Here is a 94,826-nt window from a genome sequence, read left to right as displayed (position 1 = left end):
TTCCTCGACGCCGTGACCACGCGCATCGTGGAGCTCGACCGCGGGCGTCTGCAGAGCTACCCCGGCAACTTCGCGCAGTACCAGGTATTGAAGGAGGAGCAGTTGACCCAGGAGGCGGTGGTCAATGCCAAGGCCGACCGCCTGCTGGCGCAGGAAGAGGTCTGGATCCGCAAGGGCGTGGAGGCCCGCCGCACGCGCGCGCAAGGGCGCATCACGCGCCTGGAGCGCTTGCGTACGCAGCGCGCCGGACGGCGCGAGGCGCTGGGCCGGGTGAAGCTGGAGCTCGATGCTGGCGCGGCCAGCGGCAAGCTGGTGGCCGAACTGCTGGAGGTGAGCAAGGGATTCGACCAGCCCGACGGCCTGCGCAAGACCGTGGTGCGCGACTTCTCCACCACGATCCTGCGCGGCGACAAGGTGGGCGTGATCGGCCCCAATGGCGCGGGCAAGACCACTCTGCTCAAGCTCATCCTGGGCGAGCTGGCGCCCGATACGGGCAGCGTGCGCCAAGGCAGTCGCCTCACCGTGGCCTATTTCGACCAGATGCGCGAGCAGCTCAACCTGGACGCGACGCTGGAAGACTTCATCAGCCCCGGCAGCGAGTGGATCGAGATCAACGGCAAGCGCACGCACGTGAAGAGCTACCTGGGCGACTTTCTGTTCTCTCCCGCGCGCGCGCATTCGCCGGTGCGCACGCTGTCGGGCGGCGAGCGCAACCGCCTGCTGCTGGCGCGCCTGTTCGCGCGCCCGGCCAACGTACTGGTGCTGGACGAGCCCACCAACGACCTGGACATCGACACCCTGGAGCTGCTGGAAGACCTGCTGCAGCAATACGAGGGCACGGTGTTCCTGGTGAGCCACGACCGCCGCTTCCTCGACAACGTGGTGACCAGCACCTTGGTGGCCGAAGGCGAGGGACGCTGGCGCGAGTACGTGGGCGACGTGCAGGACTGGCTGACCCAGTCGGCGCGCGCCGCCCCGCCCGCGCCCCCACCCGCCGTCGCCACGGCCAAGCCCGCGCCCGCGGCGCCCCCGGCGGCCGACGCCCCCCGCCGCAAGCTCAGCTACAAGGAACAGCGCGAACTGGAGTCGCTGCCTTCGCAGATCGCCGCGCTCGAGGCCGAGCAGGCCGCGCTGTCGGCTGAGCTGGGTGACGGCAGCCTGTACGGCACCCACCCCGCGCGCGCGGCCGAAGTGGCGCAGCGCCTGGTGGCAGTGGAAGAAGAATGGATGGCCGCACTGGAGCGCCAGGAGGCGCTGGGCGCGCGCTGACGCCAGGGGCACGGGCGCCGCGCCCGCGCCTTACGCGCCCGCCCTGGCCGCGGCCACGCGGCGCGAGAACGTGCGCCAGAACGCCGCCTCCTGCGTGGTGGCGAAGTTGATGCGCATGAGCGTGCTGGGCGTGCGCGCGGCGTGGAACAGGGCGCCCGGCGCGATCAGGTAGCCATCGTCCAGCAGGCGCTGGGCCAGCGCGTCGGTGTCCACACCGGTGTCGACCCAGCCGAACAGGCCCGACGGCTCGGCCGCGAAGCGGCAGCCCGCGCCCAGCGCCAGTTTCACGCTGCGCGTGCGGGCGGCGTCCAGGCGGGTGCGCACGCGCTCGGCGTGGCGGCGCAGCTGCCCTTGCTCAATGCAGTAGGCCAGGGCCTTTTCCAACAGGGCCGGCGTGGTCAGCGTGCTCAGCAGCTTGGTGTCGAGCAGGGGCTCAACCAGGCCGGGCGGCGCGGCCAGGAAGCCGATGCGCCAGTTCGGCGCCAGGATTTTCGCGAAGCCGCTGACGTAGATGGTGCGCTGCAGGCCGTCGAGCGCGCTGAGGCGCGTGGCGTGCTCGGGCGCCAGGTGGCTGTAGGTGTCGTCCTCGGCGATGTGGAAGTTCAGGCGCTGCGCGAGCTGCAGCAGGCGGTGCGCCGCGCCGGGCGACAGGCTGTAGCCGGTGGGGTTGTGCAGCACGCTCACGCTGACGAACAGCTTGGGCCGGTGCGCCTCGGCCAGGCGCTCCATCACCGCCAGGTCGGGCCCGTCGGGGCCCCGCGGCACGGTGAGCACCCGCATGCCCAGCGCCGCCAGGCGCGCGAACTCCACCGCCCAGCCCGGCTCTTCCACCATCACCGGGTCGCCGGGTCGCAGCAGCGTGCGGCTGACGATGTCGAGCGCGTGCGTCGCGCCGACCGTGGTGACGATCTGCGCCGGGTCGACGTGCACGTTGATGCCGGCCAGCTTTTGCGCCAGCACGCGGCGCAGGCCCTCGTCGCCGCGCGGCTCGCCGTAGCTGAGCGAGGTTTCGTTGAGCGCGCGCACCGAGGCCACACGGCGCACGGCCGCCGGCATGAAGGTCGACTCCAGCCAGTCGGGCGGGAACACCCCCATGCCGGGCTGCGGCTTGTCGCTCACCTGGTGGAACATGCCGCGGATGAGGGCCGTCGCGTTGATGGGGCTCTGCGCCGGCGGCAGCGGCGCGGCGCTGCGCGACTCGGCGCGCGGCGTGAGCGGCTCGCGCACGAAGAAGCCTCGCTGGCGCTGCGCCTGCACCAGGCCCTGCGCGAGCAGCAGGTCGTAGGCCGCCACCACGGTGGAGGGGCTGACGCCGTGCAGGCGGGCGCAGGCCCGCACCGAGGGCAGGCGCGCGCCCGGCGCAAGCAGCCGCTGGCGGATGCGATCGGCGTAGCGCTCGGCCAACTGCTCCGTGAGCGACTGGTTCGCGGTCTTCATCAACATGGGGCGGCCCTTGTGTGTATTGCCAGTCAGGCCCATACAGTGCGCGAACTGAACGGGCAAACTGTATTGGCTCTGTATTGATGTCAAAGGGTACATTGACCGTTCGCCGAGCGCCAGCCCCCACCCTACCGCCCGACCGACCCGCCCCATGTCCGCGACCGAACTGACCGCCCTGCTGATCTTCTGCACCGCGATGAGCTTTTCGCCGGGGCCCAACACCACGCTGTCCACCGCCCTGGCGGCCAACTTCGGCCTGCGGCGCGCCCTGCGCTTCTGCCTGGCCGTGCCCACGGGCTGGATCCTGCTCATGCTGGCCAGCGGCCTGGGCATGGGCGCGCTGATCACTGGCGTGCCGGCGCTGCGCTGGGCCGTGAAGCTGGTGGGCGTGGCCTACATGCTCTGGCTGGCCTGGATGCTGGCGCGCACGGCGCGCCTGTCGCAGGCCGACCCGGCCCGCCTGCAGGTGGGCTTCTGGCAGGGCGTGGGGCTGCAGTTCATCAACATCAAAGCCTGGATGCTCGCGCTCACGCTCAGCGCGGGCTGGGTGATCAGCAGCGCGGGCGCACCCGCGCCCAACCCGGGCGAGCGGCTGCTCATCGTCTGCGGGGTGATGCTGTTCTTCGCCTTCACCAGCAACTTCCTCTACGCCCTGATCGGCTCGCTGCTGCGCGACTGGCTCGCGCAGGGCGGGCGCCTGTTGTGGTTCAACCGCGTGCTGGCCGGCGTGCTCGTGGCCACTGCCCTGTGGATGCTCACCGTATGAACAGCGACGAACGACGCGGCTGGCTGCTGGGCCTGCTCGGCGTGGCGGTCTTCGGCCTGACGCTGCCGATGACGCGCCTGGCCACGGGCAGCCTGGACGCGCCGCAGCTCTCGCCCTGGTTCGTCACCTGGGCGCGCGCGGCCATCGCCGGCGGGCTGTCGCTGGCCTGGCTGTGGGCCACGCGCGCGCCCAGGCCCCGCCCCGAGCACCGCCGCCCGCTGGCCCTGGCGGTGCTGGGCAACGTGATCGGTTTTCCCTTGTTGCTGGGCTGGGCGCTGCGCCACGTGACGGCCAGCCACGCCGCCGTGTTCACCGCCCTGCTGCCACTGGCCACCGCGGCCATGGCGGCCTGGTTGATGCACCAGCGCGCGCGCCTGGGTTTCTGGCTGTTCGCCGGCCTGGGCAGCGCACTGGTGGTGGCCTACAGCCTGCTGCGCGCGCACCAGGCGGGGCACGGCTTCGGCCTCAGTTGGGCCGACACGCTGCTGGTCGGCGCCGTGCTGGCCGCGGCGCTGGGCTATGTGGGCGGCACGCAGGTCACGCCCGCCCTGGGCGCCGAGCGCGTCATCAGCTGGGTCTGCGCGCTCGCGCTGCCGATCACCCTGCCGGCCGCGCTGCTCACCTGGCCCGAGCGCGGGGTGAACCCCAGCGCCTGGCTCGGCCTGGCCTACGTGGCGGTGTTCTCCATGTGGGCCGGCTTCTTTGCCTGGTTCCGCGGGCTCTCGCTGGGCGGGCCGCTGCGCGTGAGCCAGTTGCAATTGCTGCAGCCCTTCATCAGCATCGCCGCTGCGGTGCCCCTGCTGGGCGAGCGCCTGGACGCGCTCACCCTGGTGTTTGCGCTGGCCGTGGTGGCCAGCGTGTTCGCCGGCCGGCGCTTCGGCGCCGCGCCGCCCGCCCCCTCCCCGTCCCTCCACAAGGCCTCCACATGAGCTCCGCCACCCCCTGGACCCTGGCCCGCCGCGCCGAACGCATGAACCCCTCGGTGATCCGCGAGATCCTCAAGGTCACCGAAAAGCCCGGGATCATCAGCTTCGCCGGCGGCCTGCCCTCGCCGCAGACCTTCCCCGTGAGCGCCTTCGCCGAGGCCTGCGCCGAGGTGCTGCGCAACGACGGTCGCGCGGCGCTGCAGTACGCGTCCAGCGAGGGACACGCCCAGCTGCGCGAATGGGTGGCGCGCCAGCTGCCCTGGGCCGTGGACCCGGCGCAGGTGCTCATCACCACCGGCAGCCAGCAGGGCCTGGACCTGGTGGCCAAGGTGCTGATCGACACCGGCAGCCGCGTGCTGGTGGAAACGCCCACCTACCTGGGCGCGCTGCAGGCCTTCACGCCCATGGAGCCGCAGTTCGTGGGCGTGGCCAGCGACGCCGAAGGCCTCGATGTCGACGACCTGCGCCGCCGGGCGAGCGGCGCGCGCTTCCTCTACGCGCTGCCCAACTTCCAGAACCCCACGGGCCGCAGCATGAGCGAGGCGCGCCGCGCCGCGCTGGTGCGCGCCGCCGCCGAAACCGGCCTGCCCATCGTGGAAGACAACCCCTATGGCGACCTGTGGTTCGACGCCCCGCCGCCCGCGCCGCTGACCGCGCGAAACCCCGATGGCGGCCTCTACCTCGGCTCTTTCTCCAAGATCCTGGCGCCGGGCCTGCGCCTGGGCTACATCGTGGCGCCCAAGGCCGTCTACCCCAAGCTGCTGCAGGCCAAGCAGGCGGCCGACCTGCACAGCCCCAGCTTCAACCAGCGCCTGGTGAGCGCGGTGCTCAAGGAGGGCTTCCTCGAGCGCCATGTGCCCACCATCCGCGCGCTCTACGCCTCGCAGTGCCGCGCCATGCTGGCCGCGCTGGCGCGCGAGATGGCCGGCCTGGACGTGCAATGGAACACCCCCGACGGCGGCATGTTCCTGTGGGTTCGCCTGCCCGAGGGCATGGACGCCACCGCGCTGCTGCCGCAGGCGGTGGCGCGCGGCGTGGCCTTCGTGCCCGGCGCGCCCTTCTTCACCGACGCGCCCGACGTCCGCTCGCTGCGCCTGTCCTTTGTCACCGCCACGGTCGAGCAGATCGATCGCGGCATCGCCGCGCTGGCGCAGGCGGTGCGCGAACACCTGCCCAGCCGGGCCGCCGCCACAGCATGAGCGCCGAGCAGGGACTGCACCTCTGGGGCCGCCTGAGCTCCATCAACGTGCGCAAGGTGGTGCTGTGCGCCCAGTGGCTCGGCCTGGAGCTGCCACGCACCGACGCCGGCCTGAGCCACGGCGTGGTGGACACGCCGGCCTACCGCGCCCTGAACCCCAACGGCCTGGTGCCGCTGCTGCGCGACGGCGACTTCACCCTCTGGGAAAGCAACGCCATCCTGCGCTACCTGTGCGAGCGCCAGGGCCGTGGCATGCCCACCGATCTGCGCACCCGCGCCGACACCAACCGCTGGCTCGACTGGCAGCAGACCACGCTCAACCGCGCGGGCAGCCCGGCGTTCACGCAATGGATCCGCACCCCGGCCGAGCGGCGCGACCTGGCCGCCATCGAGGCCTCGGTGCGCGCCGCCGAGCCGCTGTTCGAGCGGCTCGACGCCCACCTCGCGCAGCGCCCCTGGATGGCCGGCGACGAACCCACCGCGGCCGACTTCCCCATCGCCTGCGAAATCCACCGCTGGTTCGGCCTGCCGCAGCCGCGGCCGGCCTGGCCGCACCTCGAGCGCTGGTACGCCGGCTGGCTGGCCATGCCCTGCAGCCGCGGCGTGCTGGACCTTCCTCTGGCCTGAGCCCATGAACACCCGCCCCTTCCAGCAAGTCGACGTCTTCACCGCCACCCCCTGCCTGGGCAACCCGCTCGCCGTGGTGCTCGACGGCGAGGGCCTGAGCACCGAACAGATGCAGACCTTCACCGACTGGACCAACCTGTCGGAATGCACCTTCGTGCTGCCGCCCACGCAGGCCGGCGCCGACTACCGCGTGCGCATCTTCTGCCCGGGGCGCGAGCTGCCCTTCGCCGGGCACCCGACCCTGGGCACGGCGCACGCCTGGCTCAGCGCGGGCGGGCGGCCCCAGGGCGATGAGATCGTGCAGGAGTGCGGCGTGGGCCTGGTGCGCATCCGCCGCGACGGCACGCGCCTGGCCTTCGCGGCCCCGCCCCGGCGCCGCGAGGGCCCGCTGGACGAGGCCGACGTGGCGCTCATCGCGCGCGGCCTGGGCATCGCGCGCGAGGACGTGCTGGCGCACAGCTGGTGCGACAACGGCCCGGGCTGGCGCGCCGTCATGCTGCGCAGCGCCGCGCAGGTGCTGGCGGTGAAGCCCGACGCCGCCGTGCTCGGCGGCCTCGACATCGGTGTGGTCGGGCCGCGCGGCAAGGTGGGCGTGGTCGGGCAACGCCCCGATGACCCCGAGCTGGCGTTCGAGGTGCGGGCCTTCTTCCCCGGCAACAACGGCATCGCCGAAGACCCGGTGACCGGCAGCCTGAACGCCGCGCTGGCGCAGTGGTTGATCGGCGCGGGCCTGGCGCCCGAGCGCTACGTGGCCAGCCAGGGCACCGCGCTGCGCCGCGCCGGGCGCGTGCACATTCAGCGCGCCGCCGACGGCACCATCTGGGTCGGCGGCGAATCGGTCAGCTGCGTGCGGGGCACGGTGCTGCTGTGAACGCCGCGTTCGACCACCTCGTGGTCGCGGCCGCCACGCTGGCCGAGGGCGTGGACTGGTGCGAAAGCGCCCTGGGCCGCACGCCCGCGCCGGGCGGCGCTCACGCGCTGTTCGGCACGCACAACCGCCTGCTGCGGCTCGACGGAGCCGAGCGCGCCTACCTCGAGCTGCTGGCCATCAACCCGGCGGCCACACCCACGCGCGCAGCGCCACTGCGGCGCTGGTTCGACCTGGACGATCCCGCGCTGCGCGAGCGCCTGCGCGCCCGCGGCCCGCAGCCCATCCACTGGGTCGCGCGCGTCGACGACATCGAGGCCGCGCGCGCCGCCTGGCTGGCACAGGGCATCGACCCCGGGCCGGTGCTCACCGCCTCGCGCGAAACGCCGCGCGGCCTGCTGCAGTGGCGCATCACCGTGCGCGACGACGGCGCGCGCGGCTTCGACGGCCTGTTGCCCACCCTGATCCAGTGGGGTGGCATCCACCCGGTTGCCACCCTGCCCGCCAGCGGCCTGCAATTGCGCGGGCTGCAACTGGCCCATCCGCGTGCGGCGGCGCTGAACACGGCCCTGGACGCCATCGGCATGCGCCTTCGCGTGCGCGAGGGCGAGGCCCTGATCAGCGCCCACCTGCACGACGGCCGGCAGGACCTGGACCTGCTGGCCAAGCCCTAAACCCCCGTCCATGAGCATCGTCCTACCTACCCTTGCCTGCATCGAAAAAGCCGCCGCCACGGTCTACCGCTCCTTCGCCGCCACGCCGCAGTACCGCTGGGCCACGCTGAGCGCGCGCCTGGGCACCGCCTGCTGGATCAAGCACGAGAACCACACCCCCGTGGGCGCCTTCAAGATCCGCGGCGGCCTTACCTACTTCGAGCACCTCGCGCGGCGCGGCGCGCTGCCGCGCGAGGTCATCTCCGCCACGCGCGGCAACCACGGCCAGAGCGTGGCCTGGGCCGCGCGCGCGCACGGCGTGGCCTGCACCATCGTCGTGCCGCACGGCAACTCAGTGGAGAAGAACGCCGCCATGCGCAGCCTGGGCGCCACGCTGATCGAGCACGGCGACGAGTTCCAGGCCGCGCGCGAGCACGCCGGCGCGCTGGCGGCCGAGCGCGGCGCGCACATGGTGCCGAGCTTTCACGCCGACCTGCTGAGCGGCGTGGCAACCGCCTGGTGGGAGTTCCTGCGCGCCGTGCCCGAACTCGACGTGGCCTACGTGCCCATCGGTCTGGGCTCGGGCGCGTGCTCGGCCATCGCCGCCAAGCGCGCGCTGGGCCACCGCGTGCGCATCGTGGGCGTGGTGAGCAGCGGCGCCACCACCTACGCCGACTCGCTGGCCGCGGGCCGCGTGGTACCGGCACCGGTGAGCACGGTGCTGGCCGACGGCATGGCCTGCCGCGTGGCCGAGGCCGACGCGCTGCCCCTGCTGGCCGACGGCCTGGACCACGTGGTGCCGGTGAGCGACGAGGCCGTGGCCGAGGCCATGCGCGCGCTGTTCGCCGACACGCACAACGTGGCCGAGGGCGCTGGCGCCGCGGCCTTCGCGGCGGCCTGGCAGGAGCGCGAGCGCTTGCGCGGCCAGGCGGTGGGCGCCGTGCTCAGCGGCGGCAACGTGGACAGCGAGGCCTTCGCGCGGGTGCTGGACGGCGCGGCCTTCGCGCGCGAGCTCAGTCGCTCGACTTGACCAGCCGCGCCACGATCTCGCAGAACTGCTCGACGGCGTCGGTCTTGAAGACCACCTCGCGCACGCCGGCGGCGCGCGCCTCGGCCTGCAGCTCGTCGGTGATGTAGCCCGAGGCCACGGCCACCGTCAGCCGTGGCTCGATGGTCAGCGCCTCGCGCGCGACCTCCAGGCCCGACATGCCGGGCATGTTGTAGTCGGTCAGCAGAAGGGCGAACTCGCCGGGCTTGTCGCGCAGCGCGGCCAGGGCGTCGGCCTGCACCGACAGGGCCGTCACGCGGTAGCCGCGCCGCTCCAGCAGGCGCCGCACCAGGAAGACGAGCGTGTCGTCGTCGTCGAGGTAGAGGATGTGGGGGGCGGCCTCCGGCGAGGCCGGGGCGTCGGGTCGGGGCTGAGGATTTTCCACGGCGGGCATTGTGACGGGTTTGTCTTCGGCTGTCGCTTCGTCGGCGGGCAGGGGCGGCAGCCACAGCGTGATGGTGGTGCCCTTCTGGGGCGTGCTGCACACCTCGATGTGGCCGCCGTGCGCCTCCACGAGGCCCAGCACCACGGACAGGCCCAGGCCGGTGCCCTGGCCCACGGGCTTGGTGGTGAAGAAGGGCTCGAACATGCGGCGCTGGACCCGCTCGTCCATGCCACAGCCATCGTCGATCACGCGCAGCCGCAGCGCGGGCAGGCCCGCCGCCCGGCAGGCCTGGGCCAGCGCCGGCGGCAGCCGCGCCTGCGACACGGGCAGGCTGTCCAGCGCGACTTCGATGCGCCCGCCGGCCGCGGGCAGCGCGTGCAGCGCGTTGGTGCCCAGGTTCACCAGCACCTGCTGCAGCTGGGTGGCGTCGCCCGAAACCTCGGGCAGAGGCGGCACGATGGTCTGCACCAGTTGCACCTGCGAGGGCAGCGCCGCGCGCAGCAGCGCGCAGGACTCCACCACCACCGCGGCCAGCGGCACGCGCGCGCGCGCCAGCGGCTGCTGGCGGCTGAACGTCAGGATCTGGCGCACCAGTTCGCGTCCGCGCCGCGCGGCGGTGCTGATCTCGCCCAGGCTTTCGTGCGCCCGCGCCTTGGCCGGCAGGTCCTCGCGCGCGAGGTCGGCGTTGCCCAGGATGGCGGTCAGGATGTTGTTGAAGTCGTGCGCCACGCCCCCGGCCAGCGTGCCCAGGGCCTGCATCTTCTGCGACTGCGACAACCGCGCCTCCAGCGCCTTCTGCTCCGACTGCGCGTCCTTCATGGCGGTGATGTCGATGAAGGTCAGGACCACGCGGCGCAGGCCACCCTGCGAATCGTTCTCGGGATAGCCGCTGCACAGCGCCCAGCGCAGGCGCGCGCCGCCATCGATCGGCAGGCCCACCACCACGTCGCGCACTGGCTGGCCGGTGATGAGCACGCGCTCGAAGGGCCGGTCGTGGCGCCGCAGCGGCTGGCCGTTCTCGTCCAGCATGAGCCAGCTCTCGTAGCTCGGCTCAGGCACCACGCCGTCCGCGCCCACCGCGCTCCAGGTGAGGAAGCGCCGCGCCGCGGTGTTCATGCGCCACAGCGTGTGGTCGGGGTGAAAGACCATCACGCCCGCGTCCAGGTTGTCCACCAGGCGCTGCAGGTCGGCTTCGCGCTGTCGCTGCACGGCGCGCGCGGCCTGGGCCTCGTCGCGCAGGCGCAGCATCAACAGGCACTGGAAGGCCAGCACGCACAGCAGGTAGGCGATCAGGAAGCAGAAGGTGAGCAGCGCCACCGAGGGCAAAAAGGGCCAGCGCAGCACCACCGCGATCAGCGCATAGCCCAGCAGGAGGGCCACCTGCAGCCACAGCACGCTTTCCAGTGCGCGGAACTCCGTCGGCGCCGGCCAGGGGCGGTGGGCGCGCGCGTCGCCGATCATGAGCAGCAGCAGGGCGACGTTGGTGCCCAGCCACAGCAGCTGGCGCGCGGGCAGGCTGTCGACGACCTCGATGAAAAACACGTTCACCGGCCACTGCACGAGCAACAGCAGCAACACGCCGGTCACCACGCGGCGCACCGACAGGCCCAGGTAGGCGCGGAAGCCCACCCACAGCAGCGCGAAGGTGAGCGAGAACAGCAGGTTGCTCAGCGGCATGCCCACCCAGCCGGGCAGCAGCGGGCGCGCCATCATGGCCGCCGCGGCGCTGGTGTGCGTGAGGCAGGCCAGCGCCCACCAGCCCAGGCCGCCCACGTGGCGCAGGCGCCGGTGCTGGGCCCAGAAGGCCAGGCCGATGACCACGTCGATGCCCGTCCACACCGCCAACAGCGTGGGCAGGTGAAACCACATGAGTTCGGGGATACCGGTGGCCATCGAAGGAAGGGGAACGCAGACCGGGCGCCGGCGACGCCTTTGGGAAGAAGGGCCGATTGCAGCACGCGCCCCCGCGCGCGGCGCCCGGATAAGCGGCACGAAAACGGTGCAAACCGCTCCCCCCGCGCGCGCCGCGCGGCAGATGGTGCGCTTTCGCACAGGTGACAGCCAGGGCCGGGTCCAGTCGCTGCCGGGACAAAAGCCGCCGCGGCCCGCCACCCAGAATCGCGCCATGGGAACGCTTTACCTCGTGCGACACGGCCAGGCCTCGTTCGGCGCCGCCGACTACGACCAGCTCAGCGAGCTGGGGCGGCGCCAGTCGCTGCGCCTGGGCCGCTACTGGGCCGAGCGCGGGCTGGGCCTCGACGCCGTGATCACCGGTTCGCTGCGGCGCCACCAGCAGACCTGGGCCGGCATCGCCGAAGGCGCCGGGCTGGCGCTGCAGCCGCTGGTGATGCCAGGCCTGAACGAGTACGACGCGGATGCGGTGATCCGCTGCGTGCACCCGCAGCCGCTGCCCAGGCCCGACACGCCCGAGCAGTACCGCCAGCATTTCCGCCTGCTGCGCGACGGCCTGACGCAGTGGATGGCGGGCACCGTGAGCCCGCAGGGCATGCCCAGCTACGACGGCTTCGCGCGCGGCGTGGCCGAGGCGCTGACGCACGTGCGCGGCGCGCACCATGGGAAGAACGTGCTGATCGTGTCCAGCGGGGGACCCATCGCCACCGCCGTGGGCCAGGTGCTGGGACTGAGCCCGGAGGCCAGCATCGAGCTGAACCTGCGCATTCGCAACAGCGCCGTGACCGAGCTGCAGTTCACGCCCAAGCGGCACAGCCTGCTGACCTACAACACGCTGCCGCACCTGGACGGCGCGGAGTACAGGGACTGGGTCACGTACGCCTGAGGTGTTTGCCGACCGCTGCTTCCGAGCTCGCGCCGACGGATGGCCTCTCGCGGTGGCCTCCCGCGAAGACCCCGCACCGACGGCTGGCGTGGGCCGGAGAACGGGCCCCCGCACCGTCGGCCCATGCGAAGCAGAGGCCCGCCACCCCCACCAACCAGCCGGCCCGCCAGATCAGGCCCCCCGAAGCGTGTCCCCTGGCAACTGGTCCATCTCCACCAGCAAGCGGGCCAACGCCCGCCCCGCCGCGTCGAGCAACGCACGGCCATTCTCCGCCGTGGCCGCGGCCGCATTGCCCGCCGCGCCCACCGGGTTGAGGTCCTGCGCCTGCCAGGCGAACTTCGCGCTGCGGCCGTTGCCCAGAATCTCGAAGCGCTGGGCGCGCTGCTCGCTGCTGGAGGCGAAGTTGCGCGCCAGCTCCATGCGCACCCGCCCCGGGTTGAGCACCCGCATGAGCGCGGTCTCGACCTCGCCCGCGTGCGCGCCGAAGCGCTGCTCGTGCGCGGAAAAGCGCGCGTTCACGTCCTGGCCATGGGCGTCGAGCAGCGGCAGCTGGAACCAGCTCGTGCTCACCACCAGCAGGCCCCGGCGCGCGCGCAGGTCGCGCGCCACGGGGTCCAGCAGGCCCACCTGGCCGCCGTGCGTATTGAAGATCAGCAGCTTCTTCACGCCCGCGTCGGCCACGCACTCGGCCAGCTCGGTCCACAGGCGCATCAGCGTGTCGGCCTTGAGCGTGAGCGTGCCCGCGAAGGCCGTGTGCTCGGGCGAGAACCCCACCGCCTGCAGCGGCAGGAACAGCGCGGGCAGATCGGCCGGCAGGTGCCCCTGTGCGGCCTCGATCACGCCGCGCGCGATGTCGGCATCCACCGACAGCGGCAGGTGCGGCCCGTGCTGTTCGGTGGCGGCCACGGGCAGCACGGCGATGGCGCGCCCGCGGTCGAGCGCAGCGAACTCGGCGCTGCCGAGGTCTTGCCAGTAACGCGAGGAGGGGGTGGCGGCGGACATCGCCCGATCTTACGGGCGCCGCCGCCCGCGGTTCAGCGGTAGAGCCAGCGGCGCGACCACGGCAGCTCCGCCGCCAGCCGGCCCGAGGGACGGCACAGCACCTGGAACAGCGCGATCTCGTCGTGCTCGAAGGCCCAGGCACAGCCAGCGAGGTAGACGCGCCAGATGCGCCAGGTCTTTTCGTCCACCATGGCGCGCAGCGCCGCGGCCTTGGCCTCGAAGCGCTCGCTCCACAGCCCGCAGGTGCGCGCGTAGTGGCGGCGCAGGTTTTCGATGTCGAAGGCCTCCAGGCCGCCCTCCTGCAGGGTGCGCAGCACGGTGGCGATGTGCGGCAGCTCGCCGTGAGGAAATACGTAGCGCTCGATGAAGCTGCCGCCGCCGTTGGCTGTCTCGCCGTCGTTGGCGTCGGTGCTGGTGATGCCGTGGTTCATGGCCCAGCCATCGGGCTTGAGCAGCTTTCGGATCTGCTGGAAGTACGGCACCAGGTGCTCCAGGCCCACGTGCTCGAACATGCCCACGCTGGTGATGCGGTCGAAGGGGCCGTCGGCGATGTCGCGGTAGTCCTGCAGGCGGATGTCGATGCGGTCCTGCAGGCCGGCGCGGCGCACGCGCTCGGTGGCCAACTCGAACTGGTTCTTCGACAGCGTCACGCCCACGCAGTGCGCGCCGAAGCGTTCGGCCGCGCGCAGCACCAGCGCGCCCCAGCCGCAGCCGATGTCGAGCAGGCGCTGGCCCGGCCGCAACTGGACCTTGCGCAGGATGTGGTCGATCTTCTTCTCCTGCGCCTCGTCCAGGCTTTCGTCGCCGTTCTCGAAGTAGGCGCAGGAATAGACCATGTTGCGGTCCAGCCACTCGCCATAGAAGGCGTTGGAGACGTCGTAGTGGTACTGGATGGCCTCGGAATCGGTCTCGCGCGTGTGCCGGAAGCTGCGCTTGATGCGTCCCATCAGGCCGCTCTCGGGCTGGGCGTGGTTGGCCAGGCCGTGCGCCGCCGCCAGCACGTCGCCCAGCGAGCCATCGACGTCGATCAGGCCTTCCACATAGGCGCGGCCCAGGGTGTCGAGGTTGGGGTCGATCAGCAGCGGCAGCCCGCTCGCGTCCTTCACGCGGATGGTGACCTGGGGGCGCTCGAAGCGGCCCAGGTCGATCGGCTCGCCGCCGTCGCGCCAGTACAGCCGCACCGGCAGGTTGACCTTGTCTTGCATGCGCCGTGCCCAGGGCATCAGCGCCATTTCCACGATTGCTCCCATGCAGGACCCCTCCAATGGTGGTATTGACGTCAAGCCAGTCCCGGTTTTACCGAAAAAACCGGCGCCGTGAACCGCCGATGACAAATCGACACCGGTCGCGGATGGGCAAAGGCCGTGCCCGGCAAAGGCCTCGGCGGAACTCGGGTGCCACCGCCCGCTCCTACCCGACGCGCGCAAGCGCCCGACAATCCCTCCCGTCATGACCCTGCCCCTATCCCTGGCCGCACGCGCGCGGCGCCTCCTGTTCGCCGCCCTGGGTGGCCTGGCGCTGAGCCTGCCCGTCGCCGCGCCGGCCCAGAACCTGGGCGCCATCATGAACGCGGCCCCGGCCGGCGTATTCCAATCGGATCAAACAAGGGCCGAGCTGCTGGCCCACGCGCCCGACGGCGCCGGCCCCGGGCGCACGGTCTGGCTGGGCCTGCGCCTGGACCACGCCCCGCACTGGCACACCTACTGGAAAAACCCCGGCGACTCGGGCCTGCCCACCGAGCTGCGCTGGACCCTGCCCGAGGGGGTGAGCGCGGGCGAGATTCACTGGCCCACGCCGCGCAAGTTCCCCATCGGCACCCTGGCCAACTACGGCTACGACGGCACGGTGGTGCTGCCCGTCCCGCTGAAGGTGAGCGACAACTTCCGTGGCAATGCCCTGGACGTCAAGCTGCAGGCGAGCTGGCTCGTCTGCCGCCAGGAATGCATCCCCGAAGAGGCCAGCTTCTCCCTGAGCCTGCCGGTCCAGGGCGGCAGCGCCGGGCACGGCGATCTGTTCGCCGCCATGCGCGAGGCCCGGCCACGCGAGCAGCCCGCCGGCGCCAGCCAGCTCGTGCCCGAGGACGGCTTCCTGCGCGTGGCGCTCGACGGCCTGCCCGCCGCCTGGCGCGGCCGCGACCTGGAGTTCTTCCCCGAACTCGGCGGCGTGATCGAACCTGGCGCGGCCTGGACCCAGGCCTGGGACGGCGCGCGCTGGACGGCACGCGTGCCGCTTTCGCCGCAGCGCTTCGACAGCCCGGCCAGCATGGACCTGGTGGTGGCACCGGCCCGGCCCGCCGGCGAGGGCCCGGGCGAGCCCGGCGCGCGCCTGGCCGCCGTGCCGGTGAACGGCGGCTGGCCGGCCGCCGCACCGCTGCCCACGGCCACCGTGCCCGACGCCCTGCAGGCCGCGCTGGACGCCAATGCCGCGCGCGCCTCGGCGGCCTCGCCCGGCGGCGCCACACCGGCCAGCGCGCTGACCCTGGGCGCGGCCCTGCTGGGTGCGCTCATCGGCGGCCTGATCCTCAACCTCATGCCTTGCGTGTTCCCGGTGCTGGCCATCAAGGTGACGGGCTTCGCCCAGCACGGTGGCGACGCGCGCGCGCACCGCGCCCATGGCCTGGCCTACACGGCGGGCGTGGTGCTGTCCTTCCTGGCGCTGGGCGGCCTGCTGCTGGCCCTGCGCGCGGCCGGCGAACAGCTCGGCTGGGGCTTCCAGCTGCAGAGCCCGGCCGTGGTGGCCGCGCTGGCCACGCTGTTCACCCTCATCGGCCTGAACCTCGCCGGCCTGTTCGAGTTCGGCAACGTGCTGCCCAGCCGCGTGGCCACGCTGCAGGCCCGCCACCCCACGGCCGACGCCTTCCTCACCGGTGTGCTGGCCACGGCCGTGGCCTCGCCCTGCACCGCGCCGTTCATGGGCGCCTCGCTGGGCCTGGCCATCGCCCTGCCGACGCCGCAGGCCCTGCTGATCTTCGGTGTGCTGGGCCTGGGCATGGCCCTGCCCTACCTGCTGGCCAGCGCCGTGCCCGCCGTGGCGCGCGCCCTGCCGCGCCCGGGGCCCTGGATGCAGCGCTTCAAGCAGTTCATGGCCTTCCCCATGTTCGCCACCGTGGTCTGGCTGCTGTGGGTGCTGGGCCAGCAGAGCGGCATCGACGGCGCGGCCGCGCTGCTCATGCTGCTGGTGGCGCTGGCGCTGGCCATCTGGTCCCTGGGCCTGCGCGGCCGGGGGCGGGTGGTGATGGGCGGCCTGTCGCTGGCGGCGCTGCTGGCGCTGGCCCTGGGCATCGGCCCCAGCGTGCTGCGCGCGCCGGAGGAAGCCGCCGCCGCGCGCACCGACACCGGCGTGGCCGGCCTGGCCTGGGAGACCTGGAGCCCGCAGCGCCAGGCCGAGTTGCTGGCGCAGGGCCGCCCGGTGTTCGTCGACTTCACGGCGGCCTGGTGCGTCACCTGCCAGTACAACAAGCGCACCACGCTGGCCGATGAGCGCGTGTTGGCCGACGCCGCCGGCAAGAACGTGGCGCTGCTGCGTGCCGACTGGACGCGCCGCGACCCCACGGTGACGCAGGCCCTGGCCGGGCTGGGCCGCAATGGCGTGCCGGTGTACGCGCTCTACAAAACCGGTCAGCCGGTGCAGGTGCTGACCGAGGTGCTGCGCGTGGACGAGGTCCGCGCGGCGCTGGCGGCGCTCTGAGCGGCGGCTGTTTCGCTCCCAGACCTCGCGCTGACGACGGGCGAGGTCGGATTCCAACGGCCCAGCACTCGAAGGGTGTTTGGTTTTCGTTGGCTGGCCTGTCCGTCTCGGGGACGGCGGTGTGGGTGCCCGGGCGGTCGCCCGCGAGCGTGGGCCGGAGAACGGGCACCCACACCGGCGCCCCATGCGAAGCAGAAGCCAGAAGGCAAGGCAAAGGGCAAGGCCCCAGCCAAGCAAGAAGCCCACCCCATCCGTCCCCCGGCCCCCCAAGGGGATAATCCCCCGGCCTTTACATACCCCCGCCCGGCATCCAGAGACCCCATGCCCTTTGCCCCCCTGAAGAACGACAGCTTCCTGCGCGCCTGCCTGCGCCAGTCCACGGCCCACACCCCCGTGTGGCTCATGCGCCAGGCCGGCCGCTACCTGCCCGAGTACCGCGCCACGCGCGCCCAGGCCGGCAGCTTCATGGGCCTGGCCACCAACGTCGACCACGCCACCGAGGTCACCCTGCAGCCGCTGGAACGCTACCCGCTCGACGCCGCCATCCTCTTCTCCGACATCCTCACCGTGCCCGACGCCATGGGCCTGGGCCTGTCCTTCGCGATCGGCGAGGGACCCAAGTTCGAAAAGACCGTGCGCACCGAGGCCGACGTCGCCGCGCTGGCCGTGCCCGACATGGACAAGCTGCGCTACGTCTTCGACGCCGTCACCTCCATCCGCAAGGCCCTGGACGGCCGCGTGCCCCTGATCGGCTTTTCCGGCAGCCCCTGGACCCTGGCCTGCTACATGGTCGAAGGCGGCGGCTCCGATGACTACCGCCTGGTCAAGTCGCTCATGTACTCGCGGCCCGACCTGATGCACCGCATCCTCGCCACCAACGCCGACGCCGTGGCCGTCTACCTGAACGCACAGATCGAGGCCGGCGCGCAGGCGGTGATGATCTTCGACAGCTGGGGCGGCGTGCTCGCCGACGGCGCCTTCCAGGCCTTCAGCCTCGCCTACACGAAACGCGTGCTCTCGCAACTGAAGCGCGAGCACGAGGGCGCCACCATCCCACGCATCGTCTTCACCAAAGGCGGCGGGCTGTGGCTGGACGACATGAAGCCGCTCGACTGCGAGGTGCTGGGCCTGGACTGGACCGTCTCGCTGGCCCGCGCGCGCGCGCAGGTGGGCGAAGGTCCCGGGGCCAAGGCCCTGCAAGGCAACATCGACCCCAACGTGCTGTTCGCCCCGCCCGCGGCCATCGAGGCCGAGGTGGTCAAGGTGCTGGAGAGCTTCGGCCGCCCGCACACCGGCCCGGGCACCGGCCCCACGCACATCTTCAACCTGGGCCACGGCATCAGCCAGCACACCCCGCCCGAGCACGTGAGCGCGCTGGTCGACGCCGTGCATTCGCATTCGCGCCGGCTGCGCCAGACGGCCTGATGGCGCGGCGGAACACGCTCCCATTTCAGGAGTGCGACGACCGGCGGCCCCGTGTCATCACCCGGTCATCGCGGCCCACTTAGCACAAAAAGGGCCACAAAAAGTGCTTGACAGGCGCCAGTTATGCACAAAATTTGTGCTGCGGTGCGCCATCCCTCAGCAGCCCCCTGCGGCGCGGGCACGCCCCAGGGAGGATTCCGTAAGCCATTGATTCATAAGCGCTTTGTCCGCTGCCTTTTTTTGAGGCAGTTTAAGCAAAGCCTTGATTTGCAAGGGCTGCGAGCCCACAGGGGCAGACTATCAACAAAGTTATCCACAGAAGCTTTGGATATGTCCGCCAAGGCTTTTACATCAAGCACTTAGCGCCGATTTCGCCGACGAACGTGAGGAACTACCGCTAAACATGTGTCACTGGCCTGCCGTGGTCGTGGCCACCCCCGCGCACAGCGGGGTGGGCGACGCCCTGAGCTACCGCAGCGAACGCGCCCTGGCGCCCGGCACGCTGGTGCGCGTGCCCCTGGGCGCGCGCGAGGTCCTGGGCATCGTGTGGCGCAACGACGACGCGCCGCCCGAGGGCCTGGCCGAGGGGCAGGCGCGCGACGTGGCCCAGGTGCTGGACGCCCTGCCCCCGCTGGACGCCGCCTGGCGAGACCTGGTGGGCTTCGCGGCGCGCTACTACCAGCGGGCCCTGGGCGAGGTGGCCCTGGCCGCGCTGCCGCCGCCACTGCGCGAACTGGACCCGAGCCAGCTGGCGCGCCGGCTCAAGCGCCCCGCGCGCGCCGCGCCGGCCGCCGTGGACCCCGACAGCGCCCGCGCGCTCACGCCGGAGCAGGCCGCCGCGCTGGAGGCCCTGTCCGCCGCCGACACCGCCCCCGCCCTGCTGTTCGGCGCCACCGGCAGCGGCAAGACCGAGGTCTATCTGCAGGCCACCGCGCGCACGCTGGCGGCCGACCCCAGCGCCCAGGCCCTGATCCTGGTACCGGAGATCAACCTCACGCCGCAGCTCGAGGCGCGTTTTCGCGCCCGCTTTGGCGACGAGGCCGTGGTCTGCCTGCACAGCGGCATGACGCCCGCGCAGCGCCTGGCGGCCTGGATCGCCGCGCACACCGGGCGCGCGCGCATCGTGCTGGGCACGCGGCTGGCGGTGTTCGCCAGCCTGCCCGGCCTGCGGCTGGTCGTGGTCGACGAGGAGCACGACCCCAGCTACAAGAGCCAGGACGGCGCGCGCTACTCGGCGCGCGACCTCGCCATCTACCGCGGCAAATTGCAGAACGCGCGCGTGCTGCTGGGCTCGGCCACGCCCTCGCTGGAGAGCTGGCACGCCAGCGAGCAGGGACGCTACCGGCGCCTGGCCATGGCCGCGCGCATCGGCGGCGGCTCGCTGCCGCGCCTGCGCCTGGTCGACATGAACCACCAGCCCAAGGGCGCGCTGATCGCGCCGCCGCTGCTGGCGGCCATGGGCGAGCGCATCGCGCGCGGCGAGCAGTGCCTGGTGCTGATCAACCGGCGCGGCTACGCGCCCGTGCTCGCCTGCCACGCCTGCGGCTGGAAAAGCGGCTGCCCGCACTGCAGCGCCTACCGCGTCTTCCACAAGCTGGACCGCACCCTGCGCTGCCACCACTGCGGCTTCACCCAGCGCGTGCCTCGCGCCTGCCCGGACTGCGGCAACCTCGACATCGAGCCCGTGGGGCGCGGCACCGAGCAGGTGGAGGAGCAACTCGCCGGCCTGCTGGCGGACGTGAAGCGCCCCGACGGCGGCCCGGTGCGCGTGGCGCGCATGGACGCCGACACCACCAAGGCCAAGGGCAGCCTGGAAGCGCAGCTGGCCGCCCTGCACGCCGGCGAGGTGGACGTGCTGGTGGGCACGCAGATGATCGCCAAGGGGCACGACTTCCGCCGCATCACCCTGGTGGCGGCCGTGCAGCCCGACGCCGCGCTGTTCGCGGCCGACCACCGCGCGCCCGAGCGCCTGTTCGCGCTGCTCATGCAGGCCGGCGGGCGCGCCGGGCGCGACGCCGCGCACAGCGGCGCGGCCGAGCTCTGGGTGCAGACCTGGAACCCCGAACACCCGCTGTTCGCGCACCTGCGCACGCACGACTTCGCCGCTTTCGCCAGCGGCGAGCTGGCCGAGCGCGAAGCGGCCGGCATGCCGCCCTTCGCCCACCAGGCGCTGCTGCGCGCCGATGCGCGCACGCAGGAGGCCGCGCAGGCCTTCCTGAACGCGGCCGCCACCGCCACGCAGGACCTGCCGCACCGCGAGGCGGTGACGCTGTTCCCGGCGGTGCCGCTCACCATCCAGCGCGTGGCCAATGTGGAACGCGCGCAGCTGCTGGTGGAAAGCCCCTCGCGCGCGGCGCTGCAGCGCTTCCTGGCCGCCTGGCAGCCGGTGCTGCTGCAATGCCGCGGCCTGCCCGAGGCACGCGGCCTGATCCGCTTCGCGGTGGACGTGGACCCGCTGTCCCTATGAGCCGGCGAGCGCCTCCAGCGGCGCAATGGTGCACAGGGCCTCCACCGTCATCACCACGTCGCGGATCTTGAACGGCTGCAGCAGCAGCCGGCGGATGCCCAGGGCCTTGAGGCGCTGCACCACCTCGGCGTTGGCGCTCGCGGCCATCACCGCCACCGGCATCTCCGGCCGCGCCTCGCGCAGCCGCGCGACCAGGGCCAGCGCGGCCTCGCCCTCGGCCAGCGAGATCAGCAGCGCCGCCATGCGCTGCGCCTGCAGCATCTGCTGGCCGATGGCCAGGCTGGCGGCCTGGTGCACCTGGGCCAGGTCCAGGCCGCGGCAGACGCTCGTGACGGTGCTGCGCACCATGCGGTCCGGCTCGATCAACAGCAGCTGCGGCAGGTTGCCCTGCACGGTGGTGACGGTCATGAGGCGACCTCCTCGCGGCGCACCAGCTCATCGACCACCAGATCGCGCAGCGAGCACAGGATGCTCAGGCCCAGCCGGTCGATCCGTCGCGGCCGGCGGTCCATGATGCACAGCGTGCCCACCGCCGGCCCCCAGGGCATGCGCAGCACCGCGCCCGCGTAGAAGCGGATCCAGGGCGGGCCCACCACCTGGGGGTTGTCGCGGAAACGCTCGTCCTTGAGCGCGTCGGGCACCACCAGGGTCTGGCGCTCCAGGATGGCGTGGCCGCAGAAGGACACGTCGCGCGGGGTCTCGCGCTGGTCCAGGCCGAAGTTGGACTTGAACCACTCGCGGTCGCGGTCCACGAAGGAGACGGTGGCCATGGGCACGTCGAACTCGTTCATGGCAAAACGCGTCAGCCGATCGAAGCGCTCCTCGGCCGGCGTGTCGAGCAGCAGCAATTCGCGCAGCGCCTGCAGGCGGATGTCCTCGTCGCTGGGGATAGGGGCGGTGATCATGGCGCAATCCCGGGCACGGACGAAGTGCCCATGCCCGGGATATCGGCCGCCCGCGCCGGGGCTTGAGCCCGGCGCACCGGCCTCAGGCCAGGTCGAAACGGTCCAGGTTCATCACCTTGACCCAGGCGGCCACGAAGTCCTTGACGAACTTGTCCTTGCCGTCGGCGCTGGCGTAGACCTCGGCCAGGGCGCGCAGCACCGAGTGGGAGCCGAACACCAGGTCGACGCGGCTGCCGGTCCACTTCACCGCGCCCGTCTTGCGGTCGCGGCCCTCGAAGTGCTCACCCGCCGGCCCCCAGGCCGTGGCCATGTCGAGCAGGTTGACGAAGAAGTCGTTCGTCAGCGTGCCCGGCCTGGCGGTGAGCACGCCGAGCTTGCCGCCGTCGAAGTTGGCGCCCAGCACGCGCAGGCCGCCGACCAGCGCCGTCATTTCCGGCGCGGTGAGCGTGAGCAGCTGGGCCTTGTCGACCAGCAGGTGCTCGGCCGGCACCTCGGAGCGGGCCTTGAGGTAGTTGCGGAAGCCGTCGGCAAACGGCTCCAGGTACGAGAAGGACTCGACGTCGGTCTGCTCGGCCGTGGCGTCCACGCGGCCCGGCGCGAAGGGCACCTCCAGCGGGGTGCCGGCGGCCTTGGCGGCCAGCTCGATGCCCACGCCGCCGGCCAGCACGATCACGTCGGCCAGCGAGAGCTTGCCGCTGGCTTTCTGGATGGCCTCCAGCTTGGGCAGGGTCTTGGCCGCGACGGCATTGACGGCCCAGTCCTTCTGCGGCGCCAGGCGGATGCGCGCGCCGTTGGCGCCGCCGCGCTTGTCCCCACCGCGGAAGGTGGAGGCCGAGGCCCAGGCCGTGGCCACCAGGTCGGACACGGCAATGCCCGCGGCGGCGATCCTGGCCTTGGCGTCGGCGATGTCGGCCGCCGTGGGCTTGTGCGTGGGCGCCGGCAGCGGGTCCTGCCAGATCAGGTCTTCCTTCGGCACCTCGGGGCCCAGGTAGCGCGACTTCGGCCCCAGGTCGCGGTGCGTCAGCTTGAACCAGGCGCGCGCGTAGGCGTCGGCGAAAGCCTGCGGGTCGTTGAGGAACTTGCGCGAGATCTTCTCGTAGGCCGGATCGAAGCGCAGCGACAGGTCGGTCGTCAGCATGGTGGGCTTGCGCTTGGGCGAGTCGGGCGTGGGGCCGGGGATGATGGCCTCGGCGTCCTTGGCCTCCCACTGGATGGCGCCGGCCGGGCTCTTGGTCTTCACCCACTCGTACTTGAAGAGGAACTGGAAGAAGTCGTTGCTCCAGCGCACCGGGGTGCTGGTCCAGGTGACCTCCAGCCCCGAGGTGATGGTGTCCTTGCCCTTGCCGCTGCCGAACTTGTTCTCCCAGCCGAAGCCCTGGGCCTCCAGCGCGGCGGCCTCAGGCTCGAGGCCGACGTTGCTGGCCGGTCCCGCGCCGTGGGTCTTGCCCAGCGTGTGGCCGCCGGCGATCAGCGCCACGGTTTCCTCGTCGTCCATGGCCATGCGCTTGAAGGTTTCGCGGATGTCCTTGGCCGCCGCGAGCGGATCGCCGTTGCCGTCCGGGCCTTCGGGGTTGACGTAGATCAGGCCCATCTGCACGGCGCCCAGCGGGTTCTCCAGGTCGCGCTCGCCGGGCTTGTTGTGCGAATAGCGGCTGTTGGGCGTGCCACTGCCGGCCAGCCAGGTGGTCTCCTTGCCCCAGTACACGTCCTGATCGGGTTCCCACACGTCCTCGCGGCCGGCGGCGAAACCGAAGGTGCGGAAACCCGAGTTCTCCAGGGCCACGTTGCCGGCCAGGACCATCAGGTCGCCCCAGGAGATCTTCTGGCCGTATTTCTGCTTGATGGGCCACAACAGGCGGCGGGCCTTGTCCAGGCTCACGTTGTCGGGCCAGGAGTTCAGCGGCGCGAAGCGCTGCTGGCCGCGCCCGGCGCCGCCGCGGCCGTCGCCCACGCGGTAGGTGCCGGCCGCATGCCAGGCCATGCGCACCATCAGGCCCGCGTAGTTGCCGAAGTCGGCCGGCCACCAGTCCTGCGAGTCCGTCATCAGTCGGTTGAGATCGGCCTTGAGGGCCTTGTAGTCGAGCTTCTTGAATTCCTCGGCGTAGTTGAAGGCGGCGCCCAGGGGGTTGGACCGGTTGGAGTGCTGGTTCAGCAGGTCCAGGCGCAGCTGGTTGGGCCACCAGTCCTTGTTGGACGTGCCGCCGCCAGCGGCGGGGTGGAAGGGGCACTTGGCTTCTGACATCGTGGTCTCCTGGTGGGGGTTGGTGTGGGTCGCGCGCAGCGGCAATGAGCTCAGTGCGCCAGCGGCAGGCAGGCGAGGCGCTCGATCCACTGCGCGAAGGCGCTGCCTGGCGAAGGGGTGGTGCTCATGGTGCAACTCCTGGAAGCGACCGAGGCATTCTGGTCAGGCCGCTGGACCAAGTCCACCTAATAGATTGAATGTTATCGATAGTTCATGACTATCGATGACTGCCTGCCGCCCGGGGCGCCGCTTCAGGTCAGCAGCGTGACGGCGCCCGAGAACGTGAGGAAGGCCGCCGCGGTGGTGACCAGGATGATGCGGGCGATGCGCCCGTTGTCGGCGCCAAAGCGCTCGGCCAGCAACGAGACGTTGCTGGCGCTGGGCAGGGCCGCGGTGAGCACCATCACCGTGAGCGCGGCCGTGGACAGGCCCAGGCCCAGGCGGATCGCCACCAGGCCCGTGCCCAGCACCAGCAGCGGGTGCACGACGAGCTTCATCACCGCCACCGGCAGGTAGTCGCTGGTGGGCATGGGGTGGTTGGCCGTCATCTGCGCGCGCGCCAGCACGGCGCCGATGGTGAACAGCGCCACCGGCGAGGCCGCGTCGGCCAGCAGCCAGACGGTCTTCTCCACCGGCACCGGCAGGCGGAAGGCCCAGGCCGAGGCCACGCCACCCAGGCCGATGGCCCAGGGCATGGGGTTGGTGAGCACGCCGCGCAGCGCCTTGCGCGCGGCGCCGAACACGGCGGCGCGGCCGCTGCCGCCGGCCCCGTCCAGGCGCGACAGCGCGATGCACAGCGAGCTGGTGACCACCATGTCCACCACCATGGTGAGGATCACCGTGCCGGCGGCCAAATCGCCCAGCAGGGCCACGATGAGGGGCACGCCCATGAAGCCCGAGTTGGGAAAGGCGGCCACCAGCGCGCCGAAGGCGGCGTCGTTCCAGCGGATGCGCGGGTTCAGCGTGAAGGCGATGGTGGCCGCCACCACCAGCAGCCCGCACAGCAGGTACAGGCCGGCGACGCGGGCGTCCAGCAGCTGCGCGATCGGCGTGGTGGAGCCGAAGCGGTACAGCATGCAGGGCAGCGCAAAGAACAGCACGAAGCCGTTGAGCCCGGGAATGGCCTCCAGCGGCAGCAGGCGCCGCCGCGCGGCCAGGTAGCCGGCGAGCACGAGCGCGAAGAAGGGAAAGGTGACCAGCAGGACGTGCAGCACGGGCGGGATTGTGTCAGCCCCCCGGCGGGCCGCGGTTGGGGCTGACCCGGGCGCGACACCCCTGGCCGCTATGATCCCCCGCTTTGCCTCGCTGCCTCCCATGTCCGCCGGTCTGAACCTCGCCCAGCTTGAAGCCGTGAACCACCTGGGCGGGCCCTGTCTGGTGCTGGCGGGGGCCGGGTCGGGCAAGACGCGCGTGATCACGCACAAGATCGCGCGGCTGATCCAGGCCGGGCTCGAGGCCAACCGCATCGCGGCCATCACCTTCACCAACAAGGCCGCGGCCGAGATGCGCGAGCGCGCCGGCCACCTGGTCGGGCGCGAGGCCAAGAAGGTGCTGGTGTGCACCTTCCACGCCCTGGGCGTGCGCCTGCTGCGCGAGGACGGCGAGGTGCTGGGCCTGAAGAAGCAGTTCAGCATCCTCGACACCGACGACATCACCAGCCTGCTCAAGGACTGCGGCACCACCACCGACGCCGCCACCGCGCGCCAGTGGCAGTGGACCATCAGCGCCTGGAAGAGCGCCGGCCTGAACGGCGCCGCCGCACTGGCCCAGGCGCGCGACGAGCACGAGCGCACCACGGCGCTGATCATGCAGCGCTACGAGGAGCGCCTGGTGGCCTACCAGGCGGTGGACTTCGACGACCTCATCGCCCTGCCGCTCAAGCTGCTGGGCGAGCACGCCGAGGTGCGCGAGAAGTGGCAGAAGAAGATGGGCCACGTGCTGGTGGACGAATACCAGGACACCAACGCCACGCAGTACGAGCTGCTCAAGCTGCTGGTGGGCGAGCGCGCGCGCTTCACCGCCGTGGGCGACGACGACCAGTCCATCTACGGCTGGCGCGGCGCCACGCTGGACAACCTCAAGCGCCTGCCGCAGGACTTCCCCGAACTCAAGGTCATCAAGCTGGAGCAGAACTACCGCTCCACCAGCGCCATCCTGCGCGCGGCCAACAACGTCATCGGCCCCAACCCCAAGCTCTTCCCCAAGACGCTGTGGAGCGAACTGGGCGAGGGCGAGCCGGTGCGCGTGGTGGACGCCGACAACGAGGAGCACGAGGCCGAGCGCGCGGTGGCGCGCATCCAGAGCCTGCGCGCCAGCTCCCCCCACAAGGAGTGGCGCGACTTCGCCATCCTCTACCGCGCCAACCACCAGGCGCGCACCTTCGAGCAGTCATTGCGCCGCGCACAGATCCCGTACAAGGTGTCGGGCGGCCAGAGCTTCTTCGACAAGGCCGAGATCCGCGATCTCTGCGCCTGGCTGCGCCTGCTCACCAACAACAACGACGACCCGGCCTTCCTGCGCTCGGCCACCACGCCCAAGCGCGGCATCGGCCACACCACGCTGCAGCAGCTGGGCAACTTCGCCACGCAGTACAAGCTGAGCCTGTTCGAGGCCCTGTTCTCGCACTCGCTGCCCAGCGCGGTGTCCAACCGCGCCATCGGCGCGCTGCACGAGTTCGGCCGCCAGGTGAACGACCTCGAGTACCGCGCGCGGCACACCGTCGGGCACGAGGCGGCGCGCAGCTTCCTCACCGAATGGCTCAAGGACATCGGCTACGAGCAGCACCTGTACGACAACGAGGACAACGACAAGGTGGCCGCCGCGCGCTGGACCAACGTGATGGAGTTCTGCGACTGGGTGGCCGGGCGCTGCGGCGGAAAGATCGAGGACGAGGGCGGCACCACCACCGAGACCGAACGCAAGACCCTGCTCGAGGTCGTGCAGACCATCGCGCTGATCTCCACCTTGTCCGAGCGCGAGCAGGACCAGAACGTGGTGACGCTGTCCACCCTGCACGCGTCCAAGGGCCTGGAATGGCCGCACGTGACACTGGCCGGCGTGAACGAAGGCCTGCTGCCGTTCAAAGTGGACGACGACGAGCTGAGCGGCGAGGTGCAGCAGCAGCGCATCCAGGAGGAGCGCCGGCTGATGTACGTGGGCATCACGCGCGCGCAGCGCACGCTGGCCGTGAGCTGGCTCAAGCGCCGCAAGAAGGGCCGCGAAAGCGTGCCCGGGGCGGCCAGCCGCTTCATCGCCGAGATGGCGCTGGACAAGGCCACCGTGAAGGAAGACCCGCGCGAAAAGCTCAAGGCCCTGCGCGCGGAGTTCGCCAAGCGCGCGCAGGACGGCAGCGCCGAACAGAAGGCGACGGCCTGATGCGGCGCGCGCTGACCGCCATCGCGCTGGGCCTGCTGCCGGCCTGGGCGGCCGCGCAGGCCCCGGCCACCTGCACCGTGCCCGACCAGCTGCCGCCGGCGCGCCTGAGCGGCGAGTGGAGCGCCCGCTTCTGGGACGAGGGCGGATCGCCCGAGCGCCCGAGCGACAGCGGCGTGCTGCACCTGGAGCGCCACCCCGAATACGGGGGCAGCGTGCGCGGGGAGCTGCGGCGCGGCACCGGCGAGCGGGTGCGCCGCTCCATCGTGTCGGGCGACGTCACCGACGGCGAGTTCCACTTCGACGAGTCCGACGACGGCGTCGGCATGGCGGCGGTGTGGAGCGGCGTGGCCGAGGACTGCGGCGGACGCCTGAGCATCACCGGCACGCGCCGCCCCAGCGAGACCGCCCGCGCGCCCGAGCCGGTGCTGCGGTTCCGCCTGGACAAGGCCCCGGGCTGGCGCTGAGGCCCCGGGCCGCCTCAGGCGGTCCGACCCATCAGACCACGCCCTGCGCCAGCATGGCGTCGGCCACCTTCACGAAGCCGGCGATGTTGGCGCCGTCGATGTAGCTCACGCGGCCATCGGCGCGGCGGCCGTGCCGCACGCAGGCCGTGTGGATGCCCTGCATGATCTGCAGCAGGCGGCCGTCGACCTCGTCGCGCGGCCAGGACAGGCGCAGCGCGTTCTGGCTCATCTCCAGGCCCGAGGTGGCCACGCCGCCCGCGTTGCTGGCCTTGCCCGGCGCGAACAGCACGCCCGCGGCCTCGAAGGCGGTGGCCGCGGCGATGGTCGAGGGCATGTTGGCGCCCTCGGCCACGCACTTCACGCCATTGGCGATCAGCGTGGCGGCGTCGTGCTCGTCCAGCTCGTTCTGCGTGGCGCAGGGCAGGGCCACGTCCACCGGCACATGCCAGGGGCGCTTGCCGGCCTCGAAGTGCGCGCCGGTGCGCTCGGCGTAGTCGCTGACGCGGCCGAAGTGGTGGTTCTTCACGTCCATCAGCACGGCCAGCTTGTCGGGCGAGAAGCCGTCCTCGTCGACGATGGTGCCGCTGGAGTCGGACACGGTGACCACCTTGGCGCCCAGGGCCATGGCCTTCTCCACCGCGTACTGGGCCACGTTGCCCGAACCCGACACCGACACGCGCATGCCCTGGAAGGACATGCCGCGCGTCTTGAGCATCTCCTCGGCGAAGTACACCGTGCCGTAGCCCGTGGCCTCCGGGCGGATCAGCGAGCCGCCGTAGCTCAGGCCCTTGCCGGTGAACACGCAGTCGGCGCGGTTGCTGAGTTTCTTGGCCATGCCGGCCATGAAGCCCACCTCGCGCCCGCCCACGCCGATGTCGCCGGCCGGCACGTCGGTGTCCGAGCCGACGTGGCGGAACAGCTCGCTCACGAAGGCCTGGCAGAAGCGCATCACCTCGCCCGGGCTGCGGCCCTTGGGATCGAAGTCGGAACCACCCTTGCCACCGCCCATAGGCAGGGTGGTGAGCGCGTTCTTGAAGGTCTGCTCGAAGGCCAGGAACTTCAGCACCGACAGGTTGACCGAGGGGTGGAAGCGCAGGCCGCCCTTGTACGGGCCGATGGCCATGCTGTGCTGGATGCGGTAGCCGCGGTTGACCTGCACCTGGCCGTGGTCGTCGACCCAGGACACGCGAAACATCACCACCCGCTCGGGCTCCACCAGGCGTTCCAGCAGGCTGTGCTCGGCGTATTTGGGGTGCTGGGCGATGAAGGGCCATAGGCTCTCCATCACCTCGGTCACGGCCTGAAGGAACTCAGGCTGGCCAGGGTTGCGCTCGGCGACGGTGTGCAGGAACTGCTCGGCGGACGTGTACTTCACGGTGATTCCAAAATGGTGCGTTGGATAGAAAAACGCACCATTTTGCATTGACCGCGCACCCCGTCCCGAGGGGCCAAGCCCCCAGGAGGGCGCCAGGGCCGCCCAATCTGGGGCGTTCACCCCCCCTTGGCGGACCACTGGAGCGGCCCCCTTGCCCACCGAACAGGCAGCCGGCGGCTACCTCGCCGCCGCCCGCCGGGGCACCCCGCCACGCTGGCGCAGCAGCGCCAGGAAGGCCGCCCCCGCCGGCGACAGCGACTGCCCCTTGCGCTGGTAGACGAAGTACTCGCGCTGCACCGCCGGCCCGCGCAGCGGCACGAAGCGCACGCCGAAGTTGTCGGCGAAGGAGCGCGCGTACTCCGGCGCCACCAGCACGCCCCGGCCGTGCCCGGCCAGCGCCAGCGCGGTGGTGAGAAAGCCGACGTCGCTCACCGTGTTGAGCGCGAAGTCGTGGCCGTGCGCGTGCAGGCTGCGCTCCAGGTAGCGATTGAATTCATTGGAGTAGCCGATCCAGCGCTCCTCGCGCAGGTCCTTCCACGGCACGCTCGCGCGCCCGTAGGCCGGGTGCCCCTGGGGACAGACGAAGCGCAGCGGCACGTTCATGAGGAAGCTGCGCGTCACGTCGTCGCCGCTCGGGCGGTCGGGGCCGATGCCCAGTTCCACCGCGCCGTGGCGCACGGTGTCCACCACGTCGTCGGCCACCGCGTCCTTCAGGCGCACGCTGATCTGCGGGTGCTGCTCGCCAAACTCGCCAAGGATGGAGGCGACCCAGGTGCAGGCCATCATCTGCGAGGTGGCCACGCGCAGGAAACCGCGCCGCAGCGCGCGGATCTCGGAGGCGCCGTCCACCACCTGTCGCACGTCTTCCAGGATGCGCTGCGCCAGCGGCAGCAGGTTGCGCCCCGCCTCGGTGAGCGTGATCGCCGTGCGGCCCCGGTCGAAGAGCTGCAGGTGCAGTTCCTGTTCGAGCTGCTGCACCAGCATGCTCACCGCCGACTGCGTGAGGTTGAGCTGGCGCGCCGCGCCCGTGAAGCTGCCGCTGTGCGTGACGGCGGCGAAGGCGCGCATCTGGCGCAGGCTGATGTTCATGGCGTGTCCCGCGATCGATGCCGGTGCATCCGCCGCGCGCGTGCACCACCATCAGGTTTCATGATTGATCTATCAAAACAATTCGCTTGGTTGATGGTAAGCCCGTTCCTAGAATGCCCGGCACCGTCCCATCCCCTGTCGATTTTTCTCCCCTGATTCCATGCACATCGCCGTCATAGGCACCGGCATCGTGGGCGCCTGCAGCGCCGCCTGGCTGCAGCGCGACGGCCACCAGATCACCTTCGTCGACCCGCTCGAGCCGGGCGAGGCCTGCTCCTTCGGCAACGCGGGCTCGCTCTCGCCCAGCGCCTGCCTGCCCGTGGGTATGCCGGGCATGTGGCGCAAGGTGCCCAAGTGGCTGCTCGACCCGCTGGGCCCGCTGACCGTGCGCACCGGCTACCTGCCGCGCGTGCTGCCCTGGCTGGTGCAGATGCTGCGCCACTCCACGCCGCAGGAGGTCACGCGCATCGCCACCGCGCTGCAGACCCTGCTGCGCCCCATCTTCGATTGCTACGGCCCGCTGCTGGACCACGCGCAGGCCAACGAACTGGTGCGCCGCACCGGCTGCCTGTACGTCTACTCCTCTCGCGAGGCCGCGGCGCAGTGGAAGTGGGGCATGGACCTGCGCCGCTCGCTGGGCGTGAACCTGGTCGACGTGGAGCGCGAAGCACTCGAAGAGCTCGAACCCGACCTGAAAGGCCAGTTCCGCTTCGGCATCCTGGCGCCCGACAACGGCTCCACGCTGGACCCCTCGCAACTGGTGAAGGCGCTGGTCCGCCAGGCCCTGCGCGACGGCGCGCGCCACGACCACCGCTCGGTCACCGGCTTCGAGCGCGAGGGCCGGCGCGTGACCGGGCTGCGTCTGGACAGCGGTGAGCCGCTGGCGGTGGACGGCGTGGTGATCGCGGCCGGCGCCTGGTCCGGCGCGCTCGCGGCCCAGCTCGGCGACCGCGTGCCGCTGGAGACGCAGCGCGGCTACCACGTCACGGTGCGCAGCTCCAACCTGAAGCTGCGCCACACGGTGATGGCCTCCGAGGCCAACCTCATGATCAACCCCATGGCCATGGGCCTGCGCCTGGCCGGCACGGTGGAGTTCGCCGGCCTGCGACCCGCGCCCAACTACGAACGCGCGCAGGCCTTGCTGCGCCAGGGCCTGCGCCTGTTTCCGCACCTGGACACCTCCGAGGTGACGCAGTGGATGGGCCACCGCCCCTGCATGCCCGACAGCCTGCCGGTGATCGACCGCAGCCGCGGCGCGGACAACGCCTGGATGGCCTTCGGCCATGGCCACATGGGCATGTGCATGGGCGCCACCACCGGCCGCGAAGTCGCGCACCTGGTGGCCGGCCGCGCCACGCAGGTGGACCTGGCGCCCTTTCGCGCGTCCCGCTTCCGTTGAGGACGGCCATGAACACGCAGTGGGCCATCGGCGTGGACATGGGGGGCACCTTCATCGACGTGGTCGCCTGCTCCAGCGACGGCGAGCTGCGCGCCCTCAAACACCCGCGCGAAGCGGGTGAGCTGGTGCAGCCCATCCTGGGCGCGGTGCAGCGCCTGCTGGACGAACAGAAGATCGCGCCCGCGCAGGTGGCGCGCCTGGTGCACGGCTCCACGGTGGTCACCAACCTGCTGCTCGAACAGGACGCCGGCCCCGTGGCCGTGCTCACCAACGCCGGCCTGCGCGACGTGCTTGCGCTCGCGCGCCAGGACCGCCGCGACCTCTACACCCCGGTGGTGGCGCCGCCCACGCCCGAGCGCCGGCTGTTCCCCGCCGAACTGCGCTTCGAGATCCGGGGCCGCATCGGCGCGCGCGGCGAAGAGGTCGAGGCACCGGACCGCGAGCAGGTGGCGGCGATCGCGCGCCAGCTGCGCGCGCGCGGCATCGCCTCGGTGGCGGTGTGTCTCTTGTTCGCCCACCTGCGGCCCGCGCACGAGCAACAGGTGCGCGACTGGCTGCTGCAGGCCGAGCCCGGGCTGCTGGTCTCGCTCTCCAGCGAGGTCGACCCCAAGCCGCGCGAGTTCGAACGTTTTCTGGTCACGGCCTTCGACGCCTACAGCAAGCCCCTGGTGCAGCGCTACCTGCGCACGCTGGGCGAGGCGCTGCGCGAGCGCGGCCTGCCCGAGCCCGCGCTGATGCGCTCCGAGGGCGGCATCGCGCCCTGGCCCGAGGCCGCCTCGCGCCCCATCGGCCTGGCCATGTCGGGCCCCTGCGCGGCCCTGCAAGGCGTGGCCGCGAGCCTGCCCGCCGACGAACCGCGCGTGGTGATGTCCGTGGACGTGGGCGGCACCAGCACCGACATCGGCCTGCTCGACGGCGGCCGGCCGCTGTTCACCGATGCGCTGCAGTGCGGCGAGCTCACGCTGCGCCTGCGCTGCGCCGACGTGGAATCGCTGTCCATCGGCGGCGGCAGCCTGGCCACGGTGAACGCGGGCGGCGGCCTGCGCCTGGGCCCGCGCTCCCAGGGCGCCTGGCCCGGCCCCGCGGCCTACGGCCTGGGCGGCACCGAGGCCACGCTGACCGACGCCCTGGTGCTGCTGGGCCGCCTGCCCGAGCGGCTGTCGGGCGGCGTGGCGCTGGACGCGGCGCGTGCGCGCGCCGCGATTCAGAAGGACGTGGCCGCGCCGCTGGGCCTGGACGCGCAGGACGCCGCGCGCGCCATCGTCGCCACCGCCGCCACCGCCATGGCCGAAAGCGTGAAGATGCGCGCCTTCCAGCGCGACATCCACCCCGCCGACTGCGAGCTGGTGGCCGCCGGCGGCGGCGGGGCCCAGCACGTGGCCGAGGTGGCCGAACTCGCGGGCGTGCCGCGCGTGCGCGTGATCCCCCACGCCGGCGTGATCGCCGCGCTGGGCCTGCTGGCCTCGCCGCCCACGCGCACGCTGGAATGGTCCTGCGCGCTGGCGCTCGACCACGAGGGCCTCGGCGCACTGAGCGAACGGCGCGAGGCGCTGCGCCGCTCGGTGCGCGAGGGCACGCCGCGCTGGAGCCTGGAACTGCTGATCGTGGGCCAGGGCAACCCGGTGGAGGTGCCCTGGGAGGCCGGCGACGACCTGGCCGCGCTGCGCGCGCGCTTCGCCGAGCGCTACGAGGCCCTGCGCGGACAGCTGCCCGCGCGCTTCGAGGTGCAGGCCCTGCTGCTGCGCGGCGTGTTCGAACAGGCCCTGCCCCAGCCCGGCGTGGGCGCCCGGCACCTGCGCCCCGACCCCGCGCTGTGGGCCGGCTGTCCGGCCGAGGGCCTGGGCCCACGCGCGCTGTTCGCCGCCACCACCACGGTGTGGGTGCCCGCGGGCTGGCGCTGGGCGCTGGTGGCCGACGGCGCGCTGCTGCTGTCGCGCGACGGGGCCCGGGAGCCCAGTGCATGAACCACGAGCACCTGATCCTCATGGAGCCCGTGCGGCTGGCGCTGCAGGGCATCGCCGACCGCATGCAGAGCCGCATGATGCGCGCGGCCTATTCCTCCATCGCGCGCGAGGGCGGCGACTGCGCGGCCGCGGTCTTCCTGCCCGACGGCCGCCTGCTCGCGCAGGCGCGCTCGCTGCCGCTGCTGCTCGGCTCGCTCATTCCGGCGGTCGCGGGCCTGCTCCAGCGCTGCCCCGTCGAGGCCATGGCCGATGGCGATGCCTGGCTGATGAACGACCCCTGGTCGGGCGGCACGCACCTGCCCGACCTGATCGTGGTGCGGCCGGTGTTCGGCGGCGGCGCGGTGATCGCGCTGGCCGCGGCCATCCTGCACCACCAGGACGTGGGCGGCGTCGCGGCCGGCTCCATCCCGCCCGACGCGACCGAGATCTACCAGGAAGGCCTGCGCATACCGCCGGTGCGCTGGCGCGTGGCCGGCGCGCCCGATCCGCACATCGAGGCCCTGCTCACTGCCAACAGCCGCACGCCCGGCAACCTGCTGGGCGACCTGAACGCGCAATGGTCGGCCGTGAGCCTGGGCGCCGAGGAAACCGCCGCGCTGCGCGCGCGCACCGGCGCGGCTTTCGAGGCCGTGTGCGAGGCGCTGCTCGCGCAGTCCGAGCGCCTGACGCGCGAGGCCCTGCGCGCCGCGCCCGATGGCGAGTGGCACTGGCAGGACCAGCTCGATGGCGACGGCATCAGCGACACGCCGGTGCGCATCGCGGTGGCCCTGCGCAAGCGGGGCGACACGCTGCACATCGACTTCACCGGCTCCTCGCCGCAGACGCGCGGGCCGGTGAACGCCTCGCCCTCCAGCATGGTGTCGGCCATCCTGTTCTTCATGCGCTCGCTGGCGCCGCAGGCGCCCAACAACGCGGGTTGCCTGGCGCCGGCCAGCTGGGTGCTGCCCGAGGGCAGCGTGGTCAACCCGCGCCTGCCGGCCGCCGTGAATGCCCGCACCGCCACGCTCAAGCTGGCCTGCAACGCCTTGCTCGGCGCCTGGTCCTCGGGCGCGGCGCGCGAGCCCATGGCCGCCAACGCCGGCGTGGCCACGGTGCTCTCGCTCGGTGGCGCGCGCGCCGACGGTCAGCGCTGGCTGTTCACCGAGATCATCGCCAGCGGCGCCGGCGCCAGCGCGCGCGGCCACGGCACCAGCGGCGTGTCCACCGACGTGGGCAACGCGCGCAACACGCCGCTCGAGGTGATCGAGTCGGAGGCGCCGGTGCGCGTGCACTGCTACGCGATCCGCGAGGGATCGGGCGGCGCGGGCCGCTTCTGCGGCGGCCATGGCGTGCGCCGGGTGTATGAATTACTGGAAGGCCATGGCAGCGTCTCCTACCGGGGCGAGCGCCATGTCAGCCGTGCGCGCGGCAGCGAAGGGGGCGGCGACGGCGCGCCCTCGGCCGCGCGCATCGAAAGAACCGATGGACGCGTCGACGTGCTGTCCGCGAGGGCGCGCGTCGACTGGTCCGCGGGAGACAGGCTCGTCATAGAAACGGCCGGAGGAGGCGCATGGGGCGAGGCCATGCCACGCCAATGAACCCACCCATTTGAAAGAGAGATCCCCGATGAAACGTTTCGCCCTCAACCGCAGAACCCTGGTCAGCGCGCTGGCCGCGGGCACCACCCTGGGCCTGGCCGCGCTCACCCCGCTGGCCGCGTCCGCGCAGGACGCCTACCCGAGCAAGATCGTTCGCATCGTCGTGCCCTTCCCGCCCGGCGGCAGCACCGACCTGCTGGCGCGCAAGCTCGGCGAGAAACTCGCCGCGCAATGGAAGCAGACCGTCATCGTGGACAACCGCCCCGGCGCGGGCGGCACGGTGGGCGCGGACCACGTGTCCAAGTCGGCCCCCGACGGCTACACGCTGCTGCTGGGCGTGACCGGCAGCAACGGCATCGCCGGCTCGCTGTACCCCAACCTGCCCTACGACCCGGTGAAGGGCTTCACGCCCGTGACGGCCGTGGTGACCGCACCGCTGCTGCTGGTGAAGGGCGAGCGCGTGGCCGCCAAGACGGTGGCCGAGCTGGTGGCCGCCGCCAAGGCCAAGCCAGGCTCCATCACCTACGGCTCGCCGGGCACGGGCACGTCCATGCACCTCACGGGCGAGATGTTCGAGCTGGCGACCAAGACCGCGCTGCTGCACATCCCCTACCGCGGCAGCGCCGGCGCGCTGAGCGACCTCATGGGCGGCCAGATCGACCTGATGTTCGGCGACATCCTGGTGGTGATGCCGCAGATCGAGGCCAAGAAGCTCACGCCGATCGCCGTCACCTCCAAGGAACGCCACCCCATGTTCCCCAACGTGCCCACCGTGGCCGAGAGCGGCTATCCGGGCTTCGAGGCGCTGTCGTGGCAGGGCCTGTTCGCGCCGCCCGGCACGCCCGCGGCCATCGTCGACAAGCTCAACAAGGACGTGAACGCCGCGCTGGCCAGCGCCGACATCCAGGAGTACTTCGTCTCGCGCGGCTTCAAGCTCGGCGGCAGCGGCGCGGCCGAGTACAAGGCCTTCATCGAGGCCGAGAACAAGAAGTGGGCCACCATCGTGAAGACCGCTGGCGTCAAGCCCGACTGAGTCCCGCCCAGCGATGCCGAGCAACCCCGACATCCGCCACATCGGCCCGCCCGTTCAGCGGGCCGGCGTGGTGCAACCGATCTCGCCCGCCGTGGTGGCCGATCAGCGCCTGGTCTTCGTCGCCGGCCAGGTGCCCATGCGCAACGGCCAGCCCGCGGGCGAGGACATCGTGAGCCAGACGCACTACACGATCGACCTGATCGAAGACATCCTGCGCCGCGCCGGCTGCACGCTGGCCGACGTGGTGAAGACCACCGTGTGGCTGGTCGACGGCCAGGACTACCCCGGCTTCAACGCGGCCTACGCCGAGCGCTTCGCGGCCGCCACGGCGCCGGCGCGCTCGACCGTGATCGCCGGCCTGATCGCGCCGGTGCGCGTGGAGATCGAGGCGGTGGCGCTCAAGCCGCGGGCCTGAGTCCGCGCCGGCGGTCCCCGGGGCGGGCGAGCTATCATGCCCGCCCGCCATGACCGCAGCAGCCCCACCCCCGGCGCGACGCCCCGCGCGCGAAAGCCGCCAGCGCATCCTCGCCGCCATCCGCGAAGCCGCCATCCAGGAGTTCAGCCTGCACGGCCTCAAGGGCACGTCCACGCAGGCCATCGCCGAACGCGCGGGCCTCACCAAGCCCCAGCTGCACTACTACATCGCCGGCAAGGAGGAGCTCTACGCCGAGCTGCTCGACTCCGTGATGATGGCCTGGAAGATCCAGTTCGCCCCGCCCGGCATGACCGAGCCGGCCGAGATCCTGGCCCACTACATCCGCCTGAAGCTGGACCACGCCTTCGACCAGCCCACCGTCTCGCGCATCTTCACGCGTGAAATCCTGGACGGCGGCCACAACCTTGACCGCTACTGGCCCAAGGCACGGATCTGGGTCGAGGAAGAGGTGGCCATCATCAACGGCTGGATGGCGCGCGGCCTGATGCGGCCCATGAACGCCCACCTGCTGCTCATGCACATCTGGGCCATGACGCAGCACCACGCCGACTTCGCGCTGCAGGTGCGCGAGATCTGCGGCCAGGGGCCCCATGCGCCGCTGGACCGCGAGGCCGTGGCCAGCGAGCTGATCCCCTTCGTGCTGCGCGGCTGCGGCCTCCTGCCCCCCTGAACGCCGCCCCGCCGCCCCGCGGCCCCGGCGCCCTCCCTTCTTGCTTCGGGTATTCCCGCCTGTGCAGGCGCGGCTCCGTCTCTATACTGACCAATTGGTCAAAGTATTCGGTCAAAATTGAACGCCCCCGACACCACGGCCCTGCCGGCCGCCCTTTCCGCCGACCCCACCCGGGGAGAATTCACCGTCCGCGTGGCCCGCGTGCTGCGCCACACCGCCGAGGTGAGCGGCTATCGGCTGGAGCGCTGCGACGGCCAGGCGCTGCCCGCCGCCGAAGCCGGCGCCCACATCGATCTCTACCTGCCCGGCGGCCTGGCGCGCAGCTACTCGCTCTGCGGCGAGCCGGCGCTGAGCGCCGAAGGCTATGAGATCGCGGTCAAGCGCGAGGACGCCGGCCGCGGCGGCTCGCGCGCGGTGCACGAGCACCTGCGCGAAGGCCGGCTGCTGCGCATCGGCCGCCCGCGCTGCCTGTTCCCGCTGGCGCCCCAGGCGCCGCACCACCGGCTGCTGGGCGGCGGCATCGGCGTGACGCCGCTGGTGGCCATGGCCCACGCCCTGCATGCGCGCGGCGCGGCCTTCGACCTGCACGTGTTCGTGCGCAGCGCCGAGCACCTGCCGCTGCGCGCGGCGCTGGAGGCCGCGCCCTGGCGCGGGTGCGTGACGGTGCACCGCGACGACGCGCCCGCCACGCGCACCGACCCCGCCGCCCTGGTGGCCCAGGCGCCGGCCGGCGCGCACCTCTACTACTGCGGTCCCGAGGGCTTCATGGCCGCCCTGCGCGAAGCCAGCCGCGACTGGCCGGCCGAGCGCGTGCACTTCGAGCACTTCGGCGCCCCCCCGGCAGCGGCCACGCCCAGCACCGGCGCCGGCTTCGAGCTGATCCTGGCGCGGCGCCAGCAGCGCCTGCACGTGCCCGCGGGCAAGAGCATCGCGATGGTGTTGCACGGCGCGGGCATTCCGGTGGACACGGTCTGCGAGCAGGGCATCTGCGCGTCCTGCATCACGCCCTACCTCGATGGCACGCCCGACCACCAGGACAGCTGCCTCACCGACGAGGAGCGCGCCACGCACGTGGCGGTGTGCTGCGCGCGCGCGCTCACGCCCACCCTCACGCTGGACATCTGACACGGTGCACACGAGCCCCGCATGAACCCCCAGCCCCCCGCGCCCGACACCGACACGCCCGCCGCGCTGCATGGCGCGCGCCTGCCGCGCTGGTTGCTGCCCGCCGACTGGCCGACGCACGAAGGCCGACCCGCGCTCGCGCGCCTCGAACTGGCCGACGGCCGCATCGCCCGCGTGCGCCCGCTGCCCGCCGCCGAGGGGCCCGCCGGCCAGGCGCGCTGGGACCTGCACGGCGCGCCGGTGCTGCCCGGCTTCGTGGAAGCCCACGCCCACCTCGACAAGGCCTTCATCGGCCCCCGCCTGGGCGCGGTGCGCCCGGGCCTGCTCGGCGCCATCGAGGCGGTGATCGCCGACCGCGAGCGCTGGACGCGCGAGGACCTGCGCGCGCGCATGCGGCGCGGCCTGCACTGGGCCTGGCAGGCCGGCACCACGCGGCTGCGCACGCACATCGACTGGTGGGACCCGCAGGCCACGCCACTGGCCTGGGAGGTGATGGGCGAGCTCGCGCACGAATGGCGCGATCGCCTGGCGATCGAGCGCGTCGCGCTGGTCAAGCTCGGCCCCTGCGAGGACCGCGCCGTGGCGCAGGCCCTGGCCAGGCGCATCGCCGCCGACGGACCGGGTGCCCTGCTGGGCGGCTTCGTGCACAGCAGCCAGTGGAACCCCGGCGCGCTGCGCGAACTGCTGCGCGCCGCGCAGGACGCGGGCCTGGACCTCGACCTGCACGTGGACGAAGAGCTCAACCCCGACGCCGAGGGCCTGGCCTGGCTCGCCCGCAACCTGCGCGCCACGCGCTTCGACGGCCGCGTGGTCTGCGGCCACACCTGCGCGCTGGCGGCCCAGCCGGAATCGCGCGCGCTGGCCACGCTGGACGCGGTGGCGCGCGCGCCCATCACCCTGGTGTCGCTGCCCATCACCAACCTGCTGCTGCAGGACGCCGCCACCGGCCGCACGCCGCGCCAGCGCGGCCTCACCCTCATCAAGGAAGCGCGCGCGCGCGGCATCCCGCTGCTGATCGGCAGCGACAACGTGCAGGACCCGTTCTGCCGCGTCGGCAGCCTCGACCCGGTCGAGGCCATGCAGGCCGCGGTGCTCGCGGGCCAGCTCGACGAGGCCTTCGACCACTGGTCGATGGCCGTGTGCCGCCCCGACTGGCTGGGCCGCGAGGCACCGGCCGCCGCGCCCGGCCTCGAAGGCCGGCCCGCCGACCTGGTGATCTTCGACCGCGCCGAGGCCACGGCCTGGCCCTCACGCGCCGCGCCGCGCCGCGTGCTGCGCGGCGGCCGCGCCATCGACACCGACACCGACATCAGCGACAGCGGCACCCCCGCGCGCTGAACCCGCCCCCCCCAGAGAACCCCACCCATGCTGCACGGCTACTTCCCCCCGCACCGCTTCCTGCCCTACCTGAGCTGGACCGAAATCACCGCCCTGCCCGAGCGCGAGAACACCGTCATCGTGCTGCCCGTGGGCGCCACCGAGCAGCACGGCCCGCACCTGCCCTGCTCGGTCGACACCGTGATCGCGGCCGGCGTGATCGGCAAGGCCTTCGAGCGCCTGCCCGCCGAGGTGCGCGCCTTCGGCCTGCCGCCCATCAGCTACGGCAAGTCCGAGGAGCACCTGCACTTCGCCGGCACCATGACGCTGAGCGGCACCACGCTGCTCTCTACCATGATCGAGCTCGGCGAATCGGTCTACCGCTCGGGCTTTCGCAAGCTGGTCTTCGCCAACGGCCACGGCGGCCAGCCCCAGGTGCTGGAGATGGCCGCGCGCGAGCTGCGCCTGCGCCACGGCGACTTCGTCATCGTGCCCTTCGGCGTTTCGCGCGTGCCCAACGTGTCCGGGCAATTCATCAGCGACCAGGAACGCAAGCAGTCCATGCACGCGGGCCATTCCGAGACCGCGCTCATGCTCGCGCTGGCGCCCGACACCGTGCACATGGAGCGCGCCGAGGCCGCCTTCCCGCCGGTCTTCCCCTCCAAGATCCTCTCGCCCGACGGCCGCCCCGCCTGCGCCTGGGTGGCGCGCGATTTCGGCCCCAGCGGCGTGATCGGCGATCCCACCACGGCCACGCGCGAGCAGGGCGAGGCCATCCTCGACAGCCTGGCCAACAGCTGGGTCCAGGCCATCACCGAGCTGCACGCCATGCAATGGGTCGTGCGCGAACAAGCCACCTGGGAGCGCGGCCACCACACGGGCCACATCCAGCAGACCCTGGCCGACTGAGGCCACCCACCGATCCCGTCCCCACCACCCCCAAGCCAGAAAGGCCCGCCATGACCTCTCGCCCCCTGTTCCGCCTGCGCCGCGCGCTCGGTGCCACCGCCCTCGGCCTGCTGGGCCTCGCCGCCAGCGCGCAGGCCCAGGAGAAGTTCACCTTCATGACCAACTGGTACGCGCAGGCCGAGCACGGCGGCTTCTACACCGCCCTGGCCACCGGGCTCTACAAGAAGCACGGCCTGGACGTGAGCCTGCGCATGGGCGGCCCACAGGTGAACATCCTGCAGATCATGGGCGCGGGCCAGACCGACTGCATCATGGGCGCCACCGACACGCAGATGATGGTCGCGCGCAACAACGGCCTGCCCATCGTCACCGTGGCCGCGGTCTTCCAGAAGGACCCGCAGGTGCTCATCGCGCACGAGCAGGTGAAGTCCTTCGAGGACATGAAGGACAAGACCATCCTGATCGCGCCCACCGCCATGCGCGGCTACTGGTCCTGGCTCAAGGGCAAGTACGGTTTCAAGGACTCGCAGGTGCGGCCCTACACCTACAACATCCAGCCCTTCGTGGCCGACAAGAACATCGTGCAGATGGGCTATCTCTCGTCCGAGCCCTTCGCCATCCAGAAGCAGGGCATCAAGGCCAACACCTTCCTGCTCGCCGACCACGGCTACCCCCCGTACGCCAACACCATCTCCTGCATGGACAAGACGGTGAAGGAGCGCCGCCAGGCCGTGGCTGCCTTCGTGCGCGCCAGCGCCGAGGGCTGGAAGGCCTACCTCGCCGACCCCAGCGCCGGCAACGCGCTCATCAAGAAGGACAACCCCAACATGACCGACGAGCAGCTCGCCTACGGCGTCGGCAAGCTCAAGGAGATGGGGATCATCACCAGCGGCGACGCGCAGAAGCTGGGCATCGGCGTCATCACGCGCGAACGCCTGCTCAAGACGCACGCCTTCCTGGTGGACAACCAGCTCATCGACCCGGCCAAGGTCAACCTCGACCAGGCCTACGACTTCGACCTGATCCGCGACATCAAGGTCCTGCCCTGAGCCTTTCCCCGGCCCGCGCCGCTTCGTGGCGCGGGCCCTTCTCTTTCCAAGAACCCACACCCAACAATGACCAGCCCGCCCTCGCCTGCCGCTGCGCCCCCTGTGGCCATCGACATCCGACAAGTCCAGAAAACCTACCCCAACGGCACCGTGGCCCTGCAGCCGGTGGACCTGAGCGTTCGCGAGGGTGAGTTCGTCACCCTGCTCGGCCCCTCGGGCTGCGGCAAGAGCACGCTGCTCAAGATGATCGCGGGCCTGCTGGAGCCCAGCAGCGGCAGCCTCAAGCTCTGGGGCGAGGGCGTGAACCAGCTCGAACGCTCGGGCCACCGCCTGTCCTTCGTCTTCCAGGCGCCCACGCTCATGCCCTGGGCCAACGTGCAGACCAACGTGCGCCTGCCGCTGGACCTGGCCGGCGTGCCGCGCGCCGAGGCCGACGCCCGCGTGGCCGACGCGCTCGCGCTGGTGGGCCTGTCCAAGTTCGCCAAGGTGCTGCCGCGCTCGCTCTCGGGCGGCATGCAGATGCGCGTGTCCATCGCGCGCGGCCTGGTGGTGGAGCCCACGCTGCTGCTCATGGACGAGCCGTTCGGCGCGCTCGACGAGATCACGCGCCACAAGCTCGACGCCGACCTGCTGGAGCTCTGGCAGAAGAAGAACCTCACCGTCGTCTTCGTCACGCACTCCATCCACGAGTCGGTGTTCCTCTCCAGCCGCGTGGTGATGATGGCCGCGCGCCCGGGCCGCATCGTGGAGGAATTCCGCATCGACGAACCCTATCCCCGCCGCCCCGAGTTCATGGTCAGCACCGACTTCAGCCACCACGCGAAGAACCTGCAGGACAGCCTGCACCGCGCCAGCCGCGACACCCAGGAAACCAACGAGGAGGTGTCGCAATGAACACCGTGCCCCACACCTCCCTGCTCGCCCAGCCGCGCGTGCAGCGCGTCCTCTACCCCTCGCTGGTCGCGGTGGTGCTGATCGCGCTGTGGCAGGCGCTGGTCGTCGGCCTGGCGCTGCCGCCCTACCTCATCCCCTCGCCGCTGCTGATGATGCAGACCCTGATCGGCGACTGGGGCACGCTGTTCGACTCGCTGATGATCACCATGAAGATCACGGTGCTGTCCTTCATCGTCGCGGTGGTGGTCGGCGTGCTGATCTCCTTCCTGTTCGTGCAGAGCCGCCTGATCGAGACCGCGCTGTTCCCCTACGCGGTGCTGCTGCAGGTCACGCCCATCGTGGCCATCGCCCCGCTGATCATCATCTGGGTCAAGCAGCCCACGGCCTCGCTGGTGGTCTGTGCCACGCTGGTCGCGCTGTTCCCCATCATCTCGAACACCACCCTGGGCCTGCGCAGCGTCGACCCCGACCTGCAGGCCTACTTCAAGATGAACCGCGCCTCGCGCGCGCAGATGCTCTGGCGCCTGCGCATCCCCAGCGCCCTGCCCTACTTCTTCGGCGGCCTGCGCATCTCCTCGGGCCTGGCGTTGATCGGTGCCGTGGTGGCCGAGTTTGTCGCCGGCACCGGCGGCACCAACACCGGCCTGGCCTACCAGATCCTGATGGCCGGCTACCAGCTCGACATCCCACGCATGTTCGCCGCCCTGCTGCTCATCTCGCTGGCCGGCGTGTTCCTGTTCGTGCTCATGGCCTGGCTCACCAAGCTCGCGCTCGGCTCCTGGCACGCCAGCGAGATCGCGCAGGATTGAACACCCCCGCCGCGCTTCGCGCGTCCCCCTCAAGGGGGCGGCACCTGCGGCCCGGCAGAGCCGGTTCCGCGGTGCCCTCGACGAGGCACGGCTGACGCAAGGAATCTGAATGAACGCTTCCATCCAATCGCTCCAGCAGGAGCTGCCCGATCTTGACTGGGTCACCGACCCCATCAAGGTCGGCCGGCTGTCGCAGGACTTCTCCTGGTTCAGCCCCGTGCTCAAGCGCCAGCTGCTGGGCAAACGCGGCGACATCGCCGCGCGCCCGCGCACCGAAGACGAGCTGCGCCGCCTGGCCTCGGCCTGCGCGCGCCTGGGCGTGCCGCTCACGCCGCGCGGCAGCGGCACCGGCAACTACGGCCAGTGCGTGCCGCTGCACGGCGGCGTGCTGCTCGACATGAGCGGCTACAACCAGTTTCTGTGGGCGCGTCCCGGCGTGGGCCGCGCGCAGGCCGGCATCCGCATCGGCGACTTCGATGCCGCCGCGCGCCCGAGCGGCTGGGAGCTGCGCTGCATCCCCTCCACCTTCCGCACGGCCTCGCTCGGCGGCCTGTTCAGCGGCGGCTTTGGCGGCGCGGGCTCCATCAACTACGGCCCCATCGGCGCGCCTGGCAACATCCTCGGCGTGCGCGCCATGAGCGTCGAGGCCGAGCCCCAGGTGGTGGAGCTGCGCGGCCCCGAAGCCCTGCTGCTGCACCACCTGTGGGGCACCAACGGCCTGGTGCTGGAAGTGGAAATGGCCCTGGCGCCGGCGCATCCCTGGCTGGAGATGATCGTCGCCTTCGACGACATGGACCGCGCGCTGACCTTCGGCAACGCGCTCGCGCACGCGCCGGGCATCGTCAAGAAGAACATCGCCCTGCTGGCCGACCCGATCCCGGGCTACATGGCGCCGCTGGCCGAGCACCTGCCGCAGGGCTGCCACGCCGCGCTGCTGCTGGTGGCCGAGTTCTCGGAAGCCGCCGCGCTGCAACTGGTGGCCGCGCACGGCGGACGCATCACCTACCGCCGCACCGCCGACGAGGTGCAGGCCCAGCACCACACGCTGCTGGAGTACTGCTGGAACCACACCACGCTGAACGCGCTGAAGGCCGACAAGGGCCTGACCTACCTGCAGACCACCTTCACGCCCGGCAAGCACCTGGACCAGGTGCGCACCATCCAATCGCTGTTCGGCGACGAGGTGCTGATGCACGTGGAGTTCCTGCGCAGCATGGACGGCTTCACCACCTGCACCTCGCTGCCGCTGGTGCGCTTCAGCACCGAGGAGCGGCTGAACCAGATCATCCAGACCTTCCGCGACAACGGCATCCGCGTGAACAACCCGCACACCTACATCATTGAAGAAGGCAAGGTGGGTGGCGACCTGCCGCAAAGCGTGATCGACATGAAGCAGCGCTTCGACCCCGCGGGTCTGCTGAACCCGGGCAAGATGCGCGCCTGGAAGCTGCCCCACTGAGCGAGGAGGTTCTCCATGAGCACCGGCCAACCCATGGCCCGCTACGCCGCCGCGCGGCGCGTGGGCGACATCGTCTTCATGAGCGGCGTGGTCGCCGTCAACCCCGCGACGCGCGAGGCCGTGCGGCGCTACGAGGACCTGCCCGAGGCCGCCCGCACGGCGCTGCGCGCGCTGGGCTACGACACCGGGCAGATGTCGGTCGACATCTTCGAGGCGCCCATCGTGGCGCAGAGCTGGCTGGTGCTCGACCGCATCCGCCAGCTGGCCGAGGAACATGGCGGGCGCATGGCCGACGTGGTCAAGCTGGTGCAGTACTTCCGCGAACTGCGCGACTACGCGCCCTACAACCGCGTGCGCGGCCTGTTCTACCCGGACGAGCCGCCGGTGAGCACGGTGGTGGAGGTCTCGCGCTTCCTGCCGGGCGACGAGGTGCTGGTGGAGGTGGAGGCCACCATGGTCCTGCCGCGCTGAGCGCGGCGGGCGTTCACTGATCGAGCCGCTTCGCGCGCTCGGCCGGCATCTCGAGCGCCTTCTGCAGGTCCTGCTGCACCTGCTGCTGGGTGCGCTGGGCGTTCTCCAGCTCCTGCTGCTTCACGGCGGCGCCGGTGGCGGCCGAGCCCACCGCATCCGCGCCGCAGGCGGCGAGCAGCAGCGCAAGGCACAGGGCACCGGCGCGGGTGATCGAGCCGGTATTCATCGCGAACCACCGGCCAGGGACAGCGTTCGGGTGAACGCCGGCACCCAGCGGTCGCACAGCCGCTGCACGCCGGTGCCGAGCAGCAGCACCGCGGCCCAGGCCAGGGCCGTCCACAGCCAGGCCTGGCCCAGGCCGCCGCGGTCGAGCCGCTCCCACAGGCCGCTGACCACGATGATCACCGCGAAGTGGCAGACGAAGACGCTGTAGGACACGTCGCTGAGGTGCTCCACCGCGCGGCGCACCGGACCCAGGACGGCGCGCCAGGAAAGGTGCGAGCCCGCGTACAGGGCCAGCGCGGTCGCCAGGGCCAGGATGGGCCGGGCCCGCGGGTCCTGCAGCCAGTCCAGGGCCAGCAGCGCGGCCACCAGCCACCAGCACAGGGCCGCCCGCGCGCCGCCGCGCGCCCAGGCCGCCAACGCGCCCAGGCCGTAGGCCGAGAGAAAGTAGATGGCCCAGACGTCCAGCGTCGGCCGGCGGCTGAACACCTCGATGGACGCCACCGTGGCGACGGCCACCACCAAGGGCACGAAAGAATCGGCCAAGGGCGTGGACGAGCGCGCCGCGAAGCAGGCCAGCAGGGCGAACAGGCCGAACAGCTGCAGGTCGATGGCCACGTACCAGGCGCCGGCCGACAGCGAAGGCACGCCCAGCACGTCTTGCAGGAAGAACAGGTGCGCGAGGAACTGGCCCACCGAGGGCAGCGGCGAGACCCAGTCGTGCTGCGCCAGCTCCGGGCCCAGCCAGCCGGTGGCCAGCACCACCAGCGCCAGCGCGACCAGGAACTGGGGCACCAGGCGCAGGTAGCGTTGCCAGATCAGCGGCACCGGGGCGAGGTCGCGCCGCTTGCTGAGCGATTGCGCGGTGAGAAAGCCGCCGATGACCAGAAAGGGCTGCACCGCGTAACGGCCGTCCTCGTACAGAAACTGCACCAGCCGCGGCCAGGCGTCCGCGATCCAGTCGGTCATGGGCGCGTAGAGCGAGAGGTGGTGCAGCACGATGAGCTGCGAGGCCAGGGCCTTGAGGCTGTCGATCAACGCGGAGCGCTTCATCTGGCTGCGAGCTGCGGGAGAGACCTGGAAAGCAAAACGCCCAACCGGAAGGGTTGGGCGTTGAATCTTGGTGGCCTGGGGCGGAATCGAACCACCGACACGCGGATTTTCAATCCGCTGCTCTACCAACTGAGCTACCGGGCCTTGGGAAGCCCAGGAGTATAGCAGCTTGGCGGACCCCGCCTCAGCCCAGGCCGTTGCGCTTGGCGCGGGCCAGGTCCACGCCCAGCTGCTTGAGCTTGCGGTAGAGGTGGGTGCGCTCCAGACCGGTCTTCTCGGCCACGCGGGTCATGGAGCCGGACTCCTTGGCCAGGTGGTATTCGAAGTAGGCCTTCTCGAACTCGTCGCGCGCCTCGCGCAGGGGGCTGTCGAGGTTGAAGGTCTGCTGCGCCTGCGGGCCCATGGGCAGCGTGGGCATGAGGCCGTTGCCGTTCACCGGGGCCACCCCGTTGACGTGGTGGTGGGTCATGGCCTCTTCGACCGTGACCTCCATGCCCACAAGGCGCGGCGGCACCAGCGCGGCGCCGCCAGGCGCGGCCTTGGGCACCTTGTTCAGGCCCTGGTCCACGGCCTTGAGCAGCTTCTGCAGCGTGATCGGCTTTTCAAGGAAGGCCGAGGCGCCGATGCGCGTGGCCTCGACGGCGGTGTCGATGGTGGCGTGGCCGCTCATCATGATCACCGGCATGGTCAGCAGGCCGGTGCTGCTCCACTCCTTGAGCAGGGTCACGCCATCGGTGTCGGGCATCCAGATGTCGAGCAGCACCAGGTCGGGCCGCATCTGCTGGCGCAGCGAACGCGCCTCGGCCGCATTGGCCGCCAGTTCGACGGCGTGGCCTTCGTCGTTGAGGATTTCGGACAGCAGGTCCCGTATGCCCAGTTCGTCGTCTACGACCAGAATCGTTGCCATTGCGTGCGGAGTCCCTCGGTACCTGTTGTCAATTTGCAACTGCGAATGATAACGACACTTGCGCGCCGATGACGCGCCCTTCCGTCACGCGGTTCGACAAGTCCACGCGGCCGCCGTGTTCGTCCATGATCTTCTTGACCACGGCCAGGCCCAGGCCGGTGCCCTTGGCCTTGGTGGTGACGTAGGGCTCGAAGGCCCGTTTGAGGATGTTCTCGCCAAAACCGGGCCCGCTGTCGGACACCACCAGGCGCACCCACTGGCCGCTGTCGGAGCGGCGGGTGCGCAGTACCACCTCGGCGCCGGCCATGCCGCCCATGGCGTCCTGGGCGTTCTGCACCAGGTTGTGGACGATCTGGCGCACCTGCTGGGCGTCGGCGCGCACCTTGGGCAGGTCTTCGGCGAGCTCGCAGCGCACGGGCACGGCGGCGTTGTCGTAGAGGCTGAGGATGTCGCGCACGGCGGCGTTGAGGTCCAGCGGCGCGAGCTGGGCCGCGGGCAGGCGCGCGTAGTCGCGGAATTCGTTGACCAGACGCTTCATGGCCTCGACCTGATCGCCAATAGTGCGCACCGACTTGTCGAGCAGGGCCTGTTCGGGTGGCTGCAGCTTGCCGTCCAGCTTCATGGCCAGGCGCTCGGCCGAGAGCTGGATGGGCGTGAGCGGGTTTTTGATCTCGTGCGCCAGGCGGCGCGCCACCTCGCCCCAGGCCTTGGCGCGCTGGGCCGAGACGACCTCGGACACGTCGTCGAACACCAGCAGGCGCTGGTTGTCGGGCAGCAGGGCACCGCGCGCGATGAGGGTGATGCCCTGCTCGAAGGGCGAGCCCTCGCCCGCGCTGAGTTCGAAGGATTCCTGCCAGTAGCCGCCCTCGTGCGGCGAGTCCTCGGCCAGGAAGCGCTCGAACTGCTGCAGCACGCCGCCAGCGATCTGCTCCAGACCGGGCACCTGGTCCAGCGGCTGGCCGATGTGCGCGTTCAGCGCGGCGTGCAGGATGCGCGCCGCGCCGGGGTTGGCGCTGAGCAGGTGGCCCCGCTCGTCGAACACCAGCACGCCGGCGGTGAGGTTGTCCAGGATGGTCTGCAGGTTCTCGCGCGCGGCGTCCACCTGCTCCATGCTGTGCTGCACGGCCTCGCGCGCGTCGGACAGGTCCTGCGTCATGAGGGCGAAGGTGCGCGTGAGGCCCGCGAGTTCGTCGCGCGAGGGCAGCGCGGCCTTGGGCGCGAGGTTGCCGGCCGCCACCTCGCGCATGCCCTCGGCCAGCACGATGAGCGGGCGGATCAGCTGGTTGCCCAGCAGCACCGCCAGCAGCACCGCGCCGAACACGGCCAGGAACAGCGCCAGCGTGAGCGTACCGATGTACATGCGGCGCAGGCCGTCGCGCGCCAGCGCGCGCTCCTGGTACTCGCGGTTGGCCACCTGCACGGCCAGCGCGTCCACGATCAGCGCCGAGGGCAGGGCCGCCGAGACCTGCAGGTAGCGCGGCTCGGCGTTGACGGCGAAGCTGGGCGGGTTCACCAACGCCAGCACCTTGATGCGCGCCTGGCCCGCGGCCAGCGCGGCGTGTAGGTCGCCGCCCTCGCCCTCCTCCAGGCCCTCGATCTGCGCGAGCACGCGGTTGGCGCGCGCGTTGCGCAGGGTGGCGGGGCTGGGCCGCTCGGGCGCGAGATCGAAGCGCGAACTGCCCGAGCTGCCCAGGAGCTGGCCGGTGGCGCCGAACAGCACCACGTCGCTGGCGTCGAGCTGCTCGCGCACGCGGTCGAGCGCGAGCACGGCGCCACTGTTGCTCTGGCGAGCCAGGCCGTCGGCGGCCAGGCGGGTCTTGTTCGACAGGTCGGCCACCAGGGTGTCGAGCGTGGTGCGGCCCAGGTTCAGGCCCGCGCCCAGCGCGGACTCCACGCGCACGTCGAACCAGCTTTCGATGGAGCGCGAGACGAACTGGTAGGACACGGTGTAGATGAGCAGCCCGGGCAGGATGCCCACCAGGCCGATGATGGCGGCGAGCTTGACCAGCAGCTGGCTGCCGAACTTGCCGCGCTTGAGGCGCATGAACAGCCGCGCGCCCAGCCACAGGATGACCAGCCCCAGGCCCACGGCGGCGGCCACGTTGATGCCGACCAGCAACTCGAAGTTGCGCTCGTAGAAGACGCTGTTGCGCGTGCCCAGAGTGAGCAGGAACAGCAACACCATGCCCAGGCCGGTCATGAAGATCAGGCCGGCGACCACCGCCCAGCGGGTGGCGGCGGGCTTGCGCGAGTGGGGCGGGGTGAGGGTGTTCACGGCACGGAGGGCGTGCGGGGTGGCGGCGCGGGGCTCAGCGGGACGGGGATTCGGCGGCGGGCGCCTCACCACCGGCCTTGGCCTCGGCGGCGGGGGACGTGGCGCGCGGCTCGGCCGGCGCGGGCAGCTCGGGCGTGGCGGCCTCGGGCACGCCCAGCTCGCGCTCCAGCGCCATGGACCATTCTTCCTGGTTGCCCAGGCCAATCTGGAAGGGGCGCGGCAGCAGGCTGAGGTCGAGGCGGAAGCCGAACTCCACCAGGTGGGAGGCGCCCGGCTCCAGCTGCCCCGCGTCGGCGAGCCGCCAGCGCGAGACGCGGCCCACCGCCGCCAGGGCCTCCTCCAGAGTGTCGTGGTTCTGGTGCAAGGCGTAGGGCAGGCCGGCGCCGCCGCCGGTGCCGCCGCCGGCCTCGGTGGAGATGCTGACGCGCCAGCGGCGGGTCAGCGGCTGGTAGGCCAGGCGCAGGGTGCGGGTGGCACCGGCCACGCGCTTGTTCGTCCAGTACCAGCGCTCGCGCAGCACGTCGGCCTGCCAGACGAAGTACAGCGGCACGCCCTTGATCAGGGCGTCCTGCACGGCGCCATGCGGGCTGAGCTCGAAGCGAGCGCTCAGGAACAAGCCGTCGGAGGTGCGCTGCAGGGCGAGCTGCTGCACCTGGGGCGGCTGGGCGCGGGCCAGCGCGAGGGCCAGGCCGACCAGCACCAGCAGCAGCCAATGCCGGGGGCGAAGAAGGCTTCGGACCCGATCAGCCGCCGCGGGCCTTGTCAAAACGTGCGTAGAAAAAGCCGTCCGGTCCACCCGAGGCATTGTCGTTGAACTGTCCGGCACCCCCGGGTGTACCGGGGAACAGATGGCCGGGAGCGGCGCCTGCCCGGGCGTCGGTGTGGCGCTGAAGAAACGCCTCGGCCTGCTCGCTGCCCTCGGCGCGGAACACCGAGCAGGTGGCGTAGAGCAGGCGCCCGCCGGGCCGCAGCAGCGGCCACAGGGCGTCGAGCAGGGCCCGCTGGGTGCCCGCCAGGGCCGCCACGTCGCTGTCGCGGCGCAGCCAGCGCACGTCCGGGTGGCGGCGCACGATGCCCGAGGCCGTGCAGGGGGCGTCGAGCAGGATGGCGTCGAAGGGCCGGCCGTCCCACCAGTCGGCGGGGCGGGCGGCGTCGGCGTGACGCACCTCGGCCACCAGACCCAGGCGGCGCAGGTTGTCGCTGATGCGGGTGCAGCGCGCGGCGTCGACGTCCAGCGCCAGCAGCTCGGCATCGGCGCGCTCCAGCAGGTGGGCGGTCTTGCCGCCGGGCGCGGCGCAGGCGTCCAGCACGCGCGGGCGCGCGGCGAGCCCGTCAAGCAGCAGCTGCGCGGCCAGCTGGGCGGCCTCGTCCTGCACCGAACAGTGGCCCTCGGCGAAACCGGGGATCTGGTCGACCGGCAGCGGGCGCGCCAGCTCCAGTCCGTCCTCGCCCACGGGCCGGCTGGCCACGCCCTGGTCGGCCAGCGCGCGGGCCAGGGCCTCGCGATCGGCGCGGCGGCGGTTGACCCGCAAGGTCATGGGCCCCGGCCGGTTGTTGGCCAGCAGCAGGCGCTCCCAGTCCGCCGGGTGGTCTCGCCGCAGGCGTTCGATCCACCAGCTCGGGTGGTTCCAGCGCGCCACCGGGTCCTGGGCCAGCGGGGCCTGCAGCGAAGCGGCCTCGCGCAGGTAGCGGCGCAGGCAGGCGTTGAGGAAACCGGCCTGGCGCTGCCAGCGTTTGTCCTTCCGGGCCGCGCGCACGGCCTGGTCGACCACGGTGTGCGCGGCGTAGCTGGCGCCGGGGGCGTCGGGCGCCAGCAGCAGCGCCAGCGCCACGCACATGAGCGAGCGCAGGGGCGGCGGCGGCGCGCGGTCGGCCAGGCGGGCCACCAGCGCCTCGCAGTGGCCCAGCAGGCGCAGGCTGTGAAAGGCCAGCGCCTGCACGCCCGGGCGCAGCGGCGCGGGCACGGCCGCGAGTGCGTCGCCCAGGGAGCGGCCCTGGCGCACCGCGAGCACCGCCTGGGCCGCCAGCGCGAGCTGCTCGCTGAGCGCGGGCGCCTGCAGCGACCCGTGCGGTGGCCGCGCGTGGGCACCCGTGTTCATGCGTGCACCACGGTGGGGTCGCCCACCGTGCGCTGCGCCGGCAGTGGCAAGGGGCCCATGTGCCGGCCGTAGATGCGGCGCACCCGCTCGGCCAGCGGCGGGTGCGAGTCGAAGCGGCGCGCGAGCGCGCCATGCCCGTTGCCCACCAGCAGCAGGTGCTGCAGCGAGGGGCCCACCGCGCGCGATGGCAGGCCTTCGCGCTGCTGCGTCATGACCTTGCGCAGCACGCCGCCCAGACCGTCGCGGCTGCGCGTCCACTGCACGGCGCGCGCGTCGGCCAGGTACTCGCGCTGGCGCGACACCGCGGCCTGCAGCGCATGGCCCGCAACCCAGCCGAGCCAGCCCACGCCCATGAGGCACAGGCCCATCAGCGCGCCCATGAAGCGGCGGCCGTCCTCGCCCGGCTCGGCCAGGCGCTGGCCGAGGCGATGGACCATCTCCAGCCCGAACACCATGCCCGCCAGGCGCAGGTTCAGGCGCGTGTCGCCTTCGCCGATGTGACCCAGTTCATGCGCGACCAGGCCCTGCAGCTCCTCGCGCGTGAGGTGGTCGAGCGCGCCCTGGGTGACGGCCACCACCGCGTCCTGCGGCGTCCAGCCGGTGGCGAAGGCGTTGATGGCCTGGTCGCGCGCCACCACCATGGCGGTGGGGCGCGGCAGGCCCGAGGCGATGGACAGCTCGTCGACGATGTTGACGAAGCGCTGCTCGTCGAGCCGGCCCGAGGGCCGGGCCGCGCGCGCGCCCATGCGCTCGGCCAGCCGCACGCCGCCCTGGTGTTCCAGCTGCGAGGTTTCGAGCCACCAGCCGCCCAGCACGAAGAGCAGGGTCACGCCGGTGTTCACGGCCCAGAAGTGCCGCGGGAAGTACCACCCGCCCGCCAGCCAGAGTGGCCCCGACAGCAGCCAGCCCACGGCGAGGGCCGCGTTGACGGCCAGCACCAGCAGCAGCACGGTGAGGCCGAAGGCCGCCACCAGCCGGCGACTGCGCGCGCGCGCCTCGCGCTGAGAGTCGATGAACCGCATGCGCCGCCCGCGTCAGTGTCGGTGGCTCAGAACCGCACCTTGACCGGCTCGCGCTCGGCCTCGCTGGTGGTCGCTTCCAGCATGGCCTGGGGCAGGAAGTTGAACAGGCGCGCGACGAGGAGCGTGGGGAACTGCTGCGCGGCGTCGTTGAAGTCGTTGGCCTGGTCGTTGTAGGCCTGGCGCGCGAAGCCGATGCGGTTCTCGGTGCTGGCCAGCTCTTCGCTGAGCTCGCGCATGCTCTGGTCGGCCTTGAGCTCGGGGTAGTTCTCCACCACCGCCATGAGGCGACCGAGCGCGCCACCCAGCAGCTGCTCCGCGCCCGACAGGGTACCCATGACGCCGGGCGCCAGCGGCGCGCTGGCGGCGGCCTGCTCGGCGCTGCGCGCCTGGTTGCGCGCGGCGATCACGGCCTCGAGCGTCTGCGCCTCGTGCTCGAGGTACTTGCGGGCCACTTCGACCAGGTTGGGGATCAGGTCGTGCCGGCGCTTGAGCTGCACGTCGATCTGCGCGAACGCATTGGCGATGCCGTTGCGCAGGCGCACGAGCCGGTTGTAGGCCCCGACCGCCCAGAAGAAGACCAGCAGCGCCGCCAGCAGCAGCACCCATTGCAGAACACCCATCGTGTGTTTCCTCCTCGCTCGCCCGCGATTGGCGGGCGGGGGACTATAGCGCGCGGGGTATGCGCGCCCAAAGAAAAAGCCCCCGGCCTGTCGACCGGGGGCTTGTCGGCGGTGACCGGCGTCGGGCCGCTTACTCGGCGGACTCGCCAGCCGCCGCGTCGGCCTGGTCGGCCGCCAGCGACAGGGCATCGGCCTCGGCGATGGCGCGGCGCTCTTCGTCGTCCATCTTCTCCTTGACCTTGCGCGCCTCGTGGTAGGCCATGCCGGTGCCCGCGGGGATCAGGCGGCCGACGATGACGTTCTCCTTCAGGCCACGCAGCTCGTCGCGCTTGCCCATGATGGCCGCTTCGGTCAGCACGCGCGTGGTCTCCTGGAAGGAGGCCGCGGAGATGAACGAGTCGGTCGACAGCGAGGCCTTGGTGATACCGAGCAGCACGTTGCTGTAGGTCGCGGGGATCTTGCCGTCGGCGCGCAGGGCGTCGTTGGTGTTGAGGATCTCCGAGCGCTCCACCTGCTCACCGCCGATGTAGGACGAATCGCCGGGGTTCTCGACCACGACGCGGCGCAGCATCTGGCGAACGATCACCTCGATGTGCTTGTCGTTGATCTTCACGCCCTGCAGTCGGTAGACGTCCTGCACCTCATCGACGATGTAGCGCGCGAGCTCTTCCATGCCCAGCAGGCGCAGGATGTCCTGCGGATCGGCCGGACCGTCGACGATGCTCTCGCCCTTGTTGACCACCTGGCCTTCGTGCACCAGGATGTTCTTCTCTTTCGGGATGAGCTCTTCCCAGACCTTGCCCTCGGGGTCGGTGATCTGCAGGCGGATCTTGCCCTTGGTCTCCTTGCCGAAGGACACGGTCCCGGTCATCTCGGCCAGGATGCCAGCGTCCTTGGGCGAACGCGCCTCGAACAGCTCGGCCACGCGCGGCAGACCACCCGTGATGTCGCGGGTCTTCTGGCCTTCGACCGGGATGCGGGCCAGCACCTCGCCGGGGCCCACGTCCTGGCCGTCGCGCACCTGGATCAGGGCGCCGACCTGGAAGCCGATGGTCACGGCGTGGTCGGTGCCGGGGATCTTCACCTCGCTGCCGGACGCGTCGATCAACTTGACCTGCGGGCGCACCACCTTCGTGGCGCCGCGGCGCTTGGGATCGATCACCACCAGCGTGGACAGACCGGTCACATCATCGACCTGCTTGGCGACCGTGAGGCCCTCTTCCACGTTCTCGAACTTCACCGTGCCGGCGAATTCCGTGATGATGGGTCGGGTCAGCGGGTCCCAGTTGGCCAGGATGGTGCCGGCCTTGATCTGCTGGTCGGGCTTGATCGCCAGGATGGCGCCGTAGGGCACCTTGTGGCGCTCGCGCTCGCGGCCGTGTTCGTCCTGGATGATGATCTCGCCCGAACGCGCGATCACCACCAGCTCGCCCTTGGAGTTGGTCACGTAGCGCATGGTGGCGTTGAAGCCGATCACGCCGCTGGACTTGGCTTCCACGCTGGAGGCCACCGCCGCGCGCGAGGCCGCGCCGCCGATGTGGAAGGTGCGCATGGTCAGCTGCGTGCCGGGCTCGCCGATCGACTGCGCGGCGATCACGCCCACCGCCTCGCCGATGTTGGCCAGGCCACCGCGGCCGAGGTCGCGGCCGTAGCACTTGGCGCACAGGCCGTAGCGGGTCTCGCAGGTGAGCGCGGTGCGCACCTTGACCTCGTCGACGCCGGCGGCCTCGAGCAGGTCGAGGGTGTCCTCGTCGAGCATTTCGCCCGCGGGCACGAGCTGCTGGCGCGTCTCGGGGTGGATCACTTCCTCGGCCGTGGTGCGGCCCAGGATACGGTCGCGCAGCGACTCGATGACCTCACCGCCCTCGACGATGGCGCGCATCAGCGTGCCGTTGGAGGTGCCGCAGTCCTGGTGGGTGACCACCAGGTCTTGCGTCACGTCCACCAGGCGGCGCGTCAGGTAGCCCGAGTTCGCGGTCTTCAGCGCCGTGTCGGCCAGGCCCTTGCGGGCGCCGTGCGTGGAGATGAAGTACTGCAGCACGTTGAGGCCTTCACGGAAGTTCGCCGTGATGGGGGTCTCGATGATGGAGCCGTCGGGCTTGGCCATCAGGCCGCGCATGCCGGCCAGCTGGCGGATCTGCGCCGCGGAACCGCGGGCGCCCGAGTCGGCCATCATGTAGATGGAGTTGAACGACTCCTGGTCCACTTCCTTGCCGCTGCGGTCCGTGGTCTTCTGCTTGGCCAGCTGGGCCATCATGACCTTGGAGATCTCGTCACCGGCCTTGCCCCAGATGTCGACCACCTTGTTGTAGCGCTCGCCGGCGGTCACCAGACCGGAGGCGTACTGCTGGGCGATTTCCTTCACCTCGGACTCGGCGCGCTCGATGATGCCGCTCTTCTCCTTGGGCACCAGCATGTCGTCGACGGCGATCGAGATGCCCGCGCGCGTGGCCAGGCGGAAGCCGTTCTGCAGCAGCTTGTCGGCGAAGACCACGGTCTCCTTCAGGCCGCATTTGCGGAAGCTCGCGTTGATGAGGCGCGAGATTTCCTTCTTCTTGAGCGGCTTGTCCAGCACCGAGAAGGGCAGGCCCTTCGGCAGGATCTCGGACAGCAGCGCGCGGCCCACGGTGGTGTCGACCAGCTTGAGGCCCGCGACGAATTCGCCGCTGGTCTTGTCCTTGGTCCACTCGACCAGGCGCACGCTCACGCGCGCGGTGAGTTCCACCACGCCGTTGTCCAGCGCGCGCTGCAGCTCGGGCAGGTCCGCGAAGATCATGCCTTCGCCCTTGCCGTTGATCTTCTCGCGCGTGGCGTAGTACAGGCCCAGCACCACGTCCTGCGAGGGCACGATGGAGGGCTCGCCGTTGGCCGGGAACAGCACGTTGTTGGAGGCCAGCATCAGGGTGCGGGCTTCGAGCTGCGCTTCCACGGACAGCGGCACGTGAACGGCCATCTGGTCACCGTCGAAGTCGGCGTTGAAGGCGGCGCAGACCAGCGGGTGCAGCTGGATCGCCTTGCCCTCGATCAGGATGGGCTCGAAGGCCTGGATGCCCAGGCGGTGCAGCGTGGGCGCGCGGTTCAGCAGAACCGGGTGCTCCTTGATGACCTCTTCGAGGATGTCCCACACCACGGGGGTGCCGGCTTCCACTTCCTTCTTCGCGGCCTTGATGGTGGTCGCGATGCCCATGGCTTCCAGGCGCGAGAAGATGAAGGGCTTGAACAGCTCCAGCGCCATCAGCTTGGGCAGGCCGCACTGGTGCAGCTTGAGCGTCGGGCCCACCACGATGACCGAACGGCCCGAGTAGTCGACGCGCTTGCCCAGCAGGTTCTGGCGGAAGCGGCCGCTCTTGCCCTTGATCATGTCGGCCAGGGACTTGAGCGCGCGCTTGTTGGCGCCCGTCATGGCCTTGCCGCGGCGGCCGTTGTCCAGCAGGCTGTCCACGGCTTCCTGCAGCATGCGCTTCTCGTTGCGCGCGATGATCTCGGGCGCCTTGAGTTCGAGCAGGCGCTTCAAGCGGCTGTTGCGGTTGATGACGCGGCGGTACAGGTCGTTGAGGTCGGAGGTCGCGAAGCGGCCGCCGTCCAGCGGCACCAGCGGACGCAGGTCCGGCGGCAGCACGGGCAGCACGTCGAGCACCATCCACTCGGGTTTGATGCCCGAGCGCTTGAAGGCCTCGAGCACCTTCAGGCGCTTGGCGTTCTTCTTGATCTTCAGTTCCGAGCCGGTCAGGTCGTTGCGCAGCTTCTCGATCTCGATGTCGAGGTCGATGTTCTCCAGCAGCTCCTTGATGCCCTCGGCGCCCATCTTGGCGACGAACTCGTCACCGTACTCCTTGCGCTTGGCGTCGAAATCGTCCTCGGACATGATGCCGAACTTCTTCAGCGGGGTCATGCCGGGGTCGGTCACCACGTAGGCCTCGAAGTACAGCACGCGCTCGATGTCGCGCAGCGTCATGTCGAGCACCAGGCCCAGGCGCGACGGCAGCGACTTCAGGAACCAGATGTGCGCGCAGGGCGCGGCCAGGTCGATGTGGCCCATGCGCTCGCGGCGCACCTTGGTCTGGGTCACTTCGACGCCGCACTTCTCGCAGATCACGCCACGGTGCTTCAGGCGCTTGTACTTGCCGCACAGGCACTCGTAGTCCTTGATGGGACCGAAGATCTTGGCGCAGAACAGGCCGTCGCGTTCGGGCTTGAAGGTGCGGTAGTTGATGGTCTCGGGCTTCTTGACTTCACCGAAGGACCAGGAGCGGATTTTTTCCGGCGAGGCCAGGCCGATGCGGATGGCATCGAAATGCTCGTCGGGCGTGAACTGCTTGAACAGGTCGAGCAAGGATTTCATGTGAGCTTTCCTTTACTTCAGTGGATCACGAACGCTCGAGTTCGATGTCGATGCCGAGCGAGCGGATCTCTTTGACCAGCACGTTGAACGACTCGGGCATGCCCGCGTCGATGGTGTGCTCGCCCTTGACGATGGACTCGTACACCTTGGTGCGGCCCTGCACGTCGTCGGACTTGACGGTGAGCATCTCCTGCAGGATGTAGGACGCGCCGTAGGCTTCCAGCGCCCAGACCTCCATCTCGCCGAAACGCTGGCCACCGAACTGCGCCTTGCCGCCCAGCGGCTGCTGGGTGACGAGCGAGTACGGGCCGGTGGAGCGGGCATGCATCTTGTCGTCGACCAGGTGGTGCAGCTTGAGGAAGTGCATGTAGCCCACGGTGGTCTTGCGCTCGAAGGCGTCGCCGGTGCGGCCGTCGTAGAGCTGCGCCTGGGTGCGCGTCTCGGTCAGGCCCTTGATCGCGGCGATGTCGTCCGGGTAGGCCAGCTTGAGCATGGCGCGGATCTCGTCTTCCGAGGCACCGTCGAACACGGGCGACGCGAAGGGCACGCCGTGCTGCAGGTTCTGCGCCATCTCGATGACCTCGGCGTCGGACAGGCCGGCGAAGTCTTCCTTCTTGCCCATGGTGTTGAAGATGGACTCGAGGGTCTGGCGCACCTCCGCCACCTTGGCTTCGCGCTGCAGCATGTCGCCGATGCGCTGGCCCAGGCCCTTGGCGGCCCAGCCCAGGTGCACTTCCAGCACCTGGCCCACGTTCATGCGCGAAGGCACGCCCAGCGGGTTGAGCACCACGTCGGCGGGGGTGCCGTCGGCCATGTGCGGCATGTCCTCCACCGGAACAATCTTGGAGACCACGCCCTTGTTGCCGTGGCGGCCGGCCATCTTGTCGCCGGGCTGCAGGCGGCGCTTGACGGCCAGGTAGACCTTGACCATCTTGAGCACGCCAGCGGGCAGCTCGTCGCCCTGCGTGAGCTTCTTGCGCTTCTCTTCGAACGCGAGGTCGAAGCTGTGGCGCGTCTGCTCCATCGAGTTCTTGATCGACTCGAGCTGCGCGGCCACGTTGTCGTCCGCCGGGCGGATGTCGAACCAGTGGTACTTCTCGACATCGGCCAGGTAGGCCTTGTCGATGGTGGTGCCTTTGGCCAGCTTCTTCGGACCGCCGTTGGCGACCTTGCCCACCAGCAGCTTCTCGATGCGGTCGAAGGCGTCGGCCTCGACGATGCGCAGCTGGTCGTTGAGGTCGAGGCGGAAGCGCTTGAGCTCGTCGTCGATGATCTGCTGGGCGCGCTTGTCGCGCTGGATGCCTTCACGGGTGAAGACCTGCACGTCGATCACCGTGCCCTGCGAGCCCTGTTCGACGCGCAGCGAGGTGTCCTTCACGTCGGAGGCCTTCTCGCCGAAGATCGCGCGCAGCAGTTTCTCTTCGGGCGTGAGCGTGGTCTCGCCCTTGGGCGTGACCTTGCCGACCAGCACGTCGCCGGGCAGCACCTCGGCGCCCACGTAGATGATGCCGGACTCGTCCAGGCGGTTGAGCTGCTGCTCGGCCAGGTTCGGGATGTCGCGGGTGATTTCCTCGGCGCCCAGCTTGGTGTCGCGCGCCATCACCACCAGCTCCTCGATGTGGATGCTGGTGTAGCGGTCGTCGGCCACCACGCGTTCGCTGATGAGGATCGAGTCCTCGAAGTTGTAGCCGTTCCAGGGCATGAAGGCGATCAGCATGTTCTGGCCGATCGAGATCTCGCCGAGGTCGGTGGACGCGCCGTCCGCGATCACGTCACCCTTGGCCAGCTTGTCGCCCTTCTTGACGATGGGGCGCTGGTGGATGTTGGTGTTCTGGTTGGAGCGCTGGTACTTGATGAGGTTGTAGATGTCCACGCCCACTTCGCCGGCCACCGCTTCCTCGTCGTTGACGCGGATCACGATGCGGGTGGCGTCGACGTAGTCGACCACGCCACCGCGGGTGGCCGTCACCACCGTGCCGGAGTCGACCGCGGCCACGCGCTCGATGCCGGTGCCCACAAAGGGCTTCTCGGGGCGCAGCACGGGCACGGCCTGGCGCGACATGTTGGCGCCCATCAGCGCGCGGTTGGCGTCGTCGTGCTCCAGGAAGGGCACCAGCGAGGCGGCCACCGACACGATCTGCGCCGGCGACACGTCCATGTACTGGATGGTGTCGGGGCCGGTCAGGATGGATTCGCCCTTCTCGCGCGCGGAGACCAGCTCGCCCACCAGGCGGCCGTCCTTGTCGAGCGCCGCGTTGGCCTGCGCGATGACGTACTTGCCTTCCTCGATGGCCGACAGGTAGTCGATCTGGTTCGTGACCTGGCCGTCCACCACGCGGCGGTACGGCGTCTCGATGAAGCCGTATTCGTTGAGGCGGGCGTACAGGGCCAGCGAGTTGATCAGGCCGATGTTCGGACCTTCAGGCGTTTCGATCGGGCAGACGCGGCCGTAGTGCGTGACGTGCACGTCGCGCACCTCGAAGCCGGCGCGCTCGCGCGTCAGACCGCCCGGGCCCAGGGCCGAAACGCGGCGCTTGTGCGTGATCTCGGCCAGCGGGTTGGTCTGGTCCATGAACTGCGACAGCTGCGAGGCACCGAAGAACTCCTTGAGCGCCGCGGAGATCGGCTTGGAGTTGATCAGGTCGTGCGGCATCAGCGGCTCTTGCTCGGCCTGACCCAGACGCTCTTTCACGGCCTTCTCGATGCGGGCGAGGCCGGTGCGGTACTGGTTCTCAGCCAGTTCGCCGACGCAGCGCACGCGGCGGTTGCCCAGGTGGTCGATGTCGTCGACTTCGCCACGGCCGTTGCGCAGGTCCACGAGGATCTTGACCACGGCCAGGATGTCGTCGTTGGACAGCACCATGGGGCCGGTGGCCTCGTCGCGGCCCACGCGGGCGTTGAACTTCATGCGGCCCACGCGCGAGAGGTCGTAGGTGTCCGGGTTGTAGAACAGGCGGTGGAACAGGGCCTGCACCGCGTCCTCGGTCGGCGGCTCGCCGGGGCGCATCATGCGGTAGATGGCCACGCGCGCGGCGAACTCGTCGGCGGTCTCGTCGATGCGCAGGGTCTGGCTGATGTAGGCGCCCTGGTCCAGCTCGTTGGTGTAGATGCAGGCCAGTTCCTGGATGGCGGCGGCGCGCAGCTTCTTGAGCAGGGCTTCGGTGATTTCCTCGTTGGCCTTGGCGATGATCTCGCCGCTGTCCGGGTCAACGATGTTCTTGGCCACCACGCGGCCGATGAGGAAGTCCTCCGGCACGCTCACGTGCGTGGTGCCCGACTGCTCCAGCTCGCGCGTGTGGCGCGCGGTGATGCGCTTGTCCTTGGCCACCACCACCTTGCCCGACTTGTCGGTGATGTCGAAGCGCGCCACTTCGCCGCGCAGGCGCTCGGGCACGAAGGCCATCTGCGCGCCGCTGTCCATGATGCGGAAGTGGTCGTTGACGAAGAAGTTCGCCAGGATGGTTTCCGGCGTCAGGCCGATGGCCTTGAGCAGGATCGTGACCGGCATCTTGCGGCGACGGTCGACGCGGAAGAACAGCACGTCCTTCGGATCGAATTCGAAGTCCAGCCAGGAGCCGCGGTAGGGAATGATGCGGGCCGAGAACAGCAGCTTGCCCGAGCTGTGCGTCTTGCCCTTGTCGTGTTCGAAGAAGACACCCGGCGAGCGGTGCAGCTGCGAGACGATCACGCGCTCCGTGCCGTTGATGATGAAGGAGCCCTTGTCGGTCATGAGCGGCACTTCGCCCATGTAGACCTCTTGCTCCTTCACTTCCTTGACCACCTTGGACTGCGGCGTGGAGGACTCGCGGTCGTAGATGATGAGCTGCACGCGGGCGCGCACGGCGGACGCGAAGGTCAGGCCGCGCGTCTGGCACTCACGCACGTCGAACGCGGGCTTGGCCAGGTTGTATTCCACGAACTTCATCTCGACAAAACCGTTGTGCGAGACGATCGGGAAGGCGGCGGTGAATGCGGCCTGAAGGCCTTCGGTGGTGCGCTGCTTGGGGATCACGTCCGCCTGCAGGAAGGCGGTGTAGGCATCCTTCTGCATCTGCAGCAGATAAGGGATGGCGAGCACGTTCTCGCGCGTGCCGAAACTCTTTCGGATGCGCTTGCGTTCGGTGTATGAGTACTTCGATGCCATGAGATCTCCGGGCTTGAGGTCTTGGCGACTGTCGGTCAGCGGCGCGCTGCGCTGACGAGCTTGGTGGCTGGCCTCTACCAACCGATGGCGGACGGCCCGCGCGTTGCACGCGGGCCCGAACCAAGTGGTCTTCTGCAGTCGGGTTCAGAAGACACTTGGAAGCGCTGCGCGGCAGCGATTCCAGGTGCGCTCTGAAAGCGCAAAGGGCAGGTCACGCAACCTGCCCGGTGTAAATCGGATGCGGGCCGTCGCGAGCGGCCCGAGGTCGGTGCGAGGAGCGCAACCGTACTGATGTACGGTGAGCACCGCCGCGCCGAGATCGGGTCGCGCAGTAGGCCCGGGCCGATTTACTTCAGCTCGGCCTTGGCGCCGGCTTCCACCAGCTTCTTCACGGCGGCTTCGGCGTCGGCCTTGGCGATGCCTTCCTTCACGTTCTTCGGCGCGCCGTCGACCAGGTCCTTGGCTTCCTTCAGACCCAGGCCGGTGATTTCGCGCACGGCCTTGATCACGGCGACCTTGTTGGCACCGGCTTCGGCCAGCACCACGTTGAATTCGGTCTTCTCTTCCGCGGCGGCGGCGGCGCCACCACCCGCGCCACCGGCGGCCGGGGCGGCCATGGCGGCGGCGCTCACGCCGAACTTCTCTTCGATGGCTTTCACCAGGTCGTTGAGTTCCATGACGGACATGCTGTCCAGGGCCGTCAGAAATGCGTCTTTATCGAATGCCATTTGAATTTCCAATCAATCGGTTGATGTTTGCGGGAAGCTGCGGCCGTCAGGCGGCAGCCGTTTCGCCTTCGCCTTTTTTCTTGGCCAGCGCGCCGAGCACCACCGCGGTGCGCGAGATCGGCGACTTGAGCAGGCCACAAAGCTGCGCGAGCAGAACCTCTTTCGAGGGGATGCTGGCGAGCTGCTTCACACCGTCGACGTCCAGGGCCTTGCCCGCGTAGACACCGCCGCGGATGACCAGCTTGTCGTTGGTCTTCGCGAACTCGGCCACCACTTTCGCGGCGGCCACGGCGTCTTCGGAGAAGCCGTAGACGAGCGGACCGGTCATCTTGTCGGCCACCACCTCGAACGGGCTGCCGGCGACCGCACGGCGGGCCAGGGTGTTTTTCAACACACTCAGGCTCACGCCGCTGTTGCGGGCGCTCACGCGCAGCTTGTCCATGGAGGCAACCGTGATGCCGCGGTACTCCGCCATCACGAGGGTTTGAGCTTTGGCGGCGAGGCCGGTCACTTCGGTGATGACCGCTTCTTTCTCACTGCGATTCAGACTCAAGGTTCACTCCTTCAATGTGCGGGGGTGTCACCACCCGCCACACGCCTCATTGCAGCGATCAACCGTTGCAGGACACTCTCGAATCCTTCAGCGGCGGGATCGCCATCTGCGTTGGCCTTGACGATTAAGCCGACCCGCGAGGGCCGGCGCCAACGGTCTTGGATGGCTTCACGGTGCACCCGAAGGCGCGCCGCGAACCCACCACACCCGGGCGCCCCAGGGCGCCCGAATTCATCACGCCGAGATGGTCTGGGTGTCCACGCGGACACCGACACCCATCGTCGACGACACGGCCACCTTGCGCAGGTAGATGCCCTTGCTGGTGGCCGGCTTGGCCTTGTTCAGCGCGTCGAGCAGCGCCACCAGGTTGCCCTGGAGCTGCGCGGCGTCGAACGAGCGGCGGCCGATCGTGCCGTGCACGATGCCGGCCTTGTCGACGCGGAACTGCACCTGGCCGGCCTTGGCGTTCTTCACCGCGGTGGCCACGTCGGGCGTCACGGTGCCGACCTTGGGGTTGGGCATCAGGCCGCGCGGGCCGAGCACCTGGCCCAGGGTACCCACGATGCGCATGGCATCCGGGGAGGCGATCACGACGTCGAAGTTCATGTTGCCGGCCTTGATGTCGGCCGCCAGGTCGTCCATGCCGACGATGTCGGCACCGGCGGCCTTGGCCTCTTCGGCCTTGGCGCCCTGGGCGAACACCGCCACGCGCTTGGTCTTGCCGGTGCCGTTGGGCATCACGACGGCGCCACGCACCACCTGGTCGGACTTCTTCGCGTCCACGCCGAGCTGGATCGCCACGTCGATGGACTCATCGAACTTGGCGGTGGCGGCTTCCTTGACGATCTTCAGCGCGTCGGCCAGCGGGTACAGCTTGGTGCTGTCGACTTTGCCTTCGAGCGCTTTCTGTTTTTTGGTGAGCTTGGCCATTTACACGCCCTCCACGATCACGCCCATCGAACGGGCAGAACCGGCGATGGTCTTGACGGCCGCGTCCAGATCGGCGGCGGTCATGTCTTTCATCTTGGTCTTGGCGATTTCCTCGAGCTGGGCCCGGGTGATCTTGCCGACCTTGTTCTTGTTGGGCACCGACGAGCCCTTGTCGAGCTTGATGGCCTTCTTGATCAAGGTGGTCGCCGGCGGCGTCTTGATGATGAAGGTGAAGCTCTTGTCCGCGAACGCGGTGATCACCACCGGCAGCGGCAGGCCCGGCTCCACACCCTGGGTCTGCGCGTTGAACGCCTTGCAGAACTCCATGATGTTGAGGCCGCGCTGACCCAGCGCCGGACCGATCGGGGGGGAGGGGTTGGCCTTACCAGCTGGCACCTGCAGCTTGATGAAGCCGACGATTTTCTTCGCCATTTTTCAGCTCCTGCGAGTGCAAACGGTGGGCTTGACACCACCTCCTCGCGGTTGGGACCCGGTAAGGACAACAGCGCAGGTGTCGGGCCGGCCCACCTGCGCCTGAAAGGGCATCAGGTCTTCTCGACCTGGCTGAATTCGAGCTCGACGGGCGTGGCGCGACCGAAGATGGTCACCGACACGCGCATCTTGTTCTTCTCGTAGTTGACTTCCTCGACCGTGCCGTTGAAGTCGGTGAACGGGCCTTCCTTGACGCGCACGTACTCGCCGACGACGAACTCCACCTTGTGGCGGGGCTTGTCGGTGCCTTCCTGCATCTGGCTGACGATCTTCTGCACGTCCTCTTCGGAGATGGCCACCGGGCGGTTCTTGGCACCGCCCACGAAGCCCGTCACCTTGTTGGTGTGCTTGATCAGGTGCCAGGTGTCGTCGTCCATCACCATTTCCACCAGCACGTAGCCGGGGAAGAACTTGCGCTCGGTGGTGCGCTTCTGGCCGTTCTTGACCTCGACCACCTCTTCAGTCGGCACCAGGATGCGGCCGAACTTGCTCTGCATGCCGGCGCGCGTGATGCGCTCGATGATGTTGCGCTCGGCCGCCTTTTCCATGCCCGAGTAGGCGTGCACGACGTACCAGCGCATGCCTTCGGCGGGCGCCAGCGTGGCCAGGGGGCTGTGTTCTTCGGTCATCGCTTATTTCCTCCAGCCCAGGATCAGGTCGTAGAAGACCCACTCCAGGGTCTTGTCCGTCAGCCACAGGAACAAGGCCATCACCACCACGAAGGCGAAGACATAGGCCGTCATCTGCATGGCCTCCTTGCGGGCGGGCCAGACGACCTTCTTGACTTCCTTCCACGAATCGCGGCCAAAGGCGATGAGCTGGCGGCCCGACTCGGACGCCACGAACACCCCGACGGCCGCCGCGAGCGCCACCAGCAGGGCGCCCCACTGCGCCAACGCGCCACGGCCCGTGAGCAGGTAGAAGGCCACGAAACCGACGACCACGAGCGCGACGGCCAAGGCAAGCTTGGCCTTGTCGGCACCGGAGTGAACGGTTTGAACGTCGGAGGAAGCCATGTGGACTAAGACTAAGGTTTTCGAACAGCGCGCCTCAAGCCACCGAGGCATGAGACACGCAAGCCCACCAGAGGTCTTGACGACTTCGGTGGGCTTGTGGCGCACGAGACAGAGAGCGTTGTTGGGCTCTTTCGGTTCCTGTCAGGTGGCAGGGGCAGAGGGAATCGAACCCCCAACCTTCGGTTTTGGAGACCGACGCTCTGCCAATTGAGCTATACCCCTACGTTGCTTTCTCTGCCCGGGCGGACCCGAACCGATTACTCGATGATCTTGGCCACGACGCCGGCGCCGACGGTGCGGCCGCCTTCGCGGATGGCAAAACGCAGGCCTTCTTCCATGGCGATGGGCGCGATCAGCTTGACGGTGATCGACACGTTGTCGCCGGGCATGACCATTTCCTTGTCCTTGGGCAGCTCGATGGAGCCCGTGACGTCGGTCGTGCGGAAGTAGAACTGCGGACGGTAGTTGTTGAAGAACGGCGTGTGACGGCCGCCCTCGTCCTTGCTCAGCACGTAGACCTCACCGGTGAAGTGCGTGTGCGGCTTGATCGAGCCGGGCTTGCACAGCACCTGGCCGCGCTGCACTTCCTCGCGCTTGGTGCCGCGCAGCAGGATACCCACGTTGTCGCCCGCCTGGCCCTGGTCCAGCAGCTTGCGGAACATCTCCACGCCCGTGCAGGTGGTCTTTTGCGTGGCCGAGATGCCCACGATCTCGATTTCCTCGCCAACCTTGACCACACCGCGCTCGATACGGCCGGTCACCACCGTGCCGCGACCCGAGATGGAGAACACGTCTTCGACCGGCATCAGGAAGGCGCCGTCCACCGCGCGCTCGGGCGTGGGGATGTAGCTGTCCAGCGCCTCGGCCAGGCGCATGATGGCCTGCTCGCCCAGGTCGCCCTTGTCGCCTTCGAGCGCCAGCTTGGCCGAGCCCTTGATGATGGGCGTGTCGTCGCCAGGGAAGTCGTACTTGCTCAGCAGCTCGCGCACTTCCATCTCCACCAGCTCGAGCAGCTCGGCGTCGTCGACCATGTCGCACTTGTTCAGGAAGACGATGATGTAGGGCACGCCCACCTGGCGCGCCAGCAGGATGTGCTCGCGCGTCTGGGGCATCGGGCCGTCCGCGGCCGAGCACACCAGAATGGCGCCGTCCATCTGGGCGGCACCCGTGATCATGTTCTTGACGTAGTCGGCGTGGCCCGGGCAGTCAACGTGCGCGTAGTGCCGGTTGGCCGTCTCGTACTCGACGTGCGCGGTGTTGATCGTGATGCCACGCGCCTTTTCTTCCGGAGCCGCGTCGATCTGGTCGTAGGCCTTCGCCGCGCCGCCGAACTTGCTCGCCAGCACCGTCGTGATCGCCGCCGTCAGCGTCGTCTTGCCGTGGTCCACGTGCCCGATCGTGCCAACGTTCACGTGCGGCTTGGTCCGCTCGAATTTTTCCTTAGCCATTTCTTCAGCTCCAAAAACGAAATTGCCGAAACACCCAATCAAGCAACTGGTGCCCATGGCGGGAATCGGACCCGCGACCTCTCCCTTACCAAGGGAGTGCTCTACCACTGAGCCACATGGGCCAAGGCGCCGGCGGCAAGACCGTCGCCTGGAATACTTTCACTCACCACCGACAGGACATGGAGCGGGAGACGGGAATCGAACCCGCGTCATCAGCTTGGAAGGCTGGGGTTCTACCATTGAACTACTCCCGCCCGGGCTGGCATGCCACATCGGTCGCGCTTTGGTGGAGGAGGCTGGATTCGAACCAGCGTAGGCGTAAGCCAACAGATTTACAGTCTGCCCCCTTTAGCCACTCGGGCACCCCTCCGTAGCGCAGCCGACGATTATGCCATGGAAATATGGCCACCGCCCAGTGACCCCGGATAGGGCTTCACCACTGGATCGGCGCGGCGCCCTGGCCGGCCAGCCAGGCGTTGACGGCGCCGAAATGCCCGCATCCCAGGAAAGGCAGCGGCCCCCGGCGGGCCGACAAGGGCGACGGGTGGTTGGCTTGCAGCACGTGGTGCCGGGCGTCGATCAAGGCCGCTTTCTTCTGGGCGTGAGCCCCCCACAACAAGAAGGCCTTGGGGTCCGTCGATGCCCCCACATAGCGGATCACAGCATCAGTGAGCACTTCCCAACCACGACCAGCATGGCTGGCTGGAGCGCCGTCCTCGACCGTTAAGCAGGTGTTGAGCAGCAGCACGCCCTGCTCGGCCCAGCCGACCAGGGAGCCGCTCAAGGGCGGCGGCAGGCCCAGGTCGCGCTGGCGCTCCAGGAAGATGTTGCGCAGGCTCGGCGGCCACTTCACGCCCGGGGCAACAGAAAAGGCCAGGCCCTCCGCCTGGCCCGGGCCGTGGTACGGGTCCTGCCCCAGGATCACCACACGCACCGACGCCGGCGGGGTGAGCGCGAGCGCGCGCAGCGGCTCCGGCGGGTAGAGGGTGGCGCCGGCGGCCAGCCGGGCGCGCAGGAAGGCCATGAGTGCCGCTGCGGCCGGCGAGGCGGCGAAGGCGTCCACCACGGGCGACCAGCCGGGCGCCACCGGCCAGTGGGCGAAGTCGGCGCTGTGCAGGCTCATGCGAAGAGCTCGGCCAGGGCCAGGCCCGGCTCCGGCGCCCGCATGAAGGCCTCGCCAACCAGGAAGGCGTTCACGCCCGCCGCGCGCATGGTCTGCACGTCGGCGCGCGAGAGGATGCCCGACTCGGTGATGAGCAGCTTGTCGGCGGGCACCTCGGGCAACAGGCCCAGCGTGGTCTGCAGCGATACCTCGAAGGTCTTGAGGTTGCGGTTGTTGATGCCCAGCAGCGGCGTCCGGAGCTTGAGCGCGCGGTGCAGCTCCTCGCGGTCGTGCACTTCGACGAGCACGGCCATGTCCAGCCCCATCGCGATGGCCTCGAGTTCGGCCATGCGCGCGTCGTCCAGGCAGGCCGCGATGAGCAGGATGGCGTCGGCGCCCATGGCGCGCGCTTCGTAGACCTGGTACGGATCGACCATGAAGTCCTTGCGCAGCACGGGCAGCGCGCAGCTCGCTCGCGCCTGCTTGAGGTAGTCGGCCGAGCCCTGGAAAAACTGGCGGTCGGTCAGCACCGACAGGCAGGCCGCGCCGATGGCGCCATCGCCTTCGGCATAGCTCTGCGCGATGTCGGCCGGGATGAAGTCTTCGCGCAGCACGCCCTTGCTGGGGCTGGCCTTCTTGACCTCGGCGATCACCGCGGCCTGGCCGGCGGCAACCTTGGCGCGCAAGGCGCCGACGAAGTCGCGCGTGAGCACGCGGCTTTCGGCGTCGGCGCGCATGGCCTCCAGCGGCTTTTTCTTCTTCGCGGCCACCACCTCCTGGTGCTTGACCGCCACGATCTTGTCGAGGATGTCGCTCATGCCCGCCCCTTCATGCCGCCGCGAAGGCCTTGAGCTGCTCGAGCTTGGCCAGCGCCGCGCCCGAGTCCAGCGTACGCCGCGCCAGCGCGATGCCCGCCTCCACATCCGCCACCACGTTGGCGGCGTACAGCGCCACGCCCGCATTGAGCACCACGATCTCGCTCGCGGCCCTGAAGGCCGGGTCGTCGCGGCGCTCGAGCACGCCCAGCAGCATGGCCCGCGAGGCCTCGGGCGTCTCCACCCGCAGCGCGCGGTTGCTGGCCATGGTCAGGCCGAAGTCCTCGGGATGGATCTCGTATTCCACGATCTCGCCGTTTTTGAGCTCGCCGACCATGGTGGCCGCGCCCAGGGACACCTCATCCATGCCGTCGCGGCCATAGACCACCACCGCGTGCTCGGCGCCCAGCCGCTGCAGCGCGCGCACCTGAATGCCCACGAGGTCGGGGTGGAACACGCCCATGAGGATGTTGGGCGCCGACGCCGGGTTGGTGAGCGGGCCCAGGATGTTGAAGATGGTTTTGATGCCGAGTTCGCGCCGCACCGGCCCGACGTTCTTCATCGCTGGGTGGTGGTTGGGCGCGAACATGAAGCCCACGCCCACCTGTTCAATGCAGCGCGCGATCTGCTCGGGCGTGAGGTTGATGTTGACGCCCAGGCTTTCCAGCACGTCGGCGCTGCCGCTCTTGCTGGAGACACTGCGCCCGCCGTGCTTGCTGACGCGCGCGCCGGCGGCGGCGGCCACGAACATGCTGCAGGTGGAAATGTTGAAGGTGTGCGAACCGTCGCCGCCCGTGCCGACGATGTCGACCAGGTGGGTCTTGTCGGCCACGTGCACCTTGGTGGAGAACTCGCGCATCACCTGCGCGGCGGCGGTGATCTCGCCGATGGTTTCCTTCTTCACGCGCAGGCCGGTGATGAGCGCGGCCATCATCACGGGCGACATCTCGCCGCTCATGATGAGCCGCATGAGGTGCAGCATCTCGTCGTGGAAGATCTCGCGGTGCTCGATGGTGCGCTGCAGTGCCTCCTGCGGCGTGATGTGGTGGATGCGTTGCATGTGGCGTCTCCTCAGGCGCGGGAAGAAGGGTGATCGGTGAAGGCCAGGCGCAGGCCGAAGCCGATGAACAGAGCGCCCGCGGCGCGGTCCATCCAGCCCATGGCGCGCTGCAGCGTGTGCAGGCGCCGCGCGGCCCAGGCGGCCAGCCAGGCGTAGCCCAGGTTGATGGGCAGGGAGTTGAGGTTGAACAGCACGCCCAGCAGCAGGAAGCTCAGCGCCGGGTGCGCCGCGTCGGGCCGGATGAACTGCGGCACGAAGGCCAGGAAGAACAGCGCGACCTTGGGGTTGAGCACGTTGGTCAGGAAGCCGCGGCGCCACACCGCCCACAGGTCGGTCTCGGGTGGCGCGCCGTCCCCCAGGTTCAGGCGGCCGGTGCGCGAGAACAGCAGTTTCACGCCCATCCACAGCAGGTAGGCCGCGCCGATCCACTTGACCACCGTGAAGGCCGTTGCCGAGGTGGCGAGCAGCGCGCTCAGGCCGGCGGCGGCCGCGAACACGTGAACGAAGCAGCCGCCGACGATGCCCAGCGCGGCCACCATGCCGGCGCGCGCGCCGCCGCGCAGGCCGTGGCTCACGATGTAAAGCACGTCCGGCCCGGGCGTGAGGTTGAGCAGCCAGCCGGCCGCGACGAACAGGAGCAGTTGCGGCAGGTCGGGCACGGCTTCGCTCCGGTTCAGTAGACCGCGGCGCCGCTCGGGCGCGGCACCTGGCCCGAAGGGGCTTGGTCGAAGAAGCCGCGCACGGCGGCCAGCGCCCGATCGATGCCCGCCACGTCCACGCCCAGGTGGGTCACGAAGCGCAGGCCGATCAGGCCGGTGGCCAGAACGCCCTGGCGCTCCAGGTGGGCGAGCAGGTCCGGGCCGCGGCCGTTCGCGACGTCGACGAAGACAATGTTGGTCTGCGCCGAGCGCACCGCCAGGCCTTCGATGGCCGCCAGGCCCTGCGCCAGCCGCTGCGCGAGCGCGTGGTCGTCGGCCAGGCGGTTCACATGGTGGTCCAGCGCGTGCGAGGCCGCCGCCGCGAGCAGGCCCGCCTGGCGCAGGCCACCACCCACCATCTTGCGCCAGCGGCGCGCGCGCTCGATCAACTCGCGCGGCCCGCACAGCGCCGAGCCCACGGGCGCGCCCAGGCCTTTGCTGAAGCACACCGAGACGCTGTCGAAGCGGCCGGTGATGGCGCGCAGCGCCGCGACCACGTCGCCGCCCGGTCCGGCGTCGGCCACCGCCGCGTTGAACACGCGCGCGCCGTCGAGGTGGAGGGCCAGCCCGTGGCCACGCGCCAGCTCGGCCATCTCGTCCAGGTAGGCCGCCGGCATGGGGTGCCCGTTCCAGGTGTTCTCCAGGCAGAGCAGCCGCGTGCGCGCGAAGTGCGGGTCGTCGGGCTTGATGGCGGCCCGCACGTCGGACGGGTTCATGAGGCCCTGCGGGTCCTGCGCCAGCGGCTGCGGCTGGATGCTGCCCAGCACCGCCGCGCCGCCGCCCTCGTAGCGGTAGGTGTGCGCGTTCTGGCCCACGATGTACTCGTCGCCACGGCCGCAGTGGGCCATCATCCCGCACAGGTTGCTCTGGGTGCCGCTGCTCATGAACAGCGCGGCCTCCTTGCCGGTGAGCGCGGCGATCTTCTCCTGCAGCGCGTTGACCGAAGGGTCGTCGCCGAACACGTCGTCGCCCAGGGGCGCGGCCATCATGGCCTCGCGCATGGCGGGCGTGGGCTGGGTGACGGTGTCGCTGCGCAGGTCCACGGTGTTCATGGTTTTTGCTCCAGGAAGTTCTTGAGCATCGCGTGCCCATGCTCGGTGAGGATGCTCTCGGGGTGGAACTGCACGCCCTCGATCGCCAGCGTGCGGTGCTTCACGCCCATGATCTCGCCGTCGTCGGTCCAGGCCGTGACCTCGAGATCGGCCGGGCAGTCCTCGCGACGGATCGCCAGCGAGTGGTAGCGGTTGACGGTGAAGCGTTCGGGCAGACCGGCGAACACGCCGCGCTGGGTGGTGCTGATCTCGCTGGTCTTGCCATGCATCAGTTCCTTGGCGCGCACGATGGTGCCGCCGAAGGCCGCGCCGATGCTCTGGTGCCCCAGGCACACGCCCAGGATGGGCAGGCGGCCCGCGAAGTGGCGGATGGCGGGCACCGAGATGCCGGCCTCGGCCGGCGAGCAGGGGCCGGGCGAGATCACCAGCCGGTCCATGCGGCCACCGTCGAGCCGCGCCTGCAGTTCGTCGAGCGTGACCTCGTCGTTGCGGACCACCTCGACCTCGGCGCCCAGCTCGCCCAGGTACTGCACGATGTTGAAGGTGAAGGAGTCGTAGTTGTCCACCATCAGGACTTTGATCGCGCTCATTCCAGTCCCTCCTCCACCAGTTCGGCGGCGCGCAGCAGCGCGCGCGCCTTGTGCTCGGTTTCTCGCCACTCCATCTCGGGCACCGAGTCGGCGACCACGCCGGCCGCGGCCTGCACGTACAGCACCTGGTCCTTCACGATGGCGGTGCGGATGGCGATGGCCACGTCCATGTCGCCGGCGTAGCTGAGGTAGCCGCAGGCGCCCCCGTAGATGCCGCGCTTGACCGGCTCCAGCTGGTCGATGAGTTCCATGGCGTGCACCTTGGGCGCGCCCGTGAGGGTGCCGGCCGGGAAGGTGGCCTTGAGCACGTCCATGTTGGTCATGCCTTCGTTCAGGAGGCCCTCGACGTTGCTCACGATGTGCATGACGTGGCTGTAGCGCTCCACCGCGAAGGCCTCGGTGACCTTGACGCTGCCGGTCTTGGCGATGCGGCCGATGTCGTTGCGCGCCAGGTCGATCAGCATCACATGTTCGGCCCGCTCCTTGGGATCGTTGACCAGTTCTGCCTCGGTGGCCTTGTCCTTCTCGGGCGTGGCGCCGCGCGGGCGCGTGCCGGCCAGCGGGCGGATGGTGATCTTTTGCCCCTCTTCCGTGTGCTCCTGGCGCACCAGGATCTCGGGGCTCGCCCCCACCACCTGGAAGTCACCGAAGTGGTAGTAATACATATAGGGCGAGGGATTGAGCGAGCGCAGCGCGCGGTAGAGCGACAGCGGCGACTCGGTGTAGCGCTTCTGGATGCGCTGGCCCACCTGCACCTGCATGAAGTCGCCCGCCGCGATGAGGCCCTTGGCGCGCTCCACCGCCGCCAGGTAGTCGGCCTTGGCGAAGCCGCGCTCGGCCGGGTGGTGCTGGGTGGGCTTGACCTGCGGCGCGCTCACCGAGTACTTGAGCGCCTCCTTCAGTTCGCGCAGGCGCTTCTTGGCGCCGCTGTAGGCCTCGGGCTGACCGGGGTCGGCATAGACGATGAGGTAGAGCTTGCCCGAGAGGTTGTCGATGACCGCCAGTTCCTCGCACTGCAGCAGCAGGATGTCGGGGCAGCCCAGGGTGTCGGGCGGGCAGCCGGCTTCCAGCTTCTTCTCGACGTAGCGCACCGCGTCGTAGCCGAAGTAGCCGGCCAGGCCGCCGCAAAAGCGCGGCAGACCGGGGCGCAGCGCCACCTTGAAGCGCTGCTGGTAGGCGGCAATGAAGTCCAGCGGGTTGCCGTGCGCGGTCTCGACCACCTCGCCGTCGCGCACCACCTCCGTCCGGGCCTCGGCGCCGAACCCGCTGGCGCGCAGCAGGGTGCGCGCGGGCAGGCCAATGAAGCTGTAGCGCCCGAAGCGCTCGCCGCCGACCACCGACTCGAGCAGGAAGCTGTGGCGGCCGTCGCCACGGCCGTGGGCCAGCTTGAGGTAGAGGGAGAGCGGCGTTTCGAGGTCGGCAAAGGCCTCGAGCATCAGCGGGATGCGGTTGTAGCCCTGCTGGGCCAGGCTCTTGAATTCCAGTTCGGTGATCATGTTCGTTCCATCCGTCCGGGGCCGCCGCGAAGCGGTGGGGGGGCTGGCGGCCGGGGGGTTCCATCGGTCCGGCAGGCGGGCTGCCGGGAGGCGCTGCGGGGAGCGGCGGCGCTCAGGCGCCCGGCCGGTCCCCGCGGGGGGAAGGGTGCACGTTCAGGCTGGCTTGCGCCAGGGCCAGGCTCCCCCGCCGAAGAGGCGCGGCAGCGAGCCGTGGGTGAGCGTGCAGGGACGAAACATGGTGGGCGCACTATATCAAAGCCCCGTGACGGGCCCATCGGGCGTGCGGCGGATCACGCCGCCAAGCTTTCGTTCTAGAGCCTTACCCGCTGGACCGGGACCGGTGGCGCGGGGACAATCCCAAAAATCGAACGATCGTTCACTTTTTTGAAATGCACCCGATGCGGACCCCTTCCTGGCGCGCGCTGGCCCTGGCCGGCGCCCTGTTCTGCAGCGGCTTTCCGGCTGGGGCCACCACCGTCGATGTGGCCGGCGTGCCGCTGGAAGACCGGATCACCGTGGCCGGCAAGCCCCTGGTGCTCAATGGCGCGGGCGTGCGCTACAAGGCGGTGTTCCAGGTCTACACGGCAGGCCTGTACCTCACGGCCAAGGCCGACACGCCCGAAGGCGTGCTGGCCAGCACGGGCCCCAAGCGCATCGGCATCACCATGCTGCGCGACATCGACGCGTCCGAACTGGGCAAGCTGTTCTCGCGCGGCATGGAGGACAACATGGACCGTGCGGCCTTCTCCAAGCTCATCCCCGGCGTGATGCGCATGAGCCAGATCTTCGCCACCCACAAGAAGCTCAACAAGGGCGACACCTTCACCGTGGACTGGGTGCCGGGCACGGGCGCGGTGCTGACCGTGCGCGGGCAGATCGAGGGCGAGCCCTTCAAGGAGCCGGAGTTCTTCGACGCGCTGCTGCGCATCTGGCTCGGCCCCAAGCCGGCCGACTGGCAACTCAAGGACGCGCTGTTGGGCAAAGCCCGCACCGGCAACCGCCCATGACGGGCTGAGCGCCGGCCATCCACCGAAACGGCCTTGCCGCGCGACGGGCGGCGGCATCCTGGGTACGGTATGGGGTTCCCCTCGTTCCAACCCGTCACCGAGACCCATGCGCCGCCGTCACGTCCTCCAAGCCGCCGCCATTGGCGCCGTCCCGCTGATCGCGCGGGCCCAGGAATCCAGCGACCTGGTTGTCGCCCACATCGGCCCGTTCACCGTGCTGCCCGCGCCGGACGCCAAGGAGCTGCACGAAGGGGCCTCGGCCGCCTTCAACGACCTCAACGGCAGGGGCGGCATCGCCGGCCGCAAGGTGGAGCTGCTGCGGCTGGACGACACCTACACCTTCGACGGCTTCAAGGCCCGCCTGGCCGAGGCCATGCCGCGCAAGCCCCTGGCGCTGCTGACGCCCCTGGGCTCGGCCACGCTCAAGCACATGCTGGACAGCAAGCTGCTGGACAGCACGGACCTGGTGGTCATCAACGCCGTGCCCGGTGCCGCCGTGCTGCGCGACCCCGGCCACCCGAAGCTGTTCCACATCCGCGCCGGCGACGACCAGCAGATCCGCAAGATCGTGTCGCACGCGCGCGCGCTGAACGTGCAGTCCATGGGCGTGCTGTACCAGAACATCCCGATCGGCTCGTCCGGCCTGGCCTCGGCCAAGGCGGCGGCGCAGGGCACGGGGCTGGAGATCATCGGCGCCGAGTCGGGCACGGAGCTGGCCGACATCACCAAGGCCGCGCAGGCCATCGCCTCGCGCAACCCGCATTCGGCCATGGTCATCGGCTCGCCCAAGTTCATGGGCCAGAGCATCGCCGCGCTGCGCGCGGCGGGCGTCTCGCAGCAGCTGTTCTCGCTGTCCTACCTGCCGGCGCCGGCGCTCAAGGCCCTGGCCGGCGCGGGCGCGCGCGGCGTGGGCATCGCCCAGACCTTCCCCAACCCGAACGGCGTGACCTCCCCGCTGCAGCGCGCCTTCCGCGCGGCGATGCAACGCTCGCACCCCGAGGTGAAGACCTACACCCCGTTCCATCTCGAAGGGTATGTGACGGCCCAGGTTTTCTCAGAGGCCGCGCGCCGCGCCCGCCCGCTCACCCCCAGCGGCCTGGCCGAGGCCCTGCGCCGCATGGGCGAACTCGACCTCGGCGGCTTTCGCGTGGATTTCAGCAAGGGCAATGAGGGCAGCCAGTGGGTCGACATCGGCGTGGCCACCGCCGAGGGCCGGCTGCTGTACTGATCTAGGGCAGCAGGCGCGCCGGCAGCTCGTCGAGCCGGTCGAGGTAGGCGTCGGCGTCCACGCCGCGCACCGGCTCGCCGTGGTTGTAGCCGTAGCTCACCAGCGCCACCGGGCAGCCCGCCGCGCGCGCGGCCAGGGCGTCGTTCTGCGAGTCGCCCACCATCAGCGTGTGCGCGGGCGCCACCGCCAGCGCCCGGCAGGTTTCGATCAGGGGCAGCGGGTCGGGCTTGCTGCGCGCAAAGCTGTCGCCGCCGAAGACCTGCGCGAAGAACGGCGCCAGGCCCTTGGCGTGCAGCAGATCGCGCGCGAAGGCCAGCGGCTTGTTGGTGACGCAGGCCAGTGCCAGGCCGCGCCCCTGCAGGGCGTGCAGGCCTTCCACCACGCCGGGGTAGACGGCGCTGTGCGCGCCGTTGGCGACCGCGTAGTGCCGCTGGTAGCTGGCCCAGGCCTCGTCCAGCCGCGCCTGCGCGCCGGCCTCGTCCAGCCCGCCATGCCGCAGCGCGGCGCGGATCAGGTGCATCGAGCCCTTGCCCACCATGCGCTCAATGTCGGCGCGGGCCACGGCCGGTCGGCCGAGCTCGCGCAGGGTGGCGTTGAGCGCGGCGTCGAAATCGCCGAGGGTATCGACCATCGTGCCGTCGAGGTCGACGATGGCCGCGCGGATGCCGCGCATCACGCCAGCGCGGCCCGCATCTGCTCGATCACGGCCCGGTAGTCGGGCTTGCCGAAGATCGCGCTGCCGGCCACAAAGGTGTCGGCACCAGCGTCGGCCACGCGGCGGATGTTGTCGGGCTTGATGCCGCCGTCCACCTCCAGGCGGATGTCCTTGCCGCTGGCCTCGATGCGCCGGCGCGCGTCCTCGATCTTGCGCAGCGCCGAGTCGATGAAGCCCTGGCCGCCGAAACCGGGGTTGACGCTCATGATCAGGATCAGGTCGATGTCGTCGATCAGCCAGTCCAGCACGTCCAGCGAGGCCGCGGGGTTGAAGGTGAGCCCGGCCTTGACGCCGCGCGCCTTGATGGCCTGCACGCTGCGGTGGGCGTGGGTGCTCGCATCGGGGTGGAAGCTGATGAGGTCGGCGCCGGCGTCGGCGAAGGCCTGGGCCAGCGCGTCCACCGGCCGCACCATCAGGTGCACGTCGATGGGCACCGGCGTGCCGTCGGGCGTCTTCGCGTGCGGCTTGAGGGCCTGGCACACCATGGGTCCGAAGGTGAGGTTGGGCACGTAGTGGTTGTCCATCACGTCGAAGTGGATCCAGTCGGCGCCGGCGGCCACGACGTTGCGCACCTCCTCGCCCAGGCGGGCGAAGTCGGCGGAGAGGATGGAGGGGGCGATGCGGTACGTGGTCATGGCGGGCGTGGGGCGGCGGGATCGGAGCCCGGCATTGTCTCAGGCCTCCCGCCGGGCCGCCCCCAAGGGAGGTCAGGCCCCGGCGGCGCGCACGGGCCACGGGTAACATGCCGCCCATGCCCAAGTACCTCTTCACCTGCGAGGCCGAACCTCAGTACCTGAGCGAGCAATCCGCGCCCGAGGAAGAGCTCTACGCCTTCGCGTACACCATCACCATCACCAACCACGGCGAGGCCCCCGCGCAGCTGATCTCGCGGCACTGGATCATCGAAGACGCGCACGGCCACACCGAGGAGGTGAAGGGCCTGGGTGTGGTAGGACACCAGCCGCTGCTGCGCCCGGGCGAGTCCTTCCAGTACACCAGCGGCACCCGCCTGCGCACGCCCACCGGCGCCATGCGCGGCAGCTTCTTCTGCGTGGCCGAGGACGGCGAGCGCTTCGAGGCCGCGGTGCCCGAGTTCGAACTGCGCGCGGGCGGCGCCGGTGGCGCGCAGGCCCCGCGCGTGCTGCACTGACGCCTCCACTCCCCGGCCCGCATGGACCTGCAACAGCTCCTCGACTCGATGGCGCCCGAGGCGCCGCTGGCGCAGCGGCACCTCTGGCTGGCCGACGCGCTGGCCTGGGTGCGCGGCGACGCCATCGACGTGGCCGCCGCCCTTTCGCGCGTGCGCCTGTTCGTCGGCGCGCTGGAGGCCGACGCGGCGCTGCGCGAGCGCTGGCACGCCTGGCTGCGCGCCTTCGTGGCCGGTGTCGACATCACCCCGCTGCTGGCCGACTTCGGCTTCGCGCCGCGCACCGCCTTCCTGAGCGAACTCGGCCACCGCCTGCGCCGCAAGCTGCTGCCCGGCACGCCCGAGACGCGCGACCTGGCCGAACTGTTCTCGCTGCTGCTGCCCTCGCCCTTCGACGTGCGCTGGATCAAGGCGCTGGACACGGCCACGCTGGAGCGGCTGGCCGCGCTCACGCCCGAGCGCGGCACCGACGTGTGGAATCAGTCGCTGCTGGACGCGCTGACCTTCTGCACCAGCCAGGTCAGCGCCACCGGCTTCGCCTCCGAGATCCGCATCCGCATGTCGGCCGAGGCGCAGGCCGAGCGCCCCTTCCACGAACTGCCCAGCGTGTTCGAGGCGCTGCGCCGCGAGCTGCGCGTGCATGGCCCGCGCAGCGCCGAGGCCGAGCAGGCCGCCGAGCGCCTGCGCGGCCAGCTCGACGCCTGCCGGCACGCGGCCTACACCGTCTACCAGCACCTGGAGGAGCACGGCGTGTCGGTGGGCATCGTGTTCCGCCTGCGCCAGCTGCGCGAGCGCATCGTGCGCATCAAGCAGCTGCTGGACTGCCTGCTGGCCGCCCAGCCCGGCCGCGCCAATGCCGCCCTGCTGGCCGACCTGGTGCAGGTCGGCATCGAAAACCGCAGCGTGCGCGCGCTCATCGCCGCCAGCTCGCACCTCACGGCCGCCAAGGTGGCCGAGCGCAGCGCCGAAAGCGGCGAGCACTACATCACCCGCGATGCCGCCGAGTACAAGGAAATGCTGGGCAAGGCCGCGGGCGGCGGCTTCGTGCTGGGCTTTACCACCTGGATCAAGTTCGCGCTCTATGGCGTGGGGCTGTCGGCCTTCTGGGGCGGCTTCGCGGCCGGCTTCAACTACGCGGCCTGCTTCGTGCTGATCATGCTGCTGCAATGGACGGTGGCCACCAAGCAGCCCGCCGTGACGGCGCCGGCCATGGTGGCCAAGCTGCGCGACATCAAGGCCACGGGCGCGGTGCGCCGCTTCGTCGACGAGGTGGCCAACCTGTTCCGCTCGCAGATCGCGGCCATCCTGGGCAACGTCGGCATGGTGGTGCCCACGGTGCTGCTGATCAGCTCGCTGCTGTGGTTCCTGGGCGGCGAGGCCATGATCGACGCCGACAAGGCCCGCCACGTGCTGCACGACCTGCACCTGCTCGGCCCCACCGCGCTGTTCGCCGCCTTCACCGGCGTGCTGCTGTTCGCCAGCAGCATCATCGCGGGCTGGGTGGAGAACTGGTTCGTCTTCCACAAGCTGGACTCCGCCATCGCCCACAACCCGCGCTTCACGCGCGTGCTGGGCCGCGCGCGCGCCGCGCGCTGGGCCGGCTTCGCGCGCGCCAACGTGTCGGGCCTGGCGGCCAACGTGTCGCTGGGCTTCATGCTGGGCCTGGTGCCGGTGTTCGCGCAGTTCTTCGGCCTGGGCCTGGACGTGCGCCACGTCACCCTCTCGGCCGGCCAGCTGGCGGCCGCGGGCTTCTCGCTGGGCCTGGAGGTGCTGCGCGAGCCGGCCTTCTGGTGGGCCGTGGCCGGCGTGCTGGTGGTGGGCCCGCTCAACCTCACGGTGAGCTTCTACCTGGCTTTCCGCCTGGCGCTGCGCGCGCAGGCCATCAGCACCGGCAACCGCCAGCTCATCCGCCAGGCGATGCGCCGGCGCCTGCGCTCCGCGCCGCTGAGCTTCCTGCTGCCGCCGCGCGAGCGCCCGGGCCCGGACGACGAAGCCGCCGAGCCCTCCGCGCATGGGTGAGTTCGAGCTGATCGCGCGCCACTTCACGCGCGCCGCACCGGCCGGCGGCGCCGTGGTGCTGGGCGTGGGCGACGACTGCGCCCTGCTGCAGCCCACGCCCGGCCACCAGCTCGCCGTCAGCACCGACATGCTGGTCGAAGGCCGCCACTTCTTCGCCGGCGCCGAGCCCGAGGCCCTGGGCCACAAGGCGCTGGCGGTCAACCTGTCGGACCTGGCCGCCATGGGCGCGCGCCCGCTGGGCTTCACGCTGGCGCTGGCCCTGCCGGCGGCCGACGAGGCCTGGCTGGCGCCCTTCGCGCGCGGCCTGTTCGCGCTGGCCGACGCGCACCACTGCCCGCTGGTGGGCGGCGACACCACGCGCGGCCCGCTCACGCTCAGCCTCACCGTGTTCGGCGAGGTGCGGCCTGGGCGCGCGCTGCGCCGCGACGCCGCGCGCGCAGGCGACGACCTCTGGCTCAGCGGGCGCACCGGCGAGGCCCGCCTGGCCCTGGCCCTGCGGCGCGGCGAGCCCTGGGCGCGCGGCGAACTGGCCGCGGTGCAGGACCGCATGGACCGCCCCACGCCGCGCCTGGCGCTGGGCCAGGCCCTGGCCGCCACCGAGGGCGTGCGCGCCGCGCTCGACGTGAGCGACGGCCTGCTCGGCGACCTCGGCCACATCCTGCAGGCCAGCGGCCTGGGCGCGGCGATCGACGCCGAGGCGCTGCCGGTGGCGCCCGCGCTGGCGGCGCTGGACGCCGAGCACCGCCTGGACTGCCTGCTCGCCGGCGGCGACGACTACGAGCTGCTGTTCACCGCCGATCCTTCAGCCCACGCGGCCGTGCTGGCGGCTGGCGCCAGCGCCGGCGTGGCGGTCACGCGCATCGGGCGCCTGCGGAGCGCACCGGGGTGGCGGGTGCTCGATGCGCAGGGCCACGACCTGACCATCCGCGCGCGCGGCTTCGACCATTTCGCCGGCGCCTGAGCGCCGGCACCGGCGTGGGGTCTGTCACGCCCGCGTCAGGCGGTGTCGAATCGGCCCCACATTGCGCCGCCGCGGTCCCCGCAAACACGCCGATGTCGCCTACGATGCGCCCGCCGCGCGACCGCCCCGACCGAAAGCCGCTCAGAGCCATTCACCGGTCCGCGCCAGGAGGAGACCACCGTTATGACATTCACCCTGCCCCGCCTGTCGTCCGCCGTGCTCGTGCTGCTGGCGGCCCTGCTGCACGGCTGCGCCATCCAGGCCCCCGCCTACTCTCCCAGCGCCGACGCCGTCGAGCGGGCGCGCAACAGCGGCATCCAGCCGGCCACGGTCGGCGGCTTCACCATCAAGCCCGGCGCCACCGGCGCCGACAGCATCAGCCTGCGCGGCAATACGATGGCCTCGCCCGTGGGTGGCAACTACGCCGCCTACCTCGCCGAGGCGCTGCGGACCGAGCTGCGGCTCGCGGGCAAGCTCGACCCCCAATCCCGGCTCGAGATCAGCGGCCAGCTGCTGGGCAACGACATCGCGGCTGGCGGCTTCTCGACCAACAGCGGCTACATCGAAGCCAGCTTCGTCGTGAAGCACGCGGGCCAGACGCGCTACGAGGCCGTCAAGCGCGCCGAAGCGAGCTGGGATTCGTCCCTCGTCGGCGCCATCGCCATCCCGCGCGCGCAACAGCAGTACCCGGTGCTGGTGCAGCAACTGATCGGCACGCTCTGGGCCGATCCCCTGTTCCTTGCGGCCCTGAAGTAAAGGACTTCCGACCATGCGATCCCGCCTGCTGGCCTTGGCCACCCTCGCCCTTGTGCTGCTGCTCGGGGGCTGCGCCCACCCCATACAGCTCGTGCCCGAGCCCACCCAGCTCGTCGGACAAGGGGGCGCGAACAAGATCGACCGCCCCGTGGTTCTCATTGTCACGGACGCCCAGCTGTCGCAGGAGGTGGTTTCACCAGGCGGTGGCGGCGACAAGGTCAGCTACAAGCCCTACAAAGACCTGCAGACCGGCATGTACATCGTGCTGGGCGAGGTGTTCAGCACCACCCGCCTGGCCAACAGCCCGCAAGATCCGCGCATCGGCACCGACCCCGCCACCGTCGTCGTCACACCGACCATCACCACGACGTCCCACTCGCCGAGTCTGCTCACCTGGCCGCCGACGGTCTTCACGGTCTCGCTCGAGTTCGCGTTTCGCGACACCAGCGGCGCGCGCACCCTGGCCACCGTCCGTGTGCAGGGCGAAGGCCGCGCGGAGTTCGACGAATTCAAAAGCGATTTCTCGCTGTCCGCCAAACGCGCCGCCCAAGACGCGCTCGCGCGCATGCTCAAGGCCATTCAGGAACAGAGCGACGCGCTGCGACGCTGGAGCACGGCCGCGCGTGCGGCCGGCGGCACAGCGCCCTGAGGTCGCGCTCTCGGCCACCGAGCCGGATTGGCTGGACGACGAGGCGCCCGGCAGCGCGGGCTGAACCGCTTGAAACCGCCGCCCACCTATCATCGGGCGATGCCCTCCGACGCCCCCGCCCGCCCGACCGGGCGCTTCCTCTTCGCCCACCCCGCCCACTTCATCGCGCTCGGCGCGGGCGCGGGCCTGTCGCGGCTGGCGCCGGGCACCTCGGGCACGCTGTGGGCCTGGGTCGCCTGGCTGGTGCTGGAACCCCTGCTGCCGCACAGCGCCTGGGGCCTGCTGCTCGCCGCGGCCACGCTGCTGGGCTGGTGGGCCTGCACCGTCACCGCGCGGCACCTGGGCGTGGCCGACTCGGGCCACATCGTGTGGGACGAGGTGGTGGCCTTCTGGCTCGTGCTCTGGCTGATCGCGCCCGCCGGCTTCTGGGCACAGCTCGTGGCCTTCGCGCTGTTTCGTTTCTTCGACGCCGTGAAGCTGGGGCCCATGGCCTGGGCCGACCGGGCTTTCAAGGGCTTCGGCCCGCGCGGCGGTTTCGGCATCCTGCTCGACGACTTCGCGGCCGCGCTGTGCACCCTGCTGGTCATCGCGCTCTGGCGCTTCTGAGCATGGACGCCGAACTGCGCACCCTCGTCACCGAACTGGCCGCCCGCCTGCGCGCGCGCGGCGCCCTGATGGCCAGCGCCGAAAGCTGCACCGGTGGCCTGGTCGCCGCCGCCTGCACCGAACTCAGCGGCTCCAGCGACTGGTTCGAGCGCGGCTTCGTCACCTACTCCAACGCCGCCAAGACCGACTCGCTGGGCGTGCCCGCCGCGCTCATCGCCGCGCATGGCGCGGTGAGCGAGCCCGTGGCGCGCGCCATGGCCGCGGGCGCGGTGGCGCATTCGGCGGCGCGCGTCGCGCTGGCGGTCACCGGCGTCGCCGGCCCCACGGGCGGCAGCGCGGACAAGCCGGTGGGCACCGTGTGGTTCGGCTGGTGCACGCCGGCCGGCGTGGCCAGCGAGCACCGCCGCTTCGATGGCGACCGCGCCGCCGTGCGCGCGCAGGCCGTGCGGCACGCCCTGGCCGGCCTGCTGCAGCGGCTGGATTGACAACCCCTGGACCCACGCATGGCCGAAGCCTTCAAGCTGCTCATCAACCCCGACACCGTGGCGCACACCGCGCGCCACCTGCGCCGCGCCTGGCGCGGCTTCGACGCCGAGCGCTTCTCGGCCATCGCGCTCGAGGGCCAGGACGGCCTGGAGTTCAAGGCCCGCGCCCACCGCCTGGCCGACGCGCTGCAGGCCACGCTGCCCGCCGACTTCGACCGCGCCTGCGGCGTGCTGGAGGCCGCGCTCGCGCCGCCGCTGGCGCTGGACGCCGACGGCGAGCCCGTGGGCCTTCAAGGCCTGCCGCCGCAGGGCGTGGGCGGCTGGGCGCTGTGGGGCGCGGGCGAATGGGTGGCGCGCGCCGGCCTGGACGAGCCCGAACGCGCCCTGCTCTGCCTGCGCGAGCTCACACAGCGTTTCACGGCCGAGTTCGCCATCCGCCCCTTCATCGCGCGGCGCCCCGAGCTGGTGTTCCCCCTGCTGTCGCGCTGGACCGGCGACGCCAGCGCCCACGTGCGCCGGCTGGTGAGCGAAGGCAGCCGCCCGCGCCTGCCCTGGGGCCTGCGCCTGCAGGCCCTGGTGGCCGACCCCACGCCCACGCTGCCGCTGCTGCGCGCGCTGCAGAACGACGCCAGCGCCTACGTGCGCCGCAGCGTGGCCAACCACCTCAACGACATCGCCAAGGACCACCCCGAACGGGTAGCCGACTGGGTGCGCGAGCACCGCGTGGGCGCCGATGCGGCGCGCGAGGCCCTGCTGCGCCACGCCAGCCGCGGCCTCATCAAGGCCGGCCATGCGCCCACGCTGGCGGCCTGGGGCCTGCGCCATGGCTTCGACGGCGAGGCCACGCTGCGCATCGCCCCCGCGACAGTGGCGGTGGGGGGCCAGGTGCGGCTGCAGGCCACGCTGCGTTCGCGCGCGCGCACGGCCCAATCGCTGGTGGTGGACTACGCGGTGCACCACGTCAAGGCCAATGGGTCGGCGTCGCCCAAGGTCTTCAAGGGCTGGAAGATCGGCCTCGCGCCCGGCGAATCGCGCGAGCTCGGCAAGGCGCATTCGCTGCGCGAGGTGACCACGCGCCGGCTCTACCCGGGCCGCCACCGCGTCGAGCTGCTGGTGAACGGCGTGGCCGTGGCCGAGGCGGCCTTCGATCTGCGGCCCTGAGCCGGTCCGGGGCCATGGCGCCCGGTCGAAAGAGGCCATGGGCGCCCGGTCGTCATACCCCCCTCCTATACTGGCCGGCCGACCAACGACCTCAGGAGACCGCCATGGGATTCTTCAGCACCATCCTCGACAAGCTCGGACTGTCCACCGCCCAGGCCGCCACACCGCCCGCCGCCGCGCCAGCGCCCGCCCCGGCGGCGGCGCCCAGCCCGGCCCCAGCCGCCGCCGCACCCGCGCCGGCCGTGGTCAACCCCATCGCCATGGTGGACGTGGTCGCCCAGATGGAAAAGCGCGCGGCGGCCAACCCGCAGAAGCTCAACTGGCGCACCTCCATCGTCGACCTGCTCAAGCTGCTCGACATGGACAGCAGCCTGCAGGCGCGCAAGGAGCTGGCCAAGGAGCTCTACTGCCCCGACGAGTTCATGAACGACTCCGCCAAGATGAACGTCTGGCTGCACAAGAACGTGCTCGCCCACATCGCGGCCAACGGCGGCAACGTGCCCAAGGAGCTGCTCGACTGAGACCGGGACCACCCAGCCCATGATCCGCGTCCACCACCTCAACCACTCGCGCTCGCAGCGCGTGCTCTGGCTCCTGGAGGAGCTGGGCCTGCCCTACGAGATCGTGCGCTACGAGCGCGATCCGAAGACCCTGCTCGCGCCGCCCGAGCTCCAGCGGGTGCACCCGCTGGGCAAGTCGCCGGTGGTGGTGGATGGCGCGCTGGTGCTGGCCGAATCGGGCGCGATCCTGGAAACCCTGGTGGAGCGCCACGGGCCGCGGTTGCGGCCCGAGCCCGGCACCCCCGAGTTCCTGCGCTACCGCTACTGGATGCACTACGCCGAAGGCTCGCTGATGCCGCCGCTGCTGCTCAAGCTGGTGTTCGACCGCGTGGAGAAGGCGCCGCTGCTCGTGCGGCCGGTGGCCAAGGCCATCTCGGCGATGGTGAAGGCGCGCGTCATCACGCCCAACCTCACGCGGCACCTGGACTTCCTGGAGGCCGAACTGGCCGGCAGCCCCTGGTTCGCCGGCCCGGCCTTCAGCGCCGCCGACGTGCAGATGAGCTTTCCGGTAGAGGCCGCCACCGCGCGCGGCGGGCTGGACGCCTCACGCCCGCGCCTGATGGCCTGGCTGCGCCGCATCCACGACCGCCCGGCCTACCGCCGCGCGCTCGACAAGGGCGGACCGTTCGAGGTCCTGGGCTGACACGGCCAAACGAGCCCGCGGGGCCCCGTTCGCCGCGCCGCCTGCCGCGGGCCTCAGGCCCCGTGGCACTTCTTGTACTTCTTGCCACTGCCGCAGGGGCAGGGGTCGTTGCGCCCGGGCGTGGCCGCCTGGCGCACCGGCTCGCTGCGCGGGCCCAGGCTGGTCCAGATGCGGCGCAGCTCGTAGACGGCCCAGATGGCGGCGTCCAGTTCGTCCAGGCGGGCCTGGCTCACGCTGGGCGGCGCCTCTTCCTCGTGCAGGTTCAGCTCGGGCGTGCCGCGGTCGTCCTCGGCCACCGCGGCGATGGCGTCGAGCGCGTCGTGGATCCAGCCGGCGGTTTCCTTGTCGCGCGGCGGCACCCAATCGTCCTCCCAGAGTTCCACCACGGCCAGGAAGCCCTCGGCCCAGGCCTGGCCGAACGCGGGCAGGGGTTCGCCGTCGGTGCCGGGCCGCTCGGCCTCGGGCATGGCGGCCACGGCGCCGCGCAGGTCCACCAGTTCGGGGTGGTAGCTGCGCTCGTCGGCCAGGGTATCCACCTCGGCCAGCAGGGCGGCGCGCACCTCGGCCTCGCGGCGGGTCCACAGCGCCATGAAACGTTCGTAACGCTCGGTACTGGGGAAGTGGGTGCCGTCGCCGTGCGGCACCGTCGGCAATGGGCCGGTGCCCAGCAGCGCGGGCATCCATTCGCGCGCCTCGATGGGCCGGCGGGTGCAGATCAGGGCGGCCATGGCGCCTTCCAGGAATTCCCAGGGCGGCACCGCGTCGTCGCGCGAGGCGAGGTCGACGAGGATGGCGTCGAGTTCGTCGAAATCGCTGGCTTGCAAGGGGCTGTCGCTGTCGGGGGTCATCGGGAGGCGCTCGGGCGGGAAAAGGGCCGCCAGTGTAGTGCCGCCCACCGCGCCACCGCCGGCCGCGGCGCGGGCTTCCATGGGGGGCGCGCCCCCGCGGCGCATCAGTGGTGCGTCTGGCCCGACGGGTCCACCGTGCCCATGGCCAGCGAGGCCAGCGCGCTGGGCGTCGGCGGCCGCTCCGCCGGCTCCAGGTGCGTGGCAGGCGCAGGGGCCTCGTACACGCTGCGCCAGGCGGTCTGCAGGGTTTGCCACACGCTGGGGGCGACCGTCATCGAATCGGGCTCGTCCATCATGATCGGGAACATGGCGACATCCTTCGCGGCAGGCCCTGGAAAACCGACCCCGCGTCGCCTGCCTGGGCGCGTGCGGTAGGGGGATTCAAGTCATTGTTCGCTCGTTCAAAACACGCCCCAATAATGCAGACGCAGGATTTTTGCCCCTTCGACCAGACGACGAACGCCGATGCTTGACCGACTCAACGCTCTCTATCCCGTGCGCTACACGGCCCTGGGCCTGTGCGCCTTCGTCGCGCTGCTGAGCCTGTTCGCCCTGGTGGCCTTCGGCGTCGGCGGCTTCTGGTTCCTGCTGTTCGGCGCGCTCACGCTGGTGGGCCTGTGGGACCTGCGCCAGACGCGCAGCTCGGTGCTGCGCAACTACCCGGTGATCGGCCACCTGCGCTTCATGCTGGAGTTCGTGCGGCCCGAGATCCGCCAGTACTTCCTGGAAAGCGACACCGAGGCCCAACCCTTCTCGCGCGCGCAGCGCAGCCTGGTGTACGCGCGCGCCAAGGGCGAGACCGACAAGCGCCCGTTCGGCAGCCAGCTCGACATGCTGAGCAACGGCCACGAGTGGATCAACCACTCGATCGCGCCGACCAGCCTGCCCACCCACGATTTCCGCGTGCGCATCGGCGGGCCCGACTGCACCCAGCCCTACGAGGCCAGCGTGTTCAACATCTCGGCCATGAGCTTCGGCGCGCTCTCGGCCAACGCCATCCAGGCCCTCAACGCGGGCGCGCAGCGCGGCGGCTTCGCGCACGACACGGGCGAAGGCTCCATCTCCGCCTGGCACCGCCTGCACGGCGGCGACCTGATCTGGGAGATCGGATCGGGCTACTTTGGCTGCCGCGACGACGAGGGTCGCTTCAGCGAGGAGCGCTTCAGCGCGAACGCGCTCGACCCGCAGGTGAAGATGGTCGAGATCAAGCTGAGCCAGGGCGCCAAGCCCGGCCACGGCGGCGTGCTGCCGGGCGCCAAGGTGACGGCCGAGATCGCCGCCGCGCGCGGCGTGCCCGAGGCGGTGGACTGCATCTCGCCGGCCGCGCACAGCGCCTTCTCCACGCCGCTGGAGCTGATGGCCTTCATCCAGAAGCTGCGCGCGCTCTCGGGCGGCAAGCCGGTGGGCTTCAAGCTGTGCATCGGCCACCCCTGGGAGTGGTTCGCCATCGTCAAGGCCATGCGCCAGAGCGGCGTCACGCCCGATTTCATCGTGGTCGACGGCGCCGAGGGCGGCACCGGTGCGGCGCCGCTGGAGTTCACCGACCACGTCGGCGCGCCGCTGCAGGAAGGCTTGCGACTGGTGCACAACACCCTGGTGGGCGTGAACCTGCGCGATCGCATCCGCATCGGCTGCGCGGGCAAGGTGGTGAGCGCCTTCGACATCGCGCGCGCGCTGGCCATCGGCGCCGACTGGTGCAACAGCGCGCGCGGCTTCATGTTCGCGCTGGGCTGCCTGCAGGCGCAGACCTGCCACACCGGCCATTGCCCCACGGGCGTGAGCACGCAAGACCCGGTGCGCCAGCAGGCCCTGGTGGTGCCCGACAAGGCCGAGCGGGTGTGGCGCTTCCACCAGAACACGCTCAAGGCCTTGAAGGAGCTGGTTCAGGCCGCCGGCCTGCAGCACCCGGGCGAGATCAGCGCGCACCACCTGGTGCGCCGCGTGAGCGACAACGAGGTGCGCCTGCTGGCCAACCTGCTGCCCACCACCTCGCCGGGTTCGCTGCTGGACGACGACGCCGAGGGGGAGCACGCGGTGTTCACGACCTGGTGGCGGCGGGCGCGCGCGGAGAGCTTTGCGCAGGCCTGAGGCGGCGCCTCAACTGCTCGACGGGTCCTCGTTCACCCGCTCATCGCGCAGCAGCCGGCCGCTGGGGTCGTGGAGCCTGAGGCGCAGCAACAGGCCGCGTTCCCCGTACTCCTCCTCGCGTTGCAGCGCGCCGCCGGGCGCGTGGTACTGCTGCCAGCCGAACAGCCGGCCGTTGCGTTCGCGGTTGAGCGCCGCCTGCGCGCCGTCCTCGTAAAAGCTGCGCGTCTCGCGCAGCTCGTCGCGGCCCATGCGGCGGATGGTCTGCTCCATCTTGAGCTGACCGTTGAGGTGCCACTGGCGGATGCGCCGCTCGCGCCCCGCGGCCCACTCCACCTCCTGCGTCAACTGACCCGACTCGGCGAACTCGCGGCCCACACCCTCGCGGCCGTGGTACTGCTCGGGCGGCGGCTCGGCCAGGTCGATCTCGTGCCGCAACCGCCCCGAGGGGTAGTACACGCGCTTGATGCGGCGGTCGGGCCCGACGCTGTTTTCGACGAACTCCTCGCTGCGCACCACGCCGCCCTGCGGGTTCACGATCACCTGGCGCATCAGCACGCCGCGCCGGTGGCTCACGGTGCCCAGCGGCTTGCCGGGTTCGCGGTAAAGCGTGACCTCGGCGAGCGCACCGCCATGGCCGCACGGCTCGCGGTCCTCGGGCAGCAGGCTGGTGGGCGCGCAGCGCAGCTCGGCCAGGCTGCCGTCGGCCCAACGGCGCAACAGCACCAGGGCGCGGCGGCCGTCCGCACTCATCACGCGCAGCAGGCTGGCGCCATCGGACCAGGCACAGCGCTGCTGGCCGGCCGGCCCCACGGGACCACAGCGCGGCGCGTCCTGCGCCCGGGCCGGCGACAGCCCCGCCAACAGCGCGAGCAGCGCGGCCGCGGGCCAGGCGTTCACGCCACGGCCCCCTCGGCGCTCGGCGCCCAGACGCGGCGCACGGACACGCCGATGCGCGCGAGGCGGCGCGCCAGCGCCAGCACCTGGGCGTCCTTGCTGAGCAGCGCGGCGCCATGCGCCACGGCCAGGTCGATGAAGCGCTGGTCGTCGGGGTCGCGGCAGGTGAACGCGGCTTTGGCCGCGGGCTCGACGCGGCGCGCGTGGCGGTCGAACGCGGCCAGCACGGCCTGCGGTCCGCGTTCGCCCAGGCGGCGCGCGAGGTGTGGGTAGTCCAGCACCAGCCGCAGCTCCTCGCGCATGGCCTCGCTCGCGATCCAGGCCACGCGGCCCTGCGCCAGGGCGGCGCGCAGCGGCGCCACGGCGGGGTCGTCGAAGACGAACAGGTCGAGCACGACGTTGGTGTCGATGACGACCGTGTCCATGCTCAGGCCCCGGTCTCGGCCGGGCGCGGCCCGCGCGCGGTCAGGTCGAAGCGGAACAGGCGGCATTCGATGGGGCCGTTCCACAGCGGCACGCGACGCGACTCCTTGAGCCGCATGCGGCCCGGCAGCTTCAGGTCGGGCGTGAGCAACCAGGCGCTCCAGCCGGCGTAGTGCGATTTCCAGTGCGCGGCCAGGCGCTCGAAGAAGGCGTCGGCGGTGTGGCCGTCCTCGTCGCGCGCCTGTTCGCGGCCAGCGCGCGCGGCACCGGCGGCGCGTTCGGCGGCGTTGCGCCCGGCCACGCCGGCGGCGGCGATGCGCTCGCCATAGGGCGGGTTGAGCAGCAGCACGCCCGCGCGCGGGCTGGGCGGCAGGCGCTGCAGGGCGTCGCCGCCGCGCAGCTCGATCGCCTGGGCCACGCGCGCGCGCTCGGCATTGCGCCTGGCGAAGTCGACCATGCGGAAGGCCACGTCGCTGCCGAAGACGATGGGCGCCTGGCCGGCGGGCCAGGGCCGCTCGGCCGCGCGCGCCTCGTCGCGCAGGCCCTGCCACACGTGCGGCTGGAAGGGCAGCAGCTTCTCGAAGGCGAAGCGGCGCTGGCCGCCCGGGGCGATGTTCAGCGCGATCTGCGCGGCCTCGATGGGCACCGTGCCGCTGCCGCAGCAGGGGTCGGCCAGCGGCGGCACCTCGGCCAGCGTGGCGGCCTCGCGCGCCTGCGCGTCCCAGCCGGTGGCGGCGATCATGGCGGCGGCCAGGGTTTCCTTCAGCGGCGCGTCGCCCTTGTCCTCGCGCCAGCCGCGCTTGAACAGCGGCTCACCGGTGGTGTCGATATAGAGCGTGAGCGTCTCGGCGGTGAGGTGGCCGAACAGGCGCACGTCGGGCCGCTGGGTGTCCACGCTGGGGCGCTCGCCGCGCTTGTCCCGGAAGCGGTCGCAGACGGCGTCCTTGATCTTGAGGGCGGCGAAGTTCAGGCTCTTGAGCGGGCTGTGCTGCGCGGTGAGTTCGACCTTGATGGTCTGGCGCGGCGTGAACCAAATCTCCCAGGCCACTTCGGCGGCGGCTGCGTAGAGGTCTTGCTCGGCCCGGTAGGGGCCGTGCCACAGGCGCGCCAGCACGCGCTGCGCGAGCCGGCTGTGCAGGTTCAGGCGCAGCGCGTCGCGCCACGAGGCCTCGAGCGAGACGCCGCCGCGCGAGCGCCGCAGCGCGGCGATGCCGGTGATGCGCTGCACCTCGGCGGCGAGGAAGTCCTCCACGCCGGCGGCGCAGGGGAGAAACAGTTGTAGCGAGTTCATGGATCGTGTCGCCGCCGGGCCGCCCCAAGCCGGATCGGCCCCCTCGGGGCTGAGCCCCGCGGCTCCAGGCCTGCGCAGGCAGGCCTGGACGGGCGAAGAGGCGTTGTCTCCGACAACGCCGCGGCCTGCAAGGCCTCGCGACCCGCGAAGCGGTGGAACGTGGGGACCCTATTCAAAGCGATTTTCGAAGGTTGGCCGGGGCGATGCGCATGGCCTCGCGGTACTTGGCCACGGTGCGGCGCGCGCACTCGATGCCCTGCTCCTTGAGCAGGTCGGAGAGCTGATTGTCCGACAGCGGCTTGGCCGGCGCCTCGGCCGCGATGAACTGCTTGAGCAGCGCGCGCACCGCGGTGCTGGAGGCGTTGCCGCCGGTCTCGGTGCCCAGCGAGGAGCCGAAGAAGTACTTCAGCTCGTAGGTGCCAAAGGGCGTGGCCATGTACTTGGCCGTGGTCACGCGGCTGATGGTGGATTCGTGCAGGCCCAGCTCGTCGGCGATCTCGCGCAGCACCAGCGGGCGCATGGCGAGCTCGCCGTGCATGAAGAAGTTGCGCTGGCGCTCGACGATGGCGCTGGACACGCGCAGGATGGTGTCGAAGCGCTGCTGGATGTTCTTGATGAACCAGCGCGCCTCCTGCAGGCGCTGCTGCATGGCGGCATGGCCACCTTCGCCCCCATCGCGCCCACCGCGGTTCTGGCGCATGGCGTTGGCGTACACGTCGTGCACGCGCAGGCGCGGCATCACGTCGGGGTTGAGCACCACCTTGAAACCGCGGCCGGCGCGCGTGACGATGACGTCGGGCACGACGATGTTGCGCTCGACGTCCGCGAAGCGGCGCCCGGGCTTGGGCTCCAGCCTCGCGATGAGCGCGAGCGCACCGCGCACGCTGTCTTCGTCGGCGCGGCACAGCTGCACCAGCTTGCGCACGTCGCGCTTGGCGATCAGCTCCAGCGGCTGCGCGCAGATCGCCAGCGCGGCGCGCGCCTCGGGCGTGTTGCGCAGCTCCAGGATCTGCAGCTTCAGGCACTCGGCCAGGTCGCGCGCGCCCACGCCGGGCGGGTCCATGTGCTGCAGCAGCTGCAGGGCGGTGCGCAGCAGCTGTTCGGCCGCCTCGAGGCGTTCGGTGGCGGCGGCGTCGGACAGGTCGGCCTCCGGGGCGGCCTCGCCCTGAAGGCGCAGCAGCGCCAGCGCGAGTTCGGGCAGCGGATCGGCAAGGTAGCCGTCCTCGTCCAGCGATTCGATCAGGAAGTGCAGCGCGGCGGCGTCCGCCTCGGACAGGCGCAGGCAGCGCGCCTGCTCATGCAGATGGTCCTGCAGCGACACCAGCGCGCGCGCCAGGTCGGCCGCGCTGGCGGTCTCTTCGTCGTCGCCGGAGCCGCTGCCGCGCGGCGGCGCGTCGCCGCCCCATTCGCTGTCGTCGGGCGCCATCTCCACCGTGCCGTCGCCGTCCCAGCTCTCCTCCACCGGCGGGGCGCCGTCCACGCTGGCCTCCACCGCGTCGCCGTCGGTGGCGCTGGCCTTGTCTTCGTTGCGTCCCTCGCCTGCGTCGGCGCCCGGGCCGGCAACGGACGCGGCGTCGGCGATCTGCTCGCCCGCGCTCACCGGCGCATCGGTCGCGGCCAGGCCGAATTCCTCGCGCTCCAGGCCTTCGTCGGCGCGTTCCAGGAAGGGGTTCTCATCGAGCATCTGCTCGACTTCCTGCGCCATCTCCAGCGTCGAGAGCTGCAGCAGACGGATCGACTGCTGCAGCTGGGGCGTCAGCGCCAGGTGCTGCGAGACGCGTAGCGACAGGCTCTGCTTCATCACATCCGGAAATGCTCGCCGAGGTAGACCCGGCGCACGTCGGCGTTCTCGACGATGTCCGACGGCGTGCCGCTGGTCAGCACGTGGCCGTCGTTGATGATGTAGGCGCGGTCGCAGATGCCCAGGGTCTCGCGCACGTTGTGGTCGGTGATGAGCACGCCGATGCCGCGCGACTTGAGGAAGCCGATGATGCGCTGGATCTCGATCACCGCGATCGGGTCGATGCCGGCGAAGGGTTCGTCGAGCAGGATGAAGCGCGGATCGGTGGCGAGCGCACGCGCGATCTCGACGCGGCGGCGCTCGCCGCCCGACAGCGCCGGCGCGGGCGAATCGCGCAGGTGGTCCACGTGCAGGTCGCGCAGCAGCGTGTCCAGGCGCTCGTCGATGGCGGCGGCGCTCAGCGGACGGCCGCGCGCGTCCACCTGCAGCTCCAGCACGGCGCGCACGTTCTGCGCCACGCTGAGCTTGCGAAAGATGGAGGCCTCCTGCGGCAGGTAGCCCAGGCCCAGGCGCGCGCGGCGGTGGATGGGCAGGCGCTCGATGGACTGGTTGTCGAGCAGGATCTGCCCGCCGTCGGCGCGCAGCAGGCCGACGATCATGTAGAAGGAGGTCGTCTTGCCGGCGCCGTTGGGGCCCAGCAGACCCACCACCTCGCCCTTGTCCACGGCGAGCGAAACGTCCTTGACCACCAGGCGGCTGCCGTAGGACTTCTTCAGCCCCGTGGCCTCCAGCCGGCTGGTGGTCAGCAGCTGGGTGTCGGGAAAGCTGGTCGAGGGCGACTCGCTCGCGCTCACGGGCGTCCTCCGCCGAGCTCGCCCGACGGGCGCAGCGGCGTGGGGGCGGGCGCGGGCGCCGGGGCGGGCTGGCCTTCGCGCGGCACCGGCGTGAGCGTGGCGCGCACACGGCCCGATGGATTGCCGGGCGTGGCGCCGGCCGGGCTGCTCTCGACGGTGAACACCTCGCTGCGGTTGTCGTAGACGATCACGCTACCGCGCGTCTCGTCGTTGAGCTGGGTGCCCAGGTAGCGGCGCAGCACGGCGTCGCCGATGAAGCGCACCTTGTCGGCGCTGCTGTCGTACTCGATGCGCTTGGCCTCACCTTCGATGAACTCGTTGAGGCCTTCTCGCTTTTGCTTGAAGTAGCCCGGGCTGCCCAACACGACGCCGAACTGGTTGCCCTGCGCGTCCTGCCGCACCTCGACCTGGGCGCCGCGGATCACGATGGTGCCCTTGGTGATGACCACGTTGCCGGTGAAGATGCTGAGCTGGCGCGCGTCGTCGTAGCGCAGGTTGTCCGACTCGGCGTTCATGGGCTTGAGCCGGTCGGCCTGCTCGGCCTGGGCGGCCCCCGCCAAGGCGCAGGCGGTCAGCAGGCCAAGGGTGAGGCGGTGCAAAGGAGGAAGGGCGTGTGGCATGTCAAGGGCACGAAACTTGCATGCATTCTAAACACCCACATGCCCCGGTCTTGCCAGGTGCCCGCCAGAGACAGCGCCGAGCCCGCAGTGTGGGGCCGCAGGCCCTCCCCTCAGGGGCCGCGCGAAGCGCGGCGGGGGTGCATCACGCTTTGCGCGCTTCCATGATCAGCCAGTTGGCGATGGTCAGCGTCTTGGGCCCCTGGCCGGGAACGTAGTAGCGGCCGGCGACGCCCAGCGCTGGCGTGCCCTCGACACCGTAGGCGTCCTGCAGCGCTGCCGCGCGTTCGGCCTTCTTCTGCGTGTCGGCGTGGTTGAAGATCTCGGAGAACTTCGCCCGGTCCACGCC

General features: G+C 70.9%; 86 protein-coding genes and 5 tRNA genes (2 of these 91 running past the window's edge). 41 read left to right on the top strand and 50 right to left on the bottom strand.

Annotated features, from left to right (window positions below):
* On the top strand, positions 1–1,269 hold the 3' portion of the coding sequence (locus SOM08_RS02065; protein ID WP_116958589.1) for an ATP-binding cassette domain-containing protein. The gene continues 612 nt to the left of window position 1, outside the view; the window shows 1,269 of its 1,881 coding nt (coding positions 613–1,881); its start codon lies off the left edge, out of view; it ends in the stop codon at positions 1,267–1,269.
* A 30-nt stretch (positions 1,270–1,299) separates the two neighbouring features.
* Here SOM08_RS02065 and SOM08_RS02060 read toward each other — a convergent pair whose 3' ends face one another.
* Complete coding sequence (locus SOM08_RS02060) at positions 1,300–2,712, bottom strand: PLP-dependent aminotransferase family protein (RefSeq protein ID WP_116958588.1); 1,413 nt, start codon at positions 2,710–2,712, stop codon at positions 1,300–1,302.
* Between the two features lie 148 nt (positions 2,713–2,860).
* On the opposite strand from SOM08_RS02060, the gene SOM08_RS02055 reads away from it, so the two are divergent.
* The 7 genes from SOM08_RS02055 to SOM08_RS02025 are packed head-to-tail and all read left to right on the top strand — an operon-like array spanning position 2,861 to position 8,777.
* Positions 2,861–3,475: a LysE family translocator gene (locus SOM08_RS02055; RefSeq protein ID WP_322469966.1), complete on the top strand. Its 615-nt coding sequence runs from the start codon at positions 2,861–2,863 to the stop codon at positions 3,473–3,475.
* Positions 3,472–4,404 (top strand): DMT family transporter, encoded by a 933-nt coding sequence (locus SOM08_RS02050; protein WP_116958586.1) that lies wholly within the window; start codon positions 3,472–3,474, stop codon positions 4,402–4,404. Before SOM08_RS02055 ends, SOM08_RS02050 begins: the two co-directional genes overlap by 4 nt.
* On the top strand, positions 4,401–5,600 hold the full coding sequence (locus SOM08_RS02045) for a PLP-dependent aminotransferase family protein (protein ID WP_116958585.1): 1,200 nt from the start codon (positions 4,401–4,403) through the stop codon (positions 5,598–5,600). Before SOM08_RS02050 ends, SOM08_RS02045 begins: the two co-directional genes overlap by 4 nt.
* Positions 5,597–6,226 carry a glutathione S-transferase family protein gene (locus tag SOM08_RS02040; RefSeq protein WP_116958584.1) on the top strand — a complete coding sequence of 210 codons (630 nt, stop codon included), beginning with the start codon at positions 5,597–5,599 and terminating at the stop codon, positions 6,224–6,226. The genes SOM08_RS02045 and SOM08_RS02040 overlap by 4 nt, the downstream gene beginning before the upstream one ends.
* 4 nt (positions 6,227–6,230) lie before the next feature.
* On the top strand, positions 6,231–7,097 hold the full coding sequence (locus SOM08_RS02035) for a PhzF family phenazine biosynthesis protein (protein WP_322469965.1): 867 nt from the start codon (positions 6,231–6,233) through the stop codon (positions 7,095–7,097).
* Entirely contained in the window at positions 7,094–7,768 is a 675-nt protein-coding gene (locus SOM08_RS02030; protein WP_116958582.1) for a VOC family protein, read from the top strand. The genes SOM08_RS02035 and SOM08_RS02030 overlap by 4 nt, the downstream gene beginning before the upstream one ends.
* A gap of 10 nt (positions 7,769–7,778) precedes the next feature.
* Complete coding sequence (locus SOM08_RS02025) at positions 7,779–8,777, top strand: threonine dehydratase (protein WP_116958581.1); 999 nt, start codon at positions 7,779–7,781, stop codon at positions 8,775–8,777.
* Here SOM08_RS02025 and SOM08_RS02020 read toward each other — a convergent pair.
* Positions 8,761–11,073, bottom strand: a complete 2,313-nt coding sequence (locus SOM08_RS02020) for an ATP-binding protein (RefSeq protein ID WP_181936458.1) — start codon at positions 11,071–11,073, stop codon at positions 8,761–8,763. The two genes, SOM08_RS02025 and SOM08_RS02020, sit on opposite strands and share 17 nt — an antisense overlap.
* A gap of 232 nt (positions 11,074–11,305) precedes the next feature.
* On the opposite strand from SOM08_RS02020, the gene SOM08_RS02015 reads away from it, so the two are divergent.
* The gene (locus tag SOM08_RS02015) at positions 11,306–11,977 is read left to right on the top strand and encodes a histidine phosphatase family protein (RefSeq protein ID WP_116958579.1); all 672 of its coding nucleotides are present in this window, start codon (positions 11,306–11,308) and stop codon (positions 11,975–11,977) included.
* Between the two features lie 171 nt (positions 11,978–12,148).
* Here the strand turns inward: SOM08_RS02015 and SOM08_RS02010 are convergent, their stop codons facing one another.
* Positions 12,149–12,979: a creatininase family protein gene (locus SOM08_RS02010; RefSeq protein WP_116958578.1), complete on the bottom strand. Its 831-nt coding sequence runs from the start codon at positions 12,977–12,979 to the stop codon at positions 12,149–12,151.
* Positions 12,980–13,011: 32 nt separating this feature from the next.
* A complete protein-coding gene (locus SOM08_RS02005) occupies positions 13,012–14,229 on the bottom strand; it encodes an SAM-dependent methyltransferase (protein ID WP_116958577.1) in 1,218 nt (405 codons plus the stop codon).
* A 199-nt stretch (positions 14,230–14,428) separates the two neighbouring features.
* Here SOM08_RS02005 and SOM08_RS02000 point away from each other — a divergent pair, with 199 nt between their 5' ends.
* From SOM08_RS02000 to priA, 3 genes are all read left to right on the top strand, one after another.
* Positions 14,429–16,666: a protein-disulfide reductase DsbD family protein gene (locus tag SOM08_RS02000; RefSeq protein ID WP_116958576.1), complete on the top strand. Its 2,238-nt coding sequence runs from the start codon at positions 14,429–14,431 to the stop codon at positions 16,664–16,666.
* A gap of 321 nt (positions 16,667–16,987) precedes the next feature.
* Positions 16,988–18,091, top strand: coding sequence for a uroporphyrinogen decarboxylase (hemE, locus tag SOM08_RS01995; RefSeq protein ID WP_322469964.1), 1,104 nt, complete (start codon positions 16,988–16,990; stop codon positions 18,089–18,091).
* A gap of 403 nt (positions 18,092–18,494) precedes the next feature.
* A complete protein-coding gene (gene priA, locus SOM08_RS01990) occupies positions 18,495–20,558 on the top strand; it encodes a replication restart helicase PriA (RefSeq protein ID WP_322469963.1) in 2,064 nt (687 codons plus the stop codon).
* Here priA and SOM08_RS01985 read toward each other — a convergent pair.
* From SOM08_RS01985 to SOM08_RS01970, 4 genes are all read right to left on the bottom strand, one after another.
* Entirely contained in the window at positions 20,553–20,966 is a 414-nt protein-coding gene (locus SOM08_RS01985; protein ID WP_116958573.1) for a response regulator, read from the bottom strand. The genes priA and SOM08_RS01985 overlap by 6 nt on opposite strands.
* Positions 20,963–21,463 (bottom strand): GAF domain-containing protein, encoded by a 501-nt coding sequence (locus SOM08_RS01980; RefSeq protein WP_116958572.1) that lies wholly within the window; start codon positions 21,461–21,463, stop codon positions 20,963–20,965. Before SOM08_RS01980 ends, SOM08_RS01985 begins: the two co-directional genes overlap by 4 nt.
* Positions 21,464–21,545: 82 nt before the next feature.
* A complete protein-coding gene (katG, locus tag SOM08_RS01975; protein ID WP_116958571.1) occupies positions 21,546–23,705 on the bottom strand; it encodes a catalase/peroxidase HPI in 2,160 nt (719 codons plus the stop codon).
* A gap of 251 nt (positions 23,706–23,956) precedes the next feature.
* Positions 23,957–24,919: an AEC family transporter gene (locus SOM08_RS01970; RefSeq protein WP_116958570.1), complete on the bottom strand. Its 963-nt coding sequence runs from the start codon at positions 24,917–24,919 to the stop codon at positions 23,957–23,959.
* 100 nt (positions 24,920–25,019) lie between these two features.
* On the opposite strand from SOM08_RS01970, the gene SOM08_RS01965 reads away from it, so the two are divergent.
* Positions 25,020–27,080, top strand: coding sequence for an ATP-dependent helicase (locus SOM08_RS01965; RefSeq protein WP_116958569.1), 2,061 nt, complete (start codon positions 25,020–25,022; stop codon positions 27,078–27,080).
* Entirely contained in the window at positions 27,080–27,544 is a 465-nt protein-coding gene (locus SOM08_RS01960; RefSeq protein ID WP_116958568.1) for a hypothetical protein, read from the top strand. Before SOM08_RS01965 ends, SOM08_RS01960 begins: the two co-directional genes overlap by 1 nt.
* A 31-nt stretch (positions 27,545–27,575) precedes the next feature.
* Here SOM08_RS01960 and gdhA read toward each other — a convergent pair whose 3' ends face one another.
* Positions 27,576–28,919 carry an NADP-specific glutamate dehydrogenase gene (gene gdhA, locus SOM08_RS01955; protein WP_116958567.1) on the bottom strand — a complete coding sequence of 448 codons (1,344 nt, stop codon included), beginning with the start codon at positions 28,917–28,919 and terminating at the stop codon, positions 27,576–27,578.
* Positions 28,920–29,096: 177 nt separating this feature from the next.
* On the bottom strand, positions 29,097–30,008 hold the full coding sequence (locus tag SOM08_RS01950) for a LysR family transcriptional regulator (RefSeq protein WP_116958566.1): 912 nt from the start codon (positions 30,006–30,008) through the stop codon (positions 29,097–29,099).
* Between the two features lie 160 nt (positions 30,009–30,168).
* Between SOM08_RS01950 and SOM08_RS01945 the strand changes: the two genes are divergently transcribed.
* The 14 genes from SOM08_RS01945 (at position 30,169) to SOM08_RS01880 (ending at position 45,120) form a co-directional block, all read left to right on the top strand.
* Entirely contained in the window at positions 30,169–31,407 is a 1,239-nt protein-coding gene (locus SOM08_RS01945) for an NAD(P)/FAD-dependent oxidoreductase (protein WP_116958565.1), read from the top strand.
* Positions 31,408–31,415: 8 nt separating this feature from the next.
* Positions 31,416–33,371 carry a hydantoinase/oxoprolinase family protein gene (locus tag SOM08_RS01940; protein WP_322469962.1) on the top strand — a complete coding sequence of 652 codons (1,956 nt, stop codon included), beginning with the start codon at positions 31,416–31,418 and terminating at the stop codon, positions 33,369–33,371.
* The gene (locus tag SOM08_RS01935) at positions 33,368–34,948 is read left to right on the top strand and encodes a hydantoinase B/oxoprolinase family protein (protein WP_322469961.1); all 1,581 of its coding nucleotides are present in this window, start codon (positions 33,368–33,370) and stop codon (positions 34,946–34,948) included. Before SOM08_RS01940 ends, SOM08_RS01935 begins: the two co-directional genes overlap by 4 nt.
* A 28-nt stretch (positions 34,949–34,976) precedes the next feature.
* Positions 34,977–35,981 (top strand): Bug family tripartite tricarboxylate transporter substrate binding protein, encoded by a 1,005-nt coding sequence (locus SOM08_RS01930; protein ID WP_116958562.1) that lies wholly within the window; start codon positions 34,977–34,979, stop codon positions 35,979–35,981.
* 13 nt (positions 35,982–35,994) lie between these two features.
* Positions 35,995–36,396, top strand: coding sequence for a RidA family protein (locus tag SOM08_RS01925; protein WP_322469960.1), 402 nt, complete (start codon positions 35,995–35,997; stop codon positions 36,394–36,396).
* Between the two features lie 49 nt (positions 36,397–36,445).
* Entirely contained in the window at positions 36,446–37,087 is a 642-nt protein-coding gene (locus SOM08_RS01920) for a TetR family transcriptional regulator C-terminal domain-containing protein (protein WP_116958560.1), read from the top strand.
* A gap of 117 nt (positions 37,088–37,204) precedes the next feature.
* Positions 37,205–38,212 carry a PDR/VanB family oxidoreductase gene (locus SOM08_RS01915; protein ID WP_322469959.1) on the top strand — a complete coding sequence of 336 codons (1,008 nt, stop codon included), beginning with the start codon at positions 37,205–37,207 and terminating at the stop codon, positions 38,210–38,212.
* A gap of 21 nt (positions 38,213–38,233) precedes the next feature.
* Complete coding sequence (locus SOM08_RS01910) at positions 38,234–39,550, top strand: amidohydrolase family protein (RefSeq protein ID WP_322469958.1); 1,317 nt, start codon at positions 38,234–38,236, stop codon at positions 39,548–39,550.
* A 27-nt stretch (positions 39,551–39,577) separates the two neighbouring features.
* Positions 39,578–40,438, top strand: a complete 861-nt coding sequence (locus SOM08_RS01905) for a creatininase family protein (RefSeq protein ID WP_322469957.1) — start codon at positions 39,578–39,580, stop codon at positions 40,436–40,438.
* Between the two features lie 50 nt (positions 40,439–40,488).
* Entirely contained in the window at positions 40,489–41,487 is a 999-nt protein-coding gene (locus SOM08_RS01900) for an ABC transporter substrate-binding protein (RefSeq protein ID WP_322469956.1), read from the top strand.
* 66 nt (positions 41,488–41,553) lie between these two features.
* A complete protein-coding gene (locus SOM08_RS01895) occupies positions 41,554–42,381 on the top strand; it encodes an ABC transporter ATP-binding protein (protein ID WP_116958555.1) in 828 nt (275 codons plus the stop codon).
* The gene (locus SOM08_RS01890; protein WP_322469955.1) at positions 42,378–43,190 is read left to right on the top strand and encodes an ABC transporter permease; all 813 of its coding nucleotides are present in this window, start codon (positions 42,378–42,380) and stop codon (positions 43,188–43,190) included. The genes SOM08_RS01895 and SOM08_RS01890 overlap by 4 nt, the downstream gene beginning before the upstream one ends.
* Before the next feature lie 109 nt (positions 43,191–43,299).
* Positions 43,300–44,649, top strand: coding sequence for an FAD-binding oxidoreductase (locus SOM08_RS01885; protein WP_116958554.1), 1,350 nt, complete (start codon positions 43,300–43,302; stop codon positions 44,647–44,649).
* A 15-nt stretch (positions 44,650–44,664) separates the two neighbouring features.
* Positions 44,665–45,120, top strand: a complete 456-nt coding sequence (locus SOM08_RS01880; RefSeq protein WP_116958553.1) for a RidA family protein — start codon at positions 44,665–44,667, stop codon at positions 45,118–45,120.
* A gap of 13 nt (positions 45,121–45,133) precedes the next feature.
* On the opposite strand, the gene SOM08_RS01875 is transcribed toward SOM08_RS01880, so the two are convergent.
* The 29 genes from SOM08_RS01875 to trpE form a co-directional block, all read right to left on the bottom strand.
* Positions 45,134–45,346, bottom strand: a complete 213-nt coding sequence (locus tag SOM08_RS01875; protein WP_116958552.1) for a hypothetical protein — start codon at positions 45,344–45,346, stop codon at positions 45,134–45,136.
* Complete coding sequence (locus tag SOM08_RS01870; RefSeq protein ID WP_322469954.1) at positions 45,343–46,395, bottom strand: acyltransferase; 1,053 nt, start codon at positions 46,393–46,395, stop codon at positions 45,343–45,345. Before SOM08_RS01870 ends, SOM08_RS01875 begins: the two co-directional genes overlap by 4 nt.
* A 68-nt stretch (positions 46,396–46,463) precedes the next feature.
* Positions 46,464–46,539, bottom strand: a tRNA-Phe gene (locus SOM08_RS01865).
* A 40-nt stretch (positions 46,540–46,579) separates the two neighbouring features.
* Complete coding sequence (locus SOM08_RS01860) at positions 46,580–47,302, bottom strand: response regulator (protein WP_116958550.1); 723 nt, start codon at positions 47,300–47,302, stop codon at positions 46,580–46,582.
* Between the two features lie 28 nt (positions 47,303–47,330).
* Positions 47,331–49,577 (bottom strand): sensor histidine kinase, encoded by a 2,247-nt coding sequence (locus SOM08_RS01855; protein WP_116958549.1) that lies wholly within the window; start codon positions 49,575–49,577, stop codon positions 47,331–47,333.
* Positions 49,578–49,611: 34 nt separating this feature from the next.
* Positions 49,612–50,277 carry a DUF4390 domain-containing protein gene (locus SOM08_RS01850; RefSeq protein ID WP_245980901.1) on the bottom strand — a complete coding sequence of 222 codons (666 nt, stop codon included), beginning with the start codon at positions 50,275–50,277 and terminating at the stop codon, positions 49,612–49,614.
* Positions 50,278–50,320: 43 nt separating this feature from the next.
* On the bottom strand, positions 50,321–51,676 hold the full coding sequence (gene rsmB / locus SOM08_RS01845) for a 16S rRNA (cytosine(967)-C(5))-methyltransferase RsmB (protein WP_322469953.1): 1,356 nt from the start codon (positions 51,674–51,676) through the stop codon (positions 50,321–50,323).
* Positions 51,673–52,698, bottom strand: coding sequence for a M48 family metalloprotease (locus SOM08_RS01840; protein ID WP_116958547.1), 1,026 nt, complete (start codon positions 52,696–52,698; stop codon positions 51,673–51,675). Before SOM08_RS01840 ends, rsmB begins: the two co-directional genes overlap by 4 nt.
* 26 nt (positions 52,699–52,724) lie before the next feature.
* Positions 52,725–53,318 (bottom strand): LemA family protein, encoded by a 594-nt coding sequence (locus SOM08_RS01835; protein WP_116958546.1) that lies wholly within the window; start codon positions 53,316–53,318, stop codon positions 52,725–52,727.
* 130 nt (positions 53,319–53,448) lie between these two features.
* Positions 53,449–57,660: a DNA-directed RNA polymerase subunit beta' gene (gene rpoC / locus SOM08_RS01830; protein ID WP_116958545.1), complete on the bottom strand. Its 4,212-nt coding sequence runs from the start codon at positions 57,658–57,660 to the stop codon at positions 53,449–53,451.
* Between the two features lie 25 nt (positions 57,661–57,685).
* Positions 57,686–61,804 carry a DNA-directed RNA polymerase subunit beta gene (rpoB, locus tag SOM08_RS01825; protein WP_116958544.1) on the bottom strand — a complete coding sequence of 1,373 codons (4,119 nt, stop codon included), beginning with the start codon at positions 61,802–61,804 and terminating at the stop codon, positions 57,686–57,688.
* Between the two features lie 347 nt (positions 61,805–62,151).
* Positions 62,152–62,532 (bottom strand): 50S ribosomal protein L7/L12, encoded by a 381-nt coding sequence (gene rplL, locus SOM08_RS01820; RefSeq protein ID WP_070400496.1) that lies wholly within the window; start codon positions 62,530–62,532, stop codon positions 62,152–62,154.
* Between the two features lie 46 nt (positions 62,533–62,578).
* Positions 62,579–63,085, bottom strand: a complete 507-nt coding sequence (gene rplJ, locus SOM08_RS01815) for a 50S ribosomal protein L10 (protein ID WP_116958543.1) — start codon at positions 63,083–63,085, stop codon at positions 62,579–62,581.
* 234 nt (positions 63,086–63,319) lie between these two features.
* Positions 63,320–64,015 (bottom strand): 50S ribosomal protein L1, encoded by a 696-nt coding sequence (gene rplA / locus SOM08_RS01810; RefSeq protein WP_116958542.1) that lies wholly within the window; start codon positions 64,013–64,015, stop codon positions 63,320–63,322.
* Positions 64,016–64,447 (bottom strand): 50S ribosomal protein L11, encoded by a 432-nt coding sequence (rplK, locus tag SOM08_RS01805; RefSeq protein ID WP_070400499.1) that lies wholly within the window; start codon positions 64,445–64,447, stop codon positions 64,016–64,018.
* Between the two features lie 113 nt (positions 64,448–64,560).
* The gene (nusG, locus tag SOM08_RS01800) at positions 64,561–65,136 is read right to left on the bottom strand and encodes a transcription termination/antitermination protein NusG (RefSeq protein ID WP_116958541.1); all 576 of its coding nucleotides are present in this window, start codon (positions 65,134–65,136) and stop codon (positions 64,561–64,563) included.
* 3 nt (positions 65,137–65,139) lie between these two features.
* Complete coding sequence (secE, locus tag SOM08_RS01795) at positions 65,140–65,523, bottom strand: preprotein translocase subunit SecE (protein ID WP_116958540.1); 384 nt, start codon at positions 65,521–65,523, stop codon at positions 65,140–65,142.
* A gap of 146 nt (positions 65,524–65,669) precedes the next feature.
* A tRNA-Trp gene (locus SOM08_RS01790) sits at positions 65,670–65,745 on the bottom strand.
* Between the two features lie 35 nt (positions 65,746–65,780).
* Complete coding sequence (gene tuf / locus SOM08_RS01785) at positions 65,781–66,971, bottom strand: elongation factor Tu (protein ID WP_204743597.1); 1,191 nt, start codon at positions 66,969–66,971, stop codon at positions 65,781–65,783.
* 47 nt (positions 66,972–67,018) lie between these two features.
* Positions 67,019–67,093, bottom strand: a tRNA-Thr gene (locus SOM08_RS01780).
* Between the two features lie 58 nt (positions 67,094–67,151).
* Positions 67,152–67,225, bottom strand: a tRNA-Gly gene (locus tag SOM08_RS01775).
* Between the two features lie 30 nt (positions 67,226–67,255).
* Positions 67,256–67,341 (bottom strand) — tRNA-Tyr (locus tag SOM08_RS01770).
* Positions 67,342–67,404: 63 nt separating this feature from the next.
* A complete protein-coding gene (locus tag SOM08_RS01765; protein WP_116958838.1) occupies positions 67,405–68,094 on the bottom strand; it encodes a uracil-DNA glycosylase in 690 nt (229 codons plus the stop codon).
* Complete coding sequence (gene trpC / locus SOM08_RS01760; protein WP_116958839.1) at positions 68,091–68,891, bottom strand: indole-3-glycerol phosphate synthase TrpC; 801 nt, start codon at positions 68,889–68,891, stop codon at positions 68,091–68,093. Before trpC ends, SOM08_RS01765 begins: the two co-directional genes overlap by 4 nt.
* Positions 68,892–68,901: 10 nt before the next feature.
* On the bottom strand, positions 68,902–69,948 hold the full coding sequence (gene trpD, locus SOM08_RS01755) for an anthranilate phosphoribosyltransferase (RefSeq protein ID WP_116958840.1): 1,047 nt from the start codon (positions 69,946–69,948) through the stop codon (positions 68,902–68,904).
* Between the two features lie 11 nt (positions 69,949–69,959).
* The gene (locus tag SOM08_RS01750) at positions 69,960–70,607 is read right to left on the bottom strand and encodes a LysE family translocator (protein ID WP_116958841.1); all 648 of its coding nucleotides are present in this window, start codon (positions 70,605–70,607) and stop codon (positions 69,960–69,962) included.
* A 14-nt stretch (positions 70,608–70,621) separates the two neighbouring features.
* Complete coding sequence (gene ltaE, locus SOM08_RS01745; protein ID WP_322469952.1) at positions 70,622–71,698, bottom strand: low-specificity L-threonine aldolase; 1,077 nt, start codon at positions 71,696–71,698, stop codon at positions 70,622–70,624.
* Complete coding sequence (locus SOM08_RS01740) at positions 71,695–72,279, bottom strand: anthranilate synthase component II (protein WP_116959242.1); 585 nt, start codon at positions 72,277–72,279, stop codon at positions 71,695–71,697. Before SOM08_RS01740 ends, ltaE begins: the two co-directional genes overlap by 4 nt.
* Before the next feature lie 5 nt (positions 72,280–72,284).
* Entirely contained in the window at positions 72,285–73,784 is a 1,500-nt protein-coding gene (gene trpE, locus SOM08_RS01735) for an anthranilate synthase component I (RefSeq protein WP_116958843.1), read from the bottom strand.
* A 398-nt stretch (positions 73,785–74,182) separates the two neighbouring features.
* Between trpE and SOM08_RS01730 the strand changes: the two genes are divergently transcribed.
* Positions 74,183–74,791 carry a chalcone isomerase family protein gene (locus tag SOM08_RS01730; RefSeq protein WP_116958844.1) on the top strand — a complete coding sequence of 203 codons (609 nt, stop codon included), beginning with the start codon at positions 74,183–74,185 and terminating at the stop codon, positions 74,789–74,791.
* Positions 74,792–74,897: 106 nt separating this feature from the next.
* On the top strand, positions 74,898–76,019 hold the full coding sequence (locus SOM08_RS01725; RefSeq protein ID WP_116958845.1) for an ABC transporter substrate-binding protein: 1,122 nt from the start codon (positions 74,898–74,900) through the stop codon (positions 76,017–76,019).
* 1 nt (position 76,020) lies between these two features.
* On the opposite strand, the gene gph is transcribed toward SOM08_RS01725, so the two are convergent.
* Positions 76,021–76,692, bottom strand: a complete 672-nt coding sequence (gene gph / locus SOM08_RS01720) for a phosphoglycolate phosphatase (RefSeq protein WP_322469951.1) — start codon at positions 76,690–76,692, stop codon at positions 76,021–76,023.
* A complete protein-coding gene (gene rpe / locus SOM08_RS01715; protein WP_116958847.1) occupies positions 76,692–77,369 on the bottom strand; it encodes a ribulose-phosphate 3-epimerase in 678 nt (225 codons plus the stop codon). Before rpe ends, gph begins: the two co-directional genes overlap by 1 nt.
* Positions 77,370–77,485: 116 nt before the next feature.
* On the opposite strand from rpe, the gene apaG reads away from it, so the two are divergent.
* From apaG to SOM08_RS01665, 10 genes are all read left to right on the top strand, one after another.
* A complete protein-coding gene (gene apaG / locus SOM08_RS01710) occupies positions 77,486–77,884 on the top strand; it encodes a Co2+/Mg2+ efflux protein ApaG (RefSeq protein ID WP_116959244.1) in 399 nt (132 codons plus the stop codon).
* Positions 77,885–77,905: 21 nt separating this feature from the next.
* Complete coding sequence (locus tag SOM08_RS01705) at positions 77,906–79,900, top strand: site-specific recombinase (RefSeq protein WP_322469950.1); 1,995 nt, start codon at positions 77,906–77,908, stop codon at positions 79,898–79,900.
* Complete coding sequence (gene thiL, locus SOM08_RS01700) at positions 79,893–80,861, top strand: thiamine-phosphate kinase (RefSeq protein WP_322469949.1); 969 nt, start codon at positions 79,893–79,895, stop codon at positions 80,859–80,861. Before SOM08_RS01705 ends, thiL begins: the two co-directional genes overlap by 8 nt.
* Positions 80,862–81,044: 183 nt before the next feature.
* Positions 81,045–81,617, top strand: coding sequence for a hypothetical protein (locus SOM08_RS01695; RefSeq protein WP_116958850.1), 573 nt, complete (start codon positions 81,045–81,047; stop codon positions 81,615–81,617).
* A gap of 13 nt (positions 81,618–81,630) precedes the next feature.
* Positions 81,631–82,266 carry a hypothetical protein gene (locus SOM08_RS01690; protein WP_322469948.1) on the top strand — a complete coding sequence of 212 codons (636 nt, stop codon included), beginning with the start codon at positions 81,631–81,633 and terminating at the stop codon, positions 82,264–82,266.
* Positions 82,267–82,365: 99 nt separating this feature from the next.
* Positions 82,366–82,872: a phosphatidylglycerophosphatase A gene (locus SOM08_RS01685; protein ID WP_322469947.1), complete on the top strand. Its 507-nt coding sequence runs from the start codon at positions 82,366–82,368 to the stop codon at positions 82,870–82,872.
* Between the two features lie 2 nt (positions 82,873–82,874).
* Positions 82,875–83,357, top strand: a complete 483-nt coding sequence (locus SOM08_RS01680; protein ID WP_116958853.1) for a CinA family protein — start codon at positions 82,875–82,877, stop codon at positions 83,355–83,357.
* Positions 83,358–83,375: 18 nt separating this feature from the next.
* Complete coding sequence (locus tag SOM08_RS01675; RefSeq protein ID WP_322469946.1) at positions 83,376–84,518, top strand: DNA alkylation repair protein; 1,143 nt, start codon at positions 83,376–83,378, stop codon at positions 84,516–84,518.
* A 104-nt stretch (positions 84,519–84,622) separates the two neighbouring features.
* The gene (locus SOM08_RS01670) at positions 84,623–85,039 is read left to right on the top strand and encodes a DUF3597 domain-containing protein (RefSeq protein ID WP_116958855.1); all 417 of its coding nucleotides are present in this window, start codon (positions 84,623–84,625) and stop codon (positions 85,037–85,039) included.
* 19 nt (positions 85,040–85,058) lie between these two features.
* Positions 85,059–85,721 carry a glutathione S-transferase gene (locus SOM08_RS01665; RefSeq protein WP_322469945.1) on the top strand — a complete coding sequence of 221 codons (663 nt, stop codon included), beginning with the start codon at positions 85,059–85,061 and terminating at the stop codon, positions 85,719–85,721.
* Positions 85,722–85,774: 53 nt separating this feature from the next.
* Here the strand turns inward: SOM08_RS01665 and SOM08_RS01660 are convergent, their stop codons facing one another.
* Together SOM08_RS01660 and SOM08_RS01655 are read right to left on the bottom strand one after the other, a co-directional pair.
* The gene (locus SOM08_RS01660) at positions 85,775–86,569 is read right to left on the bottom strand and encodes a UPF0149 family protein (protein ID WP_322469944.1); all 795 of its coding nucleotides are present in this window, start codon (positions 86,567–86,569) and stop codon (positions 85,775–85,777) included.
* A 104-nt stretch (positions 86,570–86,673) separates the two neighbouring features.
* Entirely contained in the window at positions 86,674–86,877 is a 204-nt protein-coding gene (locus SOM08_RS01655) for a hypothetical protein (protein ID WP_322469943.1), read from the bottom strand.
* 157 nt (positions 86,878–87,034) lie between these two features.
* Here SOM08_RS01655 and SOM08_RS01650 point away from each other — a divergent pair, with 157 nt between their 5' ends.
* The gene (locus SOM08_RS01650) at positions 87,035–88,657 is read left to right on the top strand and encodes an FMN-binding glutamate synthase family protein (protein ID WP_322469942.1); all 1,623 of its coding nucleotides are present in this window, start codon (positions 87,035–87,037) and stop codon (positions 88,655–88,657) included.
* A 9-nt stretch (positions 88,658–88,666) separates the two neighbouring features.
* On the opposite strand, the gene SOM08_RS01645 is transcribed toward SOM08_RS01650, so the two are convergent.
* From SOM08_RS01645 to SOM08_RS01615, 7 genes are all read right to left on the bottom strand, one after another.
* Positions 88,667–89,554 (bottom strand): hypothetical protein, encoded by an 888-nt coding sequence (locus SOM08_RS01645; RefSeq protein ID WP_322469941.1) that lies wholly within the window; start codon positions 89,552–89,554, stop codon positions 88,667–88,669.
* Positions 89,551–89,976 (bottom strand): putative toxin-antitoxin system toxin component, PIN family, encoded by a 426-nt coding sequence (locus SOM08_RS01640; protein WP_116958860.1) that lies wholly within the window; start codon positions 89,974–89,976, stop codon positions 89,551–89,553. Before SOM08_RS01640 ends, SOM08_RS01645 begins: the two co-directional genes overlap by 4 nt.
* A 2-nt stretch (positions 89,977–89,978) precedes the next feature.
* Positions 89,979–91,265 carry a THUMP domain-containing class I SAM-dependent RNA methyltransferase gene (locus SOM08_RS01635; protein ID WP_116958861.1) on the bottom strand — a complete coding sequence of 429 codons (1,287 nt, stop codon included), beginning with the start codon at positions 91,263–91,265 and terminating at the stop codon, positions 89,979–89,981.
* A gap of 172 nt (positions 91,266–91,437) precedes the next feature.
* The gene (locus SOM08_RS01630; protein WP_116958862.1) at positions 91,438–93,066 is read right to left on the bottom strand and encodes an RNA polymerase factor sigma-54; all 1,629 of its coding nucleotides are present in this window, start codon (positions 93,064–93,066) and stop codon (positions 91,438–91,440) included.
* Positions 93,066–93,860 carry an LPS export ABC transporter ATP-binding protein gene (gene lptB / locus SOM08_RS01625; RefSeq protein WP_181936470.1) on the bottom strand — a complete coding sequence of 265 codons (795 nt, stop codon included), beginning with the start codon at positions 93,858–93,860 and terminating at the stop codon, positions 93,066–93,068. Before lptB ends, SOM08_RS01630 begins: the two co-directional genes overlap by 1 nt.
* Positions 93,857–94,480, bottom strand: coding sequence for a lipopolysaccharide transport periplasmic protein LptA (lptA, locus tag SOM08_RS01620; RefSeq protein WP_116958863.1), 624 nt, complete (start codon positions 94,478–94,480; stop codon positions 93,857–93,859). The genes lptB and lptA overlap by 4 nt, the downstream gene beginning before the upstream one ends.
* A gap of 142 nt (positions 94,481–94,622) precedes the next feature.
* Positions 94,623–94,826 carry the end of a thiol:disulfide interchange protein DsbA/DsbL gene (locus SOM08_RS01615; protein ID WP_322469940.1) on the bottom strand. The gene runs 417 nt beyond the window's last position, so the window shows 204 of its 621 coding nt (coding positions 418–621); the start codon falls outside the window, past its right edge; it ends in the stop codon at positions 94,623–94,625.

It is taken from the genome of Hydrogenophaga sp. SNF1 (genome assembly GCF_034421675.1).
In the GTDB taxonomy this organism is placed as follows: domain Bacteria; phylum Pseudomonadota; class Gammaproteobacteria; order Burkholderiales; family Burkholderiaceae_C; genus Hydrogenophaga; species Hydrogenophaga borbori.
This window is presented reverse-complemented; position numbering and strand designations above follow the sequence as displayed.

What these genes read in the sequence shown, in the direction of transcription:
- trpD (WP_116958840.1), bottom strand. Translation starts at nt 69,948, where the DNA reads ATGCAACGCATCCACCACATCACGCCGCAGGAGGCACTGCAGCGCACC.
- SOM08_RS02035 (WP_322469965.1), top strand. Translation starts at nt 6,231, where the DNA reads ATGAACACCCGCCCCTTCCAGCAAGTCGACGTCTTCACCGCCACCCCC.
- SOM08_RS01685 (WP_322469947.1), top strand. Translation starts at nt 82,366, where the DNA reads ATGCCCTCCGACGCCCCCGCCCGCCCGACCGGGCGCTTCCTCTTCGCC.
- SOM08_RS01950 (WP_116958566.1), bottom strand. Translation starts at nt 30,008, where the DNA reads ATGAACATCAGCCTGCGCCAGATGCGCGCCTTCGCCGCCGTCACGCAC.
- SOM08_RS02010 (WP_116958578.1), bottom strand. Translation starts at nt 12,979, where the DNA reads ATGTCCGCCGCCACCCCCTCCTCGCGTTACTGGCAAGACCTCGGCAGC.
- SOM08_RS01630 (WP_116958862.1), bottom strand. Translation starts at nt 93,066, where the DNA reads ATGAAGCAGAGCCTGTCGCTACGCGTCTCGCAGCACCTGGCGCTGACG.
- SOM08_RS01880 (WP_116958553.1), top strand. Translation starts at nt 44,665, where the DNA reads ATGAGCACCGGCCAACCCATGGCCCGCTACGCCGCCGCGCGGCGCGTG.
- SOM08_RS01935 (WP_322469961.1), top strand. Translation starts at nt 33,368, where the DNA reads ATGAACCACGAGCACCTGATCCTCATGGAGCCCGTGCGGCTGGCGCTG.
- rsmB (WP_322469953.1), bottom strand. Translation starts at nt 51,676, where the DNA reads ATGAACACGGGTGCCCACGCGCGGCCACCGCACGGGTCGCTGCAGGCG.
- hemE (WP_322469964.1), top strand. Translation starts at nt 16,988, where the DNA reads ATGCCCTTTGCCCCCCTGAAGAACGACAGCTTCCTGCGCGCCTGCCTG.
- rplK (WP_070400499.1), bottom strand. Translation starts at nt 64,447, where the DNA reads ATGGCGAAGAAAATCGTCGGCTTCATCAAGCTGCAGGTGCCAGCTGGT.
- ltaE (WP_322469952.1), bottom strand. Translation starts at nt 71,698, where the DNA reads ATGAACACCGTGGACCTGCGCAGCGACACCGTCACCCAGCCCACGCCC.
- SOM08_RS02020 (WP_181936458.1), bottom strand. Translation starts at nt 11,073, where the DNA reads ATGGCCACCGGTATCCCCGAACTCATGTGGTTTCACCTGCCCACGCTG.
- SOM08_RS01925 (WP_322469960.1), top strand. Translation starts at nt 35,995, where the DNA reads ATGCCGAGCAACCCCGACATCCGCCACATCGGCCCGCCCGTTCAGCGG.
- apaG (WP_116959244.1), top strand. Translation starts at nt 77,486, where the DNA reads ATGCCCAAGTACCTCTTCACCTGCGAGGCCGAACCTCAGTACCTGAGC.
- trpC (WP_116958839.1), bottom strand. Translation starts at nt 68,891, where the DNA reads ATGAGCGACATCCTCGACAAGATCGTGGCGGTCAAGCACCAGGAGGTG.
- SOM08_RS02005 (WP_116958577.1), bottom strand. Translation starts at nt 14,229, where the DNA reads ATGGGAGCAATCGTGGAAATGGCGCTGATGCCCTGGGCACGGCGCATG.
- nusG (WP_116958541.1), bottom strand. Translation starts at nt 65,136, where the DNA reads ATGACCGAAGAACACAGCCCCCTGGCCACGCTGGCGCCCGCCGAAGGC.
- rplA (WP_116958542.1), bottom strand. Translation starts at nt 64,015, where the DNA reads ATGGCCAAGCTCACCAAAAAACAGAAAGCGCTCGAAGGCAAAGTCGAC.
- tuf (WP_204743597.1), bottom strand. Translation starts at nt 66,971, where the DNA reads ATGGCTAAGGAAAAATTCGAGCGGACCAAGCCGCACGTGAACGTTGGC.
- SOM08_RS02045 (WP_116958585.1), top strand. Translation starts at nt 4,401, where the DNA reads ATGAGCTCCGCCACCCCCTGGACCCTGGCCCGCCGCGCCGAACGCATG.
- SOM08_RS01960 (WP_116958568.1), top strand. Translation starts at nt 27,080, where the DNA reads ATGCGGCGCGCGCTGACCGCCATCGCGCTGGGCCTGCTGCCGGCCTGG.
- secE (WP_116958540.1), bottom strand. Translation starts at nt 65,523, where the DNA reads ATGGCTTCCTCCGACGTTCAAACCGTTCACTCCGGTGCCGACAAGGCC.
- SOM08_RS02025 (WP_116958581.1), top strand. Translation starts at nt 7,779, where the DNA reads ATGAGCATCGTCCTACCTACCCTTGCCTGCATCGAAAAAGCCGCCGCC.
- SOM08_RS02055 (WP_322469966.1), top strand. Translation starts at nt 2,861, where the DNA reads ATGTCCGCGACCGAACTGACCGCCCTGCTGATCTTCTGCACCGCGATG.
- SOM08_RS02050 (WP_116958586.1), top strand. Translation starts at nt 3,472, where the DNA reads ATGAACAGCGACGAACGACGCGGCTGGCTGCTGGGCCTGCTCGGCGTG.
- katG (WP_116958571.1), bottom strand. Translation starts at nt 23,705, where the DNA reads ATGTCAGAAGCCAAGTGCCCCTTCCACCCCGCCGCTGGCGGCGGCACG.
- SOM08_RS02060 (WP_116958588.1), bottom strand. Translation starts at nt 2,712, where the DNA reads ATGTTGATGAAGACCGCGAACCAGTCGCTCACGGAGCAGTTGGCCGAG.
- SOM08_RS01690 (WP_322469948.1), top strand. Translation starts at nt 81,631, where the DNA reads ATGCGATCCCGCCTGCTGGCCTTGGCCACCCTCGCCCTTGTGCTGCTG.
- rpoC (WP_116958545.1), bottom strand. Translation starts at nt 57,660, where the DNA reads ATGAAATCCTTGCTCGACCTGTTCAAGCAGTTCACGCCCGACGAGCAT.
- SOM08_RS01985 (WP_116958573.1), bottom strand. Translation starts at nt 20,966, where the DNA reads ATGACCGTCACCACCGTGCAGGGCAACCTGCCGCAGCTGCTGTTGATC.
- SOM08_RS01650 (WP_322469942.1), top strand. Translation starts at nt 87,035, where the DNA reads ATGCTTGACCGACTCAACGCTCTCTATCCCGTGCGCTACACGGCCCTG.
- SOM08_RS01670 (WP_116958855.1), top strand. Translation starts at nt 84,623, where the DNA reads ATGGGATTCTTCAGCACCATCCTCGACAAGCTCGGACTGTCCACCGCC.
- SOM08_RS01930 (WP_116958562.1), top strand. Translation starts at nt 34,977, where the DNA reads ATGAAACGTTTCGCCCTCAACCGCAGAACCCTGGTCAGCGCGCTGGCC.
- lptA (WP_116958863.1), bottom strand. Translation starts at nt 94,480, where the DNA reads ATGCCACACGCCCTTCCTCCTTTGCACCGCCTCACCCTTGGCCTGCTG.
- SOM08_RS01680 (WP_116958853.1), top strand. Translation starts at nt 82,875, where the DNA reads ATGGACGCCGAACTGCGCACCCTCGTCACCGAACTGGCCGCCCGCCTG.
- SOM08_RS02000 (WP_116958576.1), top strand. Translation starts at nt 14,429, where the DNA reads ATGACCCTGCCCCTATCCCTGGCCGCACGCGCGCGGCGCCTCCTGTTC.
- SOM08_RS01665 (WP_322469945.1), top strand. Translation starts at nt 85,059, where the DNA reads ATGATCCGCGTCCACCACCTCAACCACTCGCGCTCGCAGCGCGTGCTC.
- SOM08_RS01640 (WP_116958860.1), bottom strand. Translation starts at nt 89,976, where the DNA reads ATGGACACGGTCGTCATCGACACCAACGTCGTGCTCGACCTGTTCGTC.
- SOM08_RS01945 (WP_116958565.1), top strand. Translation starts at nt 30,169, where the DNA reads ATGCACATCGCCGTCATAGGCACCGGCATCGTGGGCGCCTGCAGCGCC.
- SOM08_RS01730 (WP_116958844.1), top strand. Translation starts at nt 74,183, where the DNA reads ATGCGGACCCCTTCCTGGCGCGCGCTGGCCCTGGCCGGCGCCCTGTTC.
- SOM08_RS01635 (WP_116958861.1), bottom strand. Translation starts at nt 91,265, where the DNA reads ATGAACTCGCTACAACTGTTTCTCCCCTGCGCCGCCGGCGTGGAGGAC.
- SOM08_RS01940 (WP_322469962.1), top strand. Translation starts at nt 31,416, where the DNA reads ATGAACACGCAGTGGGCCATCGGCGTGGACATGGGGGGCACCTTCATC.
- SOM08_RS01765 (WP_116958838.1), bottom strand. Translation starts at nt 68,094, where the DNA reads ATGAGCCTGCACAGCGCCGACTTCGCCCACTGGCCGGTGGCGCCCGGC.
- SOM08_RS01900 (WP_322469956.1), top strand. Translation starts at nt 40,489, where the DNA reads ATGACCTCTCGCCCCCTGTTCCGCCTGCGCCGCGCGCTCGGTGCCACC.
- SOM08_RS01725 (WP_116958845.1), top strand. Translation starts at nt 74,898, where the DNA reads ATGCGCCGCCGTCACGTCCTCCAAGCCGCCGCCATTGGCGCCGTCCCG.
- SOM08_RS01890 (WP_322469955.1), top strand. Translation starts at nt 42,378, where the DNA reads ATGAACACCGTGCCCCACACCTCCCTGCTCGCCCAGCCGCGCGTGCAG.
- SOM08_RS01905 (WP_322469957.1), top strand. Translation starts at nt 39,578, where the DNA reads ATGCTGCACGGCTACTTCCCCCCGCACCGCTTCCTGCCCTACCTGAGC.
- SOM08_RS01695 (WP_116958850.1), top strand. Translation starts at nt 81,045, where the DNA reads ATGACATTCACCCTGCCCCGCCTGTCGTCCGCCGTGCTCGTGCTGCTG.
- SOM08_RS01655 (WP_322469943.1), bottom strand. Translation starts at nt 86,877, where the DNA reads ATGTTCCCGATCATGATGGACGAGCCCGATTCGATGACGGTCGCCCCC.
- SOM08_RS01875 (WP_116958552.1), bottom strand. Translation starts at nt 45,346, where the DNA reads ATGAATACCGGCTCGATCACCCGCGCCGGTGCCCTGTGCCTTGCGCTG.
- SOM08_RS01895 (WP_116958555.1), top strand. Translation starts at nt 41,554, where the DNA reads ATGACCAGCCCGCCCTCGCCTGCCGCTGCGCCCCCTGTGGCCATCGAC.
- SOM08_RS01920 (WP_116958560.1), top strand. Translation starts at nt 36,446, where the DNA reads ATGACCGCAGCAGCCCCACCCCCGGCGCGACGCCCCGCGCGCGAAAGC.
- SOM08_RS01835 (WP_116958546.1), bottom strand. Translation starts at nt 53,318, where the DNA reads ATGGGTGTTCTGCAATGGGTGCTGCTGCTGGCGGCGCTGCTGGTCTTC.
- rpe (WP_116958847.1), bottom strand. Translation starts at nt 77,369, where the DNA reads ATGACCACGTACCGCATCGCCCCCTCCATCCTCTCCGCCGACTTCGCC.
- rplL (WP_070400496.1), bottom strand. Translation starts at nt 62,532, where the DNA reads ATGGCATTCGATAAAGACGCATTTCTGACGGCCCTGGACAGCATGTCC.
- SOM08_RS01675 (WP_322469946.1), top strand. Translation starts at nt 83,376, where the DNA reads ATGGCCGAAGCCTTCAAGCTGCTCATCAACCCCGACACCGTGGCGCAC.
- SOM08_RS02040 (WP_116958584.1), top strand. Translation starts at nt 5,597, where the DNA reads ATGAGCGCCGAGCAGGGACTGCACCTCTGGGGCCGCCTGAGCTCCATC.
- SOM08_RS01705 (WP_322469950.1), top strand. Translation starts at nt 77,906, where the DNA reads ATGGACCTGCAACAGCTCCTCGACTCGATGGCGCCCGAGGCGCCGCTG.
- SOM08_RS01965 (WP_116958569.1), top strand. Translation starts at nt 25,020, where the DNA reads ATGTCCGCCGGTCTGAACCTCGCCCAGCTTGAAGCCGTGAACCACCTG.
- SOM08_RS01860 (WP_116958550.1), bottom strand. Translation starts at nt 47,302, where the DNA reads ATGGCAACGATTCTGGTCGTAGACGACGAACTGGGCATACGGGACCTG.
- priA (WP_322469963.1), top strand. Translation starts at nt 18,495, where the DNA reads ATGTGTCACTGGCCTGCCGTGGTCGTGGCCACCCCCGCGCACAGCGGG.
- SOM08_RS01660 (WP_322469944.1), bottom strand. Translation starts at nt 86,569, where the DNA reads ATGACCCCCGACAGCGACAGCCCCTTGCAAGCCAGCGATTTCGACGAA.
- SOM08_RS02015 (WP_116958579.1), top strand. Translation starts at nt 11,306, where the DNA reads ATGGGAACGCTTTACCTCGTGCGACACGGCCAGGCCTCGTTCGGCGCC.
- trpE (WP_116958843.1), bottom strand. Translation starts at nt 73,784, where the DNA reads ATGATCACCGAACTGGAATTCAAGAGCCTGGCCCAGCAGGGCTACAAC.
- gph (WP_322469951.1), bottom strand. Translation starts at nt 76,692, where the DNA reads ATGCGCGGCATCCGCGCGGCCATCGTCGACCTCGACGGCACGATGGTC.
- SOM08_RS01885 (WP_116958554.1), top strand. Translation starts at nt 43,300, where the DNA reads ATGAACGCTTCCATCCAATCGCTCCAGCAGGAGCTGCCCGATCTTGAC.
- SOM08_RS01870 (WP_322469954.1), bottom strand. Translation starts at nt 46,395, where the DNA reads ATGAAGCGCTCCGCGTTGATCGACAGCCTCAAGGCCCTGGCCTCGCAG.
- SOM08_RS01910 (WP_322469958.1), top strand. Translation starts at nt 38,234, where the DNA reads ATGAACCCCCAGCCCCCCGCGCCCGACACCGACACGCCCGCCGCGCTG.
- SOM08_RS01980 (WP_116958572.1), bottom strand. Translation starts at nt 21,463, where the DNA reads ATGATCACCGCCCCTATCCCCAGCGACGAGGACATCCGCCTGCAGGCG.
- thiL (WP_322469949.1), top strand. Translation starts at nt 79,893, where the DNA reads ATGGGTGAGTTCGAGCTGATCGCGCGCCACTTCACGCGCGCCGCACCG.
- SOM08_RS01840 (WP_116958547.1), bottom strand. Translation starts at nt 52,698, where the DNA reads ATGCGGTTCATCGACTCTCAGCGCGAGGCGCGCGCGCGCAGTCGCCGG.
- rpoB (WP_116958544.1), bottom strand. Translation starts at nt 61,804, where the DNA reads ATGGCATCGAAGTACTCATACACCGAACGCAAGCGCATCCGAAAGAGT.